The following is an 89545-nucleotide window of genomic DNA, read 5'->3' on the forward strand; positions in this document are numbered from 1 at the left end:
TGCCGCCTGTGACTTCGAGGACGAGCTTCCCGACCTCGGCGGGCTCCCGCGCTACCGCTGAGCTCCCGTCGATCCACAAGTCTTGACTATTGCTCGTCCTCGGGCTCGATACCGCGTAGCCGTACCCGCTTGCCTGTCCAGAAGGAGCTCATTCCACCTATGCCAGCAGGTCCTTCAGCGTGCCGTCCAGGGAATTCAGCCGGCGGAAGGAAGAGCGTTCGGCGGCCTCGGTGGGTGTGACCCCTTGTCGGCGCCCGGGGACGTCGCAGGAGGTCGGTGACATCGTCGGTGAATCTCAGCACGGTCTAGGCTCTCGACGTGTCCGGTCTGCTGCCCTCCGTCCCCAGGCTTCCGGGGCCCTTCGTGCCCGCCGTGCCCGCCGTCGCCACGCCCGTGGGCCTGCTGGAGTTCCACGGGGTGATCGACCGCCGGGCGGTGCCGCGGCAGCCGACGCGTGCCGACCGCCTGCCCGGGGGCGCCCTCGTCCACCGCTGGGAGGACGACGACGCCGAACTGGAGCTGCTGCTCTGCCCGTTCGAGGCGTCCGCCACCGACTTCACGCTCCCGGTCGATGCGTGCTGGGGCGCCGTCTGGCACGTGAAGGCCCGCACCGCGCTGCGACGCGTCCAGCTCTCCGCGACCTTCCGCGCCGTGCCGGCCGACGTCGAGAGCGGCTACGACGGCGGGCAGGCCGTCGCCGCCGTGTCCCTTGAGAACGCCGGCACCGTCCTCACCCTCGGCGGCTCGGACGAGGAGGAGATCTGCGCACGGGCGGAGGCCGGTGACTCCATGCCCCGCCGCTGGGCCGCCGACCTCGACGACGTCTACCGCCGCTCGCCCCGCCTCACCTGGGGAGTCGAGTACCTGGACGACCACCGCGGCATCTCCTGGACCCTTCCGCCCTTCGAGCCGGGCGACGAGGCCGTCCTGCACGCCGCCGTCAGCTGGCGCACCCCGCAGCCCGACGACCCCGAGGACGACATCTCCACCTGGTGGGCCGCCCTCGTCAATCCGGGGCACATCCTGGCCGCCGCCTCGGCCCGGTAGCCGAGCCGTCCAGGCCCGCGCCCGCTACCCGAACCGCTCCACGAACCGCCGCTGCCACGGCGTCTCCACCGCGTGCCGGTCGTAGTGCTCCCGCACGTACGCCACCGCCTCGCCGGCCGGCACCCCGTCCAGGATTGCCAGGCAGGCGAGCGCCGTGCCCGTCCGGCCGTGGCCGCCCGCGCAGGCCAGTTCGACCCGCTCGGAGGCCGACCGCTCCCAGGCCTCCCGCAGGGCCTCGGCGGCTTCGGCGTGGTCGGCGGGCAGCCGGAAGTCCGGCCAGCGGAGCCACCTGGTCTCCCAGTGGAATTCCGCGGGACGGCGGCCCAGCAGGTAGAGGCCGAAGGTGGGTGCCGGGCCCGATGGCGCCGGCCGGAGCAGGCCGCGCCCCCGGACCAGCCGGCCGGACGGCAGGCGCAGCACGCCGGGGGCGGTCGGTTCCCAGAGCCCGGAGGCGGCGGAGGCGGTCATGGGTCGAGCCTACGACGCGGCCGGCAGTCCCTTCACTCGCAGCAACGTCCTCTGGCCGGAGCTGCGTCACTTCTGACCAGAGAGCCGGCCCGCTCAGGACGCCGCGTACAGCGCGGTCGCGGCGGGCATGCCGGCGCGGTGGGCCAGGGCGGCGGCCTCACCGCGCGAGGCGACGCCCAACTTGGCCAGGATGTTGGCCACATGGAACTTCACCGTGGACTCGCTGATGTGCAGGGTCAGGGCGATCTCCCGGTTGCGGCGGCCCTGCGCGAGCTGGTCGAGGACCTCCAACTCCCGTGGCTGGAGCCCCTCCAGGGGGTCCGTGGCGGCGGGCGCGGCGGGCACGTTCAGCGGTAGGTCGACGGTGACGGTGGTGCCCCAGCCGGGGACGGCGTCGACGGTCAGGCGGCCGGCCAGGGCGGCGATCCGGTCGGTGGTGCGGTGGACGGCGAGTGCGTCGGTGGCCAGCAGGCCGGGGCCGTCGTCGCGGACCACGGCCCGGACGGTGTCCGCCACGAACTGCCAACTCACGTGCAGGCGAGTCAGGTTGTCCTGCTCCAGCATGGTGAGCACGGTGGAGCGGACGGCGGCCCGAGCGGTATGCGCGGTGTCGGCCGGGACGGAACGGTCACCCGCTGCCGGGGGCAGCAGGTCCAGCCGGACGGGGCTGTGCCGCAGCAACGGGCGCAGCTCGTCGGCGAGTCGGGCGAAGGCGGTGGCGGCGGGCTCCTCGCTCAGCTCCCGGTCGAGGTCGGCGCCCGCGCGCAGGCCGAGCAGGGCGTCGACGGCGAGTTCGGTGGCGCTGCGGCGGGCGGTGGCGTCGTCCAGGGCGGCCGAGCGCAGCGGGGCGAGGATCGCGGTGAGGGCGGAGGCGTGGGCGCCGCTCAGCTCGGCGATCGCTCGGGCCCGGGCGCTGGCCGAGGCGCGGGAGGCGGCCGCGTGCACGGGGGCGGCGTCGGCGGCGCGGTGGTGGGAGTGGGTGGTGACCAGCTCCCACAGCTGCTGGAGGACGGCGAGCGCCCGCGCGGGCAGCGGGCCGGCGCTCTCCCGGACCAGCACCAGCAGCGCGCCGTTGCTGCCGGCCGGCGCCGAGGCGACCGCCACGGCCGGCCGGAGCCGGCCCGCCAGCACAGCCTCGCCCTGCCACGGCCGGCCGGGCTCCACCGCCTCCGCGAGCCGGGCCAGTTCCAGGCTGGTGATCCGCCCGGCCAGGTCGGCGGCGCCGAAGGCGTTGGTGGGGGAGTACGTGCAGACGCCGCTGAGCTGGGCGATCGCGGTGTGCGGGACGAGGTCGGCGAGGATCTCGGAGAACCGCGGCAGGATGGCCGGCCGGGGCGTGCGCAGCACCTCGACGGCCCGCGCCAGCGCATCGTCGGGCCGCTCCCACGGCCGGGCCTCGGACGGCTCCCCGCTGTCGTGCACGTGTTCCACCATGCCGTCCAGCCTAGTTGGGCCGGCCGGCCGGCGGCCTGGCCGTTCGGACAGGTCGAACCGGCCGAACGGCGGGCCGGTGATCACCCGCCGGCCCGCCAGGCTGGACCCGTCACCACGACGAACTTCCCGAGATACCAGGAACGGTGGGATCCCCATGACGAAGGCCATCGGCTTCTCCGAGTACGGCGGCGCGGACGTGCTGCGCCCGATCGAGATCGACCTGCCCGCCCCCGGGCCAGGCCAGGTGCGGATCGCCGTCCGCACCGCGGGCGTCAACCCGCTGGATTACAAACTGCGCAACGGCGCGCTGACGGAGCTCTTCCCGCTGACGTTCCCCTATGTGACCGGCTCCGAGGTGGCGGGCGTCGTGGCGGCGGTCGGCGAGGGCGTGACCGAATGGCAGCCCGGCGACGAGGTGTTCGGCCTGACCTTCGGCGGCGGGTACGCCGAACACGCGCTGCTGGAGGCCGGCAAGCTGGTCCGCAAGCCGGCCACGCTCAGCTGGGAGGAGGCCGCGGCGATCCCGGTGGCGGCCGAGACGGCCTGGCGCTCGCTGGACCTGCTGGGCGTCAAGAGCGGCCAGACGCTGCTGGTGCACGGCGCGGCCGGCGGCGTCGGCACGGTGCTGCTGCAGTTCGCCCGCTCGCGCGGGATCACGGTGATCGGCACCGCGAGCGAGGCCAACCACGCGCACCTGCGCGAACTGGGCGCGATACCGGTCGCGTACGGGGACGGGCTGGCCGAGCGGGTGTGGGCCGCCGCCCCGCAGGGCGTGGACAAGGTGCTGGACGCGGCCGGCCAGGGCGACGTCCTGCCGTTCTCGATCGAGCTGGCCGGCGGCGCCGAGCACGTGCTGACCATCGCCGACTGGGAGGGTGCGGCCACGTACGGGGTGCGGTTCAGCGGGGGCTCGGAGGCGGTCGAGTACCACGGCCCGGCGCTGGCCGGTGCCGTCGCGCTGCACGAGGAGGGCACCCTGCGGCTGCCGGTCCAGCGGGTGTTCCCGCTGGCGGAGGCGGCGCAGGCGCAGCAGGAGAGCGAGCGCGGGCACGTGCGGGGCAAGATCGTCCTCTCGGTCGGCTGAGGCTCCGTCGCACCGCCCGGGGGCGCCCGGACAGGGCGCCCCGCATCAACCGATCGGTTGATGCGGGGCGCGCGGGGCCGAGCGGATCGGCGGATGCCGCCCGGCCCCGCCGGCCGCGACGCTGGACCCATGAAACCTCCCGGCAGTCCAGCACCGCCCGCCCTGGGCCACGTCATCGAGGTGACCGGCCTTCAGAAGTCCTATGCGGGCCGCACCGTGGTCGACGGCGTCTCCTTCGCCGTCGCCGAGAGCGAGATCTTCGGCATCCTCGGCCCCAACGGCGCCGGCAAGACCACTCTGGTGGAGTGCGTCGCCGGGCTGCGCGCTCCCGACGCCGGCGTCGTGCGGGTCGCCGGGTTCGACCCGCGCGCGGACCGAGCCGCCACCACCCGCGTCCTCGGCGTCCAGCTCCAGGCGAGCGAGCTCCAGCCCAAGCTGACCGTACGCGAGGCGCTGGAGCTGTATGCCGCCTGCTACCCGGACCCCGCCGACTGGCGGCAGCTGGCGGAGCGGCTGAGCCTCACCGACCGGCTCTCCGCCCGGTTCACGGACCTCAGCGGCGGTCAGAAGCAGCGGCTTTTCATCGCGCTGGCGCTGATCGGCCGGCCGCGCGTCGTCGTCCTGGACGAGCTGACCACCGGGCTCGACCCGCGCGCCCGCCGCGCCACCTGGGACCTCATCGAGTCGGTCCGGGCGGGCGGGGTCACCGTCCTCCTGGTCACCCATTTCATGGAGGAGGCGCAGCGGCTCTGTGACCGGATCGCCGTCCTGGACCGGGGCCGGGTCGTCGCGCTCGACACCCCGGGCGGACTGGTCGGCCGGGCCGCGGGGGCGACCGTCATCTCGTTCACGCCCTCCGCGCCGCTGGCCGGGCCCGATCTCGCCGCGCTGCCGGGGCTCGTCTCCGTCGCCACCAAGGACGGCCGCCTCACCCTGGCCGGGACCGACGAGACCGTCGGCGCCGTCCTCACCCTGCTCGCCCGGAACCGCGTCACCGCCCACCAACTGCGCGTCACCGACGCCACCCTGGACGACGCGTTCCTCGACCTCACCGGAGCCTCGTCATGACCGCCGCAGCCATCGGGACCGGGACGGACGGACGGCGCGGCCCGGGCGCCGCCGTCCTGCGGGCGGAGGCCCGCCTCTTCCTGCGCGAGCCGGCCGGCGTCTTCTGGATCCTGGCCTTCCCCACGCTGCTGCTGGTGATCCTCGGCTCGATCCCGGCCTTCCGCACGCCCGACGCGTCGCTCGGCGGCATCCGCTTCGTCGACGCGTACGCACCCGTGTCGGTGCTGATCGCGATGCTCACGGCCGGGCTCCAGGCCATGGCGCCGGTCGTCACCGGCTACCGGGAACGCGGCATCCTGCGCCGGATGTCGACCACCCCGGTACGTGCCGGCGCGCTGCTCCGGGCGCAGGCCGTCCTGCACGGCGCGGCCGCGCTGCTCTCCGCCGTCCTGTCGCTGGCGGTGGGCCGGATCGTCTTCGACGTGCCGTTGCCGCGGCAGCCGTTCGGCTACCTGCTCGCCCTGCTGCCGGCGACCCTCGGCGCGCTGGCGCTGGGCGCGCTGGTGTCGGCGCTCTCCCGCACCTCGAAGATCGCCTCCGGGATCGGTTCGGCGGTCTACTTCCCGATGATGTTCTGCGCGGGCGTCTGGCTGCCGGTCCAGGCGATGCCGGACGTGCTCGCCCGGATCGTCGGCCTCACCCCGTTCGGCGCCGCCGCCCAGGCGCTCGGCCAGGCGTCGGCGGGCGGCCGGCCGGGCTGGGACCACCTGGGCGTGCTCGTCCTGTGGACGGTGGCGCTCTCGGCGGCGGCCGCCCGCTGGTTCCGCTGGGAATAGCCTCGTGCAGACTGGGCCGGTGATCATCGGGGGCGGGGCGGTGGGCGGGGCAGCGGGCGCGGCGGCGGGGGAGAGCGGCGTGGCCGGCGACAGCCGGGCGAAGGCGGGCGCGGAGAGTGCCGCGGCGGCGTTCACCGCCGTGGAGCGGCGCTGGGTGGCCTTCCACCGCTGGGGCCCGTTCGTCCTCCTCGGCGCCGGCCTCGCCGTCTCGGTGGCGACCTCCCGGCTGCTCGGCATGGACCGCGGGCGGTGGGCGGTCACCGGGGCGCTGGCCGCCGCGGCGTTCGCGTTGCAGGGGTGGTGGGCGGTGGTGGCGCGGGACCACCCCGGGCCGTCTGCCCGGAGCGCCGGCTACTACGCGGTGCGCTGGGCGTTCGCCTTCGGACTCGCCTGGCAGAACCCGTTCTTCTCGACCTACGCGGCCGCCGGCTACTTCGACGCGGAACGGCTGCTGTCGCGCCGGCTGCGCTGGCCCGGCCTGGTCGCCACCGCGGTGGTCCTGGCCGGCGCCCAGTCCGGCGGGCTCCCGCCGCACGGGACGGTGGGCCGGATCGCCTTCGCCGGGGTGTTCACCGTCCACCTCGCGCTGCTGGTCGTGGTCAGCCGGATCGCCTCCCAGGAGGCCGACCGGGCCCGGATCCAGGCCGCCACGATCGAGGAACTGGCCCGCGCCAACGCCGCGCTCGAACAGGCCCTGGCGGAGAACGCCGCCCTGCACGCCCAACTGCTGGTGCAGGCCCGGGAGGCCGGGGTCGCCGACGAGCGCACCCGGATGGCCGCCGAGATCCACGACACGATCGCGCAGGGCCTGGCCGGGATCGTCACGCAGCTCCAGGCCGGCGCCACCACCCCCGACCCGGCGGCGGCCCGCGAGCACCTGGATCGCGCCGCCGACCTCGCCCGGCTCAGCCTCGGCGAGGCCCGGCGTTCCGTCCGCAACCTCTCGCCGGCGGCGTTGGAGCACGACACGCTCCCCGGGGCGCTGCGCAAGACGGTCGCCGACTGGCACGAACGGACGGGCGTGCGGGCCGAGTTCACCGTCACCGGCACGATGGAGGAGCTGCACGGCGAGATCGCCGCCACGCTGCTGCGGATCGCCCAGGAGGCGCTCGCCAACGCCGCCCGGCACGCGCGGGCGAGCCGCCTCGGCGTCACCCTCTCCTTCATCGACGACGAGGTCGTCCTGGACGTCCGGGACGACGGGCGGGGCTTCGACCCGCTCGCCCTGCCCGCCGCCTCCGCGCGCGCCGGCACCGGCGGCTTCGGCCTGGCCGGCATGCGGGCCCGGGCCGAACGCATCGCGGGCTCGGTCACCGTCGAGTCCGAACCCGGCTTCGGGACGGCGATCTCGGCTCGCGTACCGTTGGTGCGCCATGAGCGCTGACGTGATCACCCTGCTCCTCGTCGACGACCACCCCGTCGTCCGTGACGGCCTGCGCGGCATGTTCGCCGCCGACCCCGGGTTCCGGGTGCTGGGCGAGGCGTCGAGCGGCCCGGAGGCCGTGGCATCCGTCGCCGCCCTCGACCCCGACGTCGTCCTGATGGACCTGCGGATGCCGGGTGGCGGCGGGGTCGAGGCGATCACCGCCCTCACCCGCCGGGGCGCGCGGGCCCGCGTCCTCGTCCTCACCACGTACGACACGGACGCCGACACCCTCCCCGCCATCGAGGCGGGCGCCACCGGCTACCTCTTGAAGGACGCGCCGCGCGACGAACTGTTCACCGCGGTGCGCGCCGCGGCCGAGGGCCGCACCGTGCTCTCCCCGGCGGTCGCCTCCCGGCTGGTCGCCGCGGTGCGCACTCCGGCGGCCCGCAGTGAGGCGGTGCGCGGCCAGGGGGAGGCCGAGGCGGAGACCCTCCTGTCGACGCGCGAGCGCGAGGTGCTGGCCCTGGTGGCCAAGGGCACCTCGAACCGGGAGATCGCCCGGGTGCTGTTCATCAGCGAGGCCACCGTGAAGACCCACCTCACCCACATCTACGCCAAGCTGGGCGCGGCCGACCGGGCGGCGGCCGTGGCCCAGGCGTACGAGCGGCGCATCCTCGGCTGACGGCGGGCCCGGCCGGCGTCGGCCGCCACAGGCTGGTGAACCGCTGCGCGAACCAGTCGTTCTGACGCATCGTCGGTAGAGTCCGGTGTCATGACCGAGGTGAGCGATTTCTCGTACGGTGGCCGGCTGGCCGGCAAGGTGTGCGTGGTGACCGGCGCGGCCAGCGGGATCGGCCGCGCGGTGGCCGAACGCTTCGCCCGGGAGGGCGCGTCGGTCGTCGCGACCGACGTGGACGCCGACGGCCTGCGGAAACTGGCGGAGCAACTCCCGCGGGCCGTCAGCACGGTGGTCGGCGACGTCTCCCGGGACGACGACGCCCGCCGGATGATCGGCGCCGCCGTCGACCGGCACGGCCGCCTGGACGTCCTGGTGGCCAACGCGGGCGTGATCCCGCTGATGGAGATCACCGAGGCGAGCGCCGAGGACTGGGACCAGGTGATGGCCGTCGACGGCCGCGGCATGTTCCTCACCTGCAAGTACGCGGTGGAGGCGATGGCGGCGCCCGGCGGTGCCGGTGGCGCGATCGTCTGCGTCTCGTCCATCTCCGGCGAGGCCGGCCAGCGCGGCCAGGCCGTCTACGGGCCCGCCAAGTTCGTCGCGTCCGGCCTGACCAAGCACCTCGCCGTCGAATGGGCCGACCGCGGCATCCGGGTCAACGCCGTGGCCCCCGGCACCATCACCACCGAACGCGTCAGCCGTCTCCGGGACGAGCCGGGCGGCCCCGAGTACCTCACGGCGATCGAGAAGCTCCACCCGATGGGCCGCCTGGGCGCCCCCGCCGAGGTGGCCGCCGCCGTGCTGTTCCTGGCCTCCGACGACGCGTCCTTCATCACCGGCGTGGTGCTTCCGGTGGACGGCGGCTACCTGGCGCAGTAGGGCGTCGGGTGCCCAGCACCTCGCCGTTCAGCACTCGGCGGGCTCCCCGGAGAAGGTGACCTCGCCCCGGTGCAGCACATGGACGACGGCCGCTCCGGTCAGGCTGCGCGGGAGCGACTGCGCGGTAAGCACGACCGTCCGGCCCTCGGCGGCCGCCGTGTCCAGGAGGTGTGCGTGCAGCCGGGCGGTGACGGCGGGCGCGAGGCCGCGGTCCGGCTCGTCCAGCAGGAGCAGGCGCGGTTGCGAGGTCAACGCCCGTGCCAGGGCGACCAGTTGCTGCTGACCGCCGGAGAGCGTCCCGGCCCGGCGGGGCAGCAGGGCGGACAGCTCGGGGAAGAGCGCCAGCGCCTCCCCGGCTCCGGAGACCCCGGAACCGCCGAGCCCGAGGTGCTCGGCCACCGTCAGCGAAGTGAAGACCGCCCGCTCCGCCGGCACCAGCGCCAGCCCCAGCCGTACCCGCCGGTGGACGCCCAGTGCGGTGACGTCCCGCCCCTGCCAGACCACCCGCCCGGCGGCGAGGCGGACCACCCCGGCGAGCGCGTGCAGCGCGCTGGTCCGCCCGGAGCCGTTGCGGCCGAGCAGGACGCTGACCGCGCCGGCGGGGAAGGCGAGGTCCACGCCGTGCAGGGCCTCCAGCGGCCCGTACCGGACGCGGGCCGAGTACAGGGCGGCCTCGACGGTCACGTGGCGGTCACCCCCGCCCCGCCCCAGGCCCGGGCGACCCGGGGGTCGGCGAGGACGGCGGCGGCCGGGCCGCGGGCCACCACCCGGCCGCCGGCCATCGCATACACGGTGTCGGCCAACTCCCCGACCAGATCGGGGTCGTGCTCGACCAGCAGCAGCGCCATGCCCCGGTCGGCCAGGCCGCGCAGGACGGAGACCAGCCGGGCGGTCTGCGCCGAGTCCAGGCCGGCCGCCGGCTCGTCCAGCAGCAGCACCCGCGGGTCGCCGGCCAGGGCGCGGGCCAGCTCCACCAGGCGCAGCGCCCCGGTCGGCTGGGTGCCGGCCGGCCTGGCCGCGACGTCCTGGAGGCCGAACAGGGCGAGGGCGCGCGCCGTGGCGTCGTCCACGGCGCGGGCGTCCGGGCGGCGGCCGCGCTGCTGCTCGGCGCCGATCCGGACGTTGTCCGCCACCGTGAGGGTCGGGAAGACGGCGATCTGCTGGAAGGTGCGGGCCAGGCCGAGCCGGACCCGGGCGTGCGCGGGCAGCCGGGTGATGTCGCGTCCGCCGAGCAGCACCCGGCCCGCGTCCGGGCGGACCGTCCCGGCCAGGCAGTCGAACAGGGTGCTCTTCCCGGCACCGTTCGGCCCGATCAGCGCGGTGATCCGCCCCGGCGGCGCGGTCAGGTCCACCCCGGCCACGGCCTCGATCCCCCCGTACCGGCGGACCACGCCCCGCGCGGTCAGCCGGGCGCGGCCGGTGCCGGGGCGGTTCACGGCCGCGCCTCCTCGGAGGCGGCGGCGTGCCGGCCGGCGATCAGGGCGCGGGCCCGGTGCCCTGCCGGGGTGAGCCGCCCGGGCGGCAGCGCGCCGACCGCCTCCGCCGGTGGGCGGCGGGACAGCCGTGCCGCCACGCCCGCGAGGCCGCCGGGCAGGCGGCCGATCGCCGCGGCGAGGACGCCGACCGCGACCGCCGACACCCCCGCGACGGTGCCCGCGTCCAGGCCGATCAGCAGCGCCGCGGCCAGCACCGCCCCGAGCGCGCTGTCCGCACCGGCCAGCACCACGGCGGCGAACCAGATCAGTCCGCGCACCGGGTCGAACGAGCCCGCGTCGAAGGCCCGCCCGGCCAGGCCCATCAGCCCGCCGCCGAGCGCTGCCAGCGCCGCGCCGACCACGAAGGCGAACAGCTTCAGCCCGGGGACGTCCACCCCCGCCGCCACCGCGCCGGGCTCGTGGTCGCGCATCGCCGTCAGTGCCCGGCCCAGCCGCCCCCGGTGCAGCCCGTGCACCACCACCAGACCCACGCCCAGCAGCAGCAGTTCGGCCAGGTAGAAGGCGCGGTCGCCGGCCAGGAAGGCGGGGCGGTCGAGAGTCAGCCCGGTGGTCGCGTACGGCTGCTGGAAGACGAAGCGGCTCATGGCCGTGCCGACCGCGAAGGTGACCAGGGCCAGTGCCAGCCCGCGCCGCCGGATCGCCGGCCAGCCGGTGAGCAGCCCGAGCGGCGCGGTCGCCAGCACCGCGAACAGCAGCGCCGGTACGGCGGGCAGGGGTGGCACGCCCGGGATCCGGCCGGACATCAGCAGCGCCGTCCCGAGCGCGCCGAGCCCCGCGTACCCGGCCTGGCCGAGCGAGATCTGCCCGCCGTAGCCGGTCACCACCACGATGGAGAGCAGGACCAGCGCCAGCGCCGGTACCAGCAGGGCGCTGCGCAGGTCGTTGCCGCGGAAGCCGAGCGGCAGCAGGAGCAGCACCAGGCAGACCGCCCGGGCCGCCCGGCCCCCACCGGCCGGCCCTCGTGCGGCGAGCGGGGAGCGGTCGCGCTGCCCGCCGGTGATCCGGGGCCCGGCCAGCAGGGCGGTGGCCAGCAGCGCCACCACGAACAGGTTGGCCTGCACCGCCTGCACGAGCGGCAGCAGCTGGCCGGACGGGCGCAGCCGGGTCAGTTCGGCCTGCGCGATCCCGAGGCCGAGCCCGGTCGCCACCGCCACCGGGATGGACCGCAGCCGGGCGGCCACCGCGACCGCCATCGTCTCCATCACCAGCAGCGGCAGCCCGTACGGGTCGAGCAGCAGGTAGGGCGCGAGGGCGACGCCGACCAGCCCGGCCGTGAACGAGCCGAACGCCCAGCCCGCCGCCGAGACCCGGTCGGCGTCCACCCCGGCCAGCCGGGCGAGCCGCCGGTCGTCGACGACGGCGCGCAACTGGAGGCCGAACCCGGTGAACCGGGTGATCGCGGCCACCGTCCCGCCGAGCACCAGGATGGCGGCGAGCTGCGCCACGGTGTCCGGGCGCAGGGTGTGCCCGCCGGGCAGCCCGATCGGGGTGCCGCCGAACGGGGACGGCGCGCCGCTCAGCGGGGCCGTGCCCCAGACCAGGACCACCACGCCGATGAGCAGCACGAACACGCCGAGCCCGGCCACCATGGTCTCGGCGGTCCCGGCCCCGCGCCGCTGCAACGGTCGGTACACCAGGACGTCCAGCAGCACCCCGAGCGCGGGCGCGACCAGCAGCAGGCAGCACGCGACGGCCGGCCAGACCGGCCAGTGCCGCACCACGACGAGGTCGCGCAGCAGGTAGGCGACCAGCATGGCCTGGGCGCCCTGGGCGAGGTTGAGCACGCCGGTGGCGCGGTGGCAGACGACCAGGCCGATGCCGCTGAGCGCGGCGGCGCTGCCCACGGTGAGGCCGGCGAGCGCGAGGTCGACGGTGAGGCCGAGGGAGTCGAGGGCGGGGACGTCCGGCACGGGAGCGCCTCAGCCGGCCGGCGGGGCGGCGTCGCCCGGCCGGGAGGTGCCGGCGGGTCCGCCGGGTGCATCGGGGCCGCCGGGTCCGCCGGGCGCATCGGGTTCGCAGAGCCGGCACGGGGTGAGCCCGCGCGCCCCGACGTCGGCGGCGTCCACCGCCTCGGCGTGGGACTTGCCGGCCACCAGCGGGCAGTCCGGCCGGTGGTAGAGCGTGCCCTCGGGGACGGCCACCGGGGCGGTGCCCGTCCCTACGGCGCCGGCAGCGGCCTCCGGCGCGGTCGCGTCGCGCGGGGTGTCGTCGGACGCGGTGTCGTCGGGTTCGACCAGCAGGTCGTACAGCCGCGCGACCCGCCGGCCGGTCAGGTCGGCGTCGTGGTCGGCGGGCCCCGGGGGGCGGCCGGCCGAGCGCAGGGCGACCAGGACGATGCCCGCCACGATCAGCGCCGCGCCCGGGATGGTGGACGAGGCCAGGTAGGGGATCTGCTGCTCGGCGAAGCGCTCGCCGGAGACCCCGTACCAGCCGAGCACGCAGAGGGCGGCCCCGACGGCCGCGATGATCCAGCCGGTCCACTCGCGCGCGTCCCGGACCGTCCGCACCGCCCGCGCCGCGGGGCGCCGCAGCCCGCCGCCGTGGCGGGCGCCCGTCCCCTGCGCGGCGGTACGGGTGCTTTCGCCCTCGGATTGCGATTCGTCCATGGATCCGCCTTCATGGTGTCACTTGCGACATTTCCAGGATCGGCCTGGAACAGCATCCGGACATCGGCAGGGCGGGCCGCGCGGCGCATCCGGGCCGCGCGGCCGGCGCGGCCGGGGCAGACGGTGCCGGCGCCGCAATCGCCGCAGTCGAGAGGAACACCATGCACGTGAGGCAGAGCGGCACCCGCGACCCCCGCGGCACGCGTCAGGGCGGCGGCCCCGTCCTGCGGTCGGCGAGCGTGCTGCTCGTGCTGCTGCTGGCGGGCACGGTGGCCGCGTGCAGCAGCAGCAAGTCCGGTTCCACGGCCTCGGGGTCGGCGTCCGCGTCCGTGTCCGCCTCGGCGTCGGTGTCGGCGTCGGTCAGTGCGAGCGCGAGTGCCAGCGCGAGCGCCGGTGCCACCGCGCCCGCCGACCCGGTGACCGCCAAGAACGAGGTCACCGCCAACTGGGAGAAGTTCTTCGACCCCAGCACCCCGATCCCGGAGAAGGCGAGCCTGCTCCAGAACGGTGACGTGCTGCTCCCCGTCCTCCAGGGCTTCTCCCAGGACCCGCGGGTCGGCCAGGTGAAGGCCAAGGTGTCGGACGTGGCGTTCACCTCGCCGACCGACGCCACCGTCACCTACGAGCTCTCCCTCCAGGGCAACGTGGTCGAACCGAGCGCCACCGGACAGTCCGTGCTGGAGAACGGCACCTGGAAGGTCTCCCGCTCCACCCTGTGCGGCCTGCTCACCCAGGCCGGTGGCGCGAGCGGCACCCCGATCCCCGGATGCAGCTGACGGCCTCGCCGTTCCGCCGGGTCGCCGACGGATCCAGCCGTCGGCGGCCCGCACGCCGCGCCCCGGCGGCTCGGCTCGTGCCGGCGCTCGTGCTGCTGCTCGCCACCGCCTGCGGCACCCGGCTGCCGGAGGGCGCGTTCAGCCCCCGCCCCACCCCGGGGGCGGGTACGACGCCGGGCGGCAACCCGGCCTCCGACACCGGTGTCACCGCCGCCGAGATCAGGATCGGCATCGTCACCTCGTTGACCAGCCCGGTCGGCAGCGAGGTGTTCAGCGGGCCGCGCTACGGCGCGCAGGCCTTCGTCCAGGCCCTGAACGACCGCGGCGGCCTGCACGGGCGCACCGTCAGGCTGGTCACCTGCGACGACGGCGGCAGCGGCATCGGCAACCAGGACTGCGTGCACCGGCTGATCGACCAGGAACACGTCTTCGCCTTCGTCTCGGGCAGCGTGCTGGACTACGCCGGCGCCGGGTACGTGAGCGGCAAGGGCGTGCCGGACATCGGCGGCCAGCCGATCGGCACGGCGTACGACCGCTGGCCGCACCTCTACGGCATCTACGGCAGCAGCGCGCCGCGCGACGGGCACGCCGTCGGCTGGAACGGGACGCTCTACCAGACCACCGAGGTGTTCCGGTACTTCAAGGAGCGGCTGGGCGCCGGCAGCGCCGCCGTGGTCGCCTACAACCAGGCCGACTCGGCCCGCTACGCCGCCCAGCTGAAGGCCGGCCTGGAGGCGGAGGGCTATCGCGTCCTGGTGCAGACGGTCGACTTCGCGCTGCCGAACTTCCAGGCGGTGGCCGCCGCCGTCCGTGCCGACGGCTCGCAGCTGCTCTTCGACGCCATGGACACCCGCGGCAACGCGGCGCTCTGCCGGGCGCTGGACGAGGCGGGGGTGAAGGTCGCGGCGAAGGTGACGAACGTCCAGAACTGGTCCGAGACCGTCCGTACCGACTACCAGTCGTCACCCGTTTGCCGTAACGCGCTCTGGGCGACCTCGTCCAGCCTCAACTACGAGGACGAGCGCTACCCGGCGGTGCAGGAGTTCCGCACCGCGATGGCCCGGTACTACCCCGACCGGGAGCCGCTGCTCTCGGCCTGGGAGCTGGAGGGCTGGGCGGGCGCGCAGTGGCTCACCGACGCGATGGACTCCTGCGGCGCGGATCTCACCCGGGCCTGCGTCGAACGGTTCATGAACCGCACCGAGCCGTACGACGCGCAGGGGCTGATCCTGCCCGCCTCCTTCGTGCCGCAGCCGCCGCCGTCCGGGCCGACCCGGGCCTGCCTGAACGCGGCCCGCTGGCAGGACGCGGCGGAGGGGGGAAAGGGCGGCTGGGTCACCCAGGTGGTGTCGATGACCACCAACTGCTTCGAGGTGCCGCAGCTGCCGTACCGGCCGTGACCGGCCCGTGCACCGGGCTCTCAGGCGAGCCGCTCCGCCACGACGATCGCCGCGTCGTCGTCCAGCCGGCCGCCGACGTGGGCGAGCAGATCGCGGCGCAGGTGGTTCAGCAGGGCGCCGGGGCGGTCGGCGTGCCAGGCCGCGACGCGTTCGGTGAGCGGGTAGAAGCGCCGTGCGGCGTCGCGGGCCTCGATGACGCCGTCGGTGTAGATCAGCAGCCGGTCGCCGGGGAGGAAGGGGAACACCTCCACCTCGTAGGTGGTCGGGGCCAGCTCGCCGAGCCCGAGCGGTGGAGCGGGGTGGCGGGCGCCGAGGGCGGTGATGCCGCCGGCGTGCAGCAGCAGCGGGGGCGGGTGGCCGCAGTCGATCAGGCGCAGCACGGAGCCGTCGTCCGGGATGTCCAGGATGACGGCGGTGATGAACGACTCGCCGGTGTCGTCCGTGGCCGGGCCGTCGCGTGCCGGATCCGGGACGGCGCCCGCCACCGCCCGGCGCAGGCGGTTCTGCTCACCGAGCTGGGCGAGGTCCCAGCAGACGCTGCCGTCCAGGTAGGTGGCGAGGTCGGGGAGGTCGGCGTGGAGGTGGGCGGCGGCCCGGAACGCGCCCAGCAGCAGGGCCGCGTCGCCGAGCGAGGAGAGGCCCTTGCCGCGGACGTCGCCGACCAGCAGCCGGGTGCCGGTGGCGGTGCGGGCGGCCGCGTAGAGGTCCCCGCCGACCTGTGCCTCGGCCTCGGCGGCCAGGTAGACGGAGGCGAGGTGGAGGGGCCCGATCCGGTCGGGCAGCGGGCGCAGCAGGACGCGCTGGGCCGCCTCGGAGACGGAGCGGACCTGCGCCAGCTCCCGTTCGTGCCGGTCGCGCAGCACCCGCAGGGCGACGATCAGCGCCGAGACGGCGATCTGCGCGCCGAGCTGGGTCTCGTGGTTGGCGGTGTCGATGCCGTCGCGCAGGAGGCCGATGACGGTCAGTGCGGCGAGGGCGATCAGGGCGACCGCGGTGGTGGCGCGGGCGCCCGCGAAGGAGGCGGTGATGGCGGGGGCGACGATCAGCAGCGGGCCCAGGTGGATCTCGGGCGGGGCGAGGATGTCGACGACGGTGATCGCCAGGATCAGCGCGAGCGGCAGCACCGTCAGAGCGTGGCGGCCGGGCCGCCACGACCGGCGGCGGTCACGGGGACGCTGCCGAAGTGGCACCTCTCCTCTGTACACCGTTCGGGCGGTGTACCGCACTTCGGCCATGGGCGGGCCGGCCGCGCGGACGGGGCCCGGGCGGGTGGCTCAGTCCTGGGCGCCGTAGCGGGCGAGGTAGTCGGCGAAGCGCGCGACGTCCTCGTCCGACCAGTCGGTGAAGCGGGCGGTGAAGGAGGCCCGGCGCTGCTCGTTGGCCTCGCGCAGCAGGGTGAGGCCGGCCTCGGTGGCGCGCAGGATCTGGCCGCGCTGGTCGTCCGGGTCGGTCTCGCGGCGCAGCAGGCCGAGCTTCTCCAGCGCGGTGACCTGACGGCTGACGGTGGACTTGTCCAGCATGAAGTGCGTCGCGACGTCCGCAGCCCGGCAGCCGCCGCGCTCGTTTATCAGGTCGAGGATGCTGTAGGTGACCAGGGAGAGGTCCGGGTGCAGCTGGCTGGCCTTGTGGCGGGCACGCCGGGCGAAGGCGGTCAGCTCGCGCTGGATGGTGTCGATCGACATCTCGCGGCCGGGCACGGCGGGCTACCTCCTCGGGATTTGTTGCACTATACAACGATTTTATGATCGATGGCGCATGCCTGCCAGGCGTCGCCCCGCTCGGCGTCACCCTGCTCGGCGTCACCCTGCTCGGCGTCACCCTGCTCGGCGTCACCCTGCTCGGCCGGCCCGGCTCCCGTCGGGTCCCGAGGCCTGCCAGGCGCGGGCGGCCGCGATCCGGCGCGTCGCGCTCGGGTGAGTGGCGAACAGTAGCTCAAGCGCTCGCGGCGGGTCGACGTCGGACACGTTGGCCAAGGCCAGTCTGCGCTGCATCGCGACGAACTGCTCGGCATCCGACGTGAGTTCGAGTGCGTGCCGGTCCGCCCGGGCCTCGATCCGGCGGCTCGCCGCGCACTGCACCGGGCCCGACAGCGCGCCCAGCAGGGCGGCGCAGGCGGCGAGCAGCGGCAGCGCGCGGGGATCGGCCGCGTCCGCCGCCCCGGCCGCCGACAACAGCGGGCCCCAGCCGGCCAGCAGGCCGAGCAGGGCGACCACCACGGCCGCGCCCGCCGCGCCCAGCAGCGTGCCGGTCAGCACGTCCCGGTGCTTGACGTGCCCCAGCTCGTGCGCCACCACCAGCTCCACCTCGCGCGGCTCGGCGGTCGACAGCAGCGTGTCGTACGCGACGATCCGGCGCGTCGCGCCCAGCCCGGACACGTACGCGTTCAGCGCCGTCGTCCGCCGCGACGCGTCCGCCACCAGGACGTCCCGCACCCGGACGCCGTCCTGCTCGGCGAGCGCCAGCAGCGCGCCGCGCAGCGGGCCGGGCGGCATCGGGGTGAAGCGGTTGAACACCGGCTCCACCAGCAGCGGGTAGAGGAACGAGAGCGCCGCCGTGAGCAGTGCCGCCGCGCCCGCCGCCGGGATCCACCAGCGGTCCGGCGACCAGGCGGTGAGCGTGAACAGCCCGAGCGCGACGGGGAGCGTCAGTGCCAGGGCGAGCGCCAGTCCGCGCAGCGCGTCCACCGCCCAGCCGGCCCAGCCCTGGGTGACCAGCCCGTACCGGGCGCGCACCGAGCGGACGCGCGCGCCGAACGGCAGCTGCGCCAGCTGCCCGAGCACGACCAGTGCGGCCGCCCCGGCCAGGACCTCCGCCGTCCGCGAGCCGCCGAACCAGCCGCCCACCGCCGTCACCAGCCCCGCCCCGGCGGGCGTCAGCCCCAGCGCGAGCGTCAGGGTCAGGCCGGCCAGCCGCCCGCCCAGTGCCCACGGCAGCTGCGCGCGCCGCAGGGCTCGGCCGCGGGCGCGCTGAGCGGGGGTGAAGTCGGGGGTGTCGTGGGGCGAAGGGGTGTCGTGGGGCTTGGGAGTGGGTGCCGGGGTGCCCGTGCCCGGGCTGACAGAATCTGTCATCTGTTGGCTGTCATCCGTTTGCTGTCGTCCGTCGTCTGCCATCCGTCCCGTGGAGTCTGTCAGCCGCCCGTCCGCTCCGCCGCCCCGGTGGCGGATCGGGTACCGGCGCGGAGCAGTTGGTGGCCCAGGTCCACCAAGGCCCGCCCGACCGCGAACTCGTCGCCCACGGCCGGCGCCGGATCGTCGCGCGGGTTGCGGCGGGCGAGCGCGTCACTGTGCAGCACGCTGCCGTCGGCGTCCAGGACGGCGTGCACCCGGGTGGTGTCCCGGTCCTCGACCACGTGCAGGTTCAGCTGCCAGTCCTTGGTGCGGACGTCGCGCTCTCGCCGGCCGCCGTCCTGGGCTTCGCTTCCCGTGCTGTCCATCACCCATCACCTCGCTGCCCCGGTCTCGTGGGCGTCTGCCGCATGTTCCACGCTGCGCGCAGGTCGGCCCGTGCGCCAGGGACGCCACGGCCGCATCGGGCCGGGCGATTGGGCCGGGCGGTCCTGCGGTCCTGCGGTCATAGGTCCTGTGGTCCTGCAGCCCGGGGGCGGGACGAGCGGTCCGTCCGGTCGCGGTGTCGGGCGAACACATCGGGCGAACACATGGGGCGAACACGGTGTGGAGGCGGGGCGGAGGAGGCGCGGGGGAGTGGCGTAGGCTGACCGCTCTTGGACCGACCCCGGGGGGATCTCACATGCGCCGTGCCGCGGCCGCCGTCGCACTGCTGCTCGGGCTGATACCCGTGGCCGCCTGCGGACCGGACGACCCGGCCCCGGCCAAGGCCGCGCCGGCCGGCGACGCGGCCGGGCCCGCGGCCGACGGGTCCGCTGCGGCCGGAGCGACCGGCACCGCGGCGCCGGCGCCGTCCGGCAGTGCCGCCGCACCCCGGCCCGACGGCAGCATCACGGTGGCGTTCGCCGGCGACGTCCACTTCGAGGGCCGGACGGAGTCCCGGCTCGCGGTGAAGGCCCCGGAGCAGGCACTCGGGCCGATCTCCAAAACCGTCTCCGACGCGGACCTCGCCGTCCTCAACCTGGAGACCGCGATCACCGACCGCGGCGCCCCCGAGCCGAAGACCTACACCTTCCGCACCTCGCCCAAGGCGCTCACCGCGCTCAAGGACTCCGGCGTCGACGTCGTCTCGATGGCCAACAACCACGCCGTCGACTTCGGCCCCGACGGCCTCGCCGACACCCTCGCCGCCAAGGACGCCTCGCCGATCCCGGTCGTCGGCGTCGGCCACAACGCCAAGGAGGCGTACGCCCCGTACGTCACCACCGTGCGCGGGGTGAAGGTCGCCGTGGTCGCGGCCAGCCAGGTCGAGGACATCACCAACCAGAAGTGGCGGGCCGGTGCGAGCAAGCCGGGCATCGCCTCGGCGCTGGACGCCGCCGCGCTGGTCAAGGCGGTCGAGGCGGCGAAGCAGCAGGCGCCCGTCGTCCTCGTCTACCTGCACTGGGGCGACGAGGGCAAGGCCTGCCCGACCGGCCCCCAGACCGCCATCGCCAAGAAGCTCGCGGCGGCCGGCGCCACCGCGGTGGTCGGCACCCACGCGCACACCATGCTCGGCTCGGGCATGCTCGGCAACACCTACGTCGGTTACGGCTTCGGCAACTTCCTCTGGTACGGCACCTCCAACTACGCGTTCTCCAACGAGACCGGTGTCACGACACTGACCCTCACCTCGGCGGGCAAGGTCACCGCAGAGGTGTTCACCCCGGCCACCGTCGACGGCCAGGGCGTGCCCGTCCCGCAGGCCGGCGCCGCCGCCGAGGCCGCCCTCAAGCGGCGCGACGGCCTGCGGGGCTGCACCGGCCTGGCCCCTGCGCCCGGCCCCTCGCGCTGAGTTCGTCCAAGTCCCGGGTGGTGATCGCCTCCGCCACGGGGGTGCCGCCGCGGTGCGCCAAGGCGAGCCGCTCCCGCACCTCGCGCGGCGTCCGCGGCCGCCACCCCGGGCCGTAGCAACACCGCGAGTGGAACGTCACCCCGGCGGCGAGCACGGCGGTCAGCGCCCGCCATCCGGCGTCGTCCCGGCGCTTCGGGACCGCCAGATCCTGCCCCGCCTCAAGCAACTTCCCCCGGCAGTGTGGGCAGAGGTCGTGCCCCGGTGCCGGCCACCGCTTCACCGAGACCCGGCAGGGCGGGCAGACGAAGTGCCGGCGAGACGTCCGAGCGCGTGTACACATGGGCACCACGATAGGTTTCTGACGGACCATCGGCATCCGGATTTCCCGGGCCCGCGGGTGATCGCGGGCGGCCAGGACAGACCTCGCCGGGCAGGTTAACAGAGACCTCGGGCCGGAGTCTGCCCTCGGGGCCGCGGCGGGAGAGCCGCCCGCCGCGGGCGTCCCGCCGGCGGGACACCCGCGGCGAGCGGCAGGACTACCCGGGGAGGTCGGGCCGGTCAACGGTCGGTGGCGGAGCGGGCGGTGGCCGGACGATCTCTTGCCGCGGTACGGGCGGTGGCTGAGAGTATTCGTCGCCGAAGGATCATTCCCCCGACGGTCGGCGCCTGCCTGTCCGTCGGCAGCTCAGGACGAGAAAGGCCCCGCCGATGGACCACCAATGGATCCGTACGCTGTTCAGCGGGCTGTTGCCGGAGGAGACCGTCACCCTGGTCTGCGACCAGTACGACGCCTACCAGGACGCCCCGTTGACGCAGCTCGGACTCGAATCCATGGCCGTGATGGGGCTGGTGGTCAGGATGGAGACGGAGTTCGGCAAGGAGATCGACTACGAGGCCTTCCAGCTGTCGGACGTGTCGACGCTGGGCAGGGTCAAGGAATTCCTGGGAGTTGGCTGATCCGATGGACACGCTGAGGACCACCATCAAGGCGGCTGTCGGACAGCCGGCGGTGCGTGACACGCTCACCACACAGCTGCGTTTCTACTTTCCCCGGATCAGCGCGGTGGAGTTCGGCACGGACGAGCTGACGGTCGTGTCGGAGGGGGACGTGCCCCGGGAGAAGCTGGAGCGGTCCGTTCAGCTGATCCTGGAGCGGTTCCGGGCGATCCCCCGCGGCGTGCGGACCAGGACCCTGCTCGACTCCGGCGACCAGGCCTCCGTCGAGACCTGGCTCGCCGCCCGCCCCGCCCGGTTCCCCTCGGAGGTTCTGGGCAGCGCGGCGGCCGCCTTCGCCGAGGAGCTGCGCCGGGTGGCGCGGCGGCCGGGGCGCCGGGCGGTCACCGGCCGTGCCGCGGAGCTGCGTTCGGGCGTCAACGTGTACGGGCACGAGAGCGCGGCGCTGCTGGCGGCGCTCGACCGCTTCGCCAACCGCTGCATCGCCGAGGCGTACGACGCGGAGGAGCTGCTGATCCCCTCGCTGATCCCGAGCTCGGTCGTCGACCGGTCGGGATACTTCGAGACCGGCTGCCAGCACCTGAGCTTCGTGGCACCGGTGAGCAACGACCCCGACCTGTTCGAGGACTTCCTGCCGTTCTGGCGCGGGTCGGCCGAGAAGGGCGAACGGGGTGCGGACCGGCAGGTGCTCGACTACCTGAAGGCCCCGCGCGACCTCCTCAACCCCGCGGCCTGCCTGCACTGTTACCGGCTCCTGGAGGACCAGGTCTTCGCCGAGGACGAGGCCCTCGTGATGACGGTGGGCGGCTCCGTCTTCCGGGACGAGTCCGGAAACCTGAACAACCAGGAGCGGCTGTACGAGTTCCGGATGCGCGAGGGCGTCGTGGTCGGCGGGGCCGCGCCGGTGGCGCGGATGCACGGCGAACTGCTGGACCTGATGGCCATGACCGGGCTCCTGCTGGGTCTGGACTTCTCCCTGGAGACGGCCTCGGACATGTTCTTCAGCGACGGCGCCGGCGCGCAGCTGTTCGCGCAGCTCGTCTCCGACAGCAAGATCGAGCTGGCCGTCCGCTCGCACACCCTCGGCCGCAAGGTCGCCAGCGCCTCGCTCAACAAGCACGGCAGCCACTTCTCCGACGCCTTCCGGATCCGTGACGAGCGCGGCCTGGCCGCATCCACCCTGTGCATCGGCTTCGGCATCGACCGGCTGGCCTTCCTGCTCACCGAGCGCGGGGACACCGACCTGGCCGCGCTCGCCGACCGCGTCGCCGCGAACGCCGGGCGGATCACGGGGGAGCGGTCGTGAACCGGACCTTCGTCTGCGTGGAGACGACCGACTACTTCACCCGGGCGCTCCAGCCGGTGGCCGCGGCCGAGGGCGACCGGCTGCTGTTCGTCTCCGCCCGCGCCGAGCCGCCGGCCGGCATCCCCTCGCTCCGGCTCGACGTGCGCGACGACCCGGAGCGGGTGGCAGCGGCCATCGCGGCGGCCTGCGCCGGCGAGCCGGCCGTCGCCGCCTTCACCAACCAGGAGCCGTACGTCATCGCGACGGCGGCGGTGGCCGAGGCCCTCGGCGTGGGCCGGAACCCGGTCACGTCGGCGAGCGCGGCCCGCTCCAAGGCGCGGATGAAGGAGATCTGGCAGGCGGCCGGGGTCAGCACACCCCGCGGCACGTACTGCACCTCCCGTGCCGGGCTGGACCTCGCGAAGGTCGCGTACCCCGCGATCGTCAAACCCACGCACGGGTTCGCCAGCTGCGGCGTCCGGCGGGTCGAGTCCGAGGCCGAACTGCTGGAACAGGTCCGCAAGATCGCCCTGCTCAACGCCACCACCATGGCGCAGGAGGGCGTGCCGGGCGCCGGGTTCCTGGTCGAGCAGTGCCTCGAAGGACACGAGTACAGCGTCGACACCGTCTGGTTCGACGGTGAGCCGGCCGCGGACTTCCTGCTGGCGAACAACCCCGAACAGGTCTCCTTCGGACAGTACTTCCCCGACCGGCTCTACACGCTGGACCCGTCGATGCCGGAGGAGCTGCGCCGGGTCGTCATCGACCTGACGCACGACGCCGTCCGCGCCCTCGGCATCTCCCACGGCCCCACACACACCGAGGTCCGGTTCCACGACGGCACCCCCTACGTGCTGGAGGCGGCGGCCCGGCCCGGGGCCGGCGGGATCTTCTACGACCTCGCGCAGCGGGCCCGCGGCGCCGACCTCATGCGGGCGATGTACCTCAGCCTGGTCTGCGACGGCCGGGAGGAGTTCGACCGGCGGACCGAGCCGGCGCTCCGGCAGCCGGGGCCCTCGCGTCCGGAGGCGGCGGAAACCCTTGGGGACACCACCTACTTCTGGTACAACGTGCCCTACCGAGGATCGGGGATGATCCGCGCGATCGAGGGCCTGGACGAAGTGCGCGACCGTGACGACGTCCTGCTCTGCGTCTGCTTCAAGGAGCCGGGCCACCACCTCCACCCGGACGGTGACCTGATCTCGGACTACTTCTGCAACATCATGGGCCGCCACCGCGAGGTACCGGGCGGCCCCACCCTGGCGGAGCTCCTGAAGAGCTTCGAGGAAACGATAGAGATCGTCTACTGAGCTGCCCGCCCCGCTCCGCCCTGTTCACCTCCGGGCGGGGCGCAGCGGTGGAACGCACACCGGTCAGCTAGGAATCGGCATGGAATACCGTCAACTCGGCTGCAGCGGCCTGAAGGTCAGCGAGATCGCCTACGGAAACTGGCTCACCCACGGGTCGCAGATCGAGGAGGACAGCGCACGGGAGTGCATCTCCGCGGCTCTGGACGAGGGGATCACCACCTTCGACACCGCCGACGTCTACGCCCTCACCAAGGCCGAGGAAGTCCTGGGCAAGGCACTGGCCGGTGTGCGGCGCGAGTCCGTCGAGATCTGCACCAAGGTCTACTGGCCCACCGGGCCGGGCGCCAACGACCGCGGGCTCTCCCGCAAGCACATCATCGAATCGGCGAACGCCTCGCTGCGCCGCCTGGGCACCGACTACATCGACCTCTACCAGGCGCACCGCTACGACCACGAGATCCCCCTGGCCGAGACGCTGCGCGCGTTCGACGACCTGGTGCGGCAGGGCAAGGTCCTGTACATCGGGGTGTCGGAGTGGCGGGCCGAGGAGATCGCCGAGGCCATGAAGATCGCCGAGGATCTCGGCCTGGACCGGATCGTCTCCAACCAGCCGCAGTACAACATGATCTGGCGGGTGATCGAGACCGAGGTCGTCCCGATGAGCCGGCAGCACGGCGTCGGCCAGATGGTCTTCTCGCCCATCGCGCAGGGGGCGCTGACCGGCAAGTACCTGCCGGGGGCCGCCCCGCCGGCCGGCTCGCGGGCCACCGACGAGCACGGCGCCAACTTCATCAGGTACTTCCTGGCCGACGAGATCCTGGGGAAGGTCCAGCGCCTCAAGCCGGTCGCGCAGGAGGCCGGGCTGACGCTCGCCCAGCTCGCGGTGGCCTGGACGCTGCAGAACCCGGCGGTCTCCGCCGCCATCGTCGGAGCGTCGCGCCCCGGCCAGGTCAGGGAGAACGCCGCGGCGTCCGGGGTCCGCCTGGACGAGGCGACGATGCGGCAGATCGACGACATCCTGGCCGGGGAGATCATCACCGACCCGGCGTACACGCCCGCGTCCAGCACCTACAGCACGGTCGCGGCGCGGGCCGGCCTGGCGCAGCCGTACGACCAGTCCGCCGGCACCTACAGCTCGGCGGCGACCGTGGGTGCGGCGGGAGCAGGTCGTGCGGCGGGCGCGGCCCGGGCCGTCCCCACGGCAACGTGATTCACCGCTGAAAGGGTTCGCCAGCGTTGCGATCGCCCTCAATTCGGACATAGCCGCCGTTTTGTCCGGGGCCGGCCCCCGGAGTCTCGAACTCTTGACCCTCTGGGGTTGTCCTGCCATGATCAAGATGTCATTACGGGGAACGCAATTCAAACTTCAGGTGAACAGCGTATGATTACGGGGGAAACAGTGATCATGGTGCCTGCAGCAGCCTGACTTTTCTCCGCCGTCCGCGGGCCGTGCACGTCCCAGAATTCGCCGGCCGACTTCGCGCGGACGTCTATCGTCCTGCACATCGCGGGTTCCGCTGCGAGGAGAAAGCATGACAGTCGCTGTTGCCGCAGCCGCTGACGTGGCAAAGTCACAGAAACAGCTGGTGGAATTCGGGCCGGCGGCCGAGGCCGGCGCCATCTCGATTCCGCGGACCGGTCTCGATCTGCCGAACCGGCTGCCATACGAAAAATGGGTCCTCATGGGCCGCCTCCTGTCGACGGTATATGCGTCGTCCGCATGGTGTCTAGGCGATTGGCTCGTGCACGGCGAGACGGCCTACAACGGCCGTTACCGCGAGGCCGTCGAGACCTGTTCCTTGAATTACCAGACCCTGCGGAACTACGCCTGGGTTGCCCGGCGATTCCCGCTGTCCCGCCGGCGGGACGCGCTCAGCTTCGGCCATCACGCGGAGGTTGCCTCGCTGGCCGATCCCGAGCAGGATTACTGGCTGCGCAAGGCGGAGGATCACGGATGGTCGCGCAATCGCCTGCGCGCCGAGGTGCGGGCCAGCCTCAATGAGCGCGCGGGGGCCGCCGACGCGCCCGCGGACGAGGGCGGGCCGGGCGGCGCAACCGGAGAGGCCGGCCCGGTCCGGGACAGCGAGATCGACCTGCAACTGGAAATCACCGCCGACCGCGTCAAACTCTGGCGGGCCGCGGCCGAGCAGGCCAGCCTCAGCGTTTCCGACTGGGCTCTGCGTGCGCTCGACGAAGCGGCCCGGACGGTCTGACCGGCAGCGCGTCCCCGCCCTGTTGCGCATTTCTCCCCGACTGCCGGCCCGGAATGCCGAATGGAATCTCCGGCGCGTAGCGGCCGGTCCTCCTGCCGTGGTTGCCGGATTCCGTTCCGCGTTCCGTCCGCCGTTCTTTTCCGTTCCGACCGCCCTGGTGAATCCGCCGACCCACAGTGAAGGAGTGACGGTGACCGAGACGAATGACGTCGCCATGACCGCCTCGGAGCAGGCCCGCCGTGAGGTGCAGCTCGACCGGTCCCAGTACTACGTGTGCCACGAGCGGCACGTCTTCCACCGCTACTGCATCCTGCGCGACTCGCTCGCGTTCCCCCTGCTCTTCATGGACCGCTGCTACGACTGGCAGTTCGAGGTCACCGGGGACGTGCCGATCATCAGCCGCTACAACGGCTTCATGGAGCTGGTCTGCCGGGACTCCTGGAGCGAGCGCGACGTCCCCCGGGAGCAGCTGGCCAAGGAGATCCGGACCGCCGTCGAGGCCGGTTCGCACGTGGCCCTGCTGGTGTCCCTGGTGCACACCGACGGCACGCCGTACCTCACCGAGTGGCTCGTCGTGGACATCGACGACGAGGACACCGTCTACTACACGAAGACCAGCCCGGACCCGAACTTCCGGGCCGACCGCAAGCCCGTTCCGTTCGCCAAGCTGACCGAGAGCCTCGCCTACACGGAGGACGGTCTCGTCCCCGTCACCGAGATCCGGCCCTCGGCCGTCATCGACCGACTGGTCGGCCTCGCCCCGCTGGACGCGTTCCGCGCGGTGTTCGCCGAGTTCGGACTGCGCCTGTACGACGGACGGCTCAGCCGGTACGTCACCCCGGTGGTCGTCGGTGTGGACGGGATCGACCGGCTCATCGCCGACTGGGAGCGCCGGGCCGACGAGATCCTCGCCGCGGGCGCCGTCCTCTTCAACGACCAGTCCCGTCTGAACAAGCACGTCCAGAACCGGTTCCAGCCGGTCCAGCACTACCTGCACTACCTGCTCGGCGAGCCGACCATCAGCGCGGCCCTCGGCGAGGAGCTGTGCGGTGAGATCCGGGACCAGATCGGCCGGATGGACGCCGCGCTCGCCGACATCCTGAAGTTCAGCAGCCTGCTGGTGCAACTGCCCCGCAAGCAGAACTTCGACCTCTACCTCAAGTATCTGCGCCGGCTGCGCGACACGGTCGTGGACTACCAGCAGACGAATGTCCGGATCCAGCTGACGCTGCTGAAGTAGCGGTGTCTTCTCTCGTGAAAGGATTTCCTCGTGGCTGCGCCTGGCGGCAAGGGCAACGACACTGAATTCGCTACCGGATCCGATACCGAATTCGATCTGACCGGCCTCACCCCGGAGGCGGTCCGCAGTCTGGACACGGAGGGGTGCGAGCGCCTCGCCGCGCAGATCCGGAGCTTCCTGATCGCGGAGGTCAACCGGACCGGCGGGCATCTCGGGGGAAACCTCGGCGTGGTCGAGCTGACCATCGCCCTGCACCGGGTGTTCCGCTCCCCCGACGACCCGATCATCTTCGACATCGGCCACCAGGCCTACACCCACAAGATCCTGACGGGGCGTGCCGGCGGCTTCGCCGACTTCCGCCGGCGGACCGGGATGTCCGGATTCCCGTCACGCGCGGAATCCCCGCACGACGTGATGGAGAACAGTCACTCCTCCACCGGGCCGGCCTGGGGGCTCGGCATCACCCTGGCCCGTGGGACCAGGTCGGTGGTGGTCATCGGCGACGGTGCGCTGACCGGAGGCGTGGCGTACGAGGCCATCAACGCCATCGGCGTGCGCCGGCAGCCCGTGGTCATCGTCTACAACGACAACGGCAGGTCCTACGCGAGGACCATGAGCCGGCTGACCCTCGGTGAGCCCTGCGACACCGAGACCGGCGGACCGGACGACCAGCGCAACGTCGAACTCTTCTTCACCGCACTCGGGTTCAGCTACATCGGCGCGGTCGACGGCCACGACTTCGGCAAGCTGGAGGCGGCCCTCGCGGATGCGGCGGACACCGACGGACCCGTCGTGGTGCACGTGCGGACCCAGAAGGGGCTCGGCTGGTCCGAGGCCGAGGACGACGAGGTCATGCGGCTGCACCAGGTCGGCGGGACGGCCGCGGCCGGGAGCCCGTCCACGGCCGGGGAGCTCGCGCAGCTCCCGCTCGGCAGCCGGTCGTGGGGCGACGTGCTCGGTGGCACCCTGTGCGAGCTCGCCGAACAGGACCCCCGCGTCCACGTGATCACCGCGGCGATGCCGGACAGCCTCGGCCTGCTGGAGTTCCAGCGCCGCTTCCCCGAGCGCTACCACGACGTCGGGATCTGCGAACAGCTGGCGGTCGGCCTCGCCGCCGGGCTCGCGAGCCAGGGCTGCCGGCCCGTCTTCCCGGTCTTCGCCACCTTCCTCACCCGCGCACTCGACCAGGTCGTCAACGACGTCGCGCTGCACGGGCTCCCGGTCACCTTCGTGGTCGACCGGGGCGGGGTGACCGGCGGCGACGGCGCCTCGTCGCACGGCATCTACGACGTCGGGCTGCTCCGTACCGTCCCCGGCCTGGAGATCTACGCGCCCACCAGCGGCGCCCAGCTGACCGACCTGCTCCACTCGGCCGTCGCCCGCGAGAGCGGCCCGACGGTGGTCCGGTACGCGAAGTGGAAGCCCCTGCGGGACGAGCCCGACGGCGCCCGCACCAGCGCCCTGCTGCGCCGCCGCGGCAGCGATCTCTGCCTGCTGGCGCACGGGGCGATGGTGCAGACGGCGATGTCCGCGGCGAGCGAGCTGGAGCGCGAGCACGGCATCTCGTCCACGGTGTGGGAGGTCGTACGGCTGCGGCCGGCGGTCGGCGAGGTGTTCGCCGACGCGGTGGGGCACCGGGCGGTCATCACCGTCGAGGACCTGGCGGCGGGCTCCGGCCTCTACGCCGACCTGCTCACCCACCTCGCGGAGGCCGACCGTGCGGGCGCCCCCGGCGGGCGGCCCGGCACGGCGGAGATCGCGCTGCCGTCCGCGTTCCTGCCCCTGGGCCCCCGCGACGAGGTGCTCGCCGAGTTCGGGGTCAGCACCGCCGCGGTGGTGGACCGCGCCAAGGGCCTGCTCGGGCTCGGGGCCATGGCCGGCGCCGCACCCGGGGCGAGCTGACCCGGCGACCCCGGCGTCAGCCCGAGTCCCACCCGCGACCGCGGCGTCCGCCCGCGTCCCACCCGCACTCCCTGCCTCCGGGCACCTCGCACTGTTCCCCTACGAGAAAGTCAGCGAAGTGAAGGTTGCGCGCTTTTACGCTCCCGAGAAGATCCTGATCGAGGACTCGCCCGAGCCCGCGCCCGGTCCGGGCGAGGTGAAGCTCAGGGTCCGCAACACCTCGCTCTGCGGCACCGATCTGAAGATCTACCGGTACGGCAACCACCGGATCGACCCGCCGCGGGTGCTCGGCCACGAGATCGCCGGTGAGGTGGTCGAGCTGGGCCGCGGCGTCGAGGGCTGGGCGGTGGGCGACCGGGTCCAGGTGATCGGCGCCATCCCGTGCGGGCACTGCCACGAGTGCCGGCGCGGGCGGATGACGGTCTGCCCGAACTTCGAGGCGATGGGCTACCACTACGACGGCGGGTTCGCCGAGTACATGGTCGTCCCGGAGAAGGTCGTCGCCGTGGGCGGGGTGCACCGCATCCCGGACGGCGTGAGCTTCGCCGAGGCGTCCGTCGCGGAGCCGCTCGCCTGCGTGCTCAACGGGCAGGAGCTGATCGGGGTCGGCCCCGGGGACGACGTGGTGATCGTGGGCTCGGGGCCGATCGGCTGCCTGCACGCACGGCTCGCCCGCGCCAGGGGCGCCTCCCGGGTGTTCCTGGTCGAGCTCAACCGTGAGCGCCTGGCCCGCGCCGCCGAGCTGGTCGAGCCGGACGGGGTGATCTGCGCCGCGGACACGGACGTCGCCGACGAGGTGTTCCGGCTCACCGACGGGCTCGGCGCCGACGTCGTGATCACGGCCTCGGCCTCCGTTCCCGCCCAGGAGGAGGCCGTCCGGTACGCCGCGCGGCGAGGCAGGATCAGCCTCTTCGGCGGGCTGCCCCAGGGCGCTCCGATGACCGCGGTCGACGCCAACCTCGTGCACTACCGCGAGCTCATGATCATGGGCGCCAACTCCTCCGGCCCGGACCAGAACGCCCGTGCGCTGGAGCTGATCGCCGACGGCACCGTCCGGGTGGACGACCTGATCACCCACACGTTCTCCCTGGACGGGTTCGCCGATGCCCTGGAGGTCCTGGAGCGCGGGGCGGGGCTCAAGGTGACGATCGCGCCCTGACGGCCGGTCGCGCGAGTACCGGCCGGGGGCGTGGGTGCCCCCGGCCGGATTTCGTGTTCCGTGTGTGCGGAGTACGGCGCGGAGAGTGCCTCGGGCGGGGGTGACGGCCGGTCGGCAGTCTCGTCAAGTCCCCGTTCGGGAACAGTGGTTGAGAGCAGTACGCGCGGAGCCGCGCGCGCCGGTGGCCCGGTCGGGGCCGGAAGGGAGCGAGGTCGTCATGGTGTGGAACCGGATCCAGATACTGTTCGCCGTCACGGTGCGTTCGGTGCTGACCGTGCTGCTGTCGGCGGTGGATCTGCTCATCGCCTGTGTCCGGGCCGTGAGGCGGAGGGCTCGGCCGGCTGCGCGCCGGTGAGCCGGCCGGGTGAGCGAGCCGGCCGGGTGAGCGAGCCGGCTGGGTGGTGCGGGGTGCTCTCAGCCCTTGTGGTCGGCCTCGCCGCGCTTCCAGTAGCCCTTGGCGTGGACGCGGTCGCGGGGGAGCGACCAGTCGGTGAGGAGGTGGCGGCGGACGGTGGCGACGGCGCCGGCCTCACCGGCGAGCCAGGCGGTGGTGCCGGGCGGCAGGTCGGTGGCGAGGAGCGTCTCGGTGAGGAGGTGCCCCTTGGGGTGGGCGGACGAACGGGGGAGCCACGCCGCGGTGAGTCCGGCGCGGGCGGGCAGGGGCAGCGTGTCGGCCGGTCCGGCGATCTCGAAGTAGGCGGACACCCTCACCCCGGGCGGGAGTTGTTCGAGGACGGTGAGCGCGGCGGGCAGCGCGCTCTCGTCGGCGGCGAGAAGGACGTGGCCGGCGCCGTCGAAGGAAGGGCGGCGCCCGCGTGGGCCGGCGATCCGGGCGCGGTCGCCGGGGCGGGCGGCGGCGGCCCACCGGGCGAGGGGGCCGTTGCCGTGCAGGACGAGGTCGATGTCGACCTCGCGCTCGGCGGGGCGGTGGTGACGGATGGTGTAGGCGCGGGAGACTTTGAATTCCTGGGAGGCCTGGGAGTCCGGGGTCGCGGTGGTGGCCCGGGACGGGCTCTCGGGAACGGCCAACTTGACCCACTGGGTGGGGTGTTCGACGGCGAGGTCGGACAGGCCGGGGCCGGTGAAGGTGATCCTGGTGAGGGCGGAGGTCAGCGGGGTGACCGCCATGACCTCGACGTCGTAGGTCGGCCGGGGGCGTCGGAACATGATGACTCCAGAGTAGGGCCCGGAAGTGAACACGGGCCGGGTGACAGGGAGTTCGGGAGGTGCCGCGCTCAGCGCGGGAGGTGCTGGTCGAGCAGTGCGTCGACGAACGCGGTGTCGAGCGGGCGGCGCAGCACCAGAGCGCGGTGGTAGAGCGGGGCGAGGAGGGTGTCGAGCAGTACGGCGGCCTCGTCCTCGGAGCAGCCGAGTGCGGCGCCGGTGTGCGCGACATCGCGGGCGCGGAGCCCGTCGAGGAATCCGCCGTGCAGCAACTCCGCCGTACGGGCGTCGAGTTGGGCGTGCCCCAGGAGGGCCTGGAGGACGCGGCCGGCCGGTGCCTCGCCGAGGAAGGCAGCGAAGCGGTGGACGTAGGCGCGCAGGTCGTCGGGGCCCGAGGCCCCGGCGGAGTCGGCGGAGCCAGAGGAGTCGGCCGTCCGGTCGGACGGGGCTTCGGGCCAGGCGAGGGCGGGGCCGGCGTCGAGCACCAGGTTGTCGAAGAGGATGTCGACCTTGGACTTCCACCAGCGGTAGATCGTCTGTTTGGCGACGCCGGCCGCCGCGGCGATGCCCTCGATGGTGAGGCCCTCGAAGCCGTGCTCCACCAGGAGGTCATCGGCGGCGTTGAGCACCGCCAGGCGCGCGGCCTCGCTCCGGCGGCTGCTGCTGTTCGCGCTGCTGCTGCCGGTGGCGGTGCGGGGCTGGGCGGCGATGGTGCGGGGGTCCTCACGGGCGGGCCGGTGCGGGAGCCGGCCGGGGGTGCTGGTCGGGCTCATCCTCTCATGCCTCTTCCGGGCGGGCGGTCGACGGGAGAGGGCTCCGCGGCCGCCGGACCAGCCCGGCCGCGACGGCGACGGCCAGGGCGGCCACCAGCGCGCTGAACGTGACACCCGCCGTGCGCAGGTCGGTGGCCTGGATCAGGACGCCGACGCCGACCACCGGCACCGAGAGCATCGCGTACAGGATGGCGAAGAAGGTGGAGACCGCCTCGCCGCGCTGCTGCGGGGCGACCCCGTTGTTGATGGCGCCGAGGCCGGTGCCGACGGCGGTGCCCGTGGCGAGGCCGTTGACGCAGGCGCCGAGCAGCAGCGGTGGCAGGGACTCGGTGAGCAGCGCGGTGGCGATCAGCGCGGCGGCCAGCACCAGGCCGGCGCAGGCGGCGGGCAGCGCACGCGGCTTGGGCAGGACGCGGGCGAGCAACTGGCCGACGGCGGTGGCCGCGAAGGCCAGGCAGACCACCAGGCCGGTGAGCGCGTGGTGGTGGAGGTCCAGGACGGTGGCCAGGAAGAGGCCGCTGACCGCGGTCAGGACCCCGAGCACGGCGAACCCGGAACCGCCGGCGAGCGCGGCGCGTACGAAGGCGGGGCGGATGCCGGCCGGGATGCGCAGCGGCTGGAGGCGAGGGCGGAACCGGGCGGGGGTGCTTCGGGGGCGGTCGCCGGAGCCCGTCGGTGCGGCGCCGGGGGCGGCTTCCCGTGCCGTTGCGGGAACGGCGAGGAGCCCGGCCAGTGCGAGGGCGGTGAGGGCGAGCATCACCGTCCAGGGCAGGCGCAGCGGAGAGCCGGCCCACTCGGCGAGGGTGCCGGAGAGCAGGGTGCCGCCGGCCAGGCCGCCCATGTTGGCGGCCAGCGCGAGGGTCTGGGCGCGCAGCCGGCGCTCGGGCGGGGCGAGGTCGAGCAGGGCCGCGGTGGCGGCGCCGGTGACCAGGGCGGCGGCGAGGCCGGAGACCACCCGGGCGGTGAGCAGCCAGGGCAGCGAGTCCGCGACCTCGAAGAGGTCGGCGGCGGCCGCGGCGAGCAGCAGGGCGGCGGCGATGACGGGGCGGCGGCCGATCGCGTCGGAGAGCCGGCCGAGGGTCAGCAGGCCGGCGACGACGCCGGCGGCGTAGACGGCGAAGATCACCGTGACCATGAACGGCGAGAAGCCGAAGGCCTGTTGGTAGAGCGGGTAGAGCGGGGTCGGGACGGTGGTGCCGGCCATGGTGACCCAGAAGGCGAGTGCGACTGCGGCGCGGGCGAGTGGGCCGGCCGGGGTTTGCGGGGCGGATGGCATGGGGGTTCCTCAGGGGTCGCGGCGAGAGTGGACGCAACGGTGCGTCTCGGCTGGATCGGTTGGACGCTAACACTGGACGCAACGTTGCGTCCAGGTTGGATTTGGTCGACCCCCACCGTCCTCCCTCGGCTGCGGCCGGTCGCCCTTCCGTCAGTTGACGGTGTCGCAGATCGGCGCGACCACTCGGCGCATCCGAACAATTGTGTTAGGTTAGGCTTGCCTAATGTTGCTGGTCGGAGGGGATTTCCTGTGCTGCAGTCCGAACTGGTCGGTACCACTGCGATGGTCACCGGTGCCGGGCAGGGCATCGGCGCGGCCGTGACGCGCGCGCTCGTCGCCGCGGGCGCCGTCGTCGCGGCGGTCGACCGCAACCCGGGCCCGCTCGCCGCGCTCGCCCAGGAGTTCGCGCAGGGGGCGCCGGATGCCGGCGGCCCCGTCCGCCCGTACGTCCTGGACGTCACCGACGCCGCCGCCGTCGAGTCCACCGTCGAGACGATGGAACGTCAACTCGGCCCGATCGGCGTCCTGGTGAACGTCGCCGGAATCCTGCGCACCTCGCCCGCCGTCGAGCTGACCGACGAGGACTGGGCCGCCACCTTCGCGGTCAACACCACCGGGGTGTTCCACACCTGCCGGGCGGTCGGCCGGCGCATGGCGGAGCGCGGCACGGGGGCCGTCGTCACCGTCGGGTCCAACGCGGCCGGCGTGCCACGGGCCGGCATGGCCGCCTACGCGGCGTCCAAGGCGGCCGCCACCATGTTCACCCGCTGCCTCGGCCTGGAGCTCGCCCGCTCCGGCGTGCGCTGCAACATCGTCTCGCCCGGTTCCACCGACACCGAGATGCAGCGCGCCCTCTGGGGTAGCGACGCCGAGGCCGCCGAACAGCGCGTCATCGACGGCGATCCGGCCGGCTGGCGGGTGGGCATCCCGCTCGGCCGGATCGCCCAACCCGCCGACATCGCCGAGGCGGTGGCCTTCCTGGTCTCCGACCGGGCGCGGCACATCACCATGCACGACCTGTACGTGGACGGCGGCGCCACCCTGCGCGCCTGACCCCACGCGGCACCTCGAGGGCGGACGGGCCCACCCGCCGCCCCGAACCACACCACCCGCCGAAAGCACACCACCGCCGGCCGGCGCCACGAGCAGCGTCCGGCGGCCACTCGCAGACTGGGAGAATCCAGGTGACCACGGTGCACCACGCCCCCGCCGGGACGGATCACACCGTCATCGGCGCGGCCAGCGGGCTGCTGGGCCAGTACCGGGCCGCGCCCGACGAGGCGTTCTTCGCCTCACCGACCCGCACACTGCTCGCCGACGGCGTGCACTCCCGGGTGCCGCAGGACGCCCGCCCGCTGCCGGTCAGGGTCGCCGAGACGCTCGACCGGGCCCGCCGCGACGGGGTGGAACACCCGCTGGTGGTCGGTGCGGTGGCATTCGACCACGACAGCCGCGCCGAACTGGCCGTCCCCGCCCGGCTCCGCCGGTGCGGCGCGCTGCGCGACGACCCGCTGATCGCGCTGCCGGCCCCGGCCGCCGACCGGGTCGACTGGAACGTCCGCCCGATTCCCGAGCCCGAGGCCTACGGCGTCGGCGTCGCGGAGGCCGTCCGACGGCTCCGGGCAGGCGAGTTGAGCAAGGTCGTGCTCGCCCGCACCCTGGAGCTGAGCGCCGGACGCCCGCTCGACCTGCCCGCGATCCTCCAGCGGCTGGCCCGCCGCGACCCCGGCGGCTACACCTTCGCCGTCCCGGCCGGCGGCGGCCGCACGCTGATCGGCGCCAGCCCCGAACTGCTGCTCTCCCGCCACGGCACCGCCGTGCTGGCCAACCCGCTGGCCGGCTCCGTCCCGCGCAGCGCCGACCTCGGCGAGGACGTTCGCCGGGCCGCCGCGCTGCTGGAATCCCCGAAGGACCTGCACGAGCACGCCGTGGTCGTGGACGCCATCCGCGCGGCGCTGGCGCCGTACTGCCGGACCCTCGACGTGCCGGAGCGGCCGACCCTGGTCCGCACCGCCGCGATGTGGCACCTGGCCACCACCATCACCGCCGAACTGGCCGACCCGGCCGTCTCCGCGCTGGAGCTGGCCACCGCCCTGCACCCGACCCCGGCCGTCTGCGGCACGCCGACTCCCCTGGCGCGGCAGGCGATCGGCGACATCGAGCCGTTCGACCGCGGCCTCTACGCCGGCATGGTCGGCTGGGGCGACGCGGACGGCGACGGCGAGTGGGTGGTGACCCTGCGCTGCGCCGAGGCGGACGAGCGGACGCTGCGCGTGTACGCGGGGGCGGGCGTGGTCGCCGAGTCCCGCCCGGAGGCCGAACTGGCCGAGACCAGCGCCAAGTTCCGCACCTTCCTGGACGCCGCGGGGGTGCCCCGATGAGCCGCCCCGAGGATGCGATGGACGAGGTTCTGGCCGGATTCACCCCCTGTCCGGACGAGTTCGCCGAGCGCTACCGCGCCGCCGGGTACTGGCGCGGCGAGACCTTCGGCCGGATGCTGCGCGAGCGCGCCGCCGCCCACGGCGAGCGCGTCGCGATCGTGGACCCGTCCGGCGGCCGGGGTGCGGACGGTGCCCGCCGTTGGACGTACGCCGAACTCGACCGCCGCGCCGACCGGATGGCCGCCGGCCTGCTCGCCCGCGGCATCGGCCGGGGCGACCGCGTCGTGGTCCAACTCCCCAACGTGGCCGAGTTCTTCGAAGTGGTCTTCGGCCTCTTCCGGATCGGTGCGCTGCCGGTCTTCGCGCTGCCCGCCCACCGCTATACCGAGATCGGCTACTTCTGCTCCTTCACCGGCGCGGTCGGCTACGTCGTCCCCGCGGTCGAGGGCGGCTTCGACTACCGCGAACTGGCAAGCCGGGTCCGGGCCGAGAACCCGTCGCTGCGGCTGGTCCTGGTGGCCGGCGAGGAAGCGGGCGAGCATGTGCGGCTGGCCGACGTGCCGGCTGACGGAGCCGGACCGGAGGTCGAACCCCAGCCCGGGGACGTCGCGTTCCTCCAGCTCTCCGGCGGCAGCACCGGCGTGCCGAAGCTGATCCCGCGCACCCACGACGACTACATCTACTCGCTGCGCGGCTCGGTCGAGATCTGCGGCCAGGACGAGCGGAGTGTCTACCTCTGCGTGCTGCCCGCCGCGCACAACTTCCCGCTCAGCTCGCCGGGTTCGCTCGGCACGTTGTACGCGGGCGGCCGGGTGGTGCTCTGCCCGCAGCCGAGCCCCGAGACGGCGTTCCCGCTGATCGAGCGCGAGGGCGTGACCATCACCGGCCTGGTGCCGCCGCTGGCGCTGCTCTGGCTGGACGCCGCCGAGCGGCGCCGGGCGGCGGGGGAGGGCCCGGGGCCGGAGAGCCTGGAGGTGCTGCTGGTCGGCGGGGCCAAGTTCAGCGAGGAGGCCGCCCGCAGGGTCCGCCCGGTGCTGGGGTGCACGCTCCAGCAGGTGTTCGGCATGGCCGAGGGGCTGGTCAACTACACCCGGCTGGACGATCCGGAGGAGGTGATCGTCACCACCCAGGGCCGGCCGATCTCCCCGGACGACGAGGTCCGGGTGGTCGACGACCAGGACCGCGACCTGCCCGACGGCACCACCGGCCACCTGCTCACCCGCGGCCCGTACACCATTCGCGGCTACTGGAACGCGCCCGAGCACAACGCCGGCTCCTTCACCGAGGACGGCTTCTACCGCACCGGGGACCTCGTCCGGCGCACCGCCACCGGCCACCTGGTGGTCGAGGGGCGGGCCAAGGACCAGATCAACCGGGGCGGCGAGAAGGTCGCCGCCGAGGAGATCGAGAACCACCTGCTCGCCCACCCCGCCGTGCACGACGCGGCCGTCGTCTCGATGCCCGACCCCTACCTCGGCGAGCGGACCTGCGCCTATGTGGTGCTGCGCGACGACGCCCGCCGGCAGCCGCCGAAGTCGGTCGAGCTGAAGAGGTTCGTACGGCAGCGCGGACTGGCCGACTACAAGGTCCCGGACCGGGTCGAGTTCGTCGACGCCTTCCCCGCCACCGGGATCGGCAAGGTCAGCAAGAAGGACCTCCGCGCCGCCATCACGGCCACCCTCACCACTCCCGCGCCCTCCGAAAGTTAAGGAAGCACCCGCCGTGGGCCTGCCCCGCATCCCCTCCTATCCCATGCCCGCCGCCGGTGAGCTGCCCGCCAACCGGGTCTCCTGGACGGTCGACCCCTCGCGCGCCGTCCTGCTGGTGCACGACCTGCAGAACCACTTCCTGGACGCCTTCGACACCGCCGCCGCGCCGGTCACCGAACTCTTCGAGAACGTCGGCCGGTTGCGCAAGGAGGCCGAGCGGCTCGGCATCCCGGTCGTCTACTCGGCGCAGCCCGGCGGCCAGAGCCCCGAACAGCGCGGCCTCCAGCAGGACTTCTGGGGCCCGGGTATCCCGGACGACCCGCGCGCGGTGGCGGTCGCCGACGCGGTGGCCCCGGGCGAGCACGACACCGTGCTCACCAAGTGGAAGTACAGCGCCTTCGTCCGCACCGAGTTGGACGAGCTGCTGCGCGCGCAGGGCCGCGACCAGCTGGTGATCACCGGCGTGTACGCGCACATCGGGGTGCAGGCCACCGCCTGCGACGCGTGGATGCGCGACATCCAGGCCTTCGTGGTGGCCGACGCGGTCGCCGACTTCGGCCCGGACGAGCACCGCGCCGCTCTCGCCTGGGTGGCCGGCCGCTGCGGCCTGGTCACCACCACCGACGCCGTACTGGAGGGGAAGTGACGGGCATGGCCTTCACCGTGGAACGCATCCGGACCGAGGTCGCCGAGCTGCTCGGCGAGGACCCGGCGGACATCCCGCTGGACGAGAACCTGGCCGACTGGGGTCTGGACTCGGTGCGGCTGATGGCGCTGGCCGAGCGGTGGCGGGCGGAGGGGGCGGACGTCGCCTTTCTCCAGCTGGCCGAGCGGCCGGCCGTCGAGGCCTGGGCCGAACTGCTGGGCGCGTCCTGATGGACCCGGCCGACGTCCTGACGGGCCGCCCCGCCGCTGCGGCATGGCGGCCCGGCGGTCCGACGTGGTGGGTGGCTGCTGCGGCACCGGGGCCCGACGACCGGACGCCGTGGGCGGACGCCCCGCCGGGGCCGGGTCGGGAGGCGGGGCGGAGGGTGAAGCACCCGCCGACCACGGTGGTCGGGCCGATCGAGGCGCAGGCCGCGCGGACGCCCGGCGCGCCCGCGATGGTGCTGCCGGACGGCTCGCTGGTGACGTATGGCGAGCTGAACGCCGCCGCCAACCGCCTGTCGCGGCACCTGGCGGGCCTCGGCGCCCGCCCCGGCACGGTCGTCGGCCTGGCGCTCACCCGCCCGGCCGAGCTGGTCCCGGCGCTGCTGGCGGTGGCCAAGTCCGGTGCGGCGTTCCTGCCGCTGGACCCGGACGACGCGCCGGGCCGGCGGGCCTGGCTGCTGGCCGACGCCGGCCCGGTCTGTGTGCTGGGCGAGGGTGTGCCCGGTGCCGTCCGGCCCCAGGAGGCGGAGCTGGCCGCCGAGTTGGCCACCGACCCGCCCCGCGCACTGACTCCGCAGCACCCGCTCTGCCTGGCCTACGGCCCGGGCGGCCGCCCGGCGGGCCTCCCGGTGGCGCACGCCGAGGTGGACCGCCGGGTGCGCGAACTACAGGCCGTGTACGGTCTGGGGCCGGGTGACCGGGTGCTGCAACTGGGCTTGCCGCTCTGGGAGTTCCTCTGGCCGCTGCGGACCGGCGCCGCACTGGTGCTGACCGACCCGGACCGGCCCGCCGAGGTCGGCCGGGTGGTCCGGGAGCTGGGCGTCACCGCGTTGCGGGCGGCCCCGGGGGTGTTCGGCGGCCTGCTGCCGGAGCCGGATCCGGGGCCGGTGCACCTGAGGCCGGGGCACCTGATGCCGGGGCACGGCTGAGGGGCAGCCCTCACCGCCCGCCCCGCCCGGCGGCGAAGTCCGCCGCCGTCCACGCCATCGCGACCGCGCCGTCCAGCACGGCTCGGTCCGCCTCGGGCGAGACGGCGGCTTCGGCGAACGCGGCCTCGTGCGGGGCGCAGGCCCCGCCGGTGATGTCCAGCACCGGGTGGATGGCGGGCAGCACGTGCGAGACGTTGCCCATGTCCGTGCAGGCGAACGGCCCGCTCTCGACCGGTTCCGGCCGGCCGAGCGCGGCCGCGTTGGCCCGCCAGATCGCGAGCAGCCCGGCGTCGCTGCGGAAGTCCAGGTAGTCCGGCTCGGGCCGGGTGAGTTCGACCTCGCAGCCGGTGGCCAGCGCACCCGCCCGGAAGCAGGCCTCGACCCGCTCGCGCAGCGCTGCGAGGTCCTCCGCGGCCGAGGCGCGGATCTCGTACTCGGCGGTCGCGGTGTCCGGGATGAGGTTGGCGGCCGTCCCGGCGGCGGTGGTGATGCCGTGCACCCGCCACTGAGGGGGCAGTTGCTGGCGCAGCAGCCCGAGCGCGACCTGCGCGACGGTGAGCGCGTCGGCGGCGTTGCGGCCCTCGTGCGGGTTGAGGCTGGGGTGGGCGGCGCGGCCGGTGTAGCGGACGGAGAGGGTGCCGAGCGCGAAGGAGCGGAAGTCGGCGACCTCGACCGGGCAGGGGTGGACCATCATCGCGGCGTCCACGCCCGTGAAGGCGCCGCCGTCCAGCAGCAGCGCCTTTCCGGCGCCGCGCTCCTCGGCGGGCGCGCCGACCACCCGGACGGTGAGTCCGAGTTGGTCCGCGTAGGGGGCGAGGCCGAGTGCCGCGCCGAGGCCGGCGGCGGCGATCAGGTTGTGTCCGCAGGCGTGGCCGATGCCGGGCAGGGCGTCGTACTCGCAGACGACGGCGACGGTGACCGGCCCGGAGCCGAGGGTCGCGGTGAACGCGGTGGCGAGGCCGTGTGCGGGCGCGGTGACCGCGTAGCCGTGGGCGCGCAGCAGTTCGGCGCACCAGGCGGCGGCGCGGTGCTCCTCGAACGCGGTCTCGGGGTGGGCGTGGATGCGGCGGCTGAGCGCGAGCAGTTCGTCCCGGTGCGCGTGGACGCGGTCGCGGACCGCCGCCTTGAGGTCGTCGCGGGCGCCAGGGCTCGCGTTCAGGGGGGACATCGGCGCCTCCGGGGGCGTCAGGGCCCGTATTCGGGCGGGCTGTTGACCAGACAATATGCAGATAGCTTAGGCTAACCTAAGTAGGCGTTCCGTTCGCCGGACCCGAGGAGCTCTCAGAACCATGCGTCGCCACCAGGCCGCGTCCGACCCCGCCGCCGTCCCCGCCGTCACCCCGGCCGTCGACGGCGGCCCGCTGCTCGCGACCCAGGCGGCGATCTGGTACGCCCAGGCGCTCGACCCCGACAGCCCGGTCTACAACACCGGCGACGCCGTCGAGATCACCGGCCCGCTCGACGCCGACCTCTTCGAAGGCGCCCTGCGGCAGGCCCTCGACGAGGCGGACGCCCTCACCGCCGTCGTCACCACCGGCGAGGACGGTGCCCCGCGCCAGCGGCTGCGCCCCGGCCACCCCTGGCCGCTGCACCGGCTCGACCTGCGCGCCGCCGCCGACCCGGACGCCGAGGCCGAGGCCTGGATGCGCGCCGACCTCGCCCGCCCGGTCGACCTCGCCGAGGGGCCGCTCTTCACCCAGGCCCTGATCCGCCTCGCCGACGACCGCCACTGGTGGTACCAGCGGGTCCACCACCTGGCCGTCGACGCCTACGCGCTCACCCTGCTCGGCGGCCGGGTCGCCGAGCTGTACACCGCGTACGCCGACGGCGAGCGGCCCACCGCGCGCACCTTCGCCACCCCGGCCGAGGTCGCCGCCGAGGAGGCCGCCTACCGCGAGGGCGCCGACCACGCTGCCGACCGCGAGTTCTGGCGCGAGCGCCTCGCCGGCGCCGGGGCTCCCGCCACCCTGCCCGGCACCCCGTCCGCGACCGCCGAACTCCCGCGCCAGGCCGTCGAGCTGCCCGCGGGAACGCTCGCCCGGTTCGAGCGCGCCGCCGGCGCCGCCCGCGCCACCTGGGCCGAGCTGATCGTCGCCGCCACCGCCGGCTACCTGCACCGTCTCGCCGGCGCCGAGGACGTCGTACTCGGCCTGCCGCTCGCCAACCGCCGCAGCCCGGCCGCCCTGCGCACCCCGGTCGCCACCGCCAACGTCCTGCCGCTTCGCCTCGCCGTCCGCCCGCAGGACACCGCCGCAGAGCTGCTCCGCCGCGTCGTCCTGGAGATCCGCGCCGTCCGCCGCCACCAGCGCTACCCGCTGGAGGACCTCCGCCGTGACCTCGCGCTCACCGGCGAGCGGCGCGCGCTGTTCGGCCCGATGGTCAACATCAAGGCCTTCGAGCGCGACCTCGACCTGGCCGGCCTGCCCGGCACCGTCCGCAACCTCGCCGCCGGCCCGGTCGACGACCTCGCCCTCGCCGTCTCGCCCGGCCCCGACGGCGCCCTGCGCCTCGGCCTGGACGCCCACCCGGACCGCTACGACGCGGCCTCGCTCGCCGCGCACCGGGACGGCCTGCTCCGCTACCTCGACGGGCTCGCCGAGCTGATGCTCACCGACCCGCAGACGCCGATCGCCCGGATCGACCTGCTGGACGCCGACGCCTTGAGCCGCGCCACCGCGGGCCGCGACGAGCCCGCCGTCACCCGCACCCTGCCGGCGCTCCTCGTCGACCAGGCCGCCCGCACCCCGCACGCCGTCGCCCTGCGCAGCGGCGAAACCGCCCTGACCTTTGCGGAGATGGACGCGGCGAGCAACCGGCTCGCCCACCACCTGGCCGCGCACGGCGTCCACGACGGGACGCCCGTGGCGCTCGCCCTGCCGCGCAGCGCCGACACCGTGGTCGCCATGCTCGCCGTGCTCAAGGCCGGCGGCGCCATCCTCTCGCTCGACCTCGCCCACCCCCGGCAGCGGATCGCCGACATCCTGGACGACGCCGAGCCGGTCTGCGCCGTCGGCACCGCCGGGGCCCTCGCCGCCCTGCCCGGCGCCGGAACGCTGCCCGCAGTGGTACTGGACGACCCGGCCGTCCGCGCCGCACTCGCCGTACTGCCGGGGGAGCAGCCCCTCCCCGGGCCCGTCCCCGGCCAGACCGCGTACCTGCTGCACACCTCCGGCTCCACCGGCCGCCCCAAGGGCGTCGTGGTCACCCACGCCTCGCTCGCCAACCTGCACGCCGGCCACGGCGAGGACCACATCGCGCCCGCCGTCCGCCGCACCGGCCGCGAGCGGCTGCGCGTCGCCCACAGCGCTTCCTTCGCCTTCGACGCCTCCTGGGACCCGGTGCTCTGGATGTTCCACGGCCACGAACTGCACCTGCTGGACGACGACACCTACCGCGACCCGGCCGCCCTCGCCGGCTACGTCGCCCGGGAGCGGATCGACTACCTCGACGTCACCCCCTCCTACCTCGAAGTCCTGCTCGCCGAAGGCCTGCTGGACGAGGACCGGCACCGCCCCGCACTGGTGGTGGTCGGCGGCGAGGCCACCCCGGACGCGCTCTGGCAGCGTCTCACCGCCGTCGACGGCCTCACCCCGCTCAACCTCTACGGCCCCACCGAGACCACCGTCGACGCCTACTCGTGGACCCCCGGCCCGGACGGCACCCCCGTCGGCCGGGTGGTCCGCGGCTCCCGCGCCTACGTCCTCGACGGCTCGCTGCGCCCCGCGCCCGACGGCGCCGCCGGCGAACTGTACGTGGCCGGCGCCTGCCTGGCCCGCGGCTACCTCGGCCGCCCCGACCGCACCGCCGAGCGCTTCCTCGCCGACCCGTTCGGCCCGCCCGGCAGCCGGATGTACCGCACCGGCGACCTCGCCCGCCGCCGCGCCGACGGCACCCTGGAGTTCCTCGGCCGCGCCGACGAGCAGGTCAAGATCCGCGGCTTCCGGATCGAGCCCGGCGAGATCGCCGCCGTCCTCGGCGAACTCCCCTCCGTGGCCCAGGCCGTGGTGATCGCCCGCCCGGGCCCGCACGGCAAGCGGCTGCTCGGCTACGCCGTCCCCGCCCCCGGCGCCGCCCTCGACCCGGACGCCCTGCGCGCCGCACTCGCCGAGCGGCTGCCCGAGCACATGGTGCCCGCCGCCGTCCTCGTCCTGGACGAGCTGCCGCGCACCGGAAACGACAAGCTCGACCACCGTGCCCTGCCCGAGCCGGCCGTCGAGGCCCCGGCGGCCGGCAGCGCACCCGCCACCCCACAGGAGGAGATCGTCTGCGGGCTGTTCGCGTCCGTCCTCGGCCTGCCCGAGGCCCCCGGTCGGTCCGACTCCTTCTTCGACCTCGGCGGCCACTCCCTGCTCGCCGGCCGCCTCGCCGCCCGGCTCCGCGAGACGCTCGGCGCCGCCGTCGGCTTCGCCGACGTGTTCCGTCACCCCACCCCGGCCGCGCTCGCCGCCCTGCTGCGCGAGCGCTCCGCCCCCGAGCCCCGCCCGGCCCTGCTGCCCGTCCCGCGAACGGAGCGGCTGCCGCTCTCGCCCGCCCAGCGCGGGCTCTGGTTCCTGCACCGGCTCGAAGGCCCCAGCCCGACCTACAACATCCCGCTCCTCCTCACCCTCACCGGCCCGCTCGACCGCGACGCCCTCGCACTCGCCGTCACCGACCTGGCCGCCCGGCACGAGATCCTGCGCACCGTCTACCGCGAGGGCGCCGACGGCGAGCCGTACCAGCAGGTGCTGGAGCCCGCCGGCGTCCCCCTGCACGGCCCGGACGGCCACGACGGGGGCCCGCTGGCCGACGCCGTCCGGTACGCCTTCGACCTCGCCGCCGAACCTCCCCTGCGCGCAACGCTGTTCGCCGAGGAGGGCGGCGGCCACAGCCTGCTCCTGCTGCTCCACCACATCGCCGGCGACGGCGCCTCCACCACCCCGCTGGCCCGCGACCTGGCCGCCGCCTACGCCGCGCGCCAGGCCGGCCGCGCGCCCGAACCGGCGGCACCGGCGGTCCAGTTCGCCGACCACGTGGCCTGGCAGCGGCAGCTGCTCGGCACCGCCGAGGCGCCCAGCCCGCTCGCCGTCCGCCAACTCGACCACTGGCGCAAGACCCTGGCCGGCCTGCCCGACCAGCTCGACCTGCCCACCGACCGCCCGCGCCCGGCCGTCGCCGGCCACCGGGGCGCCACCGTCCCGTTCACCCTCGACGCGGAGGCCCACTCGGCCCTGGCGGCGCTCGCCCGCACCACCGGCACCAGCGTCTTCATGGCCGTCCAAGCGGGCCTCGCCACCCTGCTCACCCGGCACGGCTGCGGTACCGACGTCCCCGTAGGCACCCCCGTCGCCGGCCGCGACTCCGACGAAACCGCCGCCCTGGTGGGCTACTTCGTCAACTCGGTGGTCCTGCGCACCGACACGTCGGGCGACCCGAGCTTCCGCGACCTGCTCGGCCGGGTCCGCACCGCCGTCCTCGGCGCCCACGACCACGCCGACCTGCCGTTCGACCGGCTGGTCGAGGAGCTCAACCCACCCCGCTCGCTGGCCCGGCACCCGCTGTTCCAGGTCATGCTGGCCTGGCAGAGCGTCCCCGACGAGGAGTTCGCGCTCGGCGGCGGGCTCACCGCCCGGATCGCCGCCGTCCCCTCCGGCACCGCCAAGTTCGACCTGACCCTCAACGCGGGCGAGCTGCGGGAGGGCGGCATCGCGGGCTTCCTGGAATACCGCACCGACCTGTTCGACGCGGCCACCGCCGAGTCCCTCGCCGACCGGCTCGCCCGACTGCTCACCGCCGCCGCCACCGCGCCCGACACCGCGATCGGACTGCTCCCGCTCATCAGCGCCGAGGAGCGGCACCGCGCCCTGGTCGAGTGGAACGGCGCCCCGGCCGGTTCCGCCCGAGGCGGTCCCGCCACGGGTTCTGCTCGTGCCACCGCGGCCCCCGTCACCTCGACTCCTGCCGCCTCAACCCCCGGCGCGACCCTGCCCGAGTTGTTCGAAGCCGCGGCGCTCGCCAACCCTGGCTCGACAGCGGTGAGTTACGACGGCGCCAGCCTCGACTACGCCGAACTCGCCGCCCGCGCCGACCGGCTGGCCCGCCTGCTGGCCGCCCGTGGCATCGGCCCCGGCACCATCGTCGCCCTCGCCCTGCCCCGTTCGCTGGAGCTGGTCGTCGCCCTGCTCGCCGTCGTCAAGTCCGGCGCCGCCTACCTGCCGCTCGACCCCGACTACCCGGCCGACCGGCTCGCCTACATGCTGGCCGACGCCGCGCCCGCCGCACTGCTCACCGACACCGCCACCGCGCCCCGGCTGCCCGCCCACCAGGTGCCGCAACTCCTGGTCGACGGGCCGGAGTCGCCCGCACACCCGGCAACAGGACCGGCGGCCACCCCGCTGGCCCAGCACGAGCGCACCCGGCCACTGCGCGCGGACGACGTCGCGTACGTCATCTACACCTCCGGCTCCACCGGCCGGCCCAAGGGCGTCCCCGTCACCCACCACAACGTGGTCCGGCTGTTCAGCGCCACCGACCACTGGTTCGGCTTCGGCGCGGACGACGTCTGGACGCTCTTCCACTCCTACGCCTTCGACTTCTCGGTCTGGGAGCTGTGGGGCGCCCTGCTGCACGGCGGCCGCCTGGTCGTCGTCCCGCACCTGGTCAGCCGCGACCCGGCAGCCTTCCTCGGCCTCCTCGCCAGCGAGCGGGTCACCGTCCTCAACCAGACCCCGTCCGCCTTCTACCAGCTCAGCGCCGCCGACCGGGAGCGCCCCGGCACCGAACTCGCCCTGCAGTACGTGGTGTTCGGCGGCGAGGCACTCGAACTGGCCCGCCTCGACGACTGGTACGAGCGGCACGCCGACGACGCGCCCACCCTGGTCAACATGTACGGGATCACCGAGACCACCGTGCACGTCTCCCACATCGCCCTCGACCGGGCGAGCGCCGCCGGCACCAGCAGCACCATCGGCGTCAACATCCCCGACCTGCGGGTCTACGTCCTCGACCAGCACCTCCAGCCCGTCCCGCCCGGCGTCACCGGCGAGATGTACGTGGCCGGCGCCGGCCTCGCCCGCGGCTACCTCGGCCGCCCCGCCCTCAGCGCCGAACGCTTCGTCGCCGACCCGTACGCCGAGCTGTTCGGCGAGCGCGGCACCCGGATGTACCGCTCCGGCGACCTCGCCCGCCGCCGCACCGACGGCGTCCTGGAGTACTTCGGCCGCGCCGACCAGCAGGTCAAGATCCGCGGCTTCCGGATCGAACTCGGCGAGATCGAGGCCGTGCTGGCCGCCCACCCGGACGTCGCCGACGCCGCCGTCATCGTCCGCGAGGACGTCCCCGGCGACAAGCGACTGGTCGGCTACGCCGTCCCGGCCCACCCGGTCACGGCGGAGGAGCTGCGCGCCCGGGCCGCCGACGACCTGCCCGTCCACATGGTCCCGTCCGCCGTCATCCTGCTGGACAGGCTCCCGCTCACCGCCAACGGCAAGCTCGACCGCCGCGCCCTGCCCGCCCCCGACGCCCCCGCGAGCGGCGGCGGCCGGCCCCCGCAGAGCCCCCGCGAGCAGCAGCTCTGCGAGCTCTTCGCCGAGGTGCTCGGCCTGCCGGCGGTCGGCGTCGAGGACGACTTCTTCGCCCTCGGCGGCCACTCGCTGCTGGTCGTCCGCCTCGCCGGCCGGATCCGGGCCGTGCTCGGCCTGGAGGTCGGCATCGGCACGCTCTTCCAGGCCCCGACCGTGGCCGCACTGGACGCCGCGCTCCGCGCCGACGCGCCGGGCGCCGACGCGCTCGACGTCCTGCTGCCGCTGCGCCCGGCCGCCCCCGGCAAGCAGGCCCCGTTGTTCGCCGTCCACCCCGCCGGCGGCCTCAGCTGGTGCTACACCGGCCTGATCCGCCACCTCCCCGCCGACGTGCCGATCTACGGCCTCCAGGCCCAGGGCGTCGGCACGGCCACAGCGGACGAGCCGCTCCCGCAGACCCTCGAAGAGCTGGCCGCCCACTACGTCGACCGCCTCCGCGAGGTCCAGCCCGAGGGCCCCTACCGCCTGCTGGGCTGGTCCACCGGCGGCATCATCGCCCACGCCATGGCCGCCCGGCTCCAGGAACTCGGCTGCGCCGTCGAGCTGTTGGCCGTCCTCGACGCCTACCCCGCCGAGGGCTTCCGCGACCTGCCCGTCCCCGACCAGGCCGAGGCCCTCGAAGCCCTGCTCACCATGGGCGGCTACGGCCCCGAGGACCTCGACGGCCGCCCGCTCGAACTCGCCCACGTCACCGAGCTGTTGCGGCGCGAGGGCAGCCCGCTGGCCGGCCTGGGCGACGGCACGGTCGAGGCGCTCAACCGGATCTACCTCAACACCAACCACCTCGTCCGCGGCTACGACCACCGCCGCTTCGACGGCGACGTGCTCTTCTTCCGCGCCACCGTCGACACCATCGACGAAACCCTGGTGCCCGAACTCTGGGCGCCGTACGTCGCCGGCCGGATCGACAACACCGACGTCGCCTGCTCCCACAAGGACATGACCCTGCCCGCCCCCATCGCGCACATCGCGCGCGTGATCGCCGACCGCCTCGTCCACCTCGCAGGCCCCGCACACCTCGCAGGCCCCGCAGCCCCCGCACACCTCGCAGGCCCCGCAGACCCTGCACACCTCGCAGGCCCCGCAGGCCCCGCACACCTGGAGAACGCCACCCATGAGTGACGCGCCCGCCAACCCCTTCGACGGTGACGGCGAGTTCCTCGCCCTCGTCAACGACCAGGGCCAGCACTCGCTCTGGCCGGCCTTCGCGGCCGTCCCGGTCGGCTGGACCGTCGCCCACGGGCCGTGCGCCCGCGCCGCCGCGCTGGACTGGATCACCGCCAACTGGACCGACCTGTGCCCGGTTCGGTGACCCGGGCCGATACCGCGGCCCCCACGGCGCGCCCCCTCCTCACGGGGCGCGCCGCGGTGGTCGTCGTCTACACGGCCGCGATGTGCATGAACGGCCTGGACTCGACCATCGTCAACCCGGCGCTCTTCACCATCGCCGAGGACTTCGGCCGGCCGGTCTCCGCCGCCAACGCGGTGGAGACCGCCTTCCTGGTCGGCCTCGCCGTCGGCCTGCCGGTGGCGGGCTGGCTGGGCGACCGGTTCGGGGTCAAGCGGGTCTTCCTCGGCTCACTGGCCGTCTTCACCCTCGCCTCGGCCCTCTGCGCCGCCGCACCCGGCCTCGGCACGCTCTCCGCCGCCCGGGCCGTGCAGGGCGTGGCCGGCGGGCTGCTCACGCCGGTCGGGATGACCCTGCTGTTCCGCGCCTTCGCGCCGCACGAGCGCGCCGGGCTGGGAAGGGTGCTGATCGTGCCGACCGCGCTGATGCCCGCCCTCGGGCCGCCGCTCGGCGGGTTCCTCACCGAACACCTCTCCTGGCACTGGCTGTTCCTGGTCAACGTGCCGATCGGGGCGGCGGCGGTACTGACCGGCCTGATCGGGCTGCGTGACGAGGGCGAGGAGGCCGCCGGCCGGTTCGACACCGCCGGCTTCCTGCTCGCCACCCCCGGCCTCGGCCTGCTCAGCTACGCGCTCGGCTTCGGCCCGGCGCACGGCTGGTCATCCCCGGCCGTCGCGGTCGGCGGGGTGCTCGGCGTGCTGCTGCTCGGCTTCGCCGTCCGGCACCAGCTGCGCAGCGACGAGCCACTGGTGGACCTCCGGCTGCTCGCCGACCGGGGCTTCGGCGCCGCCGCCTGGCTCGCCCTGCTGACCTCCGCCGGGCTGATGGGCGCCCTCTTCGTCTTCCCGCTGCTCTACCAGGCCGCTCTCGGAGCCTCGGCGCTGGACGCCGGCCTGAGCGTCTTCCCGGAGGCGATCGGCCTGATGGCCGCCTCCCAGGTCGTCGACCGGCTGCTGCCGCGGATCGGCCCGCGCCGCCTCGCCGTACCCGCGCTGCTGCTCGCCGCGCTGGTACTGGCCGCCCTGGCCGTGCCCGGCGTCGGTGAAAACGCCTGGGCGGTACGGGCGTTGATGTTCGGCATCGGCCTGATCCTGGGCACCGCCGTGCTCGCCCTGCAGATCGCCGGCTTCGCCGACGTCCCCCCGCCCGCGATGGGCCGGGCGATGGGCCTCTTCACCATCGTCCGCACCCTCGGCGGCGCCCTGGGCATCGCCGCCACCGCCGCCCTGATCGGCGCCCTCGCCGAGGACGGCACCCACACCGCCGCGCCCGGCCCCTACCGCGCCGCCCTGCTCGCCACGGCGGGCGCGGTCGCCGTCGGCGCCCTGGTCGCGGCCCGTCTCCCGAAGGAGGCTCCGGGGCCGCCGCCGATGGACTGACCGGCGGCGCGGGGCGGTTCGCACCCCGCCAGGCCGTTGCCCGTGGACTGTCGGGGGCCACCCACCCGGCGGTCCACGGGCAGCGGCACCCCCGGCTGCGGCGCACCGGGACGCCGGAGCCCTCGGCCGGGCACGCCGGCCGGGCCGCCACGGTCACCAGGCGTTGCAGTACTGGATGTGCAGGTGGGCGGGTACGTGCCGACGGGTCCGCGCCCGTGCCCAGGGGCCGGAGCTGAGTTCGACGCAGAAGTGCCCCGCGTCCGGGTAGCGGTGCAGGTATGACGGGGCCTGGTCGACGAGGCCGCGGAGCGCGGTGCCGTGCTCGCGGAACGCGGTGGAGCTGCCCACGACGAAGAGGGTGTGGGCGGCGATGTCGAAACCGAGGTGGTCGCGGTACGTCCGGTAGTGCCGACGCTGATGGTCGACGGCGCTCTCGTCGGGGAAGTCCCGGTCCGGGGTGGTTGCGGTGTGGGGTTCGCCGGCACCGAGTCGCGCCCGGACCTGCTTCCACGACGCGGTCGGGAACTGCAGGCTGTGGTGGGCCAGGACGAGGTCCAGCGAGACCGGTTCCCCGTCGCTGACGACGCCGTCGGGGACGGGGTTGGCCCGGATCGGCAGGTAGACCAGCGACCGGGCGGACCGGGCGGCCAGCGCCCACATGGCGGCGAGCCGGTCGGCGCCGTCCCGGTCGGCGTACATCGACAGCCAGTGGCCGTCGTCGCGCAGCGCCAACCGAGCCGGGGCCGGGGCCGACCGGATCACCCGGACTTCGTTGCCGCCCAGCCGCACCTTGTGTATGTGCACCCGCTGTTCCACGTGTCTCCTCGGAGCTCACCCACAGCCTAGGCCGGGCCGCGTCGCCGCTAGGGGACGGCGATCTGCTCGGTCCTGTTCGCCCCGATCACCTCGATGCCCCTGGTCCCCAGGATGCCGTCCAGCGGCAGGGACACCGTGTACGGGGCGGTGGCGGGGAGTCCGATGCCGGGCAGCGAGCCGACGACCTCGATGCCCCAGTACACCGGCCGCTCGACGTAGACCAGTGGCGACAGGCGAACCGTCATGTTGACGTAGGGCATGACCCCGCTGACGACGAGGATGAAGGTGCCCGGAACGATCCCCGGGACGGCCTTCGCCTCGTCGAAGGGGATGATGCGCACGGACTCCGGCGCCGGCAGATCCGCGTAGTTCTCCACCATGATCAGTCCTTTCGTCGCTGTGACGTCACCAGTCACTTCGTCGACGCAGACTAGTGGGTGATCGCCTACGAACTGTGTGTCCAACACGCCCACGGATCCGACGGCGGAACGCCTGGGGTGAGCCACGGATCGTCATCCGGGAAGCCTGGGTGACGACCGGTCGGCATCGGTGGGTCCGGAGAACGAGGCTGACGGTTCCGCCCCAGGTCACGCGCGAGGCCCGCGGCTTTGCGCGGTGATCGACATCGGGGAGACTGTGCGCCGTGACATCGAACCAGACCGGCCGGCTCATCGGCGCTATATTCGGACTCGTCTTCATTCTGGTGAACGCCGGCACCCTGCCCCCGGCCGCCGGTATTCCCTTGCGGATGCTGGCGATTGCCACCTTCCTCTGGCTGTTTCGCGCACTGCGACGCGCCAGTGCGTCGCAGAACGCCGCGGCCTCGACGGCGCCGAAGCTCTTCGGCCGGGGCTACCGCCTCGTGGTGGCCGCCGAGGTGGTGGTCGGCCTGGCGGGCATGATCCTCATCAACGATCTGCTGCACGCCCCGCGCGCCACGGTCGCCTGGATCGCCCTGGTGGTCGGCGTGCACTTCTTCGGGCTTGCGGTCGTCTGGCAGATGCCCTCGGTGCACGGGCTGGCGGCGGCGATGTCCGCCTGCGGTGCTGCCGGCCTGATCCTGGCCGCGTGCGGCGCCTCCGCCGCCGTCATCGCGGCGGTCGCGGGCATCATCCCGGGAGCCCTGCTGCTCGCCTCCACCTGGTGGGGCCTCCGCCCCGAGCCGGAGCGTCAGGAGGCGGCCGACCCGGCGTGAGCCGGGGAAGTCGGTCCAGGTGGCAGGGGAGAAGGCGAGTTGGGGCCGGCCTGGCCCGGGTGTGCGAATCGTCCAAGCCCTACACCGCGCGTCCGGGTGAACCCAGCAGGTGGGCCAGCCCGTCGGCCAGGCCGCCGCGCCAACAGGCGTAGTCGTGACCGCCGTTGAACTCGCGGTACTCGACGTCGTAGTCCCGCGCGACCAGCACGTCCCGCAGGTGGCGGTTCTGCGGGAGCAGCATCCACTCCTGCAGGCCGACCTCCAGGTAGAACCTGGCCGCCCGCCGCGCGCGCGCCGCGAACTGCCGGGTCAGCCACTCGCTGCCCTCGTCGGACTCCGTCTCGTCCGGCCACCAGAACGAGCCCGACTGCGAGAGTGCGTTGCCGAACCGCTCCGGCCGCCGGAACGCCGCGAACGCCGCGGTCAGACCGCCCGCGCTCTGCCCGGCGATCACCGTGCGGTCGGGTGCGAGCGCCGTGCCGTACTCCTCGGCCGCCCAGGGGAGCAGGCGGTCGGCGAGGAAGTCCACGAACGCCGGGTTGCAGCTGAGGTCGTCGGGGCGGCCGGGGCCCATGGTGTGGACGAGGAGGGCGACGGTCGGCGGGATCACCCCGTCCGCCGCGAGGCTGTCGAGGGTGTCGCCGACCGACAGGACGTCGCCCCACATCTCCCCGTCGAGCAGGACCAGCACCGGGTGCGGGCCCCCCGAGGTGTCGGCCGGCAGGTGGACGTCCACCCGCCGCCCGGCCACCTCGGCCGTGACCGTCCGCCCGCGCGGCACGCCGTCCCGCCGCTCCGCGTGCGGCTGGGCGGGCGCGTCGGCCAGGGCGAGCACCGAGGACGGGTGCCGGCCGTCGCGGGCGGGCAGCCGGGGGCCGTGGGCGAGCGGGTCGGGGCGGGCGCCGTCCAGGACGCGGAGCCAGTCGGCGCGCGCGGTGCCGGGCACGGGGCCGCGGACGGGGTACAGCTGGTACGAGGCCCGGTGGTCGGCGCGCAGGCGGTAGGTGCGGGCCCACCCGCCGGCTCGGCGCTCCATCAGGTGGGGCGTGAGGTCCCCCGCGTGCCGGTCCTTGTCGGTGACGGTGTGGAGGAGGGCGAGCACACCGTCGCACGGGTCGGCCGGGTCGTCCCGGTGGACGAAGGTGACCAGCCGGTACGCCGGGTCGTCCGGGTCTGGATCGACCAGCGGCGCGCCCTCGGTGGCCACGCGCGCCCAGAACTCGTCGTCGGACAGGCCAAGTTCACTCTGCATGTCGGTAACTCCTCGAAGAACTAGGCGGGGTTGCCCTTGCGGCCGAGCAACACCCAGAGCAGGAAGGGCCCGCCGAGGACGGTGGTGACGATGCCGACGGGGATCTCGACACCGCCGATCAGCACCCGGCCGAGCGTGTCGGAGAGGACGACGAGCACCGCTCCGGCCAGCGCTGAGCCGAGCACCGGCACCCGCGCCGGCCCGGCGAGCCGTGTGGCGATCACCGGCGCGGCGAGCGCGACGAAGCCGACCGGCCCGCAGACGCCGACGGCGAGCCCGGCCAGCGCGACGGCCAGCAGCAGGCAGGCGAGCCGGACCCGTGCCGGATCGACGCCCAGCGAGGACGCCACGTTGTCGTCGAAGCGCAGCACGGCCAGCCGCCGGGCGACGACCAGTGCCAGTGGCACCAGCACGGCCAGGCCGATCAGCACCGGCGTGGCCACCGCGTAGTCGCGCCCGTTGAGGGAGCCGGACGTCCACACGTACAGCGAACCGGCCGAGTTGAGCGATCGGCGGGCCATCGCCACCTGGATGACCGCCGAGGCGAGCGCCGACATGGCGAGCCCGACGACGAGCACCCGGTATCCGCGCGCGCCGAGCCCGCCGGAGACGAAGGTGACCACCAGGACGGCGGCCAGGGCGCCGAGCGGCCCGGCCCACCAGGCGCCGAACGTGCCAGAGGCGGTGACGGAGAACAGCACGGCCGCCGTGGCGCCGTCGTTGACGCCGAGGAGTTCGGGGGTGGCGAGCCGGTTGCGGGCGAGCGTCTGGGTGAGGCAGCCGGCCAGGCCGAGCGCGGCGCCGGCGGCCAGGCCCGCGACGATCCGGCCGAGCCGGAACTTCTGCACCAGCAGCACGTCCAGCCGGTCGCCGTAGCCGAAGACGGCCCGGAAGGTGCGGCCGAGGTCGAGTTCGCTCTGCCCGGCGTGCGCGGAGAGGACGACGGCGGCGAGCAGGGCGGCGGCGAGGCCCAGCGTGGCCGGTACGGACCGGCGCGGGAGCAGCAAGGAGAGCGCGCCGCGCCGCAGCACCAGGTCGGGTTTGGCGGCCTTGGCCTCCTCGCGTGCGGGGGAGGACTCGGTGGGCGCGGTGTCGGTCATGCCGAGCGCGGCCATCTTCCGGGAGCGGACGATGGCGATCAGCGTGGGTGCGCCGACCAGGGCGACGATCACCGAGACCGGCGCCTCGAACGGCCGGGCCACCACGCGGGCGAGCACGTCGGCGCCGGTCAGCACGGCCGCGCCGACCAGCCCGGCGAGCAGGGTGAGCCGCCCGACCCGGGGGCCGGCGACGGCGCGGGCGAGGAAGCCGGCGAGCAGGCCGAGGAAGGAGATCGGGCCGGCCAGCGCCACTGCCGAGGCGGTGAGCAGGGTGACGGCCACGGCGACCGCCGCGCGCGTCGCGCCGGGCCGGTGGCCGAGGCCGCGGGCGAGGTCGTCGCCGAGTGCGAGCGCGGAGAGCGGCCGGGTGGTGAACGCGGCCACCAGGAAGCCCACGCCGAGGACGGGGGCGAGTTGGCGCAGCGTCGTCCAGCCCTCGACGCCGGCCAGCGAGCCGAGCACCCAGACCCGGTACCGGTCGTACGCCTCGGGGGAGTTGACTATCAGCACGCCGGTGAGGCCGCCGAAGGTGGCGCCGACGGCCGAGCCGCCGAGCACCAGCCGCATCGGCGAGCCGCCGCCCCGGCTGCCGGCGATCAGCAGGACGAGGGTGCTGGCGAGCACGGCGCCGCCGAAGGCGAAGGCGAGGTAGCCGTAGGAGGTCTGCACGCCGAGCACGGCGATGCCGAGGACGACGCCGAGCGAGGCGCCCGCGTTGACGCCGAGCAGGCCGGTCTCGGCGAGCGGATTGCGGGTGACGGACTGGAGTTGGGCCCCGGCCACCCCGAGTGCGGCGCCCACCAGCAGCGCGGTGAGGGTGCGGGGGAGGCGCAGGTCGCCCACGACCAGGGCGAGCCGGCTGTCGCTGCGGGCGCCGCCGCGGTCGATCAGGTAGTCGAGCACCCGGCTGGGGCCGACCTCGCCGGCCCCGACGGAGAGCGAGAGCGCGGTGAGCGCGAGCAGGGCCGCGACGATGCCGCCGACGGTGAGCCAGGTGGTGCGGCGGGCCCGTCCGGGGGGTGGATCTCCGGCGTCGGGGCCGGTGCGGGCCTGCTCGGCGGCACCCACTTGCGACAATGTCATAAGGTAAGGCTAACCTAATGGCTAGGGTGATCGGCGAGCCGCCCGGCTGCGCGCCGCTCGTACCCGCCACTCGTACCCGCCGCTCCTCCGCACCATTCGCCTGCTCCACCCGACTGCAACACCGCTGCCCGGAGGCACACATGTCGACCGACCAGAGCCCGCTCCACCTCGTCCGCCGCCGTGCGGTCCAGGCCCTGGCCGCCACCGGGGCGGCGGCGCTCCTGCTCGCCGGCTGCGGCTCCTCCGGCTCCTCCGACAAGGGCTCCGCCGACAAGGGGGCCTCCTCCGGCAGCCCGGCCGCGGACGCGGCGGGCGGCGCCGGCGGCGGCAAGCGGACCGTCAAGGACGCCACCGGCAAGGCCGTCGAGATCCCCGCCGAGCCCAAGCGGATCGTCACCCTCACCCAGGAGGACCTGGACGCGGTGCTCGCCCTCGGCGTCAAGCCGGTCGGCATCACCAACGGCCAGGGCCTCAACGAGCCGCCGGCGTACCTCAAGGACAAGGTCCAGGGCATCCCGGTGGTCGGCAACCTGCTCCAGCCCGTCATGGACAAGGTGATCGCCGCCAAGCCCGACCTGATCCTGGCCGGCGACATGCAGGACGAGCAGGTGCTCAAGCAGCTGCGCGAGATCACCCCGGCGACGCTGGTCACCATGGCCCCGACCGACGAGTGGAAGCTCTCCTTCCGCGGTATCGGAAACGCCGTCAACAAGCTGGACCAGGCCAACAAGGTCATCGCCGACTACGACGCCAAGGCCGCCAAGACCGGCGGCGAGCTGGGCGCGAACAAGGGTGCCGCCGTCTCCATCGTCCGCTGGAACCCGACCGGGCCGAGCTGGATGGAGAAGAAGCAGTTCGCCAGTGGCGTCGCCCTCGACATGGGCCTGACCCGTCCGAAGGCCCAGGACAAGGACGGCAACGCGCACACCCCGGCGCTCAGCCTGGAGAAGATCAACGAGATCGACGGCGACTGGCTCTTCCTCTCCACCCTCACCGACGACGGCAAGGCCGCGCTGAGGGACGTCCAGTCCAAGCCCGCCTACCAGGAGCTGGGCGCGGTGAAGAACAACCACGCCGTCACCGTGGACGGCTCGGTCTGGTCGACCCGCGGGGGCCCGCTCGCCGCCGACGTGGTCATCGGCGACATCAGCAAGGCCCTCGGCGCGAAGTAGGCGGGTGCTCCGGCGGGTGGTGCCCGCCGTCGCCGTTCCCGACTTCCCGCTCCCGGCTTCCCGCTTCCCGTCATTCGCTGACCGGCCCAACCGGAGGAAACGTCCATGGAGTTGACGGTAGAAGGGCTCACCGCCGGCTACGGCCCCGGGCGCCCGGTGCTCGGCGGCGTCGACCTCACCCTGCCCGCCGGGCAGGTGGTGGCGATCGTCGGCCCGAACGGCTGCGGCAAGTCCACCCTGCTGCGCTCGATCGCCCGGCTCCACCGGCCGGACGCGGGGCGGGTGCTGGTCGGCGGCGAGGACATCTGGCGGCTGCGCCCCCGTCAGGCCGCGCACCGGGTCGCGCTGCTCCCGCAGAGCCCGCAGGCGCCCGAGGCGGTCACCGTCGCCGGGCTGGTCCGCTACGGGCGCCATCCGCACCAGGGCCTGTTCCGCCAGTGGTCGGCGGACGACGAGCGGCTCACCGCCGAGGCGCTGCGGGCCACCGGAGTCGACGCCTTCGCCGACCGCAGGCTGGACCGCCTCTCCGGCGGCCAGCGCCAACGCTGCTGGCTCGCCATGGTGTTGGCACAGGACGCGCCCGTCGTCCTGCTGGACGAGCCCACCAGCGCACTCGACCTCGGGCACGCGGTCGAGGTGCTGGAGCTGGTCCGCGAGGTGGCGGCGGGCGGGCGCACCGTCGTCATGGTCCTGCACGACCTCGCGGCGGCGGCCCGGTACGCGGACCTCGTCGTCGCGATGCGCGACGGCAAGGTGGTCGCCTGCGGGGCGCCGCGCGAGGTGGTGGACGCTCCGCTGGTGCGGGCGCTGTACGACATCGACAGCGACGTGCTGGCGGCGCCCGGCGACGGCGCGCCGGTGATCGTGCCCCGGCCGGGGGCGCGGACGGGCGCCCGGGCGGCCGCGGCCACGTCGTGACGGGGGTGGCCGGCCCCGGCCCGGGCGAGGGGCGGGTGCACCTCCGGACGGACGGCCGGCAGCCGGTCGGGTCCGCCGACGCGGCGCGTGCCGAGGGCTGAGCGGCGGCCGGTGTGGTGAGCTGGTCGCGGCCGTGTCTGCCGCGCGGCAGCTGCACCAGGCTCTCTGGAGGAGACGTCCATGCGCCGTCGTTCTGTGGTCGCCCTGCTGACCGTGCTGTTCGGGTCCGGCGCGGTCGGTGGCTGTTCCTCCGCGGCTCCCGGGGCCTCGAACTCCGCGGCGCCCACGCCGGGCGCGTCCGAGGTGCCGTCGGCCGGCACTCCCACCCTCGCGTCCCCCGCCTCGCCGGCCGCCACGCCGTCGGTGGCGGTCCGGGCGACGGTCGCCGACGGACTGGCATCGCCCTGGGGCCTGGTGGTGCTGCCCGACGGGGACTTCCTGGTCTCCGAACGGGACAACGGGCAGGTCCTCCGCATCGCCGCGAAGGACGGCGGCAAGACCGAGGCCGGCACCGTCCCCGGTGTGGTCCCCGGCGGCGAGGGCGGCCTCCTCGGCCTCGCACTGTCGCCCGGCTACGCCACCGACCACCTGGTCTACGCGTACTTCAGCACCGCCGACGACAACCGCATCGTCCGCTTCCCGTACGACCCGACGCGGCCCGCCGGGCAGCAGCTGGGCGATGTCTCGGTTCTGCTGACGGGTATTCCGCGTGGTCCCCGGCACAACGGCGGCCGGATCGCGTTCGGTCCGGACGGGCTGCTCTACGCGGGCACCGGCGACAGCAGCAACAGCGCGCTCGCCCAGGACAAGGGCTCGCTCGGCGGCAAGATCCTCCGGCTGGCCCCCGACGGCACCCCCGCCCCCGGCAACCCCTTCCCCGGATCGCCCGTCTACTCCTACGGCCACCGCAACGTGCAGGGGCTCACCTGGGATCCCGAAGGCCGCCTCTGGGCCTCGGAGTTCGGTCAGGACAACTGGGACGAGCTGAATCTGATCCACGCCGGCGGCAACTACGGCTGGCCGGTCGTCGAGGGCGTCGGCAACCGGCCCGAGTTCACCGACCCGGTGGCCGAGTGGCGCACCTCCGAGGCGTCCCCGAGCGGCATCGCCTATGCCCAGGGGGCCGTCTGGGTGGCGGCGCTGCGCGGCACCCGGCTCTGGCGCGTCCCGCTCGACGGCGAGCATCTCGCTTCTGCCCCACAGGAGTTCTTCAACGGCGCCTACGGCCGCCTGCGCACGGTCGTCGCCGACCGGGACGGCACCCTGCTGGTGCTCACCGACAACACCGACGGGCGCGGCGACCCCAAGCCGGGGGACGACCGCCTCCTGCGTCTGACGATCCTGTAGGACGTCTGACGATCCCGTAGGACGCCGGGCGGTTCGAGGCGAGGTCGGCTTCAGTCGAGGCCGGCCTCGGGTGAGGTCGGTCAGGCGTGGCCGGCGGAGGACCAGCCCTGCCGGTGGAGCCGGTCGACACCGTCCAGCAGGAGATCGAGCGCGAACTCGAACTCGAACTGGTCGTCGCAGCCCTGGCCCACCACGGTGCCGTCGTCGTGGGGCCGGCTGGTGGCGATCTCGGCGATGTGGGGGTGCCGGACGGCCAGCTCGCGCAGGGCGGCCTCCTGCACCTGCGGGTCGGGGCTCGGCGCGGTGGGCAGCAGTTCCTGCGTGAATCCCCACGCCCGGCTGCCCAGGGCGTGCATCGCGTGGTGGGTGAGGTCCGCCGAGAGGCCGCCGGCCAGGAGCGTTCCGATCAGGGAGTCGAGGTAGCCGAGGACGCCGGGGGTGGGGCTGGTTCGCGACTCGATGACGCGTGCGGCCCACGGGTGCCGCAGCAGTGCATGCCGGGCCGAGAGGATGTGCCGGCGGGCGGTGCTCTTCCACTCGGCGTCGCCGGCCGACGCATCGGCCCTCGCGTCGGCCCTCGCGCCGGTCCTCGGGCCGCTGTCTTCACCGATCTCCCCGATGACGACGTCGACCATCCCGTCGAGGAGCTCCTCCTTGTTCGCCACGTGCTTGTAGAGCGCCATCGGCACGACGCCCAACTCCTGGGCGAGGCTGCGCATGCTCAGCGCCTCGATGCCCGACCGGTCGGCAAGCGCGACGGCCGCGCGCAGCACACGGTCCCGGTTCAGGGTGGTCCGACGCGCGGTGGCGTTCGTCTGCTGGGCCATCTCCTGACCGCCTCTCCTCGGGCTCGGCCCGGACTCCGCTAGGCCCGGACTCCGCTCGGCCCGGACCCTGCTCGGACCGGCCCCGGGCCGATCCTTCCTTGACAGGTGTACGCGGTACACCCTAGCGTCATCGGCGAAGGTGTACGCCGTACACCTCGCGTGCCGGATGCGGCCGACCGTGCCAGTGAAGGAGTCCCGGTGATCCCCTCGAGAAGGCTCGCCACAGTGGCGGGCGTGTGTTACCTGGTCACCCACGCCGCCTCGATCGGCGGGCTGATCCTCTACGGCCCGGTGCTGAGCGACCCTGACTTCGTCGTCGGCCCCGGCCCGGACGGCCGGGTGCTGCTGGGGGCGCTGTTCGAGGTGGTGCTCGCCCTGGCCGTCGTCGGCACGGCGATCGCACTGTTCCCCGTCGTCCGGCGGTACGGCGAAGGTGCCGCGCTCGGCTATCTCGGCCTGCGCACCCTGGAGGCGGCGGTCATCACCGTCGGCATCGTCAGCCTTCTCTCGATCGTGACGCTCCGTCAGAACAGCGGGGCGGGAACGGATCCGGCGGCGGCCCGCACCGTCGGCAGGGCGCTGCTCGCGGTCCACGACTGGACCTTCCTGCTCGGGCCGAACTTCGTGCTGGGCGCCAACACCGTGCTGGTGGCGCATCTGCTCTACCGGTCGGGGCTCGTGCCGCGGTTCATCGCCGTCCTGGGCCTGCTCGGCGGCCCGTTGATCTTCGCCTCGGCGATCGCCGTGCTGTTCGGCCTCTACGGGCAGCTCTCGGCGTGGGGATCGCTGGCCGCCGCCCCGGTGTTCGCCTGGGAACTGGCGCTGGCCTGCCGGCTGATCGTCTGGGGCTTCCGCACGCCGGCCGCCGCCGCGCCCCTGCCGGTGGACGGCAACCCGGAGCCGGTCCCGGCCGGCTTGTCGCGTGTCTGACCGGCAACGCACCGCCGCACCACCGCCGCTACCGGACCGCCGCCGCACCGCCGATGACCCCGGCGAAGCGGCGGCGGACGCGTTGTCAGTGTGTCCCGTTACGTTCCTCCCATCACTGACCAGCTGGGAGGAGAGCGGCCGTGGCGTGGGTGGAAGCGGGAGCGGGCGGCTACCAAGTCGCGCTCGACGAGGAGGGCAAGGTGGTCTGCCGCAACGCGGCGGGCCGCCAATTGAAGGCCGTCCCGTCGAAGCTGAACGACGATCCGGTGGTCACCGGGCTCAGGCAGCTCACCGAGTGGCTGGCCGCGCACCGGCGGCGCTGCCTGGACGACGTCGAGCGGTGGATGGTGCGCTCGCTGCCGGTGCCCGCCGCCGTGATCACCGCCGTCTGGGCCGACGAGGCCTGGCAGGAGGTCCTGCGCGACCTGGTGGTCACCGGGGCGGACGGTTCGGTCGCCGGGTTCCTGCGCGGCGCAGACGCCGAGCGCGGGCTCGGCCTGGTCGACCTCGACGGGGACACGGTGCGCCTCACCGACGGCGAGATCCGGATACCCCACCCCGTCCTCCTGGACGACCTGGACGAGCTGCGCGAGTTCGCCGTCGAACTCGGCGTCGCCCAGCAGGTCCAGCAGCTGTACCGGGAGGTCTGGCACCGCCCGGCCGGCGCCGACGCGCCCGGCACGGAGGTCACCACGTACGCCGGCGGCCGCTACAAGGAGCTGCGCGAGCTGCTCGGCCGCTGTGCCCGGCTCGGCTACCGGGTGCGAGGCGGCCACGCCGTCCTGCCGGTCGTCGAGGGCGGTGTCGCACTGGAGGCCCGCGTCTGGGTCGGCGACTTCTACGACTACGACGAGTGTGAGACCGGCGCACTCAGCTGGACGGGCCCGGGCGGCAAGGTCCTGCCGCTCGCCCAGGTCGGGCCGGTCGCCTGGTCCGAGGGCATGCGGCTGGCTGCCGCGCTGCACGCCGGCCGCACGATCGAAGGGGAGGAAGCCGCATGAGCACCAGCGGAATGAACACCGGCCACACGGACACCGGCCACACGGACACCACCGGACTGAACGAGCGCCTGCTGGACGCCGGAGCGGTGCTCCCGGCCGGCACCCTGCCCGGCGCCGGGCAGCCCGACAGCCCCGCCGACGTGCTCACCGCCCGCAGCTACGCCCACCCGGCGCTCGACGGCCGCCGCATCGTCCGGCTCGTGCCCGGCGCGCTCGGCCCCGCCGAGGACTTGGCGGTCGAGTTCCTCGGCCTCGAACCCGCGGAGGCGCCGGCCGAGGTCGGCCAGGTCCGCCAGGAGGCGCTGGGCTTCCCGGCCTGGGCGCTGGTCCACGACCCGGCCAACGGGCACCACGCGCTCGCCCTGGTCAAGGAGATGGAGCGGCTCGCCCGGCAGGCCAAGTCCAAGCCCGGGCACGCCAAGGACGGCTTCGAGGCGCTCGCCGTGCGCCTCGGCCGCGCCGTGCCGCACTTCCTGCCCACCTACTGCGAGGAGGTCGGCCGGATCTTCCTCGAACAGGGCAACCAGACCTACGCCGGCACCTTCTTCGGCAAGGCCCGCGAGGCCGAGCGCACCCACAGCCTCACCGTGGACGAGGAGCGGCTGCGCGCCGTCTTCCTGGAGTTCGCGCTGGCCGGCGCGCTCACCGTCAAGGCGCTGCGGCAGTACGTCAGGGAGCTGAGCGGCCGGCTGGACCCGCTCACCGCCTGGCAGCGGTTCCGCCAGCTCTGCACCGAGCGCTCGGCGGCCGGCATGGCCCCGTACGCGGGCGTGGCCGAGGACGCCCGCGCCCTGATCCGGGCCGCCGGGCTGGATCGCACCGAGCACGAGCGGGCGCTCCTCGCCGAGCTGCTCGCCTCACCCGCCGTCAACCGGGCGCCCGGCGCCTTCTGGAAGTCCTGGCACGGCGCCGTCATCGACCTCGGCCGCAGCGACGGGACGGTCCGCGCCCGCCTGCTGGAGCTCCTGCCCGACCCGGCCGGCGCCGCCGACCAGAACGCCCAGGACGCCTCCTGGCTCGCCGTCCTCGCCGAGAGCGGCGCCGAACAGCAGCTCACCGGGCCGCGCACCGGGCCGCTGGACGGTGCCGGGCCCGTCGAGCCGGCCGCCGCCTGGCTGCAGCGCTGGCTGGGCCACATCGGCCGGGGCTGGCGCAGCCGGGGCCTCAGCACCGAGACCGTCGCACTCGCCGGGCGGATGGCGGGGCGGCTTCGCGCGGACGACGTGCCGGTCGACCTCCTCGGCGGCCGCCGGAGCACCACCCTGATCGAGGTCCTCGACCTGCTGCTCGCCGAGGGCGTCCCGGTCGCCGACCCCGCCGACGGCCTCGCCCTCGACCTGGGCGCCTGGGTCGCCCAGTCCGGCCCCGGCAGCCGCACGCTCGCCGCGCTCGCCGCCGACCCCCGGTTCCGGCCCGCGCTGCGCGCCGCCGTCCCCGGTGCCTGGGACGCCGCCGTGGCGAAGCAGGTGCCTGCCCTCCCGGTGCTGCGCGAGCTGTTCGTCGAGTGGTCCGACGCGCGCGCCGACGAACTCCTCGCCGCCCGCGGCCTGGCGAGCGCCGCCGACCTGTTGCGCGAGCTGCGGACCAGCCGGTCCGCCATCCGCGCCGAGAACCCGGCCGCCGCCGAGCGGATCGCCGGCCTCGACGTCGCCGGCCTGCTCGCCCGCACCCTGCGGGCCGGCATCTTCGACGAACTCGGCTGGCCCGCCCTCGAAGAGGCGCTCCTCAGGCTCGGTGTCGAACGGGGCGAGGCGCCCGGCGGCACGGCCGGCAACCACCTCCCCGAGGGCCTGTACGCGGAGGACGCCTGGCCGCACCTCGTCCTGGCCCGCAAGAACCAGGTCGTGGTGGCCGGCCCGCAGGGCATCCTGCTGGAGCACACCCTGCGCATCCCCGACAAGCTGGAGCAGTGGCAGCGGCCCCGGCTCCGCTACGTCGACGGCGAACTGCTGGTCGCCTGGTACCGGGAGGGCAAGCAGCACGCCTACTGGTCCGGCCGCCCCGCCGAGACCTTCCTCCTCGGCGGCGAAACCGTCGTCCGCTACTACGGCGGCAACCAGGAGCCCGACGCCCCGTCCCTCCCGCTGCCGGGCGGCGGGCGGACCACCGGCGAGCGCCCGCTGCACGCCGGCGACACCCGGATGCCCGGCGAGCATCCGGTGATCGGCGACGGCACCGGCCACTGGACGGTCCGCCACGGCCAGGGCGGCGGCTTCCTCACCGAGCTGGACCCGGCCACCGGCACCCTCGGCCGCGCCGCCGAGCCGCCCCGGATCGCCGCCACCGCGGCCGCCGGCCGGCTCGACGTGCACCGCACCCGGCTGCTGCCGATGCAGCCCGGGCTGGAGTCCACCCCGCTGGGCACCGACGGCGCCGCGCTCGGCAGCTGGGTCCGGGTCGACGCGGGCCGAGTCACCACCGGTACCGCCGACGGCACCACCCTCGTCCTGTCCGGGGGCGGCAGCCACGCCCAGCGCTTCCCGGTCGGCCGGCTCGCCCTGCCCGGCGGCGCCCGCCCGCTGGTCGTCGAGCAGCGCGGCGGCAGCCTCGCTCTCGCCCTGCCCGACGCCGACGGTGCCCACGCCGACCGCACCCAGGCGGACGGTGCCCACGCGAACGGTGCCCACGCGGACGGCATCCGGGTGGACGGAACCACCGGCACCACCGCCGACCTGGGCGTCTGCCGGGCCGGCGGGCTCGATGCCGCCGGCACCGGGTTCGTCCCGCCGCTCGTCCACTGGCACGCCCTGACGCCGCGCGACGAGGAGGGCTCGCTCGTCCTGCGCGCCGTCACCGACGAGCAGGCCGCCCGGCTGATCGACGCCGCCTGGCCGGTGGACACCGCGCCGGTCGCCGCGGAGGAGCAGCGCTGGCTCACCGTCCAGGGCGAGCGGCGCCTGCTCGCCAACGGCAAGAAGTCCCGCAGCAGGGTGCCCGTCGCGGCGGTCGGCGAGGCGCTGCCCGGCATCGCCCACCCGCTGCTGCGCGCCGGCGTCGCCGGGCTCGCCCGGGCCGCCGCCGACCTGCTCGACCGGGTCGCCCGGTTCGTCCCGCAGCCCGAGGCCGAGGCGCGCCCCAAGGCCGGCACCGCCCGCCGAAGCGCCGCTCACCGGCCCGAGCACGGCCGCGACGACGACCTGCGCGATGCCGTCGGCGTCCTGCTCCCCGACCTCGGCGGCTTCGGCCGGTCCTGGGGGGAGGACGGCCAGTGGCGGGTCGTCAACAACCTGCGCACCGTCACCGCCGTCCTCGCCGACCCGCCCGCCGTGCCCGAGGGCACCGAGGGCTGGTCCGCCCCGCTGAAGGTGGAACTGCAAGGCGACGACAACCACCACGGCTGGCTCCACCTGCTCGGCCGGCTCGGGACCCTCGCCTACGCCGCGGCCGCCCCGCTCACCGGAAGCGCCGAGCGGTCCGCGCTCGCCCTGCTGCTCACCGAACTCACCCGCGGCCCGCTCGCCGACCGCGGCGCCACCCTGCGCGAGATCACCCTCACCGAACCGCTCAACGACTCGACCAAGAACCACAAGCACGAGAAGCGCACCGGCCAGGTGCTACGGCACGGCGACCGCACCGTGATCGTCCTGGGCTGCCGTCACCACCGCGGCGACCGGGTGCACTGGCTCGCCGTCGACCACGACCCGAGCGGCGCCTTCGGCCCGGTCGCCCAGTTCGCCACCGTGGAGGAGCGCAACACCGAGGAGACCCTCACCGCCGACTGGACGGCCCGGTTCACCGCCCTGCTCGCCCTGCACGGCGGCTTCGCCCACCAGGCCGGCCACGCCGCCGACTTCGCCGGGCGGACGGGCATCGGCACCACCCGCGCCACCCTGCTGCTCAACCCCACCGACAACCTCTTCCAGTGGTACGGCAACGTGTTCCCGGCCGACCGGCTCAAGGAGTACGGCCTCAAGTCCGGCGAGGCCAGGGCCGCCCGCGACTGGCTCCGCGACCGGGGCCGGACCGGCCTCGCCGACGTCTGGGCCGCCCTGCTGCCCGCCGATCCGAAGAGCCTCTGGACGGAGGGCCCCGACACCGTCGCCGGCGCAGCCCGCTGGACGGAGCGGTTCGGAAAGCTCGTCACCCTGCCCGAGGAGGCCCAGGCCACCGTCAGCGGCGCCGGCATCGGCCACATCGAGGCGGTGCTCAACCCCGCCAGGACGGCCTGGCTCAGCCGCACCACCGGCTTCCGGGTGCGCGCCGACGAGGCCGGCGACGTCCGCCTCCGCCCCGACGACCCCGCCGCCCTGCCCGGTACCAACACGCTCAGCGGCACCGTCGACGCGCTCCGCTGGCTGGCCTACCACCTGCCCGCCGACAGCCCGCTGCGCCCGCTGCTGCCGCAGGCCGTCACCGCACTGCGGGCCAGGCTCGCCGACCCCGGCCTGCTGCTGGACTACGACCTCCATCGCACCGTCAAGGGCCAGAAGCTGGCGTCCGTCCTGCGCACCCGGTACGGCCTGCCGGCCGAGGGCGGCGCCGACGCCGACGGTCTGGTCCGCTGCGGAGACGGGCTCGTCCTGGCCCCCGGCCACGGCGACGACGAGCACATCTGGCTGCGCCCGGCCGGGCTCACCGGCGCCGACGACCCGCTGCTGGAGCTGCTCGACGGGCTCTCCGACAGCTACTGGTTCGGCGGTGAGCGGCGCGCACTTCAGGTGATCCTGAGCGGCGAGCTGGAGCGCCTGGTGGCGCTGCCGCAGTCCGGGCCCGAGGGCGGGGCGGTGACCGGCTGGGCGCAGGACCCGCAGCTCGGCGCGCCCGACCTGGTCGCCGAGGCGGCCAAGGCGCACGGCCTAGGCGAGGACGCCGCCGCGCTCTACCTCCAACTGCTCGCCCTGCCCGACCCGACCGACCGCAACGTCGCCCGGTGGACCGGCTGGAAGCCCGCCCGGCTGAAGCGGGCGCGCGCCGAACTCGCCGCCACCGGCCTGGTGCTGGAGGCCAAGCGGGCCCGGGCCGGCCGTAGCCTCTTCCTGCCCGGCGGCTGGCAGGAGGCCAAGGCCCCCGGCCTGCCGGCGGAGACCTGGAAGGCCGGGCTGTACGAACTGCCCACCCACCACGCCGTCCTGCCGCACCTGTCCGTCCCGGAGCTGTTCGCCCGGGCCTGGCAGCGGATCGGCGACGGGGACACCCCCGGCTACGAAGAGCTCCGGACCAGCAACCGCAGGAAGGCCCGTCGATGACCGAGACCACCGAGACAGCGACCGCTCCCGCTCGCGAGACCGGGACGGCGAGCGCGACCACCACGACGACCACGACCGCGGCGGCGGCCCCGACACGGCAGATCGTTCCGCCGGAGGAGAAGTACGCCGCCGAACTGGAGTTCCTGGCGGCGCACGACTCCGGCCCCCGCCCGCCGGGCTGGCGGCTCACCCCGCGCGCCGTCGTCACCTTCGTGATGGGCAGCGACGGCGAGAAGCTCAAGGCCGGGCGGAAGAGCCTCGCCATCGAGCAGAAGTTCGTCGGCGAGCGGGCGTTGGTCGAGCGCTGCGTCGTCACCCTCGCCGGCGAGCGCGGCCTGCTGCTCGTCGGCGAGCCCGGCACCGCCAAGTCGATGCTCTCCGAACTGCTCGCCGCCGCCGTCTGCGGCACCAGCGCGCTCACCGTCCAGGGCACCGCCGGCACCACCGAGGACCAGCTCAAGTACGGGTGGAACTACGCCCTGCTGCTCGCCAAGGGCCCGAGCCGGGAGGCCCTGGTGCCCTCGCCGGTGCTCACCGCGATGACCGCCGGCGCGGTCGCCCGGGTCGAGGAGGTCACCCGCTGCCTGCCCGAGGTCCAGGACGCCCTGGTCTCGCTGCTCTCCGAACGGCGCATCGCCGTCCCCGAGTTGGCCGGCAGCCCGGACGGCCAGCTGCATGCCGCGGCCGGCTTCACCCTGATCGCCACCGCCAACCTGCGGGACAAGGGCGTCAGCGAGATGTCCGCCGCCCTCAAGCGGCGGTTCAACTTCGAGACGGTCGGCCCGATCGGCAGCCTCGCCGCCGAGGTGGAGCTGGTCCGCCGCCAGTCCACCGTCGCCGTCGCCCGCGCCGGCGCCCCGTACGCGGTGGACGACGCCGTGCTGGAGGCGCTCGTCACCGCCTTCCGCGACCTGCGCACCGGCCGCTCCACCGAGGGGTGGGACGTCGAACGCCCGTCCACCGTGATGAGCACCGCCGAGGCCGTCTCGGTGGCCACCGCCCTCGGCGTCTCCGCCGCCTACCTGCCCGACGGCGGCGACCTGCTCGGGCGGCTGCCCGGCCAGCTGATCGGCGTCGTCCGCAAGGACGACCCGACGGACGCCGCCCGCCTGCTCGGCTACTGGGACGGCCCCGTCCGCCGCCGCGCCGAACAGGGCGCCGGCACCTGGCGCACCCTCTGGGACCTTCGCTCGGCACTGGAGGCGTGAGGCGATGACGACGAGCAGCGCGGTCCAGGCCCTCGGGGCGGACCTCGACGACCCCCGCCGGGCGCCGGCAGACCCGCGCGGGGTGGTGGAGGCGGAGGCGGCACGGCTGGCCGCCTCGGGCACCGGCACACCCGGGCCGTACCTGATCGGGGTCCGGCACCACGCGCCGTCGCTCAGCGCGGTCGTGCCCGCGCTGCTCGACGCCGCCCGGCCCGAGGTGGTGCTGGTCGAGCTGCCCGCCGAGTTCCAGCCCTGGCTGGGGTGGCTGGCCGACGAGTCCACCCGGGCGCCGGTCGCCCTCGCCGCCGCCCCGGGCGGGGCCGGGAGCGGCGCGGCGGAGGGGGCGGGTGACGGCGCGTCCGGGCTCGCCTTCTACCCGTTCGCCGACTTCTCCCCGGAGCTGGCCGCGCTGCGGTGGGCCAAGCGCAACGGCGTGGCGGCGGTCGCCTGCGACCTGCCGCTCGCCCACCGCGGCCAGGGCCGCACCGTCCCCGCCGTCCCCGCCGGGAGCCCGGCCGACTGGTCTGGCGCCCGCCCAGGGGTCGCGGACGCGCTGCGCCGGCGGCTCACCGGGCGCGACGACGACGAGGACCTCTGGGACCGCCTGGTCGAGACCGCCGCCCCCGGCTCCACCCCGGAGGCCGTCCGGCGCGCCGCCCTGCTGGTCGGCTGGGCCATGCGCCGTGACGCCGCCGACAGCGCCGGTGTCGACCCGTACGACCTGCGGCGCGAGGCCTGGATGCGGGCGCGCATCCAGGACGCCGCAGCCGGCGGGCGCCGGGTCGCCGCCGTGGTCGGCGCGTTCCACGCGCCCGCCTTGCTCGACCCGTCGGACGGCACGGAGGCCGATCCGCAACCCGTACCGGACGGCGGCCCCGTCGTCTCGTTGATCCCCTACACCTACCCCCTGCTCGACGCCCGCTCCGGCTACCCGGCCGGCATCCGCGACCCCGAGTGGCAGCACACCGTCCTGGACGCCGGCGGTGACCCGGGGCGCCTCGCCGACGCGCTCACCCACACCGCCGTCCGGATCTGCGAGGCCCTGCGCACCCAGGACCACCCCTCCGGCCCGGCCGACGCCCGCGAGATCGTCCGCCTCACCGGCGACCTCGCCCGCCTGCGCGGACTCGCCGCCCCCGGTCGCGGCGAACTCGTCGAAGCCGTGCAGACCGTCCTCGCCCAGGGCGAGCCACTCGGTCGAGGCCGCGCCGTCGCCCGCGCCCTGGAACGCGTCCTGGTCGGCACCCGCACCGGCCGTGCAGCCCCCGACGCCCCCCGCAGCGGCCTCGCCCCCGCCGTGGAGTCACTCCTCGCCGGACTCGGCCTCCCCGGCCCCGGCGACACCGCCGAGGCGGGCCCGCGAGAACTCCGCCTCGACCCGCTGCGCTCACCCCTCGACCGCCGCCGCGAACTGCTGCTCCACCGCCTCGCCGCCTGCGCCGTCCCGTACGCCGAACCGGTCGCCTCCACCGGCGCCGGCGGCACCGAGACCCTGGGCACCCGCTGGCGCGTCCAGTGGACCCCGGCCACCGCGGCGATGCTCACGGTCGCCGGCACCCGCGGCGTCACCCCGGCCCAGGCCGCGGAAGGCGCCCTGCGGGAACGCCTGCGCCGCGAGGAGCAGGCCGACGGCCCGACCGCCCGCGAAGTCCTCACCGGCCTCGCCGAAGCCGCCGCCTGCGGCCTTCCCGCCCTCGCCGACACCCGCCTCACCCAGCTCACCACCGTCGTGCCCCGGACCGCCACCCTCCCCGAACTCCTCGACGCCCTCGCTCTCCTCGACCGTCTCACCGCCGGCCACATCCCCGGCCTCGCCCCGGATCCGTCGGGTGGGGAAGGGGAGGCGGAGGCCGGTGCCGCCGCGCCCGGCCGCGCGTCCGGGCGCGGGGAGGCCGCCGAACTGCCGGCGTCCGCAGGGGAGGTGCTGACCGCCGCGGCGGTGCGCCAGCTGGAGGGGCTGGGTGGCTCCGACGACCCGGCCGACGCCCGTGCACTGGTGGAGTTGGCGCGTCGGGCCGACCGGTCGGGTGGGCTGCGGCTCGGCCGTGCGTTGGCCGAACTCGCCGACGGCGGAAGCCCGTTGGTCCGCGGCGCGGCGGGCGCGGTGCGGGTGCTGCTCGGCCAGGACGGCCCGGCGGCGTTCGGCGGGCGGGCGGCCTCGTGGGTCGACGGTGCCACCGGCCCCGACAGCCGGCACACTCTCGGGCGCTCGCTGGTCGGGTTGCTGACGGCGGCCGAGGGGCTCTTCGACACGGCGCCCGAGGTGCTGGAGCCGGTGCTGGAGCGGGTGACCACGCTGTCCGACACCGGGTTCCTGGACCGGCTGCCCGCGTTGCGCGGCGGCTTCGACACCCTCAGCCCGGCCGCCCGCGACCGGCTGCTGACCCTGGTCGAGGAGCGGCTCGGCACCCGGCTGCGCGCGCTGCCCGACACAGTCGCGCCCGCACTGCTCGCCGGCTGGGCCCGCGCAGACCTGGCGGCCCGCGCCGCCCTGGGCCGACGCGGTCTGCTCCCGGAGGCGTTCGCCGGCCCGCCGAGCCACCCGGCGCCGGCGGCCGCACCCACCCCCGCCGCACCCACCCCCGCCGCACCCACCCCCGCCACCTCCACCATCGTCCCGACCGCCCCCACCACCCACGCCCTCGCCCCCGCCGAGCGGTGGCGGCTGCTGCTCGGGCGGCCGGGCGGCGGTGGCTTCGGCGGACGCTCCGCCCGGCTGGCCACCGCGCTCGACGAGCTGTACGGCACCGGGCGAGGGGAGGGCTCCGGGTCCGGCCTGGACGGGCGGGGCGGTGCGGGCGGCAACCGGGGCGGTCGGGAGGCGCCGTATCCGGGGGTGCGGGAGTGGGGCGAGGAGTTGGCCGCGCTGTTCGGGCCGGGCATCCGGGAGGAGGTGCTGGCCGCGGCCGCGGCGCAGGGCCGTACGGATGCCCTGGAGGCGATCGACCCCGACGCTGTGCGTCCCTCCGTCGAGCTGCTCCGCACCGTGCTGGAGCACGCCGGCGGGCTCCCCGAGGCGCGGATCGCCGGCCTGCGGCCGCTGGTGCGACGGCTGGTGGACGAGCTGACGCGGGAGTTGGCGACGAGGCTGCGCCCGGCGCTGACCGGGATCAGTGTGCCGAGGCCCAGCCGCCGGCCGGGTGGCGGGCTGGACCTGGACCGGACGATCCGGGCCAACCTCGCCACCGCCCGCCCGGCGCGACCGGGGGACGCGGACGGCGGCGGCACGGTGATCGTGCCCGAGCGGCCCGTCTTCCGGACCAGGGCCCGCAAGGCGGCGGACTGGCGGCTGATCCTGGTCGTGGACGTCTCCGGGTCGATGGAGTCGTCCACGGTGTGGGCGGCGCTGACCGCCTCGATCCTGGCGGGGGTGCCGGCGCTCAGCACGCACTTCGTCGCGTTCTCCACCGAGGTCGTCGACCTGACCGAGCGGGTGCAGGACCCGCTCGGTCTGCTCCTGGAGGTCCGGATCGGCGGCGGCACGCACATCGCGGCCGGGCTGAAGTACGCGCGCGAGCTGGTGACGGTGCCCTCCCGCACGCTGGTCGCGGTGGTCAGCGACTTCGAGGAGGGCGGTCCGATCGGCGGGTTGCTGGCACAGACCCGGGCGCTGGTCGACTCCGGCTGCCATCTGCTCGGCTGCGCCGCGCTGGACGACACCGGGAAGGCGCGGTACTCGAAGGCGGTCGCGGGCCAGTTGGTCGCGGCCGGGATGCCGGTGGCGGCGCTCAGCCCGCTCGAACTGGCCCGTTGGGTGGGGGAGAAGGTCCGATGACGGTACCGATGGAAGCCGGCGCGCAGTGGCCGGCGGTGCGGCCCGAGGTGGTTGCCGAGGTGGTGGCCGGGCTGTCGGCGCGGCTGCAGAAGCGCTTGGACGGCGCGGCCGCCAAGCTGGCCGCGTGCCCGGCGCAGCGGTCCGGTGACGACTGGCGGATCGCGGTGGACGAGGAGACGGAGCTGGTCCTGCACGCGCCCGGCGGGGTGGTCGTCGACCAGTCCGGCGTGCGGTGCGGCTGCCTGTTGGCGCCCGCCTGCGTGCACCGGGCGGCAGCGGTCTCACTCTGCCCTCTCGCCGACGACGGTCAGGAGCCCGAGGCCGCGGCGGACACCACGACAGCCGACGCCACGACAGCCGACACCCCGGCAGTCGACACCACGGCAGCCGTAACCCCGGCTGCCGACACCGCAGCGGCGGACGGCCCGGGGGCCGCCGCCCCCGGACCCGGGCCGGACACGCCGCTGACCCCGGCCGAGCAGGCGGCCGTCCGCCACCTCCAGCGGGCCGCCTCCGCCGTCCTCGCGGCCGGGGTGGGCGGCGCGGGGGCCGTCCTGCAGGCGGAGCTGCTCCGGGCCGGGCACCGGGCTCGGCTCGCCGGGCTCCACCGGCCGGCCGCGGCGGCGGTCGCCGTGGTGACGCGGGTCCGCGCGGCACGCTCGGGCGAGCCGGACCACCGGCTCGCCGACCTGGTCGCAGCCGTGCGCGAGCTGCTCGAACTGACCGCGGCCCTGGGGAGCGGCCACGCCGGCACCGGCGGCGCCGCCGGAATCGCCGAGCTGCGCGGCACCGCCCGGCAGGCGTACGGGGCGGCGGGCGGGCTGCGGCTGTACGGGCTGTTCGCCGAGCCGGTGCTCACGGCCACCCACGCGGGCGTGCTCACCTGGGCGGTGGACGCCACCGGGCGGCTGAGCACCGTCGCGGAGATCATGCCGCACGCCGATGCGACGACCGCGGCCCCGCAGGCCGTCGGCGCCGGGAACCGCGCCGTCCGGCTGGGCGACGCGCTGCTCAGCCACCGCGAGTTCAGCCGCGCCGGACTGGCCGTCCAGGGGGCGACGCGGTCCGTCGGCGGGCGGCTCGGTGCGGGGGCCTCGGTGAAGGCGGTCCGCGCGGCGGGCGCGGCATGGACGGCGGAGCCGGTCGCCGGGCTCTGGGCCGAGCCGCCGGCCGCGCAGGTGGAGCGCGCCCTCTCGGCGGCGGCGTTGCCGTACGAGAGCCGGCCGGCCGGGAGCGACCTGCTGTTCCTGGACGTCACGCTGCTCGGCGCCGCCCCGTACGGGCCGACCGGCGTGCCGCAGCTGCTCGCCGGCTGCGACGGCCTGGTGGTCGCGCTCCGCGCGCCGCACGATCACCCGGGCCTGGCCTACCGGGGCAACCTGGCGCTGCTCGCCACCGCGCCGGGGCTGAGGCTGCGGGTGATCGGCCGGCTGGAACGGGCCGCCCGCCCGGAGCTGCGCCTGCTCGCCGTCGGTCCGGCCCCGAGCGGGCCGGGGCCGGACTCTGGGCAGGGGCCTGGGTCTGGGCCGGGGCCGCACGACCTGGCGGGCGTCCCGTCGCTGTCGCTGCCCGCCGACCGGGCGGGACGGGTCAACCTGGGCCTGGAGCGGCTGCAGACCGCCGATCTCACCCTCCCCGCGCCCCTCCGCGACCCGGGATCCCCCGCACCGGAATCCCCCGCACCAACAGCGACCCCCGACGCCGCCGAGGCCGCCGCCAACGCCCCCGTGCACCTGCTCACCCGCCGGGTCGAGCAGGCGGTGACCGGCGGCCGGCAGGCGCTCGCGCTCGGTTCGACGACGCCGGACGCCGACGGGGCACAGCTGGCGTCGGCGGGCCTGGCCACGGGGGCGGCGCTGCTGGGCGGGCTGCGGGCGGCGGCGGGGGACCAGCCGCGGGACGTGTTCGGCCGGGTGGTGGCGGACGACCACGGGGCGTTCACCGCCGCGTGGCTGGCGGCGGCCTGTTACGGCGAGGAGCTGGCCTCGGCGCTCTGCGCGGGCGGCTGGGCGCCGCAGGGGGAGGAGGTCGCGTCGGCACCCAGCGGAGAAAGTACTTGCACAGGCAGGTAAACCGCGCCGAATGGCATACTGGGTGGACGGGAGACGTTCGACCGGTCGTCACACCGTCGACCCGGGCCGGACACGGTACCGGGGCCGGCACCAGTGACGGGACCGGGAAGAGAAGGGCGAGCCATGGGTATCCACGACGATGCCGCCGAGATCCGCGCCGGCGGGTGGCGCACGCTCGCCGCGCTGCACGGGCTCATCGACGCGGCGCTGGAGAAGGCGTTGCAGGCCGAGCACCAGCTCTCGGTGGTCGAGTTCACCGTGCTGGACGCGCTCTCCCGGCAGGACGGCTGGCACATGCGGATGCAGCAGCTGGCCCGCGCCGCGGCGCTGAGCAGCAGCGCGACCACCCGCCTGGTGACCAGGCTGGAGGATCGCGGCCTGCTCAGCCGCTACCTGTGCGCGGACGACCGGCGCGGCATCTACACCGAGCTGACCCCGCAGGGCCGCGAGTTGCTCCAGGCCGCGCGCCCGGTGCACGACGCCACCCTGGAGGCGACGCTGGCGAAGGCCACCGAGATCCCGGAGCTGGCCCCGCTGGTGCACGCGCTGGACGAGCTGGAGCTCACCCCGGCCGCCCCGGCCACCGCCTGACCCCGGCCGGGACCGCCCGCACCGCCCGTACCGGCTTCACCGCCCGTACCGGCTTCACCGCCGCGAGGCGAGGGCGTCCCGGTGGACGCGGTCCAGCAGGGCGAGCAGCAGCTCCTTGCTGGAGGCACGCTCGCGGACGTCGCAGAGCACGACCGGCACGCCGGGGTCCAGGTCGAGGGCGAGCCGGACGTCCTCGGGGCTGCTGTCGCGCCGGCCGTGAAAGCAGTTGACGCCGATCGCGAACGGGATGCCGCGCTGCTCGAAGAAGTCCACGGCGGCGAAGCTGGACTCCAGCCGTCGGGTGTCGGCCAGCACGATCGCGCCGAGCGCACCCAGCGCCAGGTCGTCCCACATGAACCAGAAGCGGAACTGGCCGGGCGTGCCGAAGAGGTAGAGCACCAGCTCGTCGTGGATGGTGATCCGGCCGAAGTCCATCGCGACGGTGGTGGTGGACTTGTCCTGGACGCCGTCGAGGCTGTCGACCCCGATGCTGGCGCGGGTCATCCGCTCCTCGGTCTGCAGCGGTTCGATTTCGCTGACCGAGCCGACCATGGTGGTCTTGCCGACGCCGAAGCCGCCGGCGACGAGGATCTTGACCGCGCCCGGCACCAGGCTCTGGGTCGTCAATTCGGGTCTCCTGAAGGGGAACTGGAAGCGTTGACGCGAGCGGAGGCCTCCGCCGGTCAGAGCCGGCGGACGCCCTCGATCACGGCCTGGATCAGCGAGATGTCCGGCGCCTCGGCGAGCTGGACGGGCGCGCGGGTGAGGATCAGCCGGGCCTCGGCAAGGTCGTCCAGCAGCACCTTCACCACGCTCACCGGCAGGTCGAGGCCGGCCGCGATCTCGGCCACGGCCAGCGGGCGTTCGCGGCACAGGTCGATGATCGCGGCCGGTTCGGGGGCGAGCCGGGTGGTGTCGGTGCGCGGGTCGGCGGTGACCACCAGGGTGATCAGCGCGAAGCCGTCACGGACCGGGCCGGTGCGCCCGTTGGTGATGGCGTAGGGGCGGACGAGATGCCCGGCGTCCTTGTCGAAGAACCAGGCCTCCTCGGCGTCGGCGGTCACGCACCGCCGCCCACGCCGGCCTGGCCGGCGTCGCTGCGCGGCGCCGCGGTGAGGTACTGGCCGACCTGCTTGACCAGCATGTTGATCTCGTACGCCATCAGGCCGGCGTCGACCATTTCGCTGGTCAGCACGGCGAGCCGGGCGCCTTGGCCCGCGGTGGTGACGAACAGGAACAGCTGGTCCATCTCGATCACCGTCTGCCGGACCCGGCCGCCGTTGAAGCGGTGGCCGGCGCCGCGGGCGAGGCTCTGCAAGCCGGAAGCGACGGCGGAGAGGTGCTCGGCGTCGGCGCGGTCCAGGCCCTGGGAGAGGCCGACCAGCAGGCCGTCCTCGGAGAGGACGATGGCGTGCCGGGTCTCCGGGACCCGCGCCACCAGCTGGTCCAGCAGCCAGTTGAGGTCGCGCTGGGTGTCGGTGTGCTGCGTCATCACTGCTGTTCCTTAGCTGCGGAAGGTGCGGCCGGTGTGGGAGGTCCGGCCGGTGCGTCCGAGTCGGGGGCCGCCGCGCGGGCGGTTCGGGTGCCGCGCTGGATGGCGGCCATGGTGGCGCGGGAGCGCTGCGGTGTGGTGTCGTCGGTGGCGCCCGGGGCGGGGTAGCCCGCCGGACCGGCCACGGGGAGGCCCGGCGCACCGGCCGGACCACCGGTCGGACCACCCACCGGTGCACCTCCGTGGCCCCCCACCGGCATACTCGCCGAACCACGCGTCGGCCTGCCCGGGAGGGCGGCCGGCGGCTGGAGCACGGCGCCGGGGGCGTGGGCCTCGCGCAGCTGCTCGGCGAGGCTGGCGTTGCGTACCCGCTGCGGCAGGACGCGCGGGGTGCGCAGCTCGCCGTCCGGGTTGTGCTCCAAGGGGGCCTCCTGGGCGCGTTCGTGGATGGGCGCGGCGGAGTCGGCCGGGAGGCTTCCCGCCGGGCCGGCCCGCAGCTCGTCGCCGAAGCCACCGCCCGCGGGAGCACCCGTCGCGGCACCTGTGGCCGGCGGCTCGCCCGCCGGGCCGTCGTACGGCCGGGGCACCGTGGGCCGGGGGACGACCACGGCGCCGGGCAGCCCGGGGATCTGTGCGCCCACCGGCATGCCGCCGTTGGAGGGTTCGCCCTCGCCCCACGTGGCGCCGTCGCCGTACTGGGCGAGCAGTTCGCCGATGATCACACCGCTGTCGTTCCGGCCCCCCGAGGTCCCGAGGTTCCCGGGGTTCCCGGAGCCGACGGGCCCGACGGGGTCCACGTGGTCCCCCTGGGGCCCCTGGAGCCCGGCGCTCGTGCTCCCCGCGCCCGCACTGGGTCCCGCAGCCGAGGGCCCGCCGCCCAGCAGCCCGCTCAGCACCCCGGCGAGCGCGCCCGACAGCTCCTCGTCGATCTCGCCCAGCCCGCCGTCGACGGTCTGCTCCGGCACCGGCGTCCGGGTGACCCGGGCGCCGGCCGGCAGGCCGGGCACCCCGGCGGCCTGCTCCGCCTGCTCCAGCAGCGGCGACGGCACCAGCACCACGGCCCGCGTCCCGCCGTACGGGGAGGGGCGCAGGGTGACCTGGATGTCGTGCCGGGCGGCCAGCCGGGCCACCACGAAGAGGCCGAGCCGCAGGTCGTCGCCGAGCGCGGAGACGTCCAGCTCGGGCGGGTTGGCGAGGTAGTCGTTGAGCCGCTCGTACTCGTCCCCGCTCATGCCGAGGCCGCGGTCCTCGACCTCGACGGCGAGACCCTTGGGGACCTCCTGCGCGGAGACCTGCACCTGGGTGTAGGGCGGGGAGAAGGTGGTGCCGTTCTCGATCAGCTCGGCGACCAGGTGGATGACGTCGGCGACCGCCTGCCCGCTGAGCGAGGTGCGCGGCACGCCCTGGACGACGACCCGGGCGTAGTTCTCCGTCTCGGAGACGGCGCTGCGCAGCACGTTGACCACGGGCACGGCGTTGCGCCAGCGCCGGGCGGGCAGCGCACCGCCGAGGATGACCAGGTTCTCGGCGTTTCGCCGCATCCGGGTGGCCAGGTGGTCGACGGCGAACAGCTCGCGCAGCAGCTCGGGGTCCTCGTGCTCGCGCTCCAGCGCGTCCAGCATGCTGATCTGTCGGTGGATCAGGATCTGGGTGCGGCGGGCGATGTTGAGGAAGACCTTCTTCGTCCCCTCGCGGCCCTGCGCCTGGTGGACGATGGCGGCGATGGCGGCCTGCCGGACGGCGGCGAGGCCGTCGGCGGTCTGCTGGACCTCGTCGCCGACGCGCCGGGGAGGTGCCCAGGCGGGCGGCGCGGGCACGGACTCGCCGGCCTGGAGGCGGCCGACGACCTCGGGGATCTCCTGTTGGGCGAGCGCGAGGGTGTCGCCGCGCAGCCCGGAGAGCCGGGCGGCGAGCGTCCCGGCGAGCCGGACGCCGCGGATCAGGCTCCAGAGCAGGACGACGGCGACGACGGCGCTGACGGCCAACACGGTTGTGTGGTGTCCGGCGTCGCGCAGCAGGTAGGCGGCGTAGCCCCAGGCGGCGGCGAGGCCGAGACAGGGGACCAGCACGAGGGCGAGGAGCGAGCCGCGGAGAGAGCCGGACCGGCCGGCGCGGTGGCCCGTGCGGGGGGCCGATATGCCTGGCATCTGATTCCTTGTTGCTGGGCCGAACGGCGGGATCGCCGGTGTGTGCTCCGACCGGGCAGCGGGGGTGCCACGGCCGGCGGTGCCCGGAGGGGATGCCGGACGAAGTGACGGTGTGTCACTGTCCGGACGGGTGCAGCACGGCCGCCGACTGGAGGGCACGCTACCAGCCCCAGGTGCTTTCGCTGCAACATCAACTGACGATGTGTAAACGACAGATGACCTGGTCGTCCGCTGCCCGGCGCGGTTGCCGGAGGCGGATCCTCGCTGGTCGGGCGCCATGCCCGGAAGGGCCGACGGCTTTCCGGAGACCGAGGACCGGCCTCCGAAAAGTCGTCAGGAACAGGTCAAGTCTAGCGGCCGAGGAGGCGTTCGCCCAGACAGCGACTCCGGGCGACCCCGGGCGACCCCGGGTCCGCCCCCGTCCGCTTCAGACTGCCTAGACCGCCATCGGCAGGTGCAGCAGCGCCGCCTCGATGGACTGCCCGGCCTCGGCCTCGGCCTCCGCGGCGGACTCGCGCTCGCCCAGTTCGGTCCAGGCCCAGCCGGCCAGGTCGGACAGCTCCGCCGACCACTGCTTGCCGTACGTTCCGGCGGCGACCTGGCCGAGCCGCAGCCGCTGGACGTCCGAGGTGCCGGCCGGCGGGTAGACGTGGGTGGCGTCGCGCAGGTAGCGCTCGATCCGGAACTCGGCCTGCAGGCCCCGGGCGGCGTGGATCTCCATCGCGTTGCGCGCGGAGTCCAGCGCGTACTCGGTGTTGATGAGCTTGGCGTTCATCAGCTCGGCGTCGCAGGCCTTGCCGTGGTCGAGCAGGTGGGAGGCGTGGTAGGCGGCGAGCTTGGCGGTCATCAGGCGGGACTGCATCTCGCCCAGCTTGAGCGCGATGTTGGGCAGTTGGGAGAGCGGCTTGCCGTACAGCATCCGCCCCTCGGTGAACCGCACGGTGTCCTCGACGATCGCCACGTGGATGCCGAGGGCGACGGCGGCGAGGTTCAGCCGGCCGTACAGGGTGGAGGAGGAGTAGGCGACGTCCAGGCCCTGGCCCTCCCGGCCCAGCCGGTTGGCGACCGGGATCCGGCACTCCTCGAAGATGATCTCGCCGAAGCTGAAGCCGTGCAGGCCGCTCTGCGAGCCGGGGTCCCCGGTGCGGAAGCCGGGGCGGTCGCTCTCGACCAGGAACGCAGAGAGGCCCTTGCTGCCCTTGCCGGTGCGGAACACCACGCCGTGCACGTCGCCGATGTGCGAGTTGCCGACGAACCACTTGCGGCCGTTGAGCACGTACTCGTCGCCCTCGCGGTGCGCGGTGCCGCTCATGCCGAGCACGTGGCCGCCGGACTCGGGCTCGGTGACGCCGATGGTCGGCAGGGACTCGCCGGAGGCGAACAGCGGCAGCCACTTCCGGCGCTGGGCGTCGGAGCCGAAGTGGATGACCTTGGCGACGCCGAGCTGCGAGGCCTGCGCCATGGCGCCCATCGCGCCGCTGACCCGGGCGAGTTCCTCGACGATGACCGTCTTGGCGAGGTGGCCGAGCCCCATCCCGCCGAACTTCTGCGGGATGGTGACGCCGATCCAGCCGCGGCGGGCGATCTCCCGGGAAAGCTCGAACTCGACCTGGCGGTCGGCCTCCATCCGGGCGACCTGCGGGCGCACCTCCTTCTCCGCGAACTCACGTACCTCCGCGCGAAGGCTCTCGTGTCGCTCGTCGGTGAAGTAGTCCATCGCCATGCTGGGTCCTCTCGGGTTCGGGGGGTGGTCGTGCCTCCGTCCATACAGCCGATCCGCGCCGGCCGCCCGAGGGTGGGGAGTTGGGGTGGCGGTCGGCTGCCCCAGTGCAGCCGGTGCGTGCGGAAGTGCGGACCGTGCCGTGGGGGACACCGTCCGTGTTTTCGGCAGGGCTCATTGTTGTATGGGGATCCGGGTGTCTCCAGAGTCGATCTTTGATTGGCGTGAATCGGATCGCCCAAGGACGGTCGAGGATTGAGAGGCCGCGTAGCGGGGAAGTGATCTTCTCCCGCTTTGACGACCAGTCGAAACGCTGCCCACGTGCATCTTTGACTGTCCATCAGCAACCGGGGATCCGGTGGGCCGGGAGCGCGGATCGTGCCGGATGTCTGATTACATGTGCGCCATGACTGATGTGATGAGCACTCCAGGCCAGTTCCCGGGTGCCGGCGGTGAGTCCGAGCGGACCCGCAGGCTGCGCAGCCTGGGTCTCAACGAACCGACCGCGGACGAGGCCTTCGACCGCTTCGCTCACCTGGCCGCCAGCATCACCCGCGCCCCCATCGCGATGGTCAACTTCATCAACGACGAGCGGCAGATGTTCCGGGGGCTCTATATTCCGCCAAACTCGACCGAGATCTCGGCCGAAGGGGGCGCCTCCTGGGCCGATCGCGGCATCGCCTTCGACCTTCCGACCCGTCAGATGCCGCTGAGTCACGGCTTCTGCCCGCACGTCGTCGCCCAGCGCTCGCCGCTCGCCCTCGACGACATCCTCGCCTACCCCCGCTTCGCCGGGAACCCGGTCGTCGACGAACTCGGTGTGCGCGCCTACCTCGGCGCACCGCTGGTCGACGACACCAACACCGTCATCGGCACCGTCTGCGTCCTCGACCGCGAACCCCGCCAGTGGGGCCGCGAGCGGCTGCGCGACATCCAGCACCTCGCCGAGGCGCTGCTCTCCGAGATCCGGCTGCGCGACAACCTGCTCGCCCAGCAGCAGGAGATGTTCGCGGCCTTCGACGGCTCGCCCTTCCCGATCATGCTCACCGACGGCCCCGGCCAGGAGATCCGCTACGCCAACGCCCAGCACGCCGACATCTTCGGCGCCCCGGCGGCGTACGGCTCGGTCGGCCACGCCTACCCGCAGCTCGGCGCGGCCGGCCTCCAGCAGGCGGTCGCCGAGGCGTACCACGCCGGGCGGGCCACCGTCCTCAACGACGTCCGGATCAACTCCACCCGGCCGGACGCCCAGCGGATCCAGCAGATCTTCAGCTTCACCTGCACCCCGCTGCGGGCCGCGCGCACCGGCCAGGTCAACGGTGTCCTCACCGTCGGCATGGACGTCACCGCGCAGTCCCGCACCGAGGAGGAGCTGGGCACCCTGGCCGCACTCCTGGTCGACCGGCTCCAGCAGAACGGTGCCACCACCGGCCGCCCGGGCCTCGGTGCCGGGAACACCGGCCTCGTCCTGCCGGGCTGAGCCCGCACCCGGCCCCCGTCCGGCCCACCGCCACCGTGGCGGGGCGCCTCTCACCCCCGATGAGAGGCTCCCCGCCACGGTGCCTTCTTGTGCGGGGCCGCCGGCCGGCGCTGCCGGTACGGAAAGGATGAGGACCTGGGCCGGGGCAAGCGGCAGGACCGCGGCCCCGGCCGGGCAATGGTCCCAGGCCGGATGGAACGGCGCCTGGCCCGTGCGGGTGAACCGGTCGCCCTCGTGCTGCGGCCGTGTCCCGCCGTGCGGCCTTCGATGGTAGGCATGGGCCGCGTGACTCCTCCCCAACGGCCAAAGCCGTGGGGCTTCGAGTCGGCCTGATGGCCGCCCCCGGACAAGCCCTGCCCGCTGCACAGACGCAGGGCTCGGTGCTACAAGCACGGTTCCCGGGCCGGGAGTGCGTTTCGTCTACCGGCCGAAGCCGGCGGTCCTCTCGGAGGGAGTTCTCATGGACTGGTTCGCCGCCCCCGAGTACTGGCTGAGCAGGCTGCTCGTGCAACGGCTGCTGGCCGCCGTCTACCTCACCGGCTTCCTCGCCGCCGCCGCCCAGTTCCGGGCCCTGATCGGCGCCGACGGGATGCTGCCCGTCCCCCGCTTCACCGCCCGGGTACCGTTCCGCCAGGCGCCCGGCCTCTTCCACCTCCACTACAGCGACCGCTTCTTCGCCGCCGTCGCGTGGACCGGCGCCGCACTCTCCGCCGCCCTGGTCGCCGGGCTCGGCGACGCCGTCCCGCTCTGGGCGTCGATGCTCCTCTGGGCGCTGCTCTGGGTGCTCTACCTCTCGATCGTCAACGTGGGGCAGACCTGGTACTCCTTCGGCTGGGAGTCCCTGCTGCTGGAGGCCGGCTTCCTGGCCGCCTTCCTCGGCAACGAGGACGCCGCCCCGCCCGTCCTGGTGCTCTGGCTGATGCGCTGGCTGGTCTTCCGGGTCGAGTTCGGCGCCGGACTGATCAAACTGCGCGGCGACAGCTGCTGGCGCGACCTGACCTGCCTGCGCTACCACCACGAGACCCAGCCCATGCCCGGCCCGCTCAGCTGGTTCTTCCACCACCTGCCCGCTCCGTTGCACCGGGTCGAGGCGGCAGCCAACCACGTCACCCAACTCCTTGTCCCGGTCGGCCTCCTCCTCCCGCAGCCGGCCGCCACCTACGCGGCCTGCGTGATCGTGGCCACCCAGCTCTGGCTGGTCGCCTCCGGCAACTTCGCCTGGCTCAACTGGCTCACCATCACGCTCGCCCTCGCGGCCGTCGACCCCGCCCGGCTCGGCCTGCCCGTCCACCCCCGCGCCTACGGCGGCACGCCCGGCTGGTTCGAGGGCATCGTGATCGCGCTGACCGCCGCCGTCGCCGTCCTCAGCTACTGGCCGGTACGGAACCTCGTCTCGCGTCGGCAGGTCATGAACCGCTCCTTCAACCGCCTCCACCTCGTCAACACCTACGGCGCCTTCGGCAGCGTCAACCGCATCCGCCAGGAGGTCGTCGTCGAAGGCACCGACGAGCCGGCCGTCACCCCGCACACCGTCTGGCGCGAGTACGGCTTCAAGGGAAAGCCCGGCGACGTGCGCCGCCTCCCGCGCCAGTACGCTCCGTACCACCTGCGCCTGGACTGGCTGATGTGGTTCGCAGGCATCTCACCCGCCTACGCCCGGCCCTGGTTCCTGCCCTTCGTCGCCCGGCTGCTCGCCAACGACCCGGACACCCTGCGGCTGCTGCGCCACAACCCTTTCCCCGACGCCCCGCCGACCCACGTCCGGGCGACCCTCCACCTCTACCGGTTCACCGATTGGCGCGAACTGCGCGAAACCGGAGCCTGGTGGCGCCGTACCGCGCTCCACGAGTACCTCGCACCGGTCAACCTCGCCACCCTCACCCGATCCGGTTACCGGCCACCGCTCGGCCGGCGCACCCGCACCGTGCCGATGAACGGGCTGCGCCGGCGGCCCGGCCACCCGCCCGGCCCCGAGCCGCACCACCCGCCCGGCCCTCCCGAGTAGCGGCCAGGCGGGCGGTGTGGCACGCCACACCGGCCCGGAGGGCGGTGGGTGCGTGCAAGGCTCGAACGGGCACCCGTATTCTTGGCCTCCACAACCGGCAGGCCGACCGCGCGCCCCAGCCCCATCCGCCGGGGCAACCGTGCGCACCCGGCCCGCCGTCCCCCTCGCCGCCCGCCCCGCCGCAGTCGCCCAGAACCGGACCTCACATGACAGTGCTTCACTCGCGCAACGCCGACGCGGCCGACGCCGCCGATGCCAAGGCCGCCGACGCCGCCACCGCGGCCGACGCCGACGCCAACGACGCCAAGGACGCCAAGGACCTGGAGCAGACCCGCAGCCAGGCGGCGGACACCGACCTCCGCGACGAACTCGGCCGCTACGCCGAACTCGGCGCCTTCACCCTCACCGCCGAGACCCACGCCTGGTACGCGGCCGTCGACACCGTCGCCACCCCCGAGGACGCCCGCGCCGCCTCCACCGTCCTCGCCGAACTGCGCGGCCGCGACCTGCAGCAGACCTGGGAGGCCGTCACCACCCTCGCCGCCGACGCCAAGCTCGACGAGCCCGGCACCGTCGCCGTCGCCGCCCTGTTCGCCGAGACGCTCCAGCGCGTCCACCAGACGTCCGCCACCCTGACCGGTGCCGCGTACGACGCCGACCTCGACGCGCTCGTCGCCGCCACCGCGGACCGCGCCTGGCGCCGCGAGCGCGGCATCAAGCTCTCCTTCCTCAAGGTGCGGGCACTGCGCAAGCAGGCCGCCGCGCTCGCCGCCGGCGGCCGCAAGGTCCGCCCCGAGGAGCTGCACGAGGCGCTCACCTCCGCCGAGATCGAGCGCCGGGCCTGGGCCGTCCTCGCCCCGACCGGCGCCCTGCCCGTCCCGCCCGCCGACGGCGCCCTGGTCGAGGGCACCGCCGCCGCCGTCGACGCGATCGGCACCGGCCTGCGCGACCTCGGCCGCCTGCTGCCCGAGCACGACCTCGACGCGCTGCCGTTCGGTGAGCTCGTCGACCTGGTCGAGCGCCTCGCCGCCGACGAAGGCACCCTCTACCGCCTCCCCACCATCCGCTCCCTGCGCACCTCCCTGGAGGAGGCCGGCCTCGGCGAACTGCTCGCCGAACTCACCGCCGCCCGCGCCGACCGCCGCGCCGCCGAGGCCGCCTTCAGCGCCCGCCAGGCCCTGGCCGGCGGGCAGCGGGACGGCCTTACGGGGCGGGAGGAGACCACCGAGCCGGAGGCGGCGCCGGTGGCCGAGGTCGAGCCCGAGGTCGAGGTCGAGCCTGAGGTTGCGACTGACGTCGAGGCCGAGGCTGCTGAGCCGGAGGTTGTCGCCGAGGCCGTGACCGACGTCGAGGACGCGACCGACGCCGAGGACGCGACTGACGCCGACGTGGAGGTCGAGGCCGACGCCGACGCCGACGCGGAAGCCGAGGCCGACGTCGAGCCTGAGGTCGAGGCCGAGCAGCCTACGGCCGTGGAGCCCGTCGAGGTCCAGCCCGTCGTTGTCACCCTCCCGGCGCCGTCCCCCGCTGCCGACGACCTGGTCGGCGTCACCTCGGTCAAGGCCGAGGCCGACATCGAGGTGGCCGAGGTCGAGATCGAGCCCGAGGCCGTGGCTGACGTCGAGCCGGCCGTGGCCGAGGAGGCCGAGGTCGAGGTCGCCGAGCCCGAGGCCGAGCCCGAGGTCGTGGAGCCGGTTGCCGAGATCGAGCCCGAGATCGAGGCCGAGGTTGAGGTGCCCGAGGCTGACGCCCCGGCCGAGGTCGTCGAGGTGGAGCCGGCCGCCGAGGTCGAGGCCGAGCCCGTTGCCGAGGCCGAGCCGGTGACCGCCGAGGTCGAGGTCGAGCCCGTTGTCGAGGAGACCGCGCCCGAGGTTGTGGAGCCGGCCGCCGACGTGGAGGCCGTCGAGGTCGCCGCCCCGGCCGAGGTCACCGAGCCGGAGACGGCTGCTGACGTCGAGGCCGACGCGGTGGTCGAGGAGCCCGAGGCCGTCGTTGCCGAGCCCGCGGTAGCCGAGGAGACGGTCGAGGAGACGGCTGAGGAGGTCGCGCCGGAGCCGGTCGCCGAGGCGGTCGTCGAGACCGAGCCCGAGACTGAGCCCGAGCCCGAGCCCGAGCCCGAGACCGAGGCCGTGGCCCCCGAGCCCGTCGCCGCCCCCGAGTCCGCCACCGCCGGGCAGCCCGAGAAGCCCGACTTCACGCCGGGCCGTCCCGTCACCGCCTACTCCGCGGACGAGCTGCTCGCCGTGGTGCGGTGGGTGGACGCCGACGGTGTGGAGCGCAGCGAGGAGGAGCTGCTGCGGGCGGCCATGAAGGAGCTGGGCTTCGCCCGCCTCGGCCCGCGGATCAAGGAGGCGCTGGGCGCCGCCGTCACCGCCGCGCGCGCCTGACACAGCGCGGCGCTGACCGGTTCAGCGACAACGAAGGGTCCGGTGGAGGCGGCGTGCAGCCCCTCCGCCGGGCCCTTCGTCATGCGTGTGCCCGCGTCGCTCAGCCCGCCTTGTTCCATGGCGCGCTGGCCATCAGCGCCTTGACGTTGGCGACGTAGCTCGGGTTGGGGATGGCCAGGCTGCCGGTGGTCGCGCCGGTGGCCGGGTCGGTGACGGTGTTGTAGTGCACGTTGCCTGCGCCCGCGTTGTACGCGGAGATGACCAGGTCGAGCAGCGGCGTCTTGCCGGTGGCGGGGTCGGGGGAGAGGTCGTACTTCCCGCCGAACGAGGAGTCGCCGTAGTAGGCGACCAGCCAGTCGAGCAGCTGGGTGCCGAGCTGGACGTTTCCGGCCAGCGTCTTCGGGTCGGAGGTGGTCCCGAACTTGCTGTTCATCCAGCTCACGGTGGCGGGCATGATCTGCATGGTGCCGATGCCGCCGTCGCAGGCGAGGATGCCGGACTGCCAGCCGCTCTCCTGCCAGGCGATCGCCTTGACCAGGCCGACCGGAAGGGCCGGGAGCTTGTCGGTGCCGCCGTTGCTGAGGTTCAGCGTGCGGGGCTGGCCGGCGGCCGAGGTGAGCGCTGCGGCGACGGCCTCCTTGGGCTCGTCGGGCTGCGGCTTGCTCGGTGTGCAGCCGCTCTGCAGCGGCGGGACGTGCGGGGTGGCGGGGGCGGGCGGCGGCGGGGGTGCGACCGGCCCGGGCTTGGCCGTCGGCGCGGGCGCGGGCGCGGGCGCCGCCGCCACCGGCGCCGGAGCGGGGGCCGGCGCGGCCTTCGGGGCGGGGTCGGCGGGCTTGGCGGTGGTGGGCTTGGCGGTGCTCGCCGACGCGGTCGGGCTCGGCTTGGCTGTCTTGCTCGCCGTCGGGCTCGGTGAGGCGCTCGCACTGGCGGTGGCGCCGGCCGTCGCACTGGGCGACGCGGTGGCCGTCGGCGTCGTGGACGGCGAGGCGTCCGTGGCGGTGGCCGCCGCCGGGGCCGGCGTTCCCCCGGCCGTGTCGTCCGCCTTCTTGCTGCCGCAGCCCGTCAGCAGCGCCGTGGACACGGCCGCCGCCGACACCAGTACCAGCGCCTGCCGTGAAGCACGCACCTTCATATGTTCCGCCCCCCTGTGTCACCGGCCGACCCGGTGAGAGGGCGACATCCTACGATGATCGGATCATCGCTCCGACCGTCGGGGCGGGCACGGATCCGGTACGAAGCTCACCGCCGCTCGTCCCCCCGCAGCGACGCCCTCGCCAGCTGCGCCGCGAGCAGCGCCGGCGCCTCCGCCAACGACGGTCCGTACCAGGTCAGATGGCGCCCGCTGACCAGCGCCGCCGGGATGCCGGGGAACGCCTCGGGGCCGTCGTCCGCCGTGAAGCGGTACGGCTCGTCCGGGAGGACCACCAATTCGGGTTCATCGGCGAGGAGTTCGGGCAGCGGAACGGCGGGGTACCGTTCCGGGTGGCCGGCGTGGAGCAGGTGGACGCCGAGGCGGCCGAGGAGGTCGCCGGCGAAGGTGTCGCGGCCGAGCACCATCCAGGGGCGGCGCCAGATCGGCACGACGGCGCGTAGCGGGCTCGACAGCGGATGGACACCGGCCCGGAAGGCTCGGGACGTCCGGGCGGCCAGCGGGGACGAGCCGGCCTGCGGGGACCAGGCGGCCTCGGCGGCGTCGAGCCACGCGGGGCGGGGCAGGCCGCAGCCGACCGTCAGGAGACGGTCCAGCGAGGCGAACGCCTGCTCCAGGGTGCGGATGTCGGTGACCCAGACGGCCAGCCCGGCGGCCCGCAGCGCGTCGAGGTCCGGTCGGCGGTTCTCCTCGTCGTTGGCGAGGACCAGGTCCGGGGCGAGCGCGGCGACCCGGCGGACGTCGGGGTTCTTGGTGCCGCCGATCCGCTCCACCGCCAGACCGGCGGGGTGGCTGCAATAGTCGGTGGCGCCGACCAGCAGCCCGGGCGCGGAGACGGCGACGGCCTCGGTCAGCGAGGGGACCAGCGACACCACCCGCCGCACCGGCCCGGCCCCGAGCGCCACCGGCAGCCCGAGATCGTCCAACGGCTCTGCGGGGAAGCTGGAGTGGGAGGCCATGCGGCCACCCTAGCCCCCGCGTTTCGGTTGGGGCTGGTTGAGCTGGGTTGATCTTCGTTGTGGTGGTTCTTGGCTTGTTCGAGTGGGGTTGGCATGCTGCGGGCGCGACGCGCGGTCGGGTGCTCCTTGGTCCTCGGGTCGTGGGCCACCGAGCCGGTGTGCCCGTCCCGGACGGCACCGGGGCGGGCGGAGCGGGCCCGTAGCCGTCACGGTGGCCCGGGCGTCATCTGCCTGGCCGGCCGTGCCCTCGCGCGCCCTCCGCGAGGGCACGGCCATCTTTCGTACCATCGGCCGGCGCGGCTGCGGTCGCCGGCTGGTGAACGGGCCTCCCGGCGGGTCAGGCCGGCTGGGGAGCGCTGTCCACGCCGCGTGTGACGGCGACCCAGTCGTCCAGCTCCTGGAGACGGGCGGTCAGCGCCTCCCGGAGGCCGTCCTCCGCCGCGCGTCCCAGGGCCAGGCGCAGCGGCGGCCGTGCGGCGTCGACGGCGGTCAGGACGGCCGCGGCGACTCGGGCGGGATCGATGAAGGCCTCGGGGGGAAGCCCGCCGAGCGAGCTCTGGACGGCGCGTACGGTCGGGTCGTAGTCGGCGGTGGGTTCGGCGAAGACGAGGTGGGAGAGGAAGCCGGTCCCCAGGTAGCCCGGCTCGATCAGGGTGAGCTTGATGTCCAGTGGGGCGAGCTCGGCGGCCAGGGCGTCGGAGAGCCCTTCGAGCGCGTACTTGCTCGCCGAGAGCAGGCCGACGCCGGGGTGTGCGGACTGCCCGTAGAGCGAGGATCCCTGGATGACATGGCCCGAACGCTGCCCGCGCAGCACGGGCAGCGCCGCGCGGAGCACGTTCAGCGGGCCGAAGAGGTTGGTGTCGAAGACGGCCCTGGCCTGCGCGTCCGTCGCCTCCTCGACAGCCCCGAAGAGTCCGTAGCCGGCGATGTTGGCGACCACGTCGATGCGACCGAAGGCGGCGAGGGTCTGCTCGACGGCGCGGTGGGCCGCGCCCTCGTCGCGGACGTCGAGTTCGAGCGCGATGGCCCGGCCGGGGTAGCGGTCGACGAGGTCGGCGACCGATTCCTTGCGGCGGGCGGTGGCCGCGACGTGCTCGCCGCGGTCGAGTGCGGCCAGCGCGAGTGCGCGGCCGAGGCCCTGGGAGGAGCCGGTGATGAACCAGGTGCGGGGCGTGTCCGTGGTGTTTCCGCTGTTCGTCATGGTTATGACCATAGGCAGTTAGCTAATAACTTACAAGCCCAGGTTTGCGCTGGTGTCTATGACCGTCAGAGGTGACGCCTCTCCCGCATCGGGTAGTGTGGACCTCATGGCCATGGATGCGAGCGGGTCGATGCTCACCCCTTCGGCGGCGGCTGAGACCGTCCTCACCTTCGTCAACACCCGTGCGATCGACGGCAGTCGGGAGGAGCTCCGCGACGGTGCCGCCTTCTCCCGGTGGCTGCGGCAGGAGGGTCTGATCGACTCCGCCGCGCTGGTCACGGACGCCGATGCCGCCGCCGCCCGCGAACTGAGGGACGCTCTGGTCCTGGTGCTGCTCGCGCACGCGGGCGAGCAGGACGAGCAGGGCCGGGCCGGAGCCGAGGAGTACCTGCGCCGGGGTGCGGAGCTGTACCCCCTGGCGCCTGTGATCACCGCCTCCGGCGTCCGGCTCACGCCCGTCCGGAGCGGGGTGCCGGGTGCGCTCGCCGGGATGCTCGCGGCAGCGTCCGACGTCGCCCTCCGCGGCTCCTGGATGCGCCTCAAGGCCTGCCGGAACCCACCGTGCCACCTCGGGTTCTACGACCGTACGCGCAACTCCTCCGCCGCCTACTGCAGCCCGAACCGCTGCGGAGCCCAGGTCGCCATGCGCACCTACCGGAGCCGCAAGGCGAAGGAGGCCGGCCAGTAGCCGGTAACCAGGTGAGCCGGTCCGGGCGGCGGGCCGCTGGCTGCGGCCCGCCGACAGGACGGTGCGCAGCTCGGCGGGCTGTCCGGCGCCGAACCGGGAGAGTGACGGCCCGAGCGGGAACGCCGGCCGTACAGCGGTGGAAAGTCGCGGGAACCGGGCGGGGGTGGTGGCCGACTACCTGGTCCGGGTTCGTAGGACGGGCCCGAGCACGACCATTGACCAGGAGAGTTGTCATGCGCCCTCGCGTGTTCTGCGGCATCGCGGCCGCTGTTGCCCTGTTCGCCACGGCCTGTGGGAGCGGCGGTGGAGGGAGCACGGACAGCAACAGCGGTGGGGGGGGGGGGGGGGGGGGGGAAGGGGGGGGGGGGGGTGGGGGGGGGGGGGGGGGGGGAGGGGGGAGGGGGGGGGGGGGGAGAA

General features: G+C 74.7%; 71 protein-coding genes. 43 read left to right on the forward strand and 28 right to left on the reverse strand.

Annotated features, from left to right (window positions below):
* Nucleotides 1-318: 318 nt before the first annotated feature.
* Nucleotides 319-1047 carry a hypothetical protein gene (locus tag ACZ6NC_RS11460; RefSeq protein ID WP_465731373.1) on the forward strand — a complete coding sequence of 243 codons (729 nt, stop codon included), beginning with the start codon at nucleotides 319-321 and terminating at the stop codon, nucleotides 1045-1047.
* 24 nt (nucleotides 1048-1071) lie between these two features.
* Here the strand turns inward: ACZ6NC_RS11460 and ACZ6NC_RS11465 are convergent, their stop codons facing one another.
* Entirely contained in the window at nucleotides 1072-1515 is a 444-nt protein-coding gene (locus ACZ6NC_RS11465; protein ID WP_465731375.1) for a protein-tyrosine phosphatase family protein, read from the reverse strand.
* 93 nt (nucleotides 1516-1608) lie between these two features.
* Nucleotides 1609-2949 (reverse strand): helix-turn-helix transcriptional regulator, encoded by a 1341-nt coding sequence (locus ACZ6NC_RS11470; protein WP_465731377.1) that lies wholly within the window; start codon nucleotides 2947-2949, stop codon nucleotides 1609-1611.
* Nucleotides 2950-3103: 154 nt separating this feature from the next.
* On the opposite strand from ACZ6NC_RS11470, the gene ACZ6NC_RS11475 reads away from it, so the two are divergent.
* From ACZ6NC_RS11475 to ACZ6NC_RS11500, 6 genes are all read left to right on the forward strand, one after another.
* Nucleotides 3104-4033 (forward strand): NADP-dependent oxidoreductase, encoded by a 930-nt coding sequence (locus ACZ6NC_RS11475; RefSeq protein ID WP_465731379.1) that lies wholly within the window; start codon nucleotides 3104-3106, stop codon nucleotides 4031-4033.
* A gap of 129 nt (nucleotides 4034-4162) precedes the next feature.
* Nucleotides 4163-5101, forward strand: a complete 939-nt coding sequence (locus tag ACZ6NC_RS11480; protein ID WP_465731381.1) for an ABC transporter ATP-binding protein — start codon at nucleotides 4163-4165, stop codon at nucleotides 5099-5101.
* Complete coding sequence (locus tag ACZ6NC_RS11485) at nucleotides 5098-5877, forward strand: ABC transporter permease (RefSeq protein WP_465731383.1); 780 nt, start codon at nucleotides 5098-5100, stop codon at nucleotides 5875-5877. The genes ACZ6NC_RS11480 and ACZ6NC_RS11485 overlap by 4 nt, the downstream gene beginning before the upstream one ends.
* A 79-nt stretch (nucleotides 5878-5956) precedes the next feature.
* On the forward strand, nucleotides 5957-7261 hold the full coding sequence (locus ACZ6NC_RS11490; protein ID WP_465731732.1) for a sensor histidine kinase: 1305 nt from the start codon (nucleotides 5957-5959) through the stop codon (nucleotides 7259-7261).
* The gene (locus tag ACZ6NC_RS11495) at nucleotides 7251-7925 is read left to right on the forward strand and encodes a response regulator (protein ID WP_465731385.1); all 675 of its coding nucleotides are present in this window, start codon (nucleotides 7251-7253) and stop codon (nucleotides 7923-7925) included. Before ACZ6NC_RS11490 ends, ACZ6NC_RS11495 begins: the two co-directional genes overlap by 11 nt.
* A 90-nt stretch (nucleotides 7926-8015) precedes the next feature.
* A complete protein-coding gene (locus ACZ6NC_RS11500; protein WP_465731387.1) occupies nucleotides 8016-8801 on the forward strand; it encodes an SDR family NAD(P)-dependent oxidoreductase in 786 nt (261 codons plus the stop codon).
* A 27-nt stretch (nucleotides 8802-8828) separates the two neighbouring features.
* Here ACZ6NC_RS11500 and ACZ6NC_RS11505 read toward each other — a convergent pair whose 3' ends face one another.
* From ACZ6NC_RS11505 to ACZ6NC_RS11525, 5 genes are all read right to left on the reverse strand, one after another.
* Nucleotides 8829-9485 carry an ABC transporter ATP-binding protein gene (locus tag ACZ6NC_RS11505; protein ID WP_465731389.1) on the reverse strand — a complete coding sequence of 219 codons (657 nt, stop codon included), beginning with the start codon at nucleotides 9483-9485 and terminating at the stop codon, nucleotides 8829-8831.
* A complete protein-coding gene (locus tag ACZ6NC_RS11510; protein WP_465731391.1) occupies nucleotides 9482-10237 on the reverse strand; it encodes an ABC transporter ATP-binding protein in 756 nt (251 codons plus the stop codon). Before ACZ6NC_RS11510 ends, ACZ6NC_RS11505 begins: the two co-directional genes overlap by 4 nt.
* Nucleotides 10234-12207: a branched-chain amino acid ABC transporter permease gene (locus tag ACZ6NC_RS11515; RefSeq protein ID WP_465731393.1), complete on the reverse strand. Its 1974-nt coding sequence runs from the start codon at nucleotides 12205-12207 to the stop codon at nucleotides 10234-10236. The genes ACZ6NC_RS11510 and ACZ6NC_RS11515 overlap by 4 nt, the downstream gene beginning before the upstream one ends.
* A 9-nt stretch (nucleotides 12208-12216) precedes the next feature.
* Nucleotides 12217-12903, reverse strand: coding sequence for a hypothetical protein (locus ACZ6NC_RS11520; protein ID WP_465731395.1), 687 nt, complete (start codon nucleotides 12901-12903; stop codon nucleotides 12217-12219).
* Between the two features lie 205 nt (nucleotides 12904-13108).
* Nucleotides 13109-13330, reverse strand: a complete 222-nt coding sequence (locus ACZ6NC_RS11525) for a hypothetical protein (RefSeq protein ID WP_465731396.1) — start codon at nucleotides 13328-13330, stop codon at nucleotides 13109-13111.
* On the opposite strand from ACZ6NC_RS11525, the gene ACZ6NC_RS11530 reads away from it, so the two are divergent.
* Nucleotides 13320-13679 (forward strand): MTB12 C-terminal domain-containing protein, encoded by a 360-nt coding sequence (locus ACZ6NC_RS11530; protein WP_465731398.1) that lies wholly within the window; start codon nucleotides 13320-13322, stop codon nucleotides 13677-13679. The genes ACZ6NC_RS11525 and ACZ6NC_RS11530 overlap by 11 nt on opposite strands.
* Nucleotides 13670-15079 (forward strand): ABC transporter substrate-binding protein, encoded by a 1410-nt coding sequence (locus ACZ6NC_RS11535; RefSeq protein ID WP_465731400.1) that lies wholly within the window; start codon nucleotides 13670-13672, stop codon nucleotides 15077-15079. Before ACZ6NC_RS11530 ends, ACZ6NC_RS11535 begins: the two co-directional genes overlap by 10 nt.
* A 20-nt stretch (nucleotides 15080-15099) precedes the next feature.
* Here ACZ6NC_RS11535 and ACZ6NC_RS11540 read toward each other — a convergent pair whose 3' ends face one another.
* The 4 genes from ACZ6NC_RS11540 to ACZ6NC_RS11555 form a co-directional block, all read right to left on the reverse strand.
* Nucleotides 15100-16203: a PP2C family protein-serine/threonine phosphatase gene (locus tag ACZ6NC_RS11540; protein WP_465731402.1), complete on the reverse strand. Its 1104-nt coding sequence runs from the start codon at nucleotides 16201-16203 to the stop codon at nucleotides 15100-15102.
* A 150-nt stretch (nucleotides 16204-16353) separates the two neighbouring features.
* Nucleotides 16354-16776: a MarR family winged helix-turn-helix transcriptional regulator gene (locus ACZ6NC_RS11545; protein WP_465731404.1), complete on the reverse strand. Its 423-nt coding sequence runs from the start codon at nucleotides 16774-16776 to the stop codon at nucleotides 16354-16356.
* A gap of 132 nt (nucleotides 16777-16908) precedes the next feature.
* On the reverse strand, nucleotides 16909-18147 hold the full coding sequence (locus tag ACZ6NC_RS11550) for a M48 family metalloprotease (RefSeq protein WP_465731406.1): 1239 nt from the start codon (nucleotides 18145-18147) through the stop codon (nucleotides 16909-16911).
* Between the two features lie 59 nt (nucleotides 18148-18206).
* Nucleotides 18207-18512, reverse strand: a complete 306-nt coding sequence (locus tag ACZ6NC_RS11555; protein WP_465731408.1) for a dsRBD fold-containing protein — start codon at nucleotides 18510-18512, stop codon at nucleotides 18207-18209.
* Nucleotides 18513-18826: 314 nt separating this feature from the next.
* Between ACZ6NC_RS11555 and ACZ6NC_RS11560 the strand changes: the two genes are divergently transcribed.
* The 10 genes from ACZ6NC_RS11560 (at nucleotide 18827) to ACZ6NC_RS11605 (ending at nucleotide 30396) form a co-directional block, all read left to right on the forward strand.
* On the forward strand, nucleotides 18827-19978 hold the full coding sequence (locus tag ACZ6NC_RS11560; protein ID WP_465731410.1) for a CapA family protein: 1152 nt from the start codon (nucleotides 18827-18829) through the stop codon (nucleotides 19976-19978).
* Between the two features lie 708 nt (nucleotides 19979-20686).
* Nucleotides 20687-20935, forward strand: coding sequence for an acyl carrier protein (locus ACZ6NC_RS11565; protein ID WP_465731412.1), 249 nt, complete (start codon nucleotides 20687-20689; stop codon nucleotides 20933-20935).
* A 4-nt stretch (nucleotides 20936-20939) separates the two neighbouring features.
* Entirely contained in the window at nucleotides 20940-22238 is a 1299-nt protein-coding gene (locus ACZ6NC_RS11570; RefSeq protein ID WP_465731414.1) for a class-II aminoacyl-tRNA synthetase family protein, read from the forward strand.
* On the forward strand, nucleotides 22235-23527 hold the full coding sequence (locus tag ACZ6NC_RS11575) for an ATP-grasp domain-containing protein (RefSeq protein WP_465731416.1): 1293 nt from the start codon (nucleotides 22235-22237) through the stop codon (nucleotides 23525-23527). The genes ACZ6NC_RS11570 and ACZ6NC_RS11575 overlap by 4 nt, the downstream gene beginning before the upstream one ends.
* Nucleotides 23528-23606: 79 nt before the next feature.
* A complete protein-coding gene (locus ACZ6NC_RS11580; RefSeq protein ID WP_465731418.1) occupies nucleotides 23607-24737 on the forward strand; it encodes an aldo/keto reductase family protein in 1131 nt (376 codons plus the stop codon).
* 322 nt (nucleotides 24738-25059) lie between these two features.
* A complete protein-coding gene (locus ACZ6NC_RS11585; RefSeq protein ID WP_465731420.1) occupies nucleotides 25060-25740 on the forward strand; it encodes an LmbU family transcriptional regulator in 681 nt (226 codons plus the stop codon).
* Nucleotides 25741-25930: 190 nt separating this feature from the next.
* On the forward strand, nucleotides 25931-26980 hold the full coding sequence (locus ACZ6NC_RS11590) for a hypothetical protein (RefSeq protein ID WP_465731422.1): 1050 nt from the start codon (nucleotides 25931-25933) through the stop codon (nucleotides 26978-26980).
* 30 nt (nucleotides 26981-27010) lie between these two features.
* Complete coding sequence (locus ACZ6NC_RS11595) at nucleotides 27011-28882, forward strand: 1-deoxy-D-xylulose-5-phosphate synthase (RefSeq protein WP_465731424.1); 1872 nt, start codon at nucleotides 27011-27013, stop codon at nucleotides 28880-28882.
* A 118-nt stretch (nucleotides 28883-29000) separates the two neighbouring features.
* Nucleotides 29001-30041 carry a zinc-dependent dehydrogenase gene (locus tag ACZ6NC_RS11600; RefSeq protein WP_465731426.1) on the forward strand — a complete coding sequence of 347 codons (1041 nt, stop codon included), beginning with the start codon at nucleotides 29001-29003 and terminating at the stop codon, nucleotides 30039-30041.
* A 217-nt stretch (nucleotides 30042-30258) separates the two neighbouring features.
* Entirely contained in the window at nucleotides 30259-30396 is a 138-nt protein-coding gene (locus ACZ6NC_RS11605; protein WP_465731428.1) for a hypothetical protein, read from the forward strand.
* A 59-nt stretch (nucleotides 30397-30455) separates the two neighbouring features.
* On the opposite strand, the gene ACZ6NC_RS11610 is transcribed toward ACZ6NC_RS11605, so the two are convergent.
* From ACZ6NC_RS11610 to ACZ6NC_RS11620, 3 genes are all read right to left on the reverse strand, one after another.
* The gene (locus ACZ6NC_RS11610) at nucleotides 30456-31208 is read right to left on the reverse strand and encodes a siderophore-interacting protein (protein WP_465731430.1); all 753 of its coding nucleotides are present in this window, start codon (nucleotides 31206-31208) and stop codon (nucleotides 30456-30458) included.
* Nucleotides 31209-31276: 68 nt separating this feature from the next.
* The gene (locus ACZ6NC_RS11615; protein ID WP_465731432.1) at nucleotides 31277-31978 is read right to left on the reverse strand and encodes a TetR/AcrR family transcriptional regulator; all 702 of its coding nucleotides are present in this window, start codon (nucleotides 31976-31978) and stop codon (nucleotides 31277-31279) included.
* Between the two features lie 4 nt (nucleotides 31979-31982).
* Nucleotides 31983-33254: an MFS transporter gene (locus ACZ6NC_RS11620; RefSeq protein ID WP_465731434.1), complete on the reverse strand. Its 1272-nt coding sequence runs from the start codon at nucleotides 33252-33254 to the stop codon at nucleotides 31983-31985.
* A 282-nt stretch (nucleotides 33255-33536) separates the two neighbouring features.
* On the opposite strand from ACZ6NC_RS11620, the gene ACZ6NC_RS11625 reads away from it, so the two are divergent.
* From ACZ6NC_RS11625 to ACZ6NC_RS11650, 6 genes are all read left to right on the forward strand, one after another.
* On the forward strand, nucleotides 33537-34307 hold the full coding sequence (locus ACZ6NC_RS11625; RefSeq protein WP_465731734.1) for a 2,3-dihydro-2,3-dihydroxybenzoate dehydrogenase: 771 nt from the start codon (nucleotides 33537-33539) through the stop codon (nucleotides 34305-34307).
* A gap of 125 nt (nucleotides 34308-34432) precedes the next feature.
* Complete coding sequence (dhbC, locus tag ACZ6NC_RS11630) at nucleotides 34433-35635, forward strand: isochorismate synthase DhbC (protein WP_465731736.1); 1203 nt, start codon at nucleotides 34433-34435, stop codon at nucleotides 35633-35635.
* The gene (locus ACZ6NC_RS11635; RefSeq protein WP_465731436.1) at nucleotides 35632-37344 is read left to right on the forward strand and encodes a (2,3-dihydroxybenzoyl)adenylate synthase; all 1713 of its coding nucleotides are present in this window, start codon (nucleotides 35632-35634) and stop codon (nucleotides 37342-37344) included. Before dhbC ends, ACZ6NC_RS11635 begins: the two co-directional genes overlap by 4 nt.
* A gap of 13 nt (nucleotides 37345-37357) precedes the next feature.
* Complete coding sequence (locus tag ACZ6NC_RS11640; protein ID WP_465731438.1) at nucleotides 37358-37990, forward strand: isochorismatase family protein; 633 nt, start codon at nucleotides 37358-37360, stop codon at nucleotides 37988-37990.
* 5 nt (nucleotides 37991-37995) lie between these two features.
* On the forward strand, nucleotides 37996-38220 hold the full coding sequence (locus ACZ6NC_RS11645) for a phosphopantetheine-binding protein (protein WP_465731440.1): 225 nt from the start codon (nucleotides 37996-37998) through the stop codon (nucleotides 38218-38220).
* 155 nt (nucleotides 38221-38375) lie between these two features.
* Nucleotides 38376-39143 carry an AMP-binding protein gene (locus tag ACZ6NC_RS11650; protein WP_465731442.1) on the forward strand — a complete coding sequence of 256 codons (768 nt, stop codon included), beginning with the start codon at nucleotides 38376-38378 and terminating at the stop codon, nucleotides 39141-39143.
* A 10-nt stretch (nucleotides 39144-39153) separates the two neighbouring features.
* On the opposite strand, the gene ACZ6NC_RS11655 is transcribed toward ACZ6NC_RS11650, so the two are convergent.
* Nucleotides 39154-40311 (reverse strand): M20 family metallopeptidase, encoded by a 1158-nt coding sequence (locus tag ACZ6NC_RS11655; RefSeq protein WP_465731444.1) that lies wholly within the window; start codon nucleotides 40309-40311, stop codon nucleotides 39154-39156.
* Between the two features lie 121 nt (nucleotides 40312-40432).
* Between ACZ6NC_RS11655 and ACZ6NC_RS11660 the strand changes: the two genes are divergently transcribed.
* Genes ACZ6NC_RS11660 through ACZ6NC_RS11670 form a run of 3 tightly spaced genes read left to right on the forward strand, consistent with a single transcriptional unit; the run spans nucleotide 40433 to nucleotide 49426 of the window.
* Entirely contained in the window at nucleotides 40433-47821 is a 7389-nt protein-coding gene (locus ACZ6NC_RS11660) for an amino acid adenylation domain-containing protein (protein WP_465731446.1), read from the forward strand.
* Nucleotides 47814-48011 carry an MbtH family protein gene (locus ACZ6NC_RS11665; protein WP_465731447.1) on the forward strand — a complete coding sequence of 66 codons (198 nt, stop codon included), beginning with the start codon at nucleotides 47814-47816 and terminating at the stop codon, nucleotides 48009-48011. The genes ACZ6NC_RS11660 and ACZ6NC_RS11665 overlap by 8 nt, the downstream gene beginning before the upstream one ends.
* Entirely contained in the window at nucleotides 48008-49426 is a 1419-nt protein-coding gene (locus ACZ6NC_RS11670; RefSeq protein ID WP_465731449.1) for a DHA2 family efflux MFS transporter permease subunit, read from the forward strand. Before ACZ6NC_RS11665 ends, ACZ6NC_RS11670 begins: the two co-directional genes overlap by 4 nt.
* Nucleotides 49427-49579: 153 nt before the next feature.
* On the opposite strand, the gene ACZ6NC_RS11675 is transcribed toward ACZ6NC_RS11670, so the two are convergent.
* Both ACZ6NC_RS11675 and ACZ6NC_RS11680 read right to left on the reverse strand, forming a co-directional pair.
* Nucleotides 49580-50230 carry a hypothetical protein gene (locus ACZ6NC_RS11675; protein WP_465731451.1) on the reverse strand — a complete coding sequence of 217 codons (651 nt, stop codon included), beginning with the start codon at nucleotides 50228-50230 and terminating at the stop codon, nucleotides 49580-49582.
* A 59-nt stretch (nucleotides 50231-50289) separates the two neighbouring features.
* Nucleotides 50290-50622 carry a hypothetical protein gene (locus tag ACZ6NC_RS11680; protein WP_465731453.1) on the reverse strand — a complete coding sequence of 111 codons (333 nt, stop codon included), beginning with the start codon at nucleotides 50620-50622 and terminating at the stop codon, nucleotides 50290-50292.
* Nucleotides 50623-50885: 263 nt separating this feature from the next.
* Between ACZ6NC_RS11680 and ACZ6NC_RS11685 the strand changes: the two genes are divergently transcribed.
* Complete coding sequence (locus ACZ6NC_RS11685) at nucleotides 50886-51437, forward strand: hypothetical protein (RefSeq protein WP_465731455.1); 552 nt, start codon at nucleotides 50886-50888, stop codon at nucleotides 51435-51437.
* A gap of 79 nt (nucleotides 51438-51516) precedes the next feature.
* On the opposite strand, the gene fes is transcribed toward ACZ6NC_RS11685, so the two are convergent.
* Complete coding sequence (fes, locus tag ACZ6NC_RS11690) at nucleotides 51517-52689, reverse strand: enterochelin esterase (RefSeq protein WP_465731456.1); 1173 nt, start codon at nucleotides 52687-52689, stop codon at nucleotides 51517-51519.
* Between the two features lie 20 nt (nucleotides 52690-52709).
* Nucleotides 52710-54872 (reverse strand): Fe(3+)-hydroxamate ABC transporter permease FhuB, encoded by a 2163-nt coding sequence (gene fhuB, locus ACZ6NC_RS11695; protein WP_465731458.1) that lies wholly within the window; start codon nucleotides 54870-54872, stop codon nucleotides 52710-52712.
* Between the two features lie 140 nt (nucleotides 54873-55012).
* Between fhuB and ACZ6NC_RS11700 the strand changes: the two genes are divergently transcribed.
* The 3 genes from ACZ6NC_RS11700 (at nucleotide 55013) to ACZ6NC_RS11710 (ending at nucleotide 58309) form a co-directional block, all read left to right on the forward strand.
* Nucleotides 55013-56044: an ABC transporter substrate-binding protein gene (locus ACZ6NC_RS11700; RefSeq protein ID WP_465731460.1), complete on the forward strand. Its 1032-nt coding sequence runs from the start codon at nucleotides 55013-55015 to the stop codon at nucleotides 56042-56044.
* A gap of 105 nt (nucleotides 56045-56149) precedes the next feature.
* Complete coding sequence (locus tag ACZ6NC_RS11705) at nucleotides 56150-56962, forward strand: ABC transporter ATP-binding protein (RefSeq protein ID WP_465731462.1); 813 nt, start codon at nucleotides 56150-56152, stop codon at nucleotides 56960-56962.
* 180 nt (nucleotides 56963-57142) lie between these two features.
* Nucleotides 57143-58309: a PQQ-dependent sugar dehydrogenase gene (locus tag ACZ6NC_RS11710; RefSeq protein ID WP_465731464.1), complete on the forward strand. Its 1167-nt coding sequence runs from the start codon at nucleotides 57143-57145 to the stop codon at nucleotides 58307-58309.
* Between the two features lie 80 nt (nucleotides 58310-58389).
* On the opposite strand, the gene ACZ6NC_RS11715 is transcribed toward ACZ6NC_RS11710, so the two are convergent.
* The gene (locus tag ACZ6NC_RS11715) at nucleotides 58390-59136 is read right to left on the reverse strand and encodes a TetR/AcrR family transcriptional regulator (protein ID WP_465731466.1); all 747 of its coding nucleotides are present in this window, start codon (nucleotides 59134-59136) and stop codon (nucleotides 58390-58392) included.
* A 198-nt stretch (nucleotides 59137-59334) separates the two neighbouring features.
* On the opposite strand from ACZ6NC_RS11715, the gene ACZ6NC_RS11720 reads away from it, so the two are divergent.
* The 7 genes from ACZ6NC_RS11720 to ACZ6NC_RS11750 all read left to right on the forward strand — a co-directional run bounded on the left by ACZ6NC_RS11720 (nucleotide 59335) and on the right by ACZ6NC_RS11750 (nucleotide 73899).
* Nucleotides 59335-60066, forward strand: a complete 732-nt coding sequence (locus ACZ6NC_RS11720) for a DUF4386 domain-containing protein (RefSeq protein ID WP_465731468.1) — start codon at nucleotides 59335-59337, stop codon at nucleotides 60064-60066.
* 140 nt (nucleotides 60067-60206) lie between these two features.
* Nucleotides 60207-61067, forward strand: coding sequence for a DUF4132 domain-containing protein (locus tag ACZ6NC_RS11725; RefSeq protein ID WP_465731470.1), 861 nt, complete (start codon nucleotides 60207-60209; stop codon nucleotides 61065-61067).
* Entirely contained in the window at nucleotides 61064-66253 is a 5190-nt protein-coding gene (locus ACZ6NC_RS11730; RefSeq protein WP_465731472.1) for a hypothetical protein, read from the forward strand. The genes ACZ6NC_RS11725 and ACZ6NC_RS11730 overlap by 4 nt, the downstream gene beginning before the upstream one ends.
* A complete protein-coding gene (locus ACZ6NC_RS11735; protein WP_465731474.1) occupies nucleotides 66250-67461 on the forward strand; it encodes an ATP-binding protein in 1212 nt (403 codons plus the stop codon). The genes ACZ6NC_RS11730 and ACZ6NC_RS11735 overlap by 4 nt, the downstream gene beginning before the upstream one ends.
* Nucleotides 67462-67465: 4 nt before the next feature.
* Entirely contained in the window at nucleotides 67466-71236 is a 3771-nt protein-coding gene (locus ACZ6NC_RS11740) for a vWA domain-containing protein (protein WP_465731476.1), read from the forward strand.
* A complete protein-coding gene (locus ACZ6NC_RS11745) occupies nucleotides 71233-73308 on the forward strand; it encodes a hypothetical protein (RefSeq protein ID WP_465731478.1) in 2076 nt (691 codons plus the stop codon). Before ACZ6NC_RS11740 ends, ACZ6NC_RS11745 begins: the two co-directional genes overlap by 4 nt.
* Before the next feature lie 123 nt (nucleotides 73309-73431).
* Nucleotides 73432-73899 (forward strand): MarR family winged helix-turn-helix transcriptional regulator, encoded by a 468-nt coding sequence (locus tag ACZ6NC_RS11750; RefSeq protein ID WP_465731480.1) that lies wholly within the window; start codon nucleotides 73432-73434, stop codon nucleotides 73897-73899.
* A gap of 54 nt (nucleotides 73900-73953) precedes the next feature.
* On the opposite strand, the gene ACZ6NC_RS11755 is transcribed toward ACZ6NC_RS11750, so the two are convergent.
* From ACZ6NC_RS11755 to ACZ6NC_RS11775, 5 genes are all read right to left on the reverse strand, one after another.
* The gene (locus tag ACZ6NC_RS11755) at nucleotides 73954-74526 is read right to left on the reverse strand and encodes a GTP-binding protein (protein WP_465731482.1); all 573 of its coding nucleotides are present in this window, start codon (nucleotides 74524-74526) and stop codon (nucleotides 73954-73956) included.
* A gap of 56 nt (nucleotides 74527-74582) precedes the next feature.
* Nucleotides 74583-74963, reverse strand: a complete 381-nt coding sequence (locus ACZ6NC_RS11760) for a DUF742 domain-containing protein (protein WP_465731484.1) — start codon at nucleotides 74961-74963, stop codon at nucleotides 74583-74585.
* Nucleotides 74960-75391 carry a roadblock/LC7 domain-containing protein gene (locus ACZ6NC_RS11765; protein WP_465731486.1) on the reverse strand — a complete coding sequence of 144 codons (432 nt, stop codon included), beginning with the start codon at nucleotides 75389-75391 and terminating at the stop codon, nucleotides 74960-74962. The genes ACZ6NC_RS11760 and ACZ6NC_RS11765 overlap by 4 nt, the downstream gene beginning before the upstream one ends.
* Nucleotides 75391-77538 (reverse strand): sensor histidine kinase, encoded by a 2148-nt coding sequence (locus ACZ6NC_RS11770; RefSeq protein WP_465731488.1) that lies wholly within the window; start codon nucleotides 77536-77538, stop codon nucleotides 75391-75393. Before ACZ6NC_RS11770 ends, ACZ6NC_RS11765 begins: the two co-directional genes overlap by 1 nt.
* Before the next feature lie 436 nt (nucleotides 77539-77974).
* Nucleotides 77975-79255, reverse strand: a complete 1281-nt coding sequence (locus ACZ6NC_RS11775; protein WP_465731738.1) for an acyl-CoA dehydrogenase family protein — start codon at nucleotides 79253-79255, stop codon at nucleotides 77975-77977.
* Nucleotides 79256-79664: 409 nt separating this feature from the next.
* Between ACZ6NC_RS11775 and ACZ6NC_RS11780 the strand changes: the two genes are divergently transcribed.
* From ACZ6NC_RS11780 to ACZ6NC_RS11790, 3 genes are all read left to right on the forward strand, one after another.
* Nucleotides 79665-80738 (forward strand): GAF domain-containing protein, encoded by a 1074-nt coding sequence (locus tag ACZ6NC_RS11780; RefSeq protein WP_465731489.1) that lies wholly within the window; start codon nucleotides 79665-79667, stop codon nucleotides 80736-80738.
* 460 nt (nucleotides 80739-81198) lie between these two features.
* Nucleotides 81199-82743 (forward strand): lipase maturation factor family protein, encoded by a 1545-nt coding sequence (locus ACZ6NC_RS11785; protein ID WP_465731490.1) that lies wholly within the window; start codon nucleotides 81199-81201, stop codon nucleotides 82741-82743.
* 206 nt (nucleotides 82744-82949) lie between these two features.
* Nucleotides 82950-85130: a hypothetical protein gene (locus tag ACZ6NC_RS11790; RefSeq protein ID WP_465731492.1), complete on the forward strand. Its 2181-nt coding sequence runs from the start codon at nucleotides 82950-82952 to the stop codon at nucleotides 85128-85130.
* Between the two features lie 100 nt (nucleotides 85131-85230).
* On the opposite strand, the gene ACZ6NC_RS11795 is transcribed toward ACZ6NC_RS11790, so the two are convergent.
* From ACZ6NC_RS11795 to ACZ6NC_RS11805, 3 genes are all read right to left on the reverse strand, one after another.
* On the reverse strand, nucleotides 85231-86256 hold the full coding sequence (locus ACZ6NC_RS11795) for a transglycosylase SLT domain-containing protein (protein ID WP_465731494.1): 1026 nt from the start codon (nucleotides 86254-86256) through the stop codon (nucleotides 85231-85233).
* A gap of 113 nt (nucleotides 86257-86369) precedes the next feature.
* Nucleotides 86370-87239: a helical backbone metal receptor gene (locus ACZ6NC_RS11800; protein ID WP_465731496.1), complete on the reverse strand. Its 870-nt coding sequence runs from the start codon at nucleotides 87237-87239 to the stop codon at nucleotides 86370-86372.
* Nucleotides 87240-87576: 337 nt separating this feature from the next.
* Nucleotides 87577-88440, reverse strand: coding sequence for an SDR family NAD(P)-dependent oxidoreductase (locus ACZ6NC_RS11805; protein ID WP_465731498.1), 864 nt, complete (start codon nucleotides 88438-88440; stop codon nucleotides 87577-87579).
* Between the two features lie 106 nt (nucleotides 88441-88546).
* Here ACZ6NC_RS11805 and ACZ6NC_RS11810 point away from each other — a divergent pair, with 106 nt between their 5' ends.
* Entirely contained in the window at nucleotides 88547-89128 is a 582-nt protein-coding gene (locus tag ACZ6NC_RS11810; RefSeq protein ID WP_465731500.1) for a CGNR zinc finger domain-containing protein, read from the forward strand.
* The last annotated feature ends 417 nt before the right edge of the window (nucleotides 89129-89545 follow it).

Source organism: Kitasatospora sp. NPDC041988, from assembly GCF_055588525.1.

Excerpts from the sequence above, each read along its gene's own strand:
- ACZ6NC_RS11465 (WP_465731375.1), bottom strand. The coding sequence starts at position 1,515 with ATGACCGCCTCCGCCGCCTCCGGGCTCTGGGAACCGACCGCCCCCGGC.
- ACZ6NC_RS11470 (WP_465731377.1), bottom strand. The coding sequence starts at position 2,949 with ATGGTGGAACACGTGCACGACAGCGGGGAGCCGTCCGAGGCCCGGCCG.
- ACZ6NC_RS11475 (WP_465731379.1), top strand. The coding sequence starts at position 3,104 with ATGACGAAGGCCATCGGCTTCTCCGAGTACGGCGGCGCGGACGTGCTG.
- ACZ6NC_RS11480 (WP_465731381.1), top strand. The coding sequence starts at position 4,163 with ATGAAACCTCCCGGCAGTCCAGCACCGCCCGCCCTGGGCCACGTCATC.
- ACZ6NC_RS11485 (WP_465731383.1), top strand. The coding sequence starts at position 5,098 with ATGACCGCCGCAGCCATCGGGACCGGGACGGACGGACGGCGCGGCCCG.
- ACZ6NC_RS11495 (WP_465731385.1), top strand. The coding sequence starts at position 7,251 with ATGAGCGCTGACGTGATCACCCTGCTCCTCGTCGACGACCACCCCGTC.
- ACZ6NC_RS11500 (WP_465731387.1), top strand. The coding sequence starts at position 8,016 with ATGACCGAGGTGAGCGATTTCTCGTACGGTGGCCGGCTGGCCGGCAAG.
- ACZ6NC_RS11520 (WP_465731395.1), bottom strand. The coding sequence starts at position 12,903 with ATGGACGAATCGCAATCCGAGGGCGAAAGCACCCGTACCGCCGCGCAG.
- ACZ6NC_RS11535 (WP_465731400.1), top strand. The coding sequence starts at position 13,670 with ATGCAGCTGACGGCCTCGCCGTTCCGCCGGGTCGCCGACGGATCCAGC.
- ACZ6NC_RS11550 (WP_465731406.1), bottom strand. The coding sequence starts at position 18,147 with ATGACAGATTCTGTCAGCCCGGGCACGGGCACCCCGGCACCCACTCCC.
- ACZ6NC_RS11555 (WP_465731408.1), bottom strand. The coding sequence starts at position 18,512 with ATGGACAGCACGGGAAGCGAAGCCCAGGACGGCGGCCGGCGAGAGCGC.
- ACZ6NC_RS11560 (WP_465731410.1), top strand. The coding sequence starts at position 18,827 with ATGCGCCGTGCCGCGGCCGCCGTCGCACTGCTGCTCGGGCTGATACCC.
- ACZ6NC_RS11565 (WP_465731412.1), top strand. The coding sequence starts at position 20,687 with ATGGACCACCAATGGATCCGTACGCTGTTCAGCGGGCTGTTGCCGGAG.
- ACZ6NC_RS11570 (WP_465731414.1), top strand. The coding sequence starts at position 20,940 with ATGGACACGCTGAGGACCACCATCAAGGCGGCTGTCGGACAGCCGGCG.
- ACZ6NC_RS11580 (WP_465731418.1), top strand. The coding sequence starts at position 23,607 with ATGGAATACCGTCAACTCGGCTGCAGCGGCCTGAAGGTCAGCGAGATC.
- ACZ6NC_RS11585 (WP_465731420.1), top strand. The coding sequence starts at position 25,060 with ATGACAGTCGCTGTTGCCGCAGCCGCTGACGTGGCAAAGTCACAGAAA.
- ACZ6NC_RS11605 (WP_465731428.1), top strand. The coding sequence starts at position 30,259 with ATGGTGTGGAACCGGATCCAGATACTGTTCGCCGTCACGGTGCGTTCG.
- ACZ6NC_RS11610 (WP_465731430.1), bottom strand. The coding sequence starts at position 31,208 with ATGTTCCGACGCCCCCGGCCGACCTACGACGTCGAGGTCATGGCGGTC.
- ACZ6NC_RS11615 (WP_465731432.1), bottom strand. The coding sequence starts at position 31,978 with ATGAGCCCGACCAGCACCCCCGGCCGGCTCCCGCACCGGCCCGCCCGT.
- ACZ6NC_RS11620 (WP_465731434.1), bottom strand. The coding sequence starts at position 33,254 with ATGCCATCCGCCCCGCAAACCCCGGCCGGCCCACTCGCCCGCGCCGCA.
- ACZ6NC_RS11625 (WP_465731734.1), top strand. The coding sequence starts at position 33,537 with ATGGTCACCGGTGCCGGGCAGGGCATCGGCGCGGCCGTGACGCGCGCG.
- ACZ6NC_RS11635 (WP_465731436.1), top strand. The coding sequence starts at position 35,632 with ATGAGCCGCCCCGAGGATGCGATGGACGAGGTTCTGGCCGGATTCACC.
- ACZ6NC_RS11645 (WP_465731440.1), top strand. The coding sequence starts at position 37,996 with ATGGCCTTCACCGTGGAACGCATCCGGACCGAGGTCGCCGAGCTGCTC.
- ACZ6NC_RS11655 (WP_465731444.1), bottom strand. The coding sequence starts at position 40,311 with ATGTCCCCCCTGAACGCGAGCCCTGGCGCCCGCGACGACCTCAAGGCG.
- ACZ6NC_RS11660 (WP_465731446.1), top strand. The coding sequence starts at position 40,433 with ATGCGTCGCCACCAGGCCGCGTCCGACCCCGCCGCCGTCCCCGCCGTC.
- ACZ6NC_RS11665 (WP_465731447.1), top strand. The coding sequence starts at position 47,814 with ATGAGTGACGCGCCCGCCAACCCCTTCGACGGTGACGGCGAGTTCCTC.
- ACZ6NC_RS11680 (WP_465731453.1), bottom strand. The coding sequence starts at position 50,622 with ATGGTGGAGAACTACGCGGATCTGCCGGCGCCGGAGTCCGTGCGCATC.
- fes (WP_465731456.1), bottom strand. The coding sequence starts at position 52,689 with ATGCAGAGTGAACTTGGCCTGTCCGACGACGAGTTCTGGGCGCGCGTG.
- fhuB (WP_465731458.1), bottom strand. The coding sequence starts at position 54,872 with ATGACATTGTCGCAAGTGGGTGCCGCCGAGCAGGCCCGCACCGGCCCC.
- ACZ6NC_RS11700 (WP_465731460.1), top strand. The coding sequence starts at position 55,013 with ATGTCGACCGACCAGAGCCCGCTCCACCTCGTCCGCCGCCGTGCGGTC.
- ACZ6NC_RS11705 (WP_465731462.1), top strand. The coding sequence starts at position 56,150 with ATGGAGTTGACGGTAGAAGGGCTCACCGCCGGCTACGGCCCCGGGCGC.
- ACZ6NC_RS11710 (WP_465731464.1), top strand. The coding sequence starts at position 57,143 with ATGCGCCGTCGTTCTGTGGTCGCCCTGCTGACCGTGCTGTTCGGGTCC.
- ACZ6NC_RS11715 (WP_465731466.1), bottom strand. The coding sequence starts at position 59,136 with ATGGCCCAGCAGACGAACGCCACCGCGCGTCGGACCACCCTGAACCGG.
- ACZ6NC_RS11730 (WP_465731472.1), top strand. The coding sequence starts at position 61,064 with ATGAGCACCAGCGGAATGAACACCGGCCACACGGACACCGGCCACACG.
- ACZ6NC_RS11735 (WP_465731474.1), top strand. The coding sequence starts at position 66,250 with ATGACCGAGACCACCGAGACAGCGACCGCTCCCGCTCGCGAGACCGGG.
- ACZ6NC_RS11740 (WP_465731476.1), top strand. The coding sequence starts at position 67,466 with ATGACGACGAGCAGCGCGGTCCAGGCCCTCGGGGCGGACCTCGACGAC.
- ACZ6NC_RS11745 (WP_465731478.1), top strand. The coding sequence starts at position 71,233 with ATGACGGTACCGATGGAAGCCGGCGCGCAGTGGCCGGCGGTGCGGCCC.
- ACZ6NC_RS11750 (WP_465731480.1), top strand. The coding sequence starts at position 73,432 with ATGGGTATCCACGACGATGCCGCCGAGATCCGCGCCGGCGGGTGGCGC.
- ACZ6NC_RS11765 (WP_465731486.1), bottom strand. The coding sequence starts at position 75,391 with ATGACGCAGCACACCGACACCCAGCGCGACCTCAACTGGCTGCTGGAC.
- ACZ6NC_RS11770 (WP_465731488.1), bottom strand. The coding sequence starts at position 77,538 with ATGCCAGGCATATCGGCCCCCCGCACGGGCCACCGCGCCGGCCGGTCC.
- ACZ6NC_RS11775 (WP_465731738.1), bottom strand. The coding sequence starts at position 79,255 with ATGGACTACTTCACCGACGAGCGACACGAGAGCCTTCGCGCGGAGGTA.
- ACZ6NC_RS11780 (WP_465731489.1), top strand. The coding sequence starts at position 79,665 with ATGACTGATGTGATGAGCACTCCAGGCCAGTTCCCGGGTGCCGGCGGT.
- ACZ6NC_RS11785 (WP_465731490.1), top strand. The coding sequence starts at position 81,199 with ATGGACTGGTTCGCCGCCCCCGAGTACTGGCTGAGCAGGCTGCTCGTG.
- ACZ6NC_RS11790 (WP_465731492.1), top strand. The coding sequence starts at position 82,950 with ATGACAGTGCTTCACTCGCGCAACGCCGACGCGGCCGACGCCGCCGAT.
- ACZ6NC_RS11800 (WP_465731496.1), bottom strand. The coding sequence starts at position 87,239 with ATGGCCTCCCACTCCAGCTTCCCCGCAGAGCCGTTGGACGATCTCGGG.
- ACZ6NC_RS11805 (WP_465731498.1), bottom strand. The coding sequence starts at position 88,440 with ATGACGAACAGCGGAAACACCACGGACACGCCCCGCACCTGGTTCATC.
- ACZ6NC_RS11810 (WP_465731500.1), top strand. The coding sequence starts at position 88,547 with ATGGCCATGGATGCGAGCGGGTCGATGCTCACCCCTTCGGCGGCGGCT.